This window comes from Rahnella sp. 2050 (assembly GCF_040544515.1).
In the GTDB taxonomy this organism is placed as follows: Bacteria; Pseudomonadota; Gammaproteobacteria; order Enterobacterales; family Enterobacteriaceae; genus Rahnella; species Rahnella aceris.
In genome coordinates this window covers 1-115,343 of record NZ_JBEPKE010000006.1, presented here as the reverse complement: position 1 = coordinate 115,343, position 115,343 = coordinate 1, and the positions used below count along the sequence as shown (strand labels likewise).

Here is a 115,343-nt window from a genome sequence, read left to right as displayed (position 1 = left end):
AATTCCGACCTTAACCGTGGTTTTATCGGCGGCCTGTGCCGCACTCAGCGGCGCCAGCACGCTGCCGGAAATGATCACTGCCGAGGTTGCGGCCAGTAAAACAGCACGGTGAATACGGGTCTTTGTTTTGTTGAATGTCTTGCGCATACGCTATCCCCAAAAGTGTGATGAGATGCCTGCTCCGGGCTGTGTTTCCGTGCAGGAATTTGGCGAGTATACCCATCGGCTTATTTCTTTATAATATTGTTTTAATGATAGTTATTCTTGAAATGAATAACCGAAATGGGATAGTAAAGCGATAAAAATGCTAAGTGTTATTTCAATTGCCATTTCCCCAATTTGCTTCCAATAAAAAACCCGCCGGAGCGGGTTTTTAACATTTCGGGCAAACAGCGGATTAAGACTGCGGATCCACCGGCTGAACTTCAAGAGAAACCATGCCGATGCCCAGTTTACGAGGCTGGAAGCCGCCGCTGGTGCCTTCAGTGGGTTCGGTCGGTTCCGGCGGCGTGATGACGATACTTTGCTCCGCTCCCGGATTGGTGAACTGTACTTTCACGATACCGTCTTTATCGCCGAAGGTGACAAACTGCTCCTGATCTCCGACACGGACGGAAACCGGCTTATCGATGTTATTGCCGTAAGCCCGTGCGCGGATCACCACATCAAAGGTGGCGGGCAGCGGTTTAACGTAATCAATTTTCACCGACGGTGCCAGATTGGCATCTGACCAGCGTCCCCAGTTTTCAACGGCTGAAACACCGGTAATCGCTTTTACCTGCTCCGGCAATCCCGGCACCATAAAAGCGATGGCTTTCGACTGATAAGTGGTGGCGGAATCATCAATGTTCAGCGTCTTCAGGGTTTGCTGATAAATCGCATTGCTGCCCGAGGTGTCTTTCACGAAGTCCACTTTACCTTTGAAGGTATCACCGGTGATCTGCACGATCGTCGGCTTCGCCCCGAGGTTCCCCGATGCAACGCACAGGCCGGTATTGAGCGACAACTCTGGTGCCCAGACGCGTCCCATTTCGTAGCATTTATCAACCCAGACAAAGTTATCGCTGGTCGCCAGTCCGGCCAGTTGTTTTTTCAGCGGCGTGGACAGATAGACATCAAACATCGGCTCAATTTTGTCTGCCGTGACCTTCAGAATAAACGGCGTTTTGATGGTCATGCCGGAGAAGGTGAAAGTGCTGTCTTTGGTATTCACCGCATAGTCTTTGATGCTGTTCGGGAAGCCCCACTGTTTGATGACCGCCGGTTTCCAGGCATTCACTTTGTCATCAATATTGAGGAACTGCGCAGTCATCGATGTCGCAGAAACACCGCTGCGTCCAAGACCGATGTAGTTGTCGCCGCCCATCATATCCAGTACGGTCGCGCCATTATCCAGGGTGCTGCGTTTCGCACCGTTCAGCTCCCCCGCCGGATGACGGCCGTCGAGTACGAAGAACAGGTCTTTACGGTTCTGTTTGGTCAGAATGTTGTAAGCCGTGTTGTTCATCGCCAGATGATCGGAAGACACCACAATGATGGTGTTATCGAAATAACCGGACTTTTTAATCTTATCGATAAATGCGGCAATCAGTTCCTGACTACAGGACACGGCGCTCAGTGACTGGTTGGCTTTACCGTTCACTTTATATTCCTTGCGGGTACAGCCGCGGGAAATAAAGCCGTCAGGATGATGCGTATCAACGGTCAGCGTGAACAGTGAGAACGGCTTACCTTCCTGACTCAGCGTCACGAATTTTTTGTACACCTCATCCAGCAAGGTGTCGTCATACCAGCCCCAGTCATTTTTATAGGACGGGTCCGCGACAGTCGGACGCAATTCGTTGTAACCATAAAGATGGTCGAAACCATGGGATTTCAGGAAGGTTCCTTTGCCTGCGAAAGCCAGTTCAGCGCCCTGATAGAAATAGTTGGTATAACCTGCACCTTTGAGCACATCGCCAAGACAGACGTTTTCAGGGTAGAAAGTCGCCAGTGCACTGGAGGCATTACCATCAAACGGCGCAAACAACGGGATCCCACACTGAGAAGCCACCATACCCGCGATGGTATAGCCAGTGCCCGGCAACTGTTTGGTGTTTGTGAAATCGGTACTCTGCGCTTTATGGCGGTTTAATTCGGTGGTCAGGCCGGGGAAGACTTTGTCATCAAAATACGTGCGTTCCAGACTCTCGCCGTAGATATAAACCAGGTTAGGCTTTTTCGCGCCTTTAATGGCTTTTTCGGGCACTTTGTAATAGGTACTAAAATCTGCACCGCTGCCTGAGATTTGCGTTTTGACCAGACGCGAGATGTTCTGGAATGCCTGTGTGGAACCGACAGAAAAGACCGCCAGCACCACGGCCAGCGCACTGTAGACCGCGCTGCTGTTTTTGGCACGACGCTGCTTCAGCCCCCACGCCAGCAAAGCGAATACGCTGACAAGCCCTGCCAGTAAACCGATAAATGGCAGGATATATTTATTGAGCCCCGCCCCTTTCAGGCTACTGGTGACGGTATATAACACCGCGTCCGTGATGCCTTCACCGGTGAAATAATTGCTGCCGATCAGGATGACGTTAAGAATGACGTAAAGCCCGAGGAAAAACAGCACCAGTGAAAACCAGACACGGCTGGCCGACGCCCGCGTGACGTAGAGAAAAATAGAAGAAAGAAATAATACGAAGGAAATTATCTCAGAAGCCATTTCAGCACCCTGTCTGATTTAAACAATAAACTCTACGACCCATTTCTGCTGTTTTACGAGCAGCGCCGACGGTTCAACTCATCGAGCGAATGACCCGTTTGTCATTCACTTACTTCATCCCTGAGACAGGAAAATTCATGCCAAAAACGGATAGCGCTATATAGCCTGTTGATCCTGGTGGGTCAACGCCTTAACACGGCTTCAGGCCACTGATGTGCCCAAAAAAACTGACGTTTTACAAATTCATGACAGCTAATTCCGCATGATACCTCAGAAAATTAACTTTCCGGTCACCTTTCTGTAAGAATTGCATGATAGCGGAATACTGTGGGCGAAATGTGGAGGCAGGTTGAAAATGCGGAAAAAAGTTGGCGGGAAGGCCCGCAATACGGGGTATCGCGGGCATTGAAGATGAAAAATCAGATTCCTCCGAGATAAGCTTTCCGCACCTCCTGATTATGTAAAAGTTCTTCGCCTGAACCGCTAAGCCGAATTTGTCCGTTGACCATCACATAACCCCGGTCAGAAAGCCTGAGCGCATGATGCGCATTTTGCTCCACCAGAAAGATAGTCATGCCGTTTTTTGCCAGTTCGCGCAAGGTCTGGAAAATCTGTTTAACGATAATAGGCGCCAGCCCAAGACTCGGTTCATCGAGCAGTAACAGCTTCGGGCGACTCATCAGCGCACGGGCAATCGCCAGCATTTGCTGTTCACCACCGGACATGGTCATCGCCCGTTGTTTACGGCGTTCCTTCAGGCGCGGGAATAACTCAAACATGGTGTGCAGATCTTCTGCCGCGTGTTTATTCCCGACGGGAATGGTGCCCATCAGCAGGTTTTCTTCCACGGTCATATCCGGAAAAACACGTCGCCCTTCCGGCGATTGCGCTATGCCAGCCGAAGCCACAAAGTGTGTCGATTTGCGGCTGATATCTTCCCCGCGAAACAGGATCTGCCCGCTCTGTATACGTGGCTGGCCGAATATCGACATCAGCAGCGTTGATTTCCCGGCACCGTTGGCACCAATCAACGCCACCGTTTCCCCCTCATGCACCTGCAAAGAGACCTGCTGTAATGCCTGAATCGCCCCGTAATACACATTCACATCACGAAATTCCAGCATCGCGTCGCTCATAAGCTGACCTCGTCGTCTTCATCAGCACCCAGATACGCGGCAATGACTTTCTCATCGTTCTGAATAGCCTGCGGTATTCCTTCGGCAATCACGTCGCCGTGGTCGAGCACGATAATGTGGTCGGAAATGTCCATCACCATGCCCATATCATGTTCGATCAGCAGCACGGTGATGTCGTGATGATCGCGCAGGAAGCGGATAATTTTGCTCAGCGTACGTGTTTCAACCGGATTCAGACCGGCTGCCGGTTCGTCCAGGCAAATCATTTCCGGCGCGGTACACATCGCACGGGCGATTTCCAGCCGGCGCTGCTGACCGTAAGACATTTCCCCTGCCAGCCGGTTGGCACAATCCACCAGTTCCACCACTTCCAGCCAGTAAAATGCGCGGTCCAGCGCCTGATTTTCCGCACGGCGATAACCCGGCGTATTGAGCACACCGGCAATCAGGTTGCGGTTGGTTTGCATGTGCTGAGCGACCAGCAGATTTTCAACCACCGACATTTCACGAAACAGCCGGATATTCTGAAAGGTACGCGCCAGCCCGGCGCGGTTAACCAGGTGTGTACCGCCGAACATTTTGTAGAAAATGCGTTTGCCCAGTTGCGCCGGTTTTATCCAGTCATCAGGCTGAAATTTCTGCCCGAGCACCTGGATTACATTGGTCGTCCGGCGGCGCGTATTGAGCAAAATATTGCCGCCGGACGCTTTATAAAAACCTGTCAGGCAATTAAATACCGTGGTTTTTCCTGCGCCGTTCGGGCCGATCAGCGCGGTAATCGATCCGCGTTTCACCGCAAGATTCACATCGTTCAGCGCCTTAATGCCGCCGAAATGCATGCGCAAATGCTCGACACTCAGGATGTTGTTATCCGCTAACGCTTCGCTCATGGCGCGACTCCTTTACGCACGGCAAACCCGCTGCGGCTGATGCGGATCAACCCGCGTGGCCGCCAGATCATCATCACCACCATTAAAACGCCGAACAGCAATACGCGATATTCGGCAAAGCTGCGCAACAGTTCCGGCGCGACGGTCAGCACAAATGCCGCCAGCACCACGCCGATGGTTGAGCCCATACCGCCCAAAACCACAATAGCGAGAATCAGTGCAGATTCGAAAAAGGTGAAAGAGGTCGGATTAACGAAGCCCTGATACGTGGCGAAAAACACGCCCGCAATTCCGGCTGTGGAAGCCCCGAGGGTAAAGGCAGACAGCTTGACCAGCACATGATTCAGCCCCATCGCGCGGCAGGCAATCTCATCCTCACGCAGCGCTTCCCACGCGCGGCCAATCGGCATGCGGGTCAGCCGGTGTTTGATAAACAACACCAGCAACACCACCAGAACCAGCACGGCATAGATGAAGATAAATTTCATATTCGGGTTATAGGTCAGATGGAAAAACTCGTGGAACGGCACGCCGCCCTCTTTCGCCCGCCGGCCAAATTCCAGCCCGAAAAAGGTGGGCGGAGGCGCGGAAACACCGTTCGGACCGCCGGTAAACGACAACCAGTTGGTCAGCACCAGCCGGATGATTTCACCGAAACCTAACGTCACGATCGCCAGATAGTCGCCGTGCATACGCAGCACCGGGAAACCCAGCAACGCACCCGCCAGCGCGGCCATCACCGCCGCCAGCGGCAGCATCGACCAGAAGCCGAGGCCGAGATACTGATACCCCAGCGCCAGCCCGTAAGCCCCGATGGCGTAAAACGCCACATACCCCAGATCGAGCAAACCGGCCAGTCCGACCACGATATTCAGCCCGAGGCCGAGCAACACATAAATCAGTCCCAGAATGGCGACCGTCAGAATGTATTTGGTGGCGACGAACGGGAAGAAAATGGCCAGCACAATCAGCAGCGGAATAACCCAGCGCAGATGACTTTTATAATCCGGCGACCGGACATAGACGCCCGCGCTGTCGGATTCGAAACGCGCACGCATTTTCTGCCCGGCTGTGGTTTCTAAAAATGCACTGAGCAGGAAGCGGCCCGTCATCACCGCAGCAATGATCCAGACCAGCCTCTGGCTATGAAAGTTAAAGCTGTAACCATCGAGCACCACACCGACCACCGGCCCGAAAATAATCAGCGCCACCAGCCCGGCAAAAATGGCATCCAGCAGACAGCGTTTAAATGAAAATCCGCTGTTCACAGCAGTTTGTGACATCATTTTATTTCCCTCACACTTTCGTCACGACCGGACGGCCCAGCAGGCCCTGAGGGCGGAAAATGAGGATCACCACCAGCAATCCAAAGGAGAACACATCTTTGTAATCAGAATTCACCATGCCCGAGAACTGCGCTTCGGCAATCCCCAGGATCAGCCCGCCCAGCATCGCGCCGGGTAATGAACCAATGCCGCCGAGTACCGCTGCGGTAAAAGCTTTGATGCCGATGATGAAACCGGCGTAGAAATCAAACGTGCCGTAGTTCATGGTCACCAGAACCCCGGCCAGTCCGGCCATCGCTGCGCCAATCATGAAGACCAGCGAGATAATGCGGTCAGTGTTAATACCCAAAATGGAAGCCATTTTTCTGTCCTGCTGCACCGCACGACACATACGACCAAGTTTGGTATTACTGATAATCCACGATAAAACCAGCATGCCAGCCAGCGACGCCACCAGAATGAAAATTTTGGTGTAGGTCATCTGGACAAAACTTTCGCCGATATGAAAACGGAATGCGCCATCCAGCATGGTCGGAATGCCCTGCTGTCGCGGCCCCTGACTGATTTGCGCGTAATTTTGTAAGATAAGTGACATGCCGATAGCAGAAATCAGCGGTGCAAGACGGGTCGAATTACGCAGCGGCTTATAGGCAATGCGTTCAATCGCCCAGCCATACACGCCGGTGACCACGATGGTGAACACCAGCGTGCCCAGGATCAGTAGCGGAAAAGAGTGAAGCCCGAAGAAGGAAAGCAGCGCCAGCGCGATGGCACAGAGGTAAGCCGAAATCATATACACTTCGCCGTGCGCAAAGTTGATCATGCCGATAATGCCGTAAACCATGGTGTAGCCGATGGCAATGAGACCGTAGACAGCACCGAGCGTAATGCCATTAAACAGTTGTTGCAGGAAGAATGAATCCATAAATACGCAGTCTCTTTTTGTGACCGCGCCTGGCTAAGGGCGCATTCATTAAAGCTAATAAAGCGTTATCGTTGCAGCCAGTTTGGACCCGGCCAGCGCACAAGAGCCGGAGCGTACATTAAGTACGTGAGCCAGTTCTTTCATAAAGAGTGAGCACTGCCCGGGTTCAAAATGGCAAATAAGAGTGCTTTATTCCTTAACTTCCTGATATTTGCCTTTGTCGTCCCATTTATAAACCACGTAATCAGAGACTTTCAGGTCGCCTTTACTGTCCCAGGCTTTTTTGCCCATGACGGTATCGACGCTGTTGGCTTTAAGCCAGGCGCTGGCTTTGGCGGAATCACTGCCGCCGGTGGCTTTGAATGCCGCGGCAATAGCCTGCACGGAGGCATAGGAGTAAAGGGTGTAGCCTTCCGGCTCGAACTTGCTGGCGCGGAATTTATCGATAACGACTTTGCCTTCCGGGATCAGACGCGGGTCTTTGCCGAAGGTCATCAGAATCCCGTTGGTATATTGCGGGCCGCCTGCGGCGGTGACCATTTCTTCGTTGACGATACAGTCGCCGGAGAAGAACGTGGCCTGCACGCCCTGCTCACGCATCTGGCGTACCAGCGGACCGGCTTCAGGATGGCAACCGCCGAAGAACACCACGTCCGGTTTCTGCGCACTGATTTTGGTGACCAGCGCGTTGAAGTCTTTTTCGCCGCGCGATAACCCTTCATACATCACTTCTTTCACGCCACGCTTGTTAAGCGCCGCTTTGGTGGCATCCGCCAGCCCCTGCCCGTAAGTGTCTTTGTCGTGGATAATGACCACTTTTTTGGCTTTCAGCTTGTCGATGATGTAATCACTGGCAACCTGCCCCTGCTGGTCGTCACGTCCGCACATGCGGAACATATCACTCATGCCGCGTTCGGTGATTTGCGGGTTAGTGGATCCCGGCGTGATGGCGATAATGCCGGCATCGTTGTAAACCTCAGATGCGGGCATGGTAGAAGATGAACAAAAATGCCCGACCACCGCCTGCACTTTATCCTGATCAACAAGACGGTTAGCGACCGCAACGGCCTGTTTCGGTTCGCAGGCATCATCGCCCTGCACCAGTTTGATTTTCTCGCCGTTGATTCCGCCAGCGGCATTAATGTCTTCAGCGGCCTGGGTGGCACCATGCCAGTACTGATCGCCATAGGTGGCATTCGGGCCGGTGAACGGGCCAGCGACGCCAATCACGATATCCGCACGCGCGGTAAACGCAGTGACCAGACAGCCTGCCAGCAACAAAGAAAGAGGACTTTTAATAAATTTCATCGACATCATCATGATCCTTAGGACAGAGTTTATGCAAAACGGGTTATGGAAAACGCATGTAGCAAAAACACCAACACGAAGTCGTAATCAGAAAATCTGAAATTTAACGCTTAAGCCTTAAGACTGAGGGTTTCCCGCTTATCTCCGGGGGTGAAAACATCAAAGGTAAAAAAACATAAGCAAAATATCTGCCATTGTTACTCAACCTCTGAGAATGTGACGGGTTATGTGAGTATAGATAGCGACGGGAGAGCGTTACGGGCAACTGACAGAAACAACGACGGGATCACATCGCACCGCGCTGGTGCACAAGCACGGTTTTGCACGCACGCTTACGCCGGGTGACATTTTTATTCTTTGCTTCTTGCGGCGGGTTGTTTTGTAATATGGGCAGATGATTGCAACGGGAAACTACTGAACAATGAAGAAATTATCCTGCCTGACGGCTGTGGTTCTGGCTCTGTCGTTAACTGGCTGCGCCAGCGATTATGTGATTAACACCAAATCCGGCGACCAGTTTTTCGCCCACGGCGAACCGGATCGTGACCGCAATACCGGCATGACCAGCTACACCGACATGAATGGCGATTATCATCTGATGAACACCAATGATATTGCGGGCATTGTGAAGAAGTAGGGTTACGGATGGGAATTGCATTTATCTCAAAACCTGGCCGATGACACACATGGTCGGCTTAACAAAACAGTCATGCTATGTGGTGCACAAACGGCACGCAATATCACGACTGTTTTGAGAATCAGATTACTCAGTAATAAAACGTGAAACAGACGCAGCAAGATTTTGTGCCTGATCTCGCAGCGCATTGGCGGCAGCAGAAGACTCTTCCACCAGGGCCGCATTTTGTTGAGTCACGCTGTCCATTTCCACTATTGCCTGCCCTACCTGAGATATTCCCCTGTTCTGTTCATCCGATGCTTGAGTAATTTCATTCAGTATTTCGGTAACATTAGCGACTTTGGTCACAATGTCATGCATGGTAGTCCCCGCCTGTTCTACCAGATCTGACCCTGCATTAATTCGCTCTACCGATTCACCAATTAAACCTTCTATTTCTTTTGCAGCCTGAGCGCTTCTCTGCGCAAGGCTTCTCACTTCGCTTGCCACAACAGCAAATCCCCGCCCCTGTTCGCCAGCACGCGCCGCTTCAACAGCCGCATTGAGAGCCAGAATATTGGTCTGAAAAGCGATGCTATTAATTACCGTCGTAATCTCAGCAATTTTTGCTGAGCTTGCAGTAATTTCATTCATAGTTTTCACCACATGAGAGACGAGTTGCCCGCCTTTATTCGCCGTTTCTGAAGTACTGCCCGCCAGGCGGCTGGTATGATGAATATTGTCCACGTTCTGTTTAACCGTCGCAGTTAACTGCTCCATGCTGGCTGCCGTTTCTTCAAGCGCAGCAGCCTGTTCCTCAGTGCGTGCGGATAAATCATTATTACCTGCCGCAATTTCTGCGGAGGCATGGCTCACCTGCGTCACACCGGTACGAATATCCCCGATGATACGGCGGAGATCGGTGTTCATCTCATCTACAGCTTGCATCAGTTCTCCCAGCTCATCACGACGCGTGGTATTGAGATGGGCTCTTAAATCACCGCGCGCTATCTGTCTGGCGACGTCAAGCGTGTCAGCCAGAGGCTTCACAATTTGGCGGGAAATAATCAGTGCAATGCCAATACTTAATAAGACTGCTGCTACCAGGAGTGAAGTCATCCATATAACTGCATTTCTGATATCGTCATGCGCCGCGCTCAGCTCCGATTCAAATATATTGTCACTCAGGGTGGTCAGCTTGCCGCCTGCTTTCGCAAGCAACTGAGTTGCTTCCTGCTCAGCAATATAGGATTGGAGGTAGTTTCCGGCACTCGCCTTTTTGGCCGAGACCGAGCGTTCAATTTCTTCAAGTATGCTGACATCAGCCGGATTTAACTGGGATTTGACGGCATCCATTTGCTGAATCGATTCATTCATAAAACCTGTTAAAGCCTGAAGGGATTCCTCAGTATTCTCAAACTGGAGGAGTTTTACACGTGTCGCCACCCCATCAATGTGTCTGACGATATCCCCTAACGCGATCGCGGTGACAGCACGTGCGGGATCTCGTGCATAGGACTGAGCCAGACTGTTAATCTCAGATTCTTCGCGTGTCAGCACAAAACTACTGACAACAAGATCACGTTGTTGGGTCTCGCGGACCGTTTGAGCACGCTTGTCACGATACGTCTTCATGACCTCTGACATTTCATTAAGCATCTTCAGGTGCTCTGTATCCCAACGAAGCAACCTGAGACTTTCAATTTTTTTATCAACCTGCTGTAAGTTCACCTCATTCATTGTGATGTATTTTTCATCGTGCGTTTTCACATATTCCAGTCTTTCAGCTTTCGCCATAGCAAACTGGTCAGTTATCACTTTAAGCTGGCTTATTTTCTCAGCTCGAATGGAAATATCATTCAGATTTTTAATACCACATAAAGCAACTGCAATGCTCAGCAATAAGATAAGTCCGAAACCTAATGCTAATTTTTTCCCGACTTTTAGATTTTCAAAATATGACATAAATATTTTCATAGCGCATGGCTCTCCATTATTTTTATAAATACAATTGTATGTGAAGCACATGGGGTATCGGCAGGCTATAAAAATTAGTTAATAAAAAACTCAGTTTATTAAGTTACAAAAGTCAGTAATTTAACCGCTATAAAACCTTATTCTTTGTATGAATACTTTTTTATTAATTACACCCTATTAATGGTGAGGTAATTCTCTATAAAAAAGCATTATTTTAATTTTCTGCCACTCTTAAATATTAAAGACGTTATCTGAACATACATCGCGCAGTATCAGCTTCCGACGCGAGGACATAAAAAAACCGGGCGGAAGCCCGGTTTTGGTTTGCGGCGAGAACAAAAATTACAGCCCGTTTTCGGCAATATCCATCGCGAAGTAAGTCAGGATAATATCTGCGCCAGCACGTTTAATCGCGCCCAGGCTTTCACGTACGACGGCACGCTCATCAATAGCATCGGCTTGTGCAGCAAATTTGATCATCGCGTATTCACCGCTGACCTGATACGCCGCCAGTGGCAGACGGGAGGCTTCGCGGATATCGCGGATCACGTCCAGATACGCACCGGCCGGTTTCACCATCAGCGCATCGGCGCCTTCCTGCTCGTCCAGCAACGATTCACGCACGGCTTCGCGGCGGTTCATCGGGTTCATCTGATATTGCTTGCGGTTGCCTTTCAGTACACTGCCGCCCGCTTCGCGGAAAGGCCCGTACAGGGAAGATGCAAACTTGGTGGAATACGCCATGATTGAGGTATCGATAAATCCGGCTTCATCCAGCGCACTGCGGATGGCCTGCACCTGACCGTCCTGCGCGGCGGATGGCGCGATGAAATCTGCACCAGCAGCCGCCGCCACGACAGCCTGTTTACCGAGGTTGACCAGGGTTGCGTCGTTATCCACGCCATGGTCGTGCAACACACCGCAATGGCCGTGTGAGGTGTATTCGCAGAAACAGGTGTCGGACATGACAATCATTTCAGGCACGGTGTCTTTACAGATACGCGCCATACGCGCGACCAGACCGTTTTCGTTCCAGGTATCGCTGCCGGTAGCATCCATGTGATGCGAAATACCGAACGTCATAACAGAGCGGATACCGGCGCGGGCGTAACGTTCGATTTCAAATGCCAGGCGGGATTCAGGGATGCGCAACACACCCGGCATAGCTTCGATGGGTACGTATTCAGAGGTCTCTTCTTCTACGAAAATCGGCAGTACCAGATCGTTGACGCTAAATTCAGTTTCCTGAAAAAGAGTGCGCAGGGATTCGGACTGTCTCAGGCGGCGAAGGCGTGAGCTCGGGAACTGATTCGACATGAAAACTCCTAAAAATTAATCTGTTGCGCTGATATTTTTTAGAAACAGGAGCACAGACAGTTCAGACGGCAGGAGGCGATGCAGCGCCGTCAGACGATGAAGTCCGCATTTTATAATAACTTTTAAACAAATGATGAACTTTCCGTGAGGAGATGTAACAGAGGCCGCAATTTTGGAAAGGCGATCCCGGAACAGGGATCGCCTGAAGGAAGGATTTAACCGAGCTTGATCTCGCGATCTGCTGAGGCAATCGTAGACGGACGGTGGGCAATAAATATCCGCGTAATATCCAGTTCGCTGATCGCCTGATTGATGCGTATTTCATTGTCCAGATCCAAATGACTGGTGGCTTCGTCGAGGAACAGTATCGCCGGACGGCGGTACAGTGCGCGGGCAATCAGCAAACGCTGTTTCTGCCCGCCGGACAAACTGCCGCCCAGTTCGCTGATCAGCGTTTCATAGCCCATCGGCATCCGTTCGATATCGTCGTGGATGTTACAACGGCGGGCGCAATCAATAATACGCGCTTCATCTTTCTGCTCATCAAAGCTGGCAATGTTCTCGGCGATAGATCCGGCGAACAACGTGTCATCCTGTAACACACAGGCGATGCAACTGCGGTAATTGTTCAGTCCGGCGGTGGTGATATCCATACCGTTAATCAGAATGCGGCCTTCGGTGGGCGTCAGCAAACCGGTCATGATCTTCATCAGAGTGGTTTTACCCTGCCCCGACGGCCCGGTGATCGCCACACTTTCGCCCGCCGCCACCGACAGGTTTAGCCCGTTGATCAGCGGTGCGGAAAGGCTGTCGTACTGAAACACCAGATCCCGCACCTCCAGCGACGCTGCCTCGCCCGCCCGCAGCAACTCACGTTCCGGCAGTGATTTCTCGGTGCCGGTCAGCGCGATATCCGCGATACGGTCGCGGTGCAGGGAAAGCATCCGCAGTTGCAACACCATATTCAGCAGACTGGCAGCACGTTCGGAGAACTGCCCGCGGTAGGTGTTGAAGGCCACAAACATCCCCAGCGTCATATGGCCGTCAATTACCTGCGTCGCCCCCAGCCACAGCAGCGCGACCTGATCGAGCGTGGCGATCAGCGTGTTGCCGCCGGTAAACATCATCTCAAACCTGGTTTTACGCACCGTCGCATTGGCGTTATCAATGTTCAGATTGAGCCAGAAATTGGCGCGGGCTTTCGATAAACCCAGTGCTTTCAGCGTGCTGATGCCGTAGAGCGTTTCCATAAAGTGCGAACCGGCACGCGCACCTTTAACGATTTGCTCCTCGGAAACCTGGCGGTAAGCGTTATACGTCGTCAGGCGGAAGATGACATAAATCGCCGTGAAGCCAAGAATCACCCAAATCAGCCAGCCGCCATACAGCACCATCATCACGATTAACCCGACCGACATAATGCCGTCGATAATACTGTTGACCACGTTGGTGGTCAGCGTGGTGCGCAGCGTATCGAGCGAAGTAAAACGCGACTGAATATCCCCGAGTTTACGTTTCTCAAAATAATCGAGCGGCAGTTTCATCAGATGATCGAACAGCCGCGCTTTCCATTGCACATCAATCAGCGTACTCATCACCAGCGATGTCCAGGCGCGTAACATGCTGACGCCGGTGCGGAAAATGATGAAGAACAGCAACCCGAGGCAAATCAGGGTCAGTAAATCCGGGTCTTTCGCCGGGATCACATGGTCCATTACCAGTTGCATCCCGACCGGCAGCAGCAGGTTGACCGATTCGATCATCAGCGAGAGGCAGAAGATTTTGGTCAGCGCCGGAATAAGGCCGCTGACATTGCCCATCATTTTGCGCAGATCCAGCCGCACACGCGGTTTCTCGGAGGTAAAACCGTTGTCCGGCCACAGCTCGAGTGCCACGCCAGTGAAGTGCTCGGACACCTCGCGCATGCCAAGCGAACGGCGGCCAAAGGCCGGATCGTGAATAATCACTTTGCCCTGTTTAACGCCAACCAGCACCACGAAATGATTGAGATCCCAGTGCAAAATACACGGCGTTTTCAGCGCGTTCAGCTCATCGATATCCAGCTTTAACGCGCGGGATTTCATCTCATTCGCTGCCGCGATATCCATCAGCGTGCGCAGCGTCGCGCCCCGTGAAGATATGCCATAGCGCTGACGCAGGCTTTGCAAATCGACGTGTTTGCCGTGATAGCCAAAGACCATTGCCAGACTGGCCAGTCCGCACTCGGCGGCCTCGGTTTGAATAATCTGCGGCACCCGGTGGCGCCAGCTAAAGTGCAGGCGGTCAGCCAGCTCCCGTACGTTATCGAGATTCATTGATTGGCCCCACCACGCTTTTCTTCATGCTGTAATACGGAGACAACATCCACTGATACAGCGGCCTTTTCTCCAGGAATAACGTCGACTCGGCTTTCATGCCGCTGGATAAATTCAGCGTTTCGCCGTGCCAGTTCATGGCTTTTTTATCCAGTGAAACAATCACTTTGTAATACGGCCCGCTGATCGTGCCATTGGCCGTTCTCGGCGCGCTGGCGTAAGAATTCAGCTCCTGTTCGGAAACCGGCGCAGAGGAAATCGATTCCACCTTGCCGGGGAACTGGCCATATTTTTCAAACGGATAGGCTTCGTACCGAATATTGATGTGCTCGCCGGCTTTCACGTAAGGCACGCTTTCATTCGGCAGCCAGGCAACGAGAAAGAACGGGGAATTACTGGCTGGCACCAGTTGCGCGAGGCTGTCACCGGCGTTGACCATCTGTCCGGGCGTGACGCTCAGCGAAGAGATTTTGCCGGAGGTCGGCGCGGTGATCAGCAATGAGCCTTTGGCATCGGCCTGCGCCAGCTGGCGTTCGAGGTCATTGCGCTGGTAGCCGTACTGTGAAATCTGGTTATCAAACTCGGCGGCGCGTGTCACCAGTTCGCTGCGCAGATTGGTGATTTGTAATGCTTCCTGAATCGCCTGGGTGTTCAGGCTCTGGAACGATGTCTGCTGCTGGTAAAACAGGTAGCGCTGATTATTCAACTGGTCAGTATTGATCAGGCCCTTCTTCTGATATGCCCCGTAGTTCTGCATGCTCTTTTTCATGGCATCCAGCCCTTCCTGCGCCGAATCCACCATGCTTTGTGAGACTTCATGCGCCTTCTGATACTGATCGAGTTGCTGTTGCAGGTTTTGCAGGGTTTCCTGCTTATTGTGTTCCAGCTGGGCAATAATGGAATCGATTTGCTCGCGCTGCTTTTTAATAGCGGCGAGCGTGGTGGTACTGACATTCCCCGCCTGCGTCACGCGGCTGACGTCGATTTCATATAAAGGCTGGCCCTTTTTTACGGGTTTACCGGTATCGACATACAATTTGGTGACCACGCCCTGCTCAGGGCTGAATAAATTAATGCTGTGCGGCTGAGTAATGATTTCACCGCTGACGTTGATGCGACGTGTGTAGTTAGCGAAGATCAGGAATATCAGTAAAGCAAACAGGAAGAGGGCCGTGAGTGTCGTGACAATCCATAAAGGCCAGCCGGAGAGCAATAAAGCCTTACCCGCCCAGTGACTTTGCTGATGTTCATTGACCTCTTTACGAAAGAGCATATTTAAGCGTTCCAGAAAAACCGGCTGTAAAAACAGAATCTTTGAAAGATAGCAGCACATAATCACGCTGCCACCGCGATTACTCTGAAACACCGGATGAAGTTATTACCACGCAGGGATAATTGCGCAGTAATATTAATTTCAATGTCTTATAAAAAATAACCACCTGACCTCTGGTTCGATTATTTTTTGCACATTGCATTAATTATTCAGATTTAAAAATATCTTAATAGTGATTTCAAACAATGAGTTACATATCTAAATCCACATAGGAGATTATTCCTAGTCAAATTCCGTCCGCAGTACTCTAGGCTTAATCCCTGTGAAGACATTGCGTAGAAATTATCTCCATAGACTTACTCAATGTTTTCATCGCCCCCGTTATTTAAGGGGACTTGCTTTAACAGATTAAAAGGAAGGCCTAAGATGAAACAATTAACAGAACATGATATTGAAATGGTTAATGGTGCGGGTTGGTCGGAAGATGTTAATAAGGTTGCCGATCGCCTATCAAACTTTGGTCAGGACGCGGTGAGTGACACCAGTAATGCGGTGAACAAGGCGTATTCACAAATTTCCGATGGTCTTGCTAAAGCACAGAACTATCTGACAACCTAGTTTATAAACAGCTTTTGTTGTACCGAAAGTTAATTTATAAGCAACTTAGTCAGAGTAATACAAGCCCCCGTTAATTTGGGGGCTTTTTTATTGGCAGTTTAAAACTGAAGAAATATCAGACGCCTGATTTAGTTTTATCGCTTTTCACCATGCTGTTTTTCAGCTTGCCGACAAGCTCACGGCGAAAATCACCGAGTTTCGGTTTATCGCCTTCCAGCCACGGCAGCGGGCGGCAGAGTTCCATGGTTTTGATGCCCAGACGCGCAGTCAGCAAACCGGCACCGATGCCTTGTGCCGCACGGGCTGAAAGACGGGCAGCAAGGTCCTGTGACATCCAGTCCATGCCCACTTCACGCACCAGTTCGGATGCACCGGCGAATGCCATGTTCAGCAGCACCAGACGGAACAAACGAATACGGCTGTAATAGCCAAGTTCGATGCCGTACAGCACCGCGATACGGTTAACCAGCCGCAGGTTGCGCCAGGCGATGAAGGCCATATCCACCAGCGCCAGCGGGCTGACAGCGATCATCAGCGCGGATTCGGCTGCTGAATGACTGATTTCACGCCGGGCCTGCGCATCGAGAACCGGCTGAACCAGACGGGCATACAGTTCAACCACTTCCCGGTCATTCTGGGTTTCATGCAGTGAAGCCTGCCAGCGTTGCAGCGCCGGATGGCTGTTATCCAGCCCGGCCTGCGCCGCCAGTTTTTCGCAGAATACACGTCCCTGCCCTAATCCATGACTGTGCATTAATTCGCGTGCCGTATCGCGCTCGTCGGCGCGCTGACGCAGGCGGTACAAGCGTCGCCATTCGGTCGCAACGGAACCGACACCGGCGACAATAATCAGCCCGCCTGCGGTGCAGGCACCAAGCGCCACCCAGTCCTGCTGGATCCACGCTTCGTGTACCCATTGCACGCCCTGTGCTACCACGCTGATGCCCAGCACCGCCACGCCGAGGCGCACAATTTTGCCCCACAAACTGCGACGCGGTTTCAGCGCACGGTTGAGCACTGCTTCGGCCTCGCCCTCTTCCTGCTGTTCATCCGTTTCAACGGAAACCGGAATAAAACGTTCTGACATTTGCTCATCAAACGCCAGCGCCGGTTTGATCACCGGATCGACCGGGGCCTTTAATTCCGTTTCAAAATCGATACGCGGTTTAATCGGTTCGCTCATCGCATTTTATCTCCCAGTAAAAACTCCATCACCGCATCCAGACGGATGTGCGGCAACGGCGTGTCCACGCTCATTTCACGCGGACGAAACTCATCAAAATGGAATCCCTGTTTTTGCCAGAACGCATGTCCCGGCAGACGCGCAGGCACCTCGCCGGGGAACACCGTTAGCGGCGCGCCATCCTGCAACCGGTGGCCTTTCAGCGCGGGCAAGCTTTGCCCCTGATATTCGACCATGCCGGTTTCCGTCGCCTGAACCGACGCCAGACCGGCGCAATCCATACTGATGCCTTCGAAAGCGGCGTTCTGCCAGGCTTCCTGCACCAGTTGCTGCAACAGCGACACCAGGCTGGCGTGCTGATCGCCGGTAATGTGATCGGCTTTAGTGGCGGCGAACATCAGTTTGTCGATGCACGGATTAAACAGACGGCGGAACAGCGTGCGTTTACCGTAATGGAAACTTTGCATCAGCTGCGTCAGCGCGAGGCGCATATCGTTGAACGCCTGCGGTCCGCTGTTGAGCGGTTGCAGGCAATCAACCAGCACAATCTGGCGGTCAAATTTCACAAAGTGATCTTTGTAAAAACCTTTCACGATGTGCTGGCAGTAATAGTCGAAACGCGCACGCAGCATACCCAGATTGCTGTTTTTATCTGCCTGCGCCAGTTGCGCATCGGAATAGCGGTTCAGCTCCGGCAACGGGAAAAATTGCAGCGCAGGCGCACCGGCCATATCTCCCGGCAGAACAAAGCGCCCCGGCTGGATAAAGTGCAAACCTTCGGTCTTGCAGCGCACCAGATAATCGGTGTAGGCCTGTGAAATTGTGCCCAGCAGATTTTCATCCGCCGGGGCCAGCGGATCACATTGTTCACACAGCGTCAGCCACGGCTTCGCCCATTCTGCACGATCGCCCTGCAACAGCCCCGCCATCTGGCGCGACCAGTCGAGATAGTTTTGCTCCAGCATCGGCAAATCCAGCAGCCATTCGCCGGGATAATCGACGATCTCCAGATATAACGTGGAGGTGTCTTTGAAGTGACGCAGCAGGGAATCATTAGAGCGATAACGCAATGCCAGACGGATTTCGCTGACGCCACGGGTTGGCGTTGGCCATGCGGGCGGCGTGCCGTAGAGTGCCGCCAGACCTTCGTCATAGGCAAAGCGCGACACGCCCAGATCACGCTGGGGAACGCGTTTTACGCCAAGCAGACGCTCCTCGCGGGCAGCCGAAAACAGCGGTAAACGTGCGCCGCTGTGCATATGTAAAAGCTGGTTAACGAAGGCGGTGATGAAAGCGGTTTTTCCGCTGCGGCTTAAACCGGTGACAGCCAGCCGCAGATGTCTGTCCATGCCGCGATTGATCAGTGAATTAAACTCATTTTGTAGTCTTTTCATTGCTCTCCCTGGCGTAGCGCCCAAACAGCGCGGTCAAAATACGTTTGAATAATGGTTCTAATAATAGTGCTAAAACATACCTCATTGGCCCTTTTCCCACCACGCCCAACACACGCGCTGCCAGCCCGGCAGGGCCAAAGGTCAGCGCCAGCGTAATGATCACGCTGAAAATTTTCGAAAACAGGCTGCGCTTACCCGGCAGCGAGGAATTCAGGTAACGGGTCATAAAGATTCCTTAAGCGGGAGATGAGAAGGAAAACAGCAGCCGGAGCAACGTCCGGCGGCCAGAGGCAAAGCGGTGAATAAAGAATTAAAGCTGGCGGAACCGGCTGCGTACGCCGAAGGTTTCAGAGGTGACATAGCGTTCGACCTGGCGTAAACGCTGCTCGCTGGCTTTCAGTTCGCGGTCGGCTTCTTCCAGCAAGTTACGCGGCGATGGCGCAGTTTCATCGTCATATTCACTGGCCGGAACAGGGTCAAGCACGTAGCTGAGAATGATGTACGCCACGACAGTGAACATGAACAAACCAAAGAAAATCGACAGCACGGCCATAATCCGCAGCAATTTTACCGGCACGCCCAGATAGTGCGACAGCCCGGCCAGAACGCCTTTTATTACGCCCTCTTCCGGCACGCGGTAGAGTTTTTTCTCAGACAGACGGGTCGCCATTATGATTGCCTCCAGCCCGGGTGTTCGGCATCAAGAATTTCTTCCAGTGCCTGAATACGTTCGCGCATACGTTGCGCTTCATGAGTCAGACTGGTGAGATTTTGTATCTCATGCTGACTGAGCTGACTGCCATTTTGCTGGCGATTGCTGTAGTGAAGCCACAACCAGACGGGCGCCACGAATAAAACGAAAATAGTCAGCGGAATAGCTAAAAACAGGAAGCTCATTGTCTCTCCTTATGAGTCTTATTTATTACCGGTTACGGCGTTAATCCTGCAACAACCTGCCTGCGAACAGGCAGGTTTAATGGCAAACATTATGCGTCCTGATTGCCGTTCATTTTAGCTTTCAGCGCAGCAATTTGTGCGCTGATTTCATCGTCGGCTTTCAGTTCGGCAAATTGCTGATCCAGCGATTTCTTTTTACCAATGCTGACGCTTTCTGCTTCCGCTTCCATATGATCGATGCGGCGTTCGAACTGCTCGAAACGCGCCATCGCTTCATCAATTTTACCGCTGTCGAGCTGACGGCGGACGTCACGCGAGGACGCTGCGGCCTGATGACGTAAGGTCAGCGCCTGCTGACGCGCACGGGTTTCGGTCAGTTTGCTTTCCAGCTCACCAATTTCTGACTTCATGCGATCCAGCGTTTCTTCTACCACGTTCACTTCGTTTTTCAGCGTGGTCACCAGCTCGGACAGCTTTTGCTTTTCGATCAGCGCCGCACGGGCCAGATCGTCTTTATCTTTACGCAGCGCCAGTTCGGCTTTGTCCTGCCATTCACTCTGCTGGGATTCACCCTGATCGATACGACGGATCAGTTGTTTCTTTTCTGCCAGCGCACGGGCGGAGGTAGAACGCAGTTCCACCAGCGTGTCTTCCATTTCCTGAATCATCAGACGAACCAGTTTTTGCGGATCTTCTGCTTTATCCAGCAAGGTGTTGATGTTGGCGTTAATGATGTCAGCGAAGCGAGAAAAAATACCCATAATCGAAATTCCTCTTTGTTTCTGTTGGTTTCCGGCCAAATGATTACCGGTTAAATCCGCAGGAAAATTTTTCACTGCGGCGATAAACCTATATCAGGATCCGTGCCAACTTTTTAAAATCATTATCTGCATGAATAAATTGAATTTTTTACTTTTGTCTCTGCTATGCTTATTTTTCGAGATGATTATTTTCACTAAGTGTTAGTGTGTTTCACCACACAAGGAAAGCCAAATGACGGATAACACAGACAATTTACTCGGTGAAGCCAACGCCTTCATCGAAGTGCTGGAACAGGTCTCACAACTGGCGAAGCTGAATAAGCCGGTTCTGGTCACCGGCGAACGCGGCAGCGGAAAGGAACTGATTGCGCATCGTCTGCATTATCTGTCGCCCCGCTGGCAGGGGCCGTTCATTTCGCTCAACTGTGCGGCGCTCAATGAAAACCTGCTGGATTCCGAGTTGTTCGGCCATGAAGCTGGCGCGTTTACCGGCGCACAGAAACGTCATCTCGGACGCTTTGAACGTGCGGATGGCGGCACGTTATTTCTCGATGAGCTGGCGACAGCGCCCATGCTGGTGCAGGAAAAACTGCTGCGCGTGATTGAGTACGGTCATCTGGAGCGCGTCGGCGGCAGCCAGCCGTTACAGGTGGATGTCCGGCTGGTGTGTGCGACCAACGATGATTTACCGGTGCTGGCCGCTGAAGGAAAGTTTCGCGCCGACCTGCTGGACCGGCTGGCGTTTGATGTGGTGCAACTGCCGCCGTTGCGTGAACGCCAGCAGGACATCATGTTGCTGGCGGAACATTTCGCCATTCAGATGTGCCGCGAACTGTCTCTCCCGTTATTCCCCGGCTTTACCGACTATGCGCGTCAGACGCTGATGGCCTACCGCTGGCCGGGCAATATCCGCGAGCTGAAAAACGTCGTCGAACGCTCGATGTACCGCCATGGTACCAGCGATTTTCCGCTCGATAATATTATCCTGAACCCGTTTGCACAGCGCACTGCCACCGTGGAAACGGCTGACGTCAGTCCACACGACACGCTGCCGACGTTACCGCTGGATCTTAAGCAATGGGTGACCGGACAGGAAAAAAATCTGATTGAGCAGGCTTTACGGCAGGCACGCTTTAATCAGCGTAAAGCCGCAGAGTTGCTGAACGTGACTTATCATCAGTTGCGCGGAATGTTGAAGAAACACGCAATTCAGGTCAATTCGCAGGAAGGGGCTGAATAACAGGCAAAAAAAAAGCCAGCACCCGAGCTGGCTAAGTAATACTGGAAGCAATGTGAGCAATGTCGTACCTCGCGATTAACGTCCCTGGCGGGCCGCCTCTCGTCCGGTGAAAAGAATGATAATAGTTCTCAGTATCGTCTGTAAAGCACTTTGTTGAGAATATTTCTCATTACCACACTGATATTATGGCTACTTTATGAACACCTTAAGGTCACTAAGGACTACCATTCGGGGAACGGATCGGCCATGTTGACCCAGTGTTCGATGCCTTCTGCCATCTGCTCTTCGCTTAACAGACACGCATCCAGCTGCCGGATAATCTCTTCTTTATTCAGGTGCTGGCCGATAAACACCAGTTCCTGGCGCATATCGCCAAACGGCTCAACCCATTTCTCCATAATCTGTTCACGGGTCTCCTCGTCCTGCGGCCAGTCGCTTTCAGGCAGCGAACGCCAGAAAATACCCGCCATGCCATAATGCGCTATGCCCCCCGCCTGACTCCACTGCCCGGCAAAGCGCGGACGCGACGCCAGCCAGAAAAAGCCTTTGGAACGCAGTAAGGTACCGCCCCCCCAGTCGCCGTGCACCACGCGGTAAAACTTATCCGGATCAAACGGCCTGCGTGCGGTGTAGACAAAACTGCTGATGCCGTACTCTTCGGTTTCCGGTGTGTGTTCACCGCGTAACTCTTTCAGCCAGCCCGGCGCCTGCTGTGCTTTGGCGAAATCAAACCGGTGCGTATTAAGCACGGCTTCAAGCGGCAGGCTGCCGGGGGAAATCGGTATAATGTGCGCATCGGGATTGAGGCTTTTCAGCAATGCAATCACTTCCCGCTGTTGCAGGCTGTCGAGAAGATCGGTTTTGCTCACCAGCAGCACGTTGCAGAATTCTATCTGGTCGATCAGCAAATCCGTCACGCTACGCGCATCGTCCTCGCCCAGACTTTCACCGGCCTCCTGCACACTGCGCGCTTCCTGATATTGCTGCATAAAGTTGACGCCATCGACCACGGTCACCAGCGTATCCAGCCGTGCGAACTGCGACAGACTTTCACCGTTTTCATCTTCGAAAGTGAAGGTTTCCGCCACCGGCAGCGGTTCTGAAATACCACTCGATTCAATCAGCAGATAATCAAAACGTCCGGCCTGTGCCAGCTCACGCACTGAAATCAGCAAATCTTCCCGCAACGTGCAACAGATGCAGCCGTTGCTCATTTCCACCAGTTTTTCCTGCTGACGGTCGAGCGTGATTTCACTGGCGACCAGTGCGGCGTCAATATTCACCTCGCTCATATCATTGACGATAACCGCCACGCGTAATCCCTGACGGTTGTTCAGAATATGGTTGAGAACGGTAGTTTTACCTGCGCCAAGAAAACCGGACAGCACGGTAACAGGGAGTAAGGACATCATTAACCTCATATCTCAGGACAGTGCAGGAATACTTCGCCTGCAATTATTGTTATAATATAACATAACAATAGCAATCCAATTTCAAGGGTTTTATTGATACATGCTCTTTTTTTGCCGGAAAACGAACGGTTTTTGCGCGAAGTGCCGCAGTCCCGCACGCTGATTTGCTCAATGGATTGGGGTACCTCGCAGAGTACGGTACACTTAAGCTATTGCACCTTAACTTTGAAGCCTTTATGCGTCGTCTAACTTTGTGGATGATTTTACTGAGTGGCTTGTCCACGGCAGTTTTTGCTGAGACTGCTCCAACACACGCCAGCCCGACAGTCGTCAGTGCGCCGGTGAACGATATTCGCCAGAGCGGCTTTGTCTATTGTGTTAACGGCATGGTCAATACCTTTAACCCGCAGAAAGCCAGCAGCGGGCTGATCATTGATACGCTGGCCGCACAGTTATATGACCGCCTGCTGGATGTCGACCCTTATACCTATCGCCTGATCCCCGAACTGGCACAAAGCTGGGAAGTGCTGGATGATGGCGCAACCTACCGTTTCCATCTGCGCAAAGATGTGCCTTTCCAGAAAACCGGCTGGTTTTCACCGTCGCGCAAGATGAACGCTGACGATGTGGTGTTCAGCTTCCAGCGCATCATCGACCCGAATAATCACTACCACGCTGTAAACGGTGAAGAATATCCGTATTTCGACAGCCTGCAGTTTGCCCATGCGGTGAAAAGCATCAAAAAACTGGACGACTATACCGTTGAGTTTCGCCTCAATAATCCTGACGCTTCTTTTCTCTGGCATCTTGCCACGCACTATGCACCGGTGCTTTCGGCTGAATATGCCGCGAATCTCATCAAATCCGGCAACGAAGAAGAGATTGATCGCCAGCCGGTAGGCACTGGCCCGTTCCAGCTTGGTGAATACCGTACCGGGCAATATGTGCGGCTGGCGCGCAACGGACAGTACTGGAAAGGCACACCGCGTATGGCACAGGTGGTGATTGATATGGGCGTTGGCGGCACCGGGCGTTTGTCGAAATTGCTAACCGGTGAATGTGATGTGCTGGCGTATCCGGCGGCCAGTCAGCTGTCCATACTACGTGAGGATCCGCGCTTGCGTCTTTCCCTGCGCCCGGGGATGAACGTTGCCTACCTGGCTTTCAATACCAACAAAGCCCCGCTCAATGATCCGCGTATCCGTCAGGCGGTGGCGCTGTCGATCAACAATCAGCGCCTGATGCAGTCGATTTATTACGGCACCGCTGAAACCGCTGCGTCTATTTTGCCGCGTGCGTCCTGGGCTTATGACAGCAACGCGCAGGTAACGGAATACAATCCGGATAAAGCGAAGCAAATCCTGAAAGACCTCGGGCAGGAAAAGCTTAATCTGCATTTATGGGTACCGACGGCGTCGCAGTCCTTTAACCCCAGCCCGCTGAAAACCGCCGAACTGATCCAGGCCGATTTGGGACAGGTAGGGATTAAAGTCACCATTGTCCCGGTCGAGGGACGTTTCCAGGAAGCCAAGCTGATGGAAATGAATCACGACCTGACGCTGTCTGGCTGGTCAACGGACAGTAATGACCCGGACAGTTTCTTCCGCCCTATGCTCAGTTGTGCAGCGATTCATTCGCAGACCAACTATGCTCACTGGTGTAACCCGGAATTTGATGAATTGCTGCGTCAGGGGCTGTTGTCACAGCAACTTTCCCAGCGTATTGAGTTTTATCAGCGGGCGCAAAAAATCCTTGAGCAGGAACTGCCGGTGTTGCCACTGGCGTCTTCCCTGCGTCTTCAGGCTTACCGTTACGACATCAAAGGGCTGGTACTGAGCCCGTTTGGCAACTCCTCGTTTGCTGGCGTCTTCCGTGATGATGAAAAAAGTCGTGATAATGAAGGAAGGAAAGTTCCATGATTATCTTTACGTTACGCCGCATTTTGCTGCTGCTGGTGACCCTGTTCTTCCTGAGCCTTGTGGCGTTCAGCCTGAGCTATTTCACGCCGAATGCGCCACTGCGCGGCGCGTCCTTGTGGGACGCCTACCACTTCTATTTTGCGGGTCTTTGCCAGTTTGATTTCGGTGTGTCGAGTATCAATGGCGAAGGCATCTCTTATCAGTTGAAAGCGGTTTTCCCGGCCACGATGGAATTGTGCGTGCTGGCCTTTGCGCTGGCATTAGTCGTCGGGATCCCGCTGGGCATTCTGGCGGGAGTGATGCGTGGAAAATGGCCGGATGTCGCCATCAGCAGCATCGCCCTGCTCGGCTTTTCCATTCCGGTGTTCTGGCTGGCGGTACTGCTGATGCTGTTCTTCTCGCTGCAACTGGGCTGGCTGCCGGTTTCCGGTCGCCTGGATTTACTCTATCAGTTGAAAAGTGTCACCGGCCTGACGCTGGTTGATGCATGGCTTTCTGATTCGCCATACCGCCATGAGATGATCATGAGCGCTATCCGCCATATGATTTTACCGATCGCCGCGCTGGCCGTTGCGCCGACGACCGAAGTGATCCGCCTGATGCGCATTTCCACCGACGATGTGCTGGAGAAAAACTATGTGAAAGCCGCCGCAACGCGCGGTTTATCACGCTTTACGATTATCCGTCGCCATGTATTACACAACGCGCTGCCGCCGATTATTCCCAAGCTCGGCCTGCAATTTTCGACCATGCTGACGCTGGCGATGATTACTGAGGTGGTCTTTAACTGGCCAGGCATCGGGCGATGGCTGATTAACGCTATCCGTCAGCAGGATTACGCGGCGATTTCAGCCGGTGTGATGGTCGTTGGCTCGCTGGTAATTGTGGTTAACGTGCTTTCAGACATTCTGGGCGCACTGATGAATCCATTGAAACATAAGGAATGGTATGCCCTTCGATAATGTATACCGCGAAAAACAGGTTCCGAGTCCTCTGCGCCATACGTGGGGGATTTTCTATCGCGACACACTGTCGATGATCGGTTTCTACGGCGTGCTCGGCTTGTTATTGCTGTGCATATTTGGCCATTTATTAGCGCCTTACGCGCTCGATCAACAATTCCTTGGTTATCAGTTGTTGCCGCCCTCCTGGTCGCGCTACGGCAATGTGTCGTTCTTCCTCGGCACCGACGATCTTGGCCGCGACTTACTCAGCCGGATGCTTACAGGCGCTGCGCCGACGATTGGCGGCGCACTGGTGATAACCCTCGCGGCGTCTTTATGTGGTGTGATCATCGGCGTACTGGCGGGGATCAGCCGTGGCCTGAAATCGGCCATTCTGAACCATATTTTCGATACGCTGCTGTCTATCCCTTCCCTGCTGCTGGCGATTGTCGTCGTCGCGTTTATCGGGCCGAAACTTGAGCATGCGATGCTGGCCGTCTGGCTGGCGCTGTTGCCACGCATTTCGCGCACGATTTACAGCGCCGTGCATGATGAGCTGGAAAAAGAGTATGTGGTCGCCGTACGACTCGATGGTGCCTCCACCTGGCAGATTCTGCGTTATGCCGTTCTGCCAAATATCGTTGCGGTGCTGGCAACGGAATTTACCCGCGCACTGTCGATGGCGATTCTGGATATCGCCGCGTTAGGCTTTCTGGATCTGGGCGCACAACTGCCGTCACCGGAATGGGGAGCCATGCTCGGCGATTCGCTGGAGCTGGTGTATGTCGCGCCGTGGACAGTCATGCTGCCGGGTGCCGCCATTCTTATCAGCGTGTTGCTGATCAACCTGCTGGGTGACGGTGTGCGTCGGGCGATTAATGCGGGAGTGGAATAATGCCGTTACTCGATATCCGCAATCTGACCATTGAATTTATGACCGCCGATGGCCCGGTCAAAGCTGTGGACCGCGTCAGTATGACGCTCAACGCCGGTGAAATTCGCGGGCTGGTGGGCGAATCCGGTTCGGGTAAAAGCCTGATTGCCAAGGCGATTTGTGGCGTTACCAAAGACAACTGGCGCGTGACGGCGGACCGGATGCGCTTTGATAACATCGAGCTGTTGCAACTGACGCCACGCGAGCGACGTAAACTGGTCGGGCAAAATGTGTCGATGATTTTTCAGGAGCCGCAGTCCTGTCTGGATCCTTCTGAAAGCATCGGCCGCCAGCTGATTCAGGCCATTCCCGGCTGGACCTACAAAGGCCGCTGGTATCAGCGCTGGAAGTGGCGCAAAAAACGCGCCATCGAGCTGCTGCACCGCGTCGGTATTAAAGATCACAAAGACGTTATGGCCAGTTATCCGTATGAACTGACCGAAGGCGAGTGCCAGAAAGTGATGATCGCCATCGCGCTGGCGAATCAGCCGCGTCTGCTGATTGCCGATGAACCGACTAACGCCATGGAGCCGACGACGCAGGCGCAGATTTTCCGCCTGCTGGCGCGACTCAACCAGAACAATAACACCACCATTTTATTGATCAGCCACGACCTGCAAATGATGAGCAAATGGGCGAACCGTATCAACGTGTTGTATTGCGGACAAACGGTTGAAAGCGCAGCGTGTGAAGAATTGCTGGCCACGCCGCATCATCCTTATACGCAGGCGCTCATCCGCGCGATGCCTGATTTTGGCCGCTCACTGCCACATAAAAGCCGTCTGAATACGCTGCCAGGTGCCATTCCTTCGCTGGAACATTTGCCGATTGGCTGCCGTCTGGGGCCACGCTGCCCTTACGCGCAGAAAAAATGCATCGAAACGCCGCGCCTGCGTCTGGCGAAAACCCATGCGTATGCCTGCCACTTCCCGCTGAACATGGAGGAGCAATAATGGGCGAAACCCTGCTCGAAGTCCGTAATCTGAGCAAAACGTTCCGTTATCGCACCGGACTGTTCCGCAAGATGAATCTCGAGGCCGTGAAACCGGTCAGCTTTACCCTGCGCGAAAAACAAACGCTGGCGATCATCGGCGAGAATGGTTCGGGCAAATCGACGCTGGCTAAAATGCTTTCCGGCATGGTCGAGCCGAGCGACGGCGAAATTCTGATTGATGATCATCCGCTGACGTTTCGTGATTATCGTTTCCGCAGCCAGCAAATCCGCATGATTTTTCAGGACCCGAGCACCTCACTTAATCCACGTCAGCGTATCGGGCAGTTACTCGAAGCGCCCCTGCGACTGAACAGCGAAATGGATGCACAACAGCGCGAACAACGCATCAACCAGACATTGCGGCTGGTCGGCATGCTGCCCGATCACGCCAATTATTACCCGCATATGCTGGCGTCGGGTCAGAAGCAGCGCGTGGCACTGGCACGTGCACTTATCCTGCAACCCAAAGTGATCGTGGCTGATGAAGCGCTGGCGTCTCTGGATATGTCGATGCGTTCACAAATCATCAATATGATGCTCGAATTACAGGAAAAACAGGGCATCTCGTACATCTACGTGACGCAGCATCTGGGCATGATGAAACACATCAGCGATCAGGTACTGGTGATGCACGAAGGCGAGGTGGTGGAACGCGGAAATACGGCCGAAGTTCTGGCGGCACCGCTGCATGACCTCACCAAACGGTTGATTTCGAGTCACTTTGGCGAAGCGCTGACTGCTGATGCCTGGCGTCGTGACGGTAATTAACGCCCCTTCTGCATAATAAACGGGCAGATTCACCCCCTGAACGGTGTCAGGAAACTGATGCCGTTTTCTTTATTATGCAAATCCACCCTCTTCTATTCCTTTTCGATATGATTTATCGCTTAACATTATTTTATATCGGCAGCAGTATCGGCAACGATAGGGTCTGATAATTTGCCTGAGTAGCAGGCTTGAAGAAAGGACCCGTTCATGGAACAACAACGCAAGGCCGCGCACAGCGGCTGGTATCATGAAACACAATCCAGCCAATATGGTCATCTGCCGCTCGATCCGCACGCTGCGTTGGTACAGGATCGCTTTCTGCTGGGCCTTGATGCTCAACTTGACCCGACACTTCGCCAGTTACTTAACGACCGCCAGCGACTACTGAGGGCCTCCCGCGCCTGTTATGAGGTACTGTTTCCTGACAATCTGCAGGTTTCACGTACCGAAACATTATCCTTGTATGACCGTCTCAGTAGTGCGCTGACGGTGGCACAGGTCAGCGGCGTACAGACACTTTGTAGCCATTACGCTGCCCGTCTCGCCCCGCTTCCCAGCCCTGACGCCTCCCGCGAAAGTAACATCCGCCAGACCCACATTACCCAGTTCGCACGATTACTCGCAACCCAGCCAACACTGATTACTGCGCCGATGCTGCATCAGCTTTATGACGTGGGTTTCAGCACGCGCGATATCGTGACCTTTACGCAAGTGATTGGCTTTGTCAGCTATCAGGCACGCGTACTGGCGGTTCTGAATGGTTTACGCGGCCGCGCCGCCGCCGTATTGCCAGGATTTCCTTCGCCGGAAGGTTGCGGGCAGAAAGGGTTTTCACTGGCGATGTTGCAATGGACGTCGCGTTTACCTGAAGTGGTACCGGAAAATGCCAGCCAGCATCAGCAGGATGTACTGGATTTAATCGCGCCAGATGCGCGTTCTTCCTCTTTCTATACATTGCTGGTGCATGACGCCGACGCGCTGAGCGAGTTTTCTGCGGTATTTAATAATATTATGCAGGCAGGTGCGCAGCCGGTGGCCGCGTGGCGTGAACTGGCTGCCGTAGCCACGTCGCAGCTAAACGGTTGTCTGTATTGCGCCGGGATCCACGGACGTTTGTATCTTGAAGCGGGTGGGAATGAGATGCTGATTAACGAATTATTCGCAGAAAATCATCGCGATGATGCCGTTGATACGCTGTCGAAAAATCTGCAAGACAAAAAAGAGATTGCCTTGCTGGAAACGGTGGTCGCCCTGACCCGTACCCCGGAACGTTTTGATGCACGCCAGCTGCATAGTTTGTCTGATGCAGGTTATACGGCAACACAATCTCTGGATATTCTGCTGACTGCGGCGCTGTTCAGCTGGTCAAACCGTCTGATTCAGACGCTGGGCGATACCCTGAATCAGTAGTTCTTCACCTGTTTACCTTCATTCTTTCTCCCCTCATTCCGGCAGGATATTCCCCTGCCGGTGATGCCAATTGTAAATACCTGCGCCACCTAACCGGCATAAGTCGTATTAATCTTATTTTCAATCGAAAATTTAGTGTTAAAACGAGAAACTGATCACATTACACTGTGCGCCGTTCTGGTTGCGTCTTCAGCAGCAAACAAGCCATTCATAAACCACCATATAAAGCACAACACCCCAGAGATATTCACTACATATTCACGCCAAATCAGACAAATAAACCACTTAAGTATTTCCCTGTAAAACAATGGCACTATAAGAGTAGTGATTACAATTCGTGCAACATATTCATATTGTCTATTTAGAAAACATAAACATTAATTCTGCATAACATTTCGAACATAGTTTAATCACGTCGGATAAGTTAAATGTAACAGCATATGTCAAACTCCTTGCCACATTTACGAAGATAGTGAACATTACTTGCCGTCATCCCATCTTATAACAATGCAAAGGGTGCTTATTTCGCGCCACTTATGCGTTTCCGCCACATACGGCCGGAAGGAATAAACAGAGGTACGAGTGTCAACTGCAAACAAAACACCAAACAATGAAAGCGTGAGTCTTAACGCCTTCAAACAGCCAAAAGCGTTTTACCTGATCTTCTCCATCGAATTGTGGGAACGTTTCGGTTACTACGGCCTGCAAGGGATCATGGCGGTTTACCTGGTCAAAATGCTTGGCCTGAGTGAAGCCGACTCCATCACCCTGTTCTCATCATTCAGTGCGCTGGTCTATGGCTTCGTCGCTATCGGCGGCTGGCTGGGCGATAAAGTGCTGGGTTCAAAACGCGTGATCGTGCTTGGCGCGATTGTGCTGGCGCTGGGTTATTCATTCGTTGCCTATTCCGGCCATGAAATTTTCTGGGTTTATCTGGGTATGGCGACTATCGCCGTCGGTAGCGGCTTGTTTAAAGCAAATCCATCCTCACTGCTTTCTACCTGCTACGAAAAAGATGACCCGCGTCTCGATGGCGCATTCACCATGTATTACATGTCGGTGAACATCGGTTCGTTCTTCTCCATGCTGGCAACACCATGGCTGGCCGCGAAGTACGGCTGGAGTGTCGCGTTCTCCCTGAGCGTTGTGGGTATGCTGATCACCATCGTGAACTTCCTGTTCTGCCGCAAATGGGTCAAACGTCAGGGGTCAAAACCAGACTTCGCGCCGCTGCAGTTCAAAAAACTGCTGATGGTGCTGGTCGGTGTTGTCGCGCTGGTGTTCCTGTCAAGCTGGTTACTGCATAACCAAACCATCGCACGTATGGTTCTGGGTGTGGTTTCCGTCGGTATCATTATTGTGTTTGCGAAAGAAACGTTCTCAATGAAAGGCATCGCCCGCCGGAAGATGATTGTGGCGTTCCTGCTGATGATGGAAGCGGTGGTGTTCTTCGTGCTGTACAGCCAGATGCCAACGTCGCTGAACTTCTTCGCTATCCACAACGTAGGCCACGATTTGCTGGGTATCAGCTTCCAGCCTGAGCAGTTCCAGGCGCTGAATCCATTCTGGATCATGGTTGCCAGCCCGGTTCTGGCAGCTGTCTACACCAAGGTCGGTGACCGTATGCCAATGCCGCACAAGTTTGCGATGGGTATGGTGCTGTGTTCCGGTGCGTTCCTGGTGCTGCCGTGGGGTGCGAGCCTGGCGAATGAGCAAGGCATTGTGTCAGTAAACTGGCTGGTACTGAGCTACGCGCTGCAGAGTATCGGCGAACTGATGATTTCCGGTCTGGGTCTGGCGATGGTTGCTCAACTGGTTCCGCAGCGTCTGATGGGCTTCATCATGGGTGCCTGGTTCCTGACCACCGCAGCCGCTGCAATTATCGCGGGTTACGTGGCCAATCTGACTGCCGTGCCTGCTGACATTGATGACGCGCATGCTTCACTGGCAATTTATAGCCACGTGTTCCTGCAGATTGGTATTGCAACCGCTGTGATTGCTGTGCTGATGCTGGTCACTGCATCTAAACTGCACCGCATGACGCTGGATCGTGAAACTGATGAGAAACAACCTGAACTGGCTTCTGCTCAGTAAACGCGCAAGCGTCTGATGAGGGCTGACGAACGCCTCCTCCGGGAGGCGCTTAATAAGATGGTCACCCCCACCCTGTGAGCGGTACGCTGACAGGGTGTTTTTCTTTCTGAAGGGGATCATCATGCAAAACGTTACGCTCATCGGTATTGATCTCGGCAAGCATTCGTTCCATGTCCACGCTCAGGATAAAAACGGTAATGCATTGCTACGTAAGAAGTTTTCCCGCAACCCGTTAACCGCCTTTCTCTCTACTTGTGCCGCTTCTACCGTTGTTATGGAGTCCTGTGCGGGCGCCCATTTTATGGCCCGGCACATCAGCCAGTTCGGGCATCAGGTGAAGCTCATATCTCCTCAGTTTGTCCGACCCTTCGTTAAAAGCAATAAGAACGATTTCATTGATGCCGGGGCTATCTGCGAAGCCGCATCACGACCTTCTATGCGCTTCGTGACTCCGCGAACCGAAGACCAGCAGGCTATGTCGGCGCTTCATCGCGTCCGTGACGCAATCGTCAGAGACCGCGTTAAAACCACCAACCAGATGCACGCTTTCCTGCTGGAGTTTGGCATTAGCATGCCGCGCGGCATCGCGGTTATCAGGCGTCTTGCCGCGGTGCTTGAAGAGCACGAACTGCCGCCTTATTTAGCGCGATTACTTATGCGTCTCCATCAGCATTATGCCTACCTCACTGAACAGATTGAAGAACTCGAACAAGAGTTAAAAACCCACATGGCGGATGACGATACCGCGCAGCGCTTGCTGACTATCCCCGGCGTTGGACTTATCACGGCAAGCCTTTTAGCCACGAAGCTTGGCGATGGAAAAAGTTATGCCAGCAGCAGGGACTTTGCTGCATCGACGGGGTTAGTCCCACGTCAGTACAGCACTGGCGGTAAAAGTACGCTAATGGGCATCAGTAAGCGCGGGGATAAAAATCTGCGACGTCTTCTGGTGCAATGCGCTCGCGCTTTTATGCAACGACTTGAACACAATCAGGGGCGGCTGGCTGACTGGGTGAAGGCCCAGCTCTCGCGGCATCACCCGAACGTAGTGGCCTGCGGGTTAGCCAACAAACTGGCCCGAATAGCCTGGTCGGTGACAACCCATCGTACAGCTTTTATCCAATAAAAAGAGCCAACAGGGACGAACTGTTAGCTCTTAGGCATTACGCAGTGACTTTCTGGTTTTGCGACGACCGATTATTGATGACATGAACGGCACAGCGACCTGCGGATGAACCTGACATAAAAAATGGCTCTTTGAAGCCGTCCGTTTTTTAAGGTTCTGCAGGCGCGGACTTCATCGTGGCGCAGGCAACGTAAGGTTGCCCATCAGACGCCGTATAGATTTAAGCAAGTCCATCATAAATCAAAATCAACGTTGCAAAAACGGGGGTGACCATAGATTTTTATGTCTGAAATTCCGCAATCACTCAGAACGCGATTATTCAGAACGGATAGTCGTGAAAACCGATTTGCTCTGAAATATTCCGCGCGGCAGTATGCAGCATTTCTACGTAATGACTTTTGCTTTCTTCGGAGAAACGAATCGTCGGGAAAGAAATACTCAAACCAGCAATCACCACGCCAAAGCGGTCGAATACCGGAACTGCGATACAACGAAGCCCTTGTTCCTGCTCTTCATTGTCTTCGCCGAAACCCTGCGCGCGAACCTGATCCAGCGCAGTCTGCAAATCGGCAGCATTCATGATGGTATTTTCAGTGCTGCGGGTAAATTCAATTTCCTGCAACAGCGCGCTGACTTCTGCTTTATCGCCCCATGCCAGCAGCACTTTACCGATTGCGGTGGTGTGCAGCGGATTGCGGCGACCAATACGCGAATGCATGCGCAGGTTGTACATCGAATCAATTTTATGGATGTAGACAATCCCGTCTTCATCCAGTGCACCGAGGTGGATCGTTTCGCGGGTCAGACGGGACAATTCGCGCATCTGAATATCAGCGCTGCGGATCAGATCGACGTTTTGCAACGCTTTGGCACCCAGTTCAAACAACTTGAGCGTCAGGGAATATTTCTCTGATTCTCCTTCCTGTGCGACATAACCCAGGGATTTCATGGTCTGAAGAAAACGGTAGACCGTACTTTTAGACATCATTACGCGCTGAGAAAGTTCAGTAATGCCAATCTCACGCTCTTCCCCCAACGCCTGTAAAATGCCAAAAACTTTCAGGACTGAGGAGACGGAATCGGGTTGCTTATCAAGATCTGCGATAGCCATAGGGTGTATTACCTGCTCGCGTTGAGTTTGTTTCAAAAAAAATAGAACGTGGTTTTTATTATACTGTCAAGCATCGCTGAGAAGCAATCAACCCATTGATCAAGAATGTAAGAACTGTTAAGCCAGTTTCATTCCCGACAGAGAGATAAAAAATTCATTACATCATGTGACAATTGTCACTTTACGTTAATTAGCGTAGTAATATTCCCCTCTCTGATGACTACGCACTGACAGAACTCATGACTTCTACACCTGCTGACGGATTACCCATTCCACAACGATATGGTGCCATTCTGGCCATTGCGCTGGGTATTACCGTTTCTGTACTGGATGGCGCTATCGCTAATGTCGCACTGCCCACCATCGCTAATGATTTCCATGCCAGCCCGGCAACCTCTATCTGGGTGGTTAACGCCTATCAGCTGGCGATCACGATTTCTCTGCTTTCTCTGGCTTCACTGGGCGACATATTTGGCTACCGCCGTATTTACCAGACGGGTTTGCTGGTATTTAGTATCACCTCGCTCTTTTGCGCCTTGTCGGATTCACTGATGACACTGACTGTCGCCCGTGTGTTACAAGGTTTTGGTGCGGCAGCGATCATGAGTGTAAATACCGCGCTGATACGTATTATTTATCCGCAGCGTTTCTTAGGACGTGGCGTCGGTATTAATGCACTTATCGTTGCCGTCTCGGCAGCGGCCGGACCCACCATTGCCGCTGGTATTCTGTCGGTAGCCTCCTGGCAATGGCTGTTTGCCATCAACGTTCCGATTGGTATTGTGGCTCTGATACTCGGTCTGAAGTTTTTACCGGCGAACTCGACGCGAAGTCAGGGTCAGCGTTTTGATATCATCAGCAGCGTGATGAATGCCCTGACCTTTGGCCTGCTGATCAGCGCCATCAGTGGATTTGCGCAAGGTCAGAACCCTATGTTGATCCTGAGCGAAGTCATTGCCCTCCTGATCATCGGCTGGTTCTTCGTACGCCGTCAGCTTTCCCAGCCTTTCCCGCTGCTGCCGATCGATTTATTGCGCATTCCTATTTTCAGTATGTCTCTGGGCACTTCGCTGTGTTCTTTCAGCGCCCAGATGCTGGCTTTTGTTTCACTGCCCTTCTTCCTGCAAAACACTCTCGGTCTGAATTCCGTGGAAACAGGCCTTCTGCTCACGCCGTGGCCGCTGGCGACGATGGTGATGGCGCCGATCGCCGGCCGTCTGGTTGAGCGCTTCCATCCGGGAATGCTGGGCGGGATTGGTCTGATCGTGTTCTCATTCGGGCTCTTTTCCCTGTCATTACTGCCATCAGAGCCTTCGCATCTGAACATTATCTGGCGCATGTTGCTGTGTGGTGCCGGCTTTGGGTTATTCCAGTCGCCGAATAATCACACAATCATCAGTTCAGCCCCGCGAAACCGTAGTGGCGGTGCGAGCGGACTGCTGGGCACTGCGCGTCTTTTGGGTCAGACAACCGGCGCGGCGATGGTTGCCCTGATGTTTAACCTGTTCCCGCAGCATGGCACTCACGCATCACTGATCCTTGCAGGAATGCTGGCCGGAACCGGCGCGCTGGTCAGTTTACTGAGGATGACGCAGAAAACCAGCAGCCAGAAGGAATCGGAAAACCTGAAATCCTGATATGAAAAAGCCCGGCAGAGTAGCCGGGCTTTTTGTTCAGCATTGCTGGAAACAAACTACTTGATGTATGCACCACTGCGCAGCGCTTCGATACGCTTGTCGAGTGGCGGGTGGGACATAAACAGCTCGCTGAATGACTTCGATTTACCGTTGATGCAAAACGCCATCATGCTCCCCGCTTCCTGCGGTTCGTGACTGGTTTTAAGGCGCTGCAACGCAGCAATCATTTTTTCACGGCCCACCAGTTTTGCAGAACCCGCATCCGCATGGAATTCACGGTGACGCGAGAACCACATCGTGATGATGCTGGCCAGAATACCGAAGACCAGTTCAAGCACGGTCGCCACGGCAAAATAAATCAGCGGATTGCCGTTACTGCTCTCTTCGCCATCACGGTTGCCGGAAAGGAAGCCCGAGGCCACCTGCGCAATAATACGTGAAATGAAGATCACGAAGGTATTCACGATCCCCTGAATCAGCGTCATGGTTACCATATCGCCGTTCGCAATGTGGCTGATTTCATGGGCGATAACCGCCTCGGCTTCGTCCTGACTCATGCTTTGCAGCAATCCGGTGCTCACCGCCACCAGAGAGGCATCGCGACGTGCACCCGTGGCGAAGGCGTTAATATCGGGTGCGTGATAAATCGCGACCTGTGGCATCGCAATGCCCGCCTGCTGAGACTGGCGACGCACGGTGTCCATCAACCAGCGCTCAGTTTCGTTACGCGGCTGCTCAATGACTTCCCCCCCCACTGAGCGTAACGCCATCCATTTCGACATCAGTAATGAGACAATTGCGCCACCGAAGCCAAACAGCCCGGCCATGATCATCAGCCCCGGCACGCTGCTGTGCTGAATGCCGGTCAGGCTAAGTACCAGCCCGAATACCAGCATAACGGCCAGGTTAGTCAGCAGGAACAACGCTATACGCATCATAAAATTTCACTTCCTCATTGTTACTTCATTGTTATTAGCGAGTCATACCACCGGCACATAGCATGCCGGGCTGTACTGATCCTATGGGCTTCTTATCAGGATTCAAGACTCCATGCGTTCTGAAGGCCTGAATTCACAATACTTTACATTTTGAAGCGTTTGCTTTTACAGACAGGGCTGAAATACCGATGTTATTGAGAAATACACGACATAAAAAAAGCGCACCGGAGTGCGCTTTTAGTCAGTCTGTCACAAGAATTATTTTGCCGGGGCCTGATCAACCTGAGACTTTTCCAGCTTGCCGAGATCGACAGCAATATGGTCGGCTTCATCAAGGTAAGGATCCGGAGCAACATAATCTTTCGGCAGATCGTCGAGAGATTTCAGCGGCTTCTTGCCTTCACGCTTGAAGCGTTCATTCAGGCGATTAAGACGCAGTGCATCATCCTCTTTATCTTCTTTATCACGCTGGGCGTAATTCAGAGAGGCAATGTTACGTTTGTCTTTCAGCGCCTTGTAACGCGCGATATCTTGCTGGATGTACTGGAACTCAGGATTTTGCGCAATACGGGCTTCATGCATTTTCAGCAATTCAGGCAGGAACGGTTTCATGTCGCCTAATTTGGTGTAGGTTGCCGCATTAATACTATCCCACGGAAGTGCGTTATCTTCGAACTTCTCGCCGGTTTCAATCGATTCAATACCGGTTGGCATCAGGATATCCGGGGTAACCCCTTTACGCTGAGTACTGCCGCCATTGATGCGATAGAACTTCTGGATAGTGTATTGCACAGAACCGAGCGCAGGCCATTCAGGGCGCAGCATCTGGTCGTAAATGCGGTTCAGTGAACGATACTGCTGAACCGTACCTTTACCGAAGGTCGGCTCACCGACAATCAGCGCACGGCCATAATCCTGCATAGCGGCGGCGAAGATTTCTGATGCCGAAGCACTGAAGCGGTCAACCAGAACCACCAGCGGGCCTTTGTAGTAAACGACGCCATCAGTATCACTGTCCTGACGGATGCGACCATTATTATCGCGTACCTGAACCACCGGACCACTTGGGATAAACAGACCGGACAGCGAAACAGCTTCCGTCAGCGCCCCCCCTCCGTTGGTGCGCAGATCGATAACCAGGCTGTTAACGTTCTGCTTAGCCATTTTCTGCAACTGCACTTTGACGTCATCTGTCAGGCCAACATAGAAGCCAGGAATGTCCATCACAGCGACTTTTTGAGCGCCAACATTTTTGATGGTCATTTTGACGGCGCGATCTTCGAGACGAATCTTCTCGCGGGTCAGCGTAATCACATGGTTCTTGGCATTTTTACCCGCTGGCAAGATCTGCAAACGGACTTTGCTGCCTTTTGGCCCTTTGATTAACGCAACCACATCGTCGAGACGCCATCCGATCACATCAACAATCGGAGTCTGTTTTCCTGCCTGAACCTGACCGACACCCACAATACGGTCACCCACTGCAATGGCTTTACTTTTGGCCGCCGGGCCGCCAGCAACCATCGAATTGATGACTGTATAATCGTCGTCACCTTGCAAGACCGCACCAATACCTTCCAGAGACAGGCTCATTTCAGTATTAAATTGTTCAGTGCTGCGAGGCGATAAATAGTTGGTGTGCGGATCAATTTCGTGCGCGAAGGCATTCATGACCAGTTGGAAGACATCTTCGCTGTTGCTTTGCGTCAGACGCTTCATCGCAAAATGATAACGCTTAGACAATACATCGCGAATTTCCTGATCGTTCTTGCCGGTCAGTTTGAGGTTCAGCTCGTCATATTTGACTTTCGCATCCCACAATTTGTCCAGCTCAGCGCGGTCTTTCGGCCACGGTGATTTACTGCGATCAAGTTCAATGGTGTCGTTGCCCGTAAAATCCATCGGGCGCTCAAGCACTTTTAACGCATAGTCATAACGTTCAAAGCGGCGTTTCTGAGCCAGATTGAATAAGGCATAGGGGGTAGTTAACTGACCGGATTTCAGTTCCTCACCCAAGGTGGCACGTTTATCAGTAAATTGTGCGACATCGGAAGCCATTAATACGTTATGGCCATAATCGAGCATGTTGAGGTAACGGTCGAAGATTTTCGCTGAGAAATCTGCATTAAGGTCGAACTGACGATAATGTGAACGGGTAAAACGAGCAGTCACACGCTCGCTCACCGTTGCATCCTGCGGATCCTGCGTTAAATTAGGAAGTTGAGCGAGAGTCACCGGTGTACTCTCGTTCGCAGCAAAGCTGGTGTTCACCAGCCCGGCTCCTGCCATTAACAGACCCGCAATAACGCTTAATCTGACAAATTTGTTCATGCCTGAGTTGGCCTCCGTATCAGAACTGCAAATGTTCTGCGCGTACAATCATCGCCAGACCCGAAGAGAGTTGAACGCGAACACCGTCTTTGGCAATTTCCAATACGGTTGCATCCATCGCACTCTGACCTGCTCTGACTTTGATTTCCTGGCCAATTTGCAGTTTTGAAATGTCTGTTACTGGCACATGACGCGGTTCACGTTTTTCCTCACGCGGTGGGCGAGGTGTACGTGGTTTGCGATTTTCCTGGCCAGCCACAGCTGCGGGCGCATTTTCACGACGCGGCGCAGGTTTTTTAGCGGCCGGACGTGGACGACGTGGCTCAGCGGTTTCACCGGCTTCACGACGTTTAGCCTGTTGTTCCGCACGTTGTGCCTGAACACGGGCTTTCGCTTCTTCCAACTGTTTACGGGCATGTTCTACGTGCTGTTCTTCAAGAACGCCACATGAATTACCATCAAGATCAACACGTTCTGCACCGACTTTAACGCCGTACAGATAACGCCAGCTTGAGGTATACAGGCGCAGAGCAGAGCGTAACTGAGTTTTGCTCAGATTCTCTTCACCTTGCACGCGCGCGACCAAATCCGCAAAGATACCGATCTTTAATGGGCGTGCTTCGCCTTCGGCGGTAAAACAGAGCGGGAACCGCTCAGCCAAAAAGGCGATGACTTCTTTACTACTGTTCAACTTAGGTTGATTTTCCATGAAATTTCCTGATTACAACGGGTTTGCCAACCGGCGCAGGCATGAACAGGCGTCATTATAATGACGCCATTATTAAATGCCACGTTATCCGACGATCAACTTACGATCAGATTGACATATTTTTCAGCATCGCAGCTTTCGAGATGCTGGCAAAGCCCGCTGACTAACTCTGTCAGCCCCAGTTCATCCGCTTCATCGAAGCGTTGATAAACGGTGCTATCAATGTCTAATACGCCGATCACTGTGCCATTAACGGCCACTGGCAGAACAATTTCGGCATTACTTGCTGCATCACAGGCGATATGCCCGGGGAAGGCATGAACATCGCCCACACGCTGTACAGCATTTTCCGCTACTGCGGTACCGCAGACGCCTTTTCCTACCGGAATACGCACGCAGGCAATTTTACCCTGGAATGGCCCCAGCACGAGTGTTGTGCCGTCCAGCAGATAAAAACCTACCCAGTTGACGCCATCAAGACGTTCAAAAAGTAAGGCACTTGCGTTCGACAGAGTAGCAATAAAATTGTTTTCTCCGGCGATCAACGCGTTCAAATCACGTTTTAATTCCGTGTAGAATGCTTCTTTATTCATGTAGTAACCAATAATGACCTAAGGGCACTGAGCCGTTCTGTTGTGCTTAACCCCTATAAAATAAGCATTAAATGCCCATGTGAACAAGGTTAATCCTGTGTGACATCAAAAAGACTCTCCTACAATAACTGTTTGCCGACCGCATAATACGTTATTTTGTCAAAAAAACCTGGCTGATCTTGGCCTGATGGCCTCGTCTGCCCCCCAACGGGGATGCGTAATTGTAACAACAGGTATTCTTTACTATTCCAGGTACTATGAAAATAAACACAATATCAGTCCAGTTACCGCATGTTCGCTACCAGCGGTGCCATGAATGCGATTACCTTTTCTCGCTTCCGGCGCTGAAACGGACGCAAACTGCACATTGCCCGCGCTGTAATGCCAAAGTGGAAAAAGGCAAAGTTTGCTCCCTTCCCCGGCTGATCACTATGGCCATCAGCATTTTGCTGCTGATGCCTTTCGCTTATACCGAACCACTGATCAGCATCCGTCTGCTTGGCACGCGTATTGACGCCAGCCTGCTTGAAGGCATCTGGCAGATGTCGCGTCAGGGCGATCCGGTCACGGCAAGTATGGTCGCGTTTTGCACCATCGGTGCGCCGCTGACACTCGCTGTTTCAATTCTTTATCTGCATTTTGGCAGCAAGCTGGGGATGAATCTCAAACCTGTATTGCTGATGCTTGACCGCCTGAAAGACTGGGTGATGTTGGATATTTATCTGATTGGCATGGCGGTCGCCAGCATCAAGGTCAAAGAATATGCGGATATCAATGCCGGAGTTGCACTGGCCGCGTATCTGATGATGACTGTGATGGTCACAATGACGATGATTAATCTTAATATTGAGCAGCTGTGGGAGGAGTTTTATCCGCAGCGCAGGCCAAAGGGCGTACCGTCTTCACTCCGTTTGTGCATTGCCTGTAAATTTACCGGATTACCGGATGAACACGGGCGCTGTCCACGCTGTCATGTTCCCATGCAACGACGCTACAAACACAGTCTGCAAAAAACCTGGGCGGCGTTGATTGCGGCCATGATGTTTTTAATCCCGGCCAATTTGCTGCCGATTTCCATCATTTACGCCAACGGGCAGCAACTGAAGGACACTATTTTCTCCGGTGTCGTTTCGCTTGCCACTTCAGGGAATATCCCGATTGCCGCGATTGTGTTTATTGCCAGCGTACTGGTGCCTTTTACTAAAGTGATTGTGATGCTGACACTGTTACTCAGCATCCATTTTAAAGCGATTCAGGGACTGAAAACGCGCATCCGTTTACTGCGACTGGTCACCTGGATAGGACGCTGGTCGATGCTGGATTTGTTTGTTATTTCATTAATGATGTCGCTGGTAAACCGTGACCAGCTTTTGTCTTTTACTATGGGTCCGGCCGCCTTTTACTTTGGCTCTGCCGTAATTCTGACCATTCTTGCCGTTGAATGGCTTGATAGCCGCTTGATTTGGGATGCACATGCAACAGGAAACGCCGAATACACCGACTGAAGCACGGATAAAACACAGGCGCCGGATTTCGCCTTTCTGGCTTCTGCCGTTTATTGCTTTACTGATCGCCGGATGGCTGATTTACAGCAACTATCAGGAGCGTGGAAATACTGTCACGATCGATTTCCAGTCAGCAGCGGGTATCGTTGCGGGCCGTACTCCTGTGCGTTATCAGGGGGTTGAGGTTGGGACAGTAGAGTCCATCAGTCTGACCAAAGATCTGCGTACCATTCAGGTAAAAGTCAGTATCAAAAGCGATTTGTCTGACGCCCTGCGCGAAGGCACACAGTTCTGGCTGGTGACGCCAAAAGCCTCACTGGCCGGGGTTTCCGGCCTTGATGCGCTGGTGGGCGGTAACTACATCGGCATGATGCCCGGCCCCGGCAAAGAGAAAGATCATTTCGTCGCGCTCGATACCCAGCCTAAATTCCGCCTGAATACCGGTGAGCTGATGATTCACCTGCATTCAAAAGATCTGGGCTCACTGAGCACCGGCTCCCTGGTGTATTACCGCAAAATCCCTATCGGGAAAGTTTACGATTACGACATTGAAAGTGGTAATGACGGCGTCACGATTGATTTGCTGATCGACAAGCGTTTTGCCGGTCTGGTGAAAGACAACACGCGCTTCTGGAACGTATCCGGTTTTAAAGGCGACTTCAGCCTGAGTGGCGCGAAAGTGCAAATGGAAAGTCTGGCCGCGCTGGTTAACGGAGCCATTTCAATGGATTCGCCAAATGATGGTAATCCGGCCAAAGCAGACCAGTCTTACGTGCTGTATCCGGATCTGGCGCAGAGCCAGCGTGGGGTTGAAATCAATCTCGATTTGCCGAACGGCAACGGCTTGTCAGAAGGACAGACACCGCTGATGTATCAGGGGTTGCAGGTCGGTACCCTGACCAAAGTCACTTTGCAACCCGACAATAAAGTTACCGGTAAACTCACTGTCGACCCTTCGGTAATCGACATGATGCGTACCGGGACGCGTATCGAAATGAACAGCCCGAAAATTAGTTTGAACAACGCTAATATCAGTCAGTTACTGACGGGTAATACGCTGGAACTGATCCCGGGCGATGGGGAACCGCAAAAGCATTTCGTGGTGCTTGACAGTAACCAGCGCCTGCTTCAGAACCCCGGTACCGTCAAGATTCAGCTGATTGCGCCGCAAAGCTATGGAATTGATGCGGGGCAGCCGATCAAGCTTTACGGTATCAACGTCGGCTCGGTGATTGACCGCACGCTGACTGATGAAGGCATCCTGTTTAATGCCGCGATCAAGCCGGAATATAAAAATCTGCTGCACAAAGACAGCAAGTTTGTGGTCAACAGCCGCGTGGATGTGAAGCTGGGTATTGATGGCATGGAAGTGTTGGGTGCCAGCGCACAGGAATGGGTCGATGGGGGTATCCGCCTCATTCCTGGCAGTAAAGGTGAACCCGTTCAGAAATACCCGCTTTACAGCAACGCGGAAAAAGCCGCTGAAGGTATTCAGGGAGATCAGCCAGGTGCCACACTGACATTGACGGCGAAAACCCTGCCAGATATTCAGGCAGGATCAGTGGTGCTTTACCGTAAATTCCAGGTCGGGCAGATTGTGAATGTTCGCCCGAAAGCGAACGAGTTTGAAGTGGATGTGTATATTCAGCCGCAATACCGCAATCTTCTGTCTGAGAAAAGCATTTTCTGGGCTGAAGGTGGTGCCAAAGTGCAGCTCAATGGCAGCGGTCTGACCGTTCAGGCCTCGCCGCTGGATCGTGCGCTGAAAGGCGCCATCAGCTTTGATAATCTTGAAGGTGTCTCCACCAGTAAAGGCGTGAAACGGGTTCTGTATGATTCAGAAACCGCGGCCCGCGCTGTCGGCAGCCAGATAACGCTGAACACTTATGATGCCAGTAAGCTTTCTGCTGGCATGCCAATACGCTATCTGGGCATCACAATTGGTCAGGTCGAATCACTGAAGCTCGATCCGCAGCTCAATCAGGTTTCGGCCAAAGCCGTGTTATATCCGGAATTTGTGAACGACTTCGCCCGTCGCGGTTCTCGCTTCTCGATTGTTTCTCCGGAGATTTCAGCCGGTGGTGTCAGTAATCTGGAAACCCTGCTCCAGCCTTATATCAACGTTGAAGCAGGCAAAGGCGTTCCGGCGCGTAATTTCGACCTGCAGGAATCTACCATTACCGATTCCCGCTACACCGACGGTCTTGGCATTGTTGTTGACGCAGCAGAAGTCGGTTCATTGCAAATCGGCACGCCAGTGTTGTTCCGTGGCATCGAAGTAGGTACGGTCTCGGGCTTCTACCTTGGCGCGATGGCCGACCGGGTAAACGTGACGTTGAGGATCAGTAAGAAATACCAGTATCTGGTGCGCGAAAACTCGGTGTTCTGGCTGGCATCCGGTTATGACCTTCAATTCGGTCTGACCGGCGGCGTGTTCAAAAGCGGCACATTCCAGCAGTTTATCCGTGGCGGTATCGCTTTTGCGACCCCACCGACAACGCCGCTGGCGCCGAAAGCCAGCAATGGCAACCATTTCCTGCTCAATCCGGAAGCGCCAAAAGACTGGCAGAAATGGGGAACGGCAATCCCCAAAAATTAACCAATATGATTTTCATCAAGGCCACCTTCGGGTGGCCTTTTCGTTTCCTGGTTACGACTGAAGCCCCTCCCTGCGCAGGTAAATATGCTAAACTCCGCGGCTGAAAACTTATTCAGTTCTGGAACCGCACTCTTGTCAAAGCTCACCACTGCCAGCAGTTTTGCTGATAAATTACCCGCCGCTTTTCTGGAAGCCACTCGTGCAATCATGCCTGCCAGCCTGAGCATGGAGGATTTTATCGCTGCCTGTCAGCGCCCTCTTCGCCCCAGCCTGCGGGTCAATACCCTCAAAATCAGCGTGGAAGATTTCCTTACACTGGCCGGCAGTTATCAGTGGGATTTAGAGCCTGTGCCGTGGTGCGCCGAAGGTTTCTGGATCAACCGCCATGCACTGGATGAATCGCGTTTAGGTAATGCGTTGTCTCATCTTGCGGGGTTGTTTTATATTCAGGAAGCCAGCTCAATGCTGCCGGTCACTGCGTTATTTGCTGATGGCACTCAGCCGACGCTGGTGATGGATGTCGCCGCCGCACCGGGTTCAAAAACCACGCAGATTGCGGCGCTGATGGAAAATCAGGGCGGCATCGTTGCCAATGAATATTCCGCAAGCCGGGTAAAAGTTCTGCACGCCAATATCAGCCGCTGCGGTGTCAGCAATACAGCACTCACCCACTTTGACGGGCGCGTATTTGGTGCCGCATTACCGGAAACTTTCGATGCCATTCTGCTGGATGCCCCCTGCTCGGGCGAAGGCGTTATCCGTAAAGATCCTGATGCCATGAGCAACTGGTCTGAAAACAGCGTGTCGGAAATTGCTGCCACGCAGCGTGAACTGATCGACAGCGCTTTTCATGCGCTGAAACCGGGCGGTGTACTGGTTTATTCAACCTGCACCCTTAATGCGCAGGAAAACCAGCAGGTCTGCCAGTGGCTGCTCGAGACTTATGCTGATGCGGTGGAAAGTGAATCGCTGGCAGACTTATTCCCGGGTGCGAGGAAAGCGGTGACGCAGGAAGGCTATCTGCACGTATTCCCTCAGGTTTATGACAGTGAAGGTTTCTTCGTCGCGCGTTTTCGCAAAACGGACTCCGTACCGCGCTTGCCTGTTCCGGGATACAAAGTCGGTCGTTTCCCTTTCTCTCCGCTTTCCCGTCAGGACAGCGCAGAAATTATCAAAGCTGCCGGTCAGTCCGGACTGTTATGGCAGGAAAAACAATATACGTTGTGGCAACGCGACAAAGAGATCTGGATATTCCCAGCAGTTCTGGAACCGCTGTTTGGGAAAGTGCGCTTTTCGCGTATTGGTATCAGGCTGGCTGAACGCTTTCCGAAAGGCTTCCGCTGGCAACACGAAGCCGTGGTCGCATTCAGCGATACTGAAACTAAAAACCGTTTTGAAATTGACGACGAACTGGCGCAAAACTGGTTCCGGGGCGTCGATATTTATCCGCAAACTGCCCCACCGGCAGATGAATGTCTGGTGACATGGCTCGGCCAGCCGTTGGGATTAGCGAAACGAATCGGAAGCCGGATTAAAAATAGTTTGCCGCGTGAGCTGGTCAGGGATGGCGCGGTTCGTCCGCAGACCTTATCGAACGATTAATTAATTTAAACTTTTTGCAAACTTCTGTGCCATAAGATCATCGTGATGGCGCAGAATATTCTACCTAATCATTATCTTTAACGATTAAAAACTCATCCTGACAAGCATTTTGGCGAATTCTGTACAACGTCGTGTTTAGGTGAAATAGGGGTGACAAAGTGTATGGAACCCTTACTTAGGCAACATTTTATGCCGAATATAGTAGATAATTATTTATATTATCAAGAAAGATTTATTGAATTATAAGTAGGAATAATCCTACCGTGACATGTATTATTGCCATCAAGATAACATTGCTAGTGATATATCATTTTCAGATATAAATCTTAATGCCTGATGTTGAGTAAAGACCTGCCAGTCGGAGAAGTGTCATGTCGGATGAAATGAAACTCGAATCAGCAGATGGGCTGCTATTACAGCAAATGGCCAGCCTGCGGGATATCATCGATAACAATTCTGACTGGATCTGGGAAGTCGATACGCAGGGGCGTTATGTTTTCTCTTCCAATAAATGCATCGAGTTTCTCGGTGTTCCACCTGAAAAAGTATTAGGCAAAACGCCTTTTGACTTCATGCCACCTGATGAAGCCAAACGGGTTGGCGAGCAGTTTGCTGCTATCGTCGAACGACGCGCGCCATTCGGCGGTTTGCTGAACCGTAATATTCGCCCTGACGGGACGGAAGTCATTCTTGAAACCAGCGGTGTTCCGCTGTTTGACAACGAAGGTAATTTCCGGGGTTATCGGGGGATCGATCGTAACCTGACCAGCCTTGATCAGGCTCCGGGTCAGCGCCTCTTCCAGCTTGAAACCATTTATTCCAATGCGCCGGTCGGCCTGTGTTTTATCGACCTGCAAATGCGCTACGTCACCGTAAACGATGCCATGGCGAATATTATCGGTTTACAACCTTACGAAGCGATTGGTCGTAAAGTCGGCGTGTTTCTGCCCGGTCTTTCTCCGTTGCTCAATAATGCACTTGAACTTGCGAAGCGGAATGAAACCACGCCGGACCGCGAATTTTCCGTTCCCGGTAAGAATCAGGTTTTCTTTGTACGTATCAAAGCCGCCTGTGATACGCAGAATCAGCTTAATGGCCTTTCCGTCGCGATGACCGACATTACCAGCCTCAAACGTATGGAAAGAGCACTGCGTGAAAGCCAGGAGCATTACCGCAATATGGTTGAGCTGAACCCGCAAATCCCGTGGACAGCCGATCCGCGCGGTCTGCTCAACGACGTCAGCTCGCGCTTCCAGCGGATTACCGGCATGACGCGACAGGATATTCTGGCAGATAAGTGGATCCAGAGTATGCATGTGGAAGACCGCCGTGCTGCCGTACAAACCTGGGAACATTGCCTGAAGACCGGCGCCCCCCTGGATATTGAAGTTCGTTTCTGCCACGTAGACCGCGGCTGGAACTGGATGCGCATTCGTGCCGCAGCGAGCTATGCCGCTGACGGCTCCATTCAGCGCTGGTATGGCACCGCCGAAGATGTGCATGAACGTAAGTTGCTGGAACTGAAACTGGTCAAAGCTAACCGCCGTCTGGAAATTCAGGCGCGCACGGACTCGCTGACCAAATTGCCGAACCGCCGTGAATTTAAAAAAGTGCTCAGCCATGAATACATGCGTGCCAAGCGTAACCGCACGCCGCTGACCGTGGTGATGATCGACATCGATTACTTCAAACATTTTAACGATCACTACGGCCATCTTTCCGGTGACGCCTGTCTGCGTCTGGTCGCCCGTACATTACGAAAATCACTCAAACGCAGCACCGATGTCGTGACACGTTTTGGCGGCGAAGAATTTGCCGCGATTCTGCCGGATACGGATTTGAAAGGGGCGTGGATTGTGGCGCAGCATATTATGGAATCCATTGAAGTGCTGGGCATCAAACACAGCTTCAGTGAATTTAATCGCGTCACCATCAGCCAGGGGATTGCGACCTATATGCCAGATCAGGATCCGGACATTGAGGATCAGTCGGATATTGTGAGTGCCGCTGATGAAGCGCTGTACCTCTCAAAAAACAACGGTCGCAATCAGATTAATGCCATGCCCGTCTCGGTAAGATTCAATAAACTTTAATCCTCTGTACAGTCAGTCGTGCGCTATCTGCCGCGCGGCTGGTTCACCTTCCCCTCCTCTTTTTTTTGCCTGTTTTATGCAGCAGTAAAATTCAGGTGGCACTTTTTGTGCTGTCGTCTATCCTCATATAAGGGCGACCAACTGGTCATACCTGATGTTGTTGAAATTACTCGCGTCACTCTGGCAAGGGGTACCTGATGGGAAAATCGAGCATAAGAATTGGTAGCTACGAAATTGACGATGCGCATCTCTCAACGCCTGAAGCAAAAGGCGGCGATAAAGTGCACATCCCGTGCAAATCAGATCCTGATTTGTGTATGCAACTTGATGCCTGGGATGATCACACCAGTGTCCCGGCAGTGGTCGATGGTCGTCACTCTGTGTTGTACAAGGAGAAGTATGACGAACAGAAAGATGAGTGGATAATGCGACTGGAGTGATACAGCATGGCGAACGGGATGATGTTCGCCATGCCGCTTGCGTTCACTCAGCGTTTTCAACCAACGAAATACCCCGTCCGGCAAAAAAGCGGGCGAAGACTTTCACCGGTAACGTGACATCCTGTTGTGTGGAAATATCATGACCGGAAGGATTATGAAAGGTCACAAACTCCCTGTCGGCACGCGTCACCAGCACCAGATGCCCGCCTTTACGCGGCGGAACAGTCTCCGGAATACGAACCGACGGATGCACCGAGGCAATGAAGAACCGGTGATCTACCATTTGTGCAGCAATATCCTCTGCAGCAATTCCCACTTTAACTACTGCGGTCATCCCCAACTCCTGGCGAACATACTCAACAAAAGGTGCATAAATCAACCCCTTAATGTTGTCGCCATCACGAACATACGCGCCATATGGCAGACTGCGCTGAGTCAGATTAAGAACAGGCACCACTTTTCCGGAAACCGCCGCCAGCACCATTTTCAGGCAACACATCCCACAAACATGGTTTGCCCACTCAATAAATTCCTGCTGGGTTGATGCGCCAGACTGGGCCCATAGTTTGATATCACTCAGTTCGAGTTCACCGGCAATAATTCCGGCAGCACAGTCAGGGTCTTCCCACTGGCTGAAATAAGGTATTCCTGAAAGGGTTGCAAAAGCGCGTTGATTTACTGAATTCACTGACATGACATATTCCTGAACGGCAGATCGACAACATCAGGTTGATCATATCGCTGGCTGGCGAGATTTAAGGCCTGATTTTCCTTATCAGGCCCCTCAGATATTTAGAACTTTTCTATCATCCGGAACTTCATCAGTAACAATGGCATAGTGGGTTCAAACATCTCGTACTCTTCGAAGAAACGCTGATGCTCAGCGCGCCAGTAAGCCAGCGTGCGGTCACCTTCACCTTCTTCCCAGGCATGTTGCTCTGTCACCTGATCAAAAGGAACTTGTTTCACTTCGGTCAGTTGTACGGCACACACCGGATTATTGCGACCATCGACCACCACAAAGATTTCGCCAGGTTCTGGTTCCGGGTCATCATCCAGGTTTGAACAGGTGGCGGTTTTTGTGCCTGCAATAACACGTTTAGCCAGTTCGTCTGCTGACGACTCGGTATCACCAAACGACCAGCGCTCTGCATCCCTGTATTTAAGTGGGATCTGCGGAATCATAATTTATCCTTTCAATTGAGATAGTTCACTACTATGACAGTTAAACATTAGCACAAAAAAACCCGCCGTAGCGGGTTTTAAAAGCCAGAAATGCGTTCTACGGTTTGCAGTTATCCGGCATCGCTACCGGCCACTGTCTTGCGCTGCCAGCGCCGTATAAAACGGCAATGCCGCATTCCTTATCGATCCTTGCAAGCGGTTTACCCGTTTTATCAATCATCATTGACATCGCAGGCGTTGAAACGACGGCAACGCCGCTGTCAAACGGTGAGACGGCACTGAATAGCGGTGCAATGGCAAAGTTACCCTGTACATCGACAAACCCGTAATTATTGTTCGTTTTGGCGAATGCCAGGCCATCCACAGGCAAACCTAAGTCGGCATAAGCAATGCCCTCAGCTTGTTTACCCTGGCCGTTTATCCAGGTTTTCATGCCGTCTGCGCGTGTCAGTACAGCATGATCATTCACCATCAGGCTGGCATTCCCCTGTACCGTCAGTACTAATTTACCGGTGTTGTCGACATAACGGGTCGCTGGCGTACCATCCTGCGGGTCGTTAGAGACAGACCACGTGCTGGCTGACGGCATTGTCCACCTGCCCTCAGGCATAGCCGCAACCCGCACACCTTTATCATCGATCAGCTCATACCCTGCCGGCGTCGAACGCAAAGCACGGCCCTGCACAAAAGCAGAACTTTGGGCTTCCGCTACGGGCTGAATTTGCCATTCTCCTTGCGCAGAAAGATAACCTTCCTGCGGCTTACGGGATAATTTTACCCAATCGCCCAGCGCGCTGATACGGGTTTGCTGTTCGTGCAGTTCAATGTTGCCTTGGGGATCCAAAAGCCAGGACTGCCCTGCGGCAGAGGTGGCAAGAATGCGTCCATCACTGAACTGAGTGACTGATAACCCCGCCGTTGGTGCGACTCTCGCTTTCGCATCATTGCCAATGATTTCAGCAATCACACTGGATTCGGCTTGGTCAGGAGCGGCCGGTTGCGTCAGCAGCCAGAGCGCAGAATTGATACGTTTTGCTTTAGCATACTTCGCTTCAACAATGATTTTACCCTGACCGTCCACAATGCCCCATAAGCCTCCCGGCGCTCTGAACGCCGCCAGACCATCGGCGTAGTCACCCAAATCCTGATAAGAGGGCTGAACAACCGTTTTCTGTGTGTTGACATCAAAGATGCCCCACAGCGCGCCTTCGGCAGCGGTTTCGCGAAAACGGAACCAGCCGTTACCCACAGACTCAATCTCGAATACGTTGGGCAAATCATAATGCTTACCCGCGTGATCCAGTGCGGTCAGCTTGCCGTCCAGATAATCAAGCGCGTAGCCATGAACAAAGGGCGAAATATTGTCTTCGGTCAGCGGGATAACAATTTTCCCCTGAGCATCGACAACACCGGTTCCCTCAGCCGTTCTGACAATAAACTGTTCGATATTACCGTCTGCGTCAGCAGATTGAATATCCTGCCATTTGCTGTCGAGCTGAAGTGAACCGTCCGGGCGCAGGAAACCGGCACCGTTTTTACCGCTTCCGGATTCAGGACGAATCAGTGCGAGTGGCGATTGTGCAGAAGTAACATCATTTCTGACATAGAGAGGTTCAATCCGGCTGCCATCAAGGGCGCTGCTATTCTTCTGATTCAGTAACGCCTTTCCTGATGCATCAACAATATTGACGACATCACCCTGGTCGTTGCGCAGCCATAAACGGTGGTTGATCACTTCTGCGCTGTTGATTTGCGCCAGCCAGCCCACATTCTGTGAGCCTCCGATGATGCCGCCAGAAGGTGCAACAATCGCGTTGACCTTTTTCGGGTCACCTTTGGTAGTGATCAGGTATTCACCCGTACTGTGCTCCCAGGGCTCACTGCCCGCAGGCAACAAAAGAGGTTGTTTACGTCCCGGTACATACAATGTAAGAGCGTCTTTGGTGACGGGATTCAACACGTAATCACCGGAGACACGTAGCGAAGAGGCCTCGGCTTCGCTAAAGGTGGCGATAACCACTGCGGAATTATCAAGTAATTTGATCCCTTCAGGGGTTTTTGCCAGCCAGAAAGCGCCAGTTTCTTCACTGACCGACAAGTACTTCTGTTCGTCCGGCACACCGTCGGTGCGAATTAAGGTAATTCCTTCCGCATTTTTCGCCAGGGCAACAGAAGAGTTTTGCGGATCAAGGGTGATTGCGGTGTATTGCGGCAGAACGCGCCAGGTAAGATTGCCATCAATGATGCCGTAACCTTTGCTGGCATCAAAAGCGATAAAGAGATCTTTCGGGCCAAACGGTTCAACCACTTCCATTTTGTCGGTAGCCACATGACGGACACCATCAGGGGAAAGCAGAACGCTGTTAAACGTCAGACTCAGGCGGGCCGGAATGCCGTCACTCAGAGTGGCGTCATCCACTAATTCATCCAGCGCTTTACCGACCTGGGCACCTTTGTGGTCAATAATTTGTGGTTTACCTCCCGCCGTCACCACGGCCAACCCGGATTCGGTAAAGGGCTGGACGCGATCAAAGGCCGGCGGAATCATCCAGTTTCCTGTCAGATCGATGAATCCCCACTTGCCCTGTTGCATGGCAGCGGCGGCACCAAAATGATAGTCACCGACTTTTTCAAAAACAGGTTTAATGACCAGTTGCCCCTGATTGTCTAAAAAGCCCCAACGCTCGCCATTTGCATCTGCAGCAGGCAAAAGCACTGCTGCACGGCCTTCATGGACATCACGGATACATAAATTCTGAACCACAGGCAATGCATTATGCCTTTGTGCATCCGCCCGCGCCGCAGATAACGGCGCAAAGCAACTGTCGGGCTCTGCCGCGATTGCAGCGGATGTCAGCGTCAATAAGGCCAGTGTACTGCTGGTATTCAGAGCACAACGGAGTGCATTTCTTAGCCTTGAAGGTTTGCTGACAATCATTAATTACCTCCGGTACCGCATGCAGGAGCCTTGGCTGGCCAGAGATAAGCCCCCTTAGCATCCACAATGACACGCTGATTACAGCGCACCTGAATTTTCGCCTGAACAGCGCCATCACCGTTTAGCAAACTGACCACACCTTTACCCCCTGCCCAGGCATGTTTCTCGCTGAAATCATTTGCCCAATCGAACTTAGGCAAAATAGCGAAACGCCCTGTGGTATTGATGTAACCTAGCAAATTGCCATAGGTCGATTTCTTCATGGCGGTAGCAAAATTATTGCTCATTGCACCAACCTGATCAAAGTAAGAACCGATCAGTTTCTTGCCTTGCTGATCAACAAAACCATACAGGCCCTTGCTATCACGCAGAGGGATGACGCCAGAATTGGCTTTATCCGCCTGCAGGCTGTCGAGTCCGGCGAAGCGCTGAATCTCATTGCCGTCGTTGTCATACAACACAGTTTCGCCTGTAAGATCGTCATTCATGACCAACCGCGCCATCGAGTTCAATGCCTGGGCCTGTTCAAAACCGTCTAACGGAACCGCGCCATGATCATTAATCAATGTGACGCGGCCATCACTGACCGCGCGGCTCAGATTAAGAGGCGGGATGAAATTGAATTCAGCGGTATAAAGTGGTGGGACTTGCCAGTCGCCCTGACTGTTAATCGCCCCAAAATGAGGGGAAAAACTGAGCATAACCCAGTCGCCATCAACAGAACTTGAAGATGCAGTAATTGCCTTGCTGACAGGGAAACGCCCTGCGCTGTCGAGCAATGCAACACCACCTTCGGAAGGTTGAACCAGCCAGTGGTTGCGGCCCACAGGCTGCGGCCTTGAGAGCAAATCTGTGGCTAAAGCCTGACCGTTTTCAGCGCTGTAGAGGCTGTAATGGCTGGCAAGCGCACCACGCTCACCGGGCTGATCGTTATCAGAAAGCGTAAAAGCACCCTGCCCGATATACTGGAATTTACCGCTACGGCCCGCATCAGGCGCAATCGCCCAACTGCCGTCGGTTCTGATCACGCCCCAACCCGTATCTGTCTGCGCCAGGGCATAACCGTCATTGAAGGAATCAATCTGGATAAACTGAGGTGCAGCTTTATTGCTTTTACTCGCGATGTCCCATAAACCCCAGCGTTGGGCATCTTTTTCGCCCCCGGTATAAAACAGCAGTCCGGATGACAAACGCTGAGCGCTTTGCTGAATATTTGCCGGAACGTCTATCGCGTTACCGCTGCGATCAATAAGGTGCTTAACGTCTGTATTGCCAGCGTTGTCAGTGGCCCAGGTATAGTCGCCGTTAAACGGGGTGATTTGCGTAAAGACTGGCTGGATAACCCATTTCCCTGCCGCATCGATCGCGCCAACTTTTTTGTTTTCAGTATGGATGATCAACGGAGCCTGAGAAGCCTCTCCTTCAACCGATGCCCACTGAGGATCGGAAAGCACGTTCCCCTGGGAGGTGAGGATTGCCGGAGGTTTTGTCGCATCAACAGGCGTCAGAACTGCCCATGGCAGGCTTTGTGCCGTATCTGTGGTTGCTTGCGCCAAAGCATTGATGTCATCGGTCATCGGCGTCGTGGCCAATGGTCTTAACTGATAGTCTTTCAGCGCTGTCAGCGTGGCGTCATTAAGAAGCGCTACGCCGTTATTGTCATAGATCTGCGCGACCTGAGGCGTTTTCCCCTCAGTTTGCATCACCCAAAGACGGTTGCCCTGTTGCAGAACTTGCGGCTTATTCACTTTCAGCGAAGCAACCTGATTATCAGCACCGATAATCACAATGCCTTTACTGCCCGTTCCCAGCGTAGCTTTACCCCAGGCGAGGATGTTTTCAGATTGATCTGCAGGAATATCCTGCACTTTTTCCAGCTTACTGTTGAGCAACTGTTTGCTGCTATCCGCAGCTGTAACCAGCCAGCTACCTGAAGCCAGCGGACGTACAGATTTATATTGCTCTTTATTTAACGAAACACCCTGCCGGTCAACGAACATCCAGACGTTTTTGGTTTTCACCGCAACGACATCACCACTAAATTGCGGCTCGTCGCGGGTTTTCAGGATCATCGGGTCAATCGCCCAGTCACCATTTTCGTCGAGATATCCCCAGTAACCGTCTTGCGCAGAATCACGCTTTTTAGCTGGGATAAGCCCGGACTGAGGCAAATCCAGTGCAATGACATCATCAGGCAGAGAAAGGGAACGATTTGTGGAGGCATTCCACAAGGCAGGCGAAACTTGCGTTTGCACACTTGCCAATGCCTGACCGCGCACAAATCCCTGGCTGTCGAGAGAAACGGCAAACGGCAGCGTTTTTATCACTGCACCTTTGCGATCAATCAGTACCAGACGGTTATCGGTCACGACCAGCGCGGTGCCTTGTGCATTGAAATCGGTTGCCCGCGTAAATTTAGCTTCAATAACCCAGTGGCCTTTCTTATCGATATAGCCGAATTTATCGCCTTTTTTCGCAGCAGCCAGGTCGTTCACAAAACCCCGGGCTTCACTGAAATCAGGCTTGATCACCATATGCCCGGTGGTATCCACGTACCCCCACAACGGTTCGCGGGATAACCCGACCTGCACAGGGGAAAGCCCTTGCTGGAAAGGCAACTGGCAATCCTTGGCCGTTTTTGCATTGCTACACGCCCGTAACAGTGCGTCATCCGCATGTACCGGCAGGCTAAAAAAAGCATTCAGAACCAGGGATAACGCACTGAAGTTTCTGACATATTTGAATTTTTCGGAGCAATTCATCCGATGCCCTTATAACTGGATAAAATTAGAAAGTGTAGCGCCCGCATTTTTTTCATCACCCGCAGAATGGGCGCGTGAGACGGTAAAAAAACCGATAATAATCAATTTAAAGCGAGCGCACATGCCATACGCCTATAGGGTGTCAGCTTGTGAAAGAAAAAGCAGCTATTTTATTACTCTGTAACGAATGAATACATATTATCAATTCCCGGAAAGAGACGCCCTGTGTGTTACCGCTCACCTGCATTACTCACCCGCCGATAACCTGACAGCAACATTCCAACCTCCTTACTAGAAATTAGATCATTTTCATTTACATGTGTTTGAGTGGCTAACAATTAATCTTCGGAAGATTATTACAACTCTTGATTAAGGTCATTATTTCCCCCTCTTTTGTCTGGTTTTATAGATTCCAGAGCGTTGTGTGACCAATATCACTCCCGGTCCGGGTCGCGTCAAACCTGGCAGTGTTCGGTTACAGCGTATTTCAGGTGTTTTATCTTATTGGGGGAAGTCATGCCTATCGTTCGAGCCAGATTGAGTCTGTTTGGTGGCGACACCGTCGTCATACGTTGTTCAGAAAAATGTCACATTCATCTGATGTGTGAAAATGATGTTGAGCGAAAAGGACGTCACTCAGGTTTCGGCGATATTTTGACGGTTAATGATCAAAATACGGCTTATGTGGGGATCCCTTATAAAGGTATCTGGAATGTTCTTATCGATTCCCAGTGTGACTCACTGGAGCACTCAATAAGTTATATGCCCGCCTGAAACCCGCTATTACCTCCTCGATTCTGCTGCTTTATCTGAGACCTTTATCAGGCGGATGGAAAACCATTTGCCTGATATTTCATGAATTACCAGTCAGCCCGGTCTGCATCACAACGGTACAGTTAACCGCTGACACCATCCAGCAGCAAAATGTTGAATTGCGTAACGTCGCGGAAAAAACTTTAGTCTGTCACATCAATTACATACCGTTATTGAATTGAACATTCCATAATTTTCAAAAGTCCTTTTTTTGCCTGATTTATGTATTGCCAGTCCGGATTTCACATTGCATTCTGTCAAAGGTAATGACATGGCACCGGTCATATTGGCCGGATTTCTTTCAGGCAAAAAACAGATCCTTATAATGAATAATAAATCACTTTGCACCATCGCTGACGTAGCGGATCTCGTTCCGCAATTGCGCCAGGTTCGCCAACACCTGCACCAACACCCTGAACTTTCCAATGAAGAATCTGCAACCGCAGCACTGGTCGCTGAAAAACTCGAATCTCTAGGCTATCAGGTGACCACCGCCGTGGGCGGATACGGCGTCGTCGGCTCAATGAAGCATGGAAACGGGTCACGCAGCATTGGCATCCGCGCAGATATGGATGCCCTGCCCATCACCGAACGAACAGACTTGAGCTACTCCAGCCAGTTTCCTGGAAAAATGCATGCCTGCGGCCACGACGGCCATACGACGATGTTGCTGGGTGCCGCTGAACAGCTTGCACGCAGCAAAAACTTTTCCGGCACCGTGCATCTTATTTTCCAGCCCGCTGAAGAAATTGGGTTTAACAGCGGTGCGGAGCGCATGCTGGCCGAACAGTTGTTTGAACGATTCCCCTGTGATGCCGTCTACGGGCTGCATAATCATCCCGGCTATCCGGTCGGCAAAATGATGTTCCGTTCTGGCCCGTTTATGGCAGCCTGCGACACGGTCAACATCACTATTCATGGTAAAGGCGGACATGCAGCCCGCCCGCATATGACCGTAGATCCTATACTGGTTGCCAGCAGTCTGGTCATCGCCCTGCAGTCTGTTATTTCGCGCAATATCGACCCTAATGACACAGCGGTTGTCACCATCGGTTCATTACATTCAGGGCATGCGGCGAATGTCATCCCTGAAACTGCACGCCTTGAAATGAGTGTTCGCTCCTTCGATCCCGAAGTCCGCAAAACGCTTGAGCAACGTATCCGCACTCTGGCAGAGAATCACGCTGCCGGTTACGGTGCCCGCGCTGAAATTGAATATGTTCCCGGATATCCGGTACTGGTGAATCACGATCAGGAAACAGCATTTGCTGTGGAAGTGGCAAAAGAACTGCTGGGTGAAGAAAACGTGGTCGATAATCTTCCGCCAATTTCTGGCAGTGAAGACTTTGCGTATTTCCTGCAGCAGAAGCCCGGCTGCTTCCTGCGTCTGGGCAACGGAGACAGCGCGGTGCTGCATAATCCGGCCTACAACTTTAATGATGAAAGCCTGAGCTTTGGCACCGCCTACTGGACGCGTCTGGTGGAGCGCTATTTAGTCGATTAACGGCAAAAACCGAACCAGCGCATGCCGAGGTGGAAGTGATTGGCATGCGCTGCGTTGTATTCCGGCCCGATGGAATTGCCAAAATACGGGCAGCTCTCTGAAAATAATGTCCGCACATACTCTCCTTCTGCGCCGGGCTGAGGCCATTGTTTCAGCACCGTAAGATGGCGCCCGTCAGCCAGCGAGAAACCGGCAATATCCAGCGCTTGCGCCGTAGCGTGTTCGCTTAGCCGGGCGTCGGGCTTGTTATAGACGTTCCTGCAGGCATAACTGCCCAGATGATCAATACGCACCAGCGGCGAACCTAATTCCCGAGTGGCCAGCGGTTTCGCCACCTGCGCGACAAACATTGCGCTGCTCAGTGCAAGGCGACAGCTCGCCAGATAACTCGAACTCAATGAAACATCACCAAATCCGCGAACGCGCACAGAATGAGTCAGCGGACATTTCCCGCCCATATTTCCGGCGCTGTTAAACTCAATCATCCCCTCTTGCTGAGCCCGTTCAAGCACAGCCAGACATTCCTGAGGATTGTTATCCAGCTTCCTTAATTTGTAGCGGGTGATCAGATTCGGCGGGTCATTAATAGTTATCGGTGTGAAAGGATTATATTCAGAAGGCACATGACGGCTTATCCACGGGCCACTGAACCAGGCGATGCCAATAATCACAATGAAGCTAACCCAATATCGCATAGTGTTCCTTTAGCACCACTTAGGTTTAGCAGTACATTGTTTTTCACGCGGAATATTTTGAGTATAGCGCCTGAGTAAATAGTGATCTGACGGGGTTACAAGTCGGGAAATAAACTTACTTAGCTTTGACATAAATAGACATTGAGTTTGTTACTTTTATATCCGAAGACGATGTTTCTTCTCCTGTGTCCACTGTGAACTGTCCTTCATAGTGTGTAAGACCCTCGCATTACCCCTTTCAGCCCGCCCCGAGCGGGCTTTTTTTTATCGGCTATCTCGCACGTAAGTCATGAGTGACGCAGCAAAAGATGCTAAGCCGCGCCACCCGACACCCTGAAAACCTTACTTATGCGTAAAGTCGATCACCATTCTGCCTTTAATTTTGCCTTGTTCCATTTCCTGGAAGATCGCATTGATATCGCCCAGCGGACGCTTTGTGACTTTCGGCACCACTTTACCTTCAGCGGCAAACTGGAAAGCCTCAGCCAGATCTTCACGGGTACCGACCAGTGAACCGACGACCTGAATGCCGTCAAGCACCAGACGAGGAATATTCAGGCTCATGGATTCCGGCGGTAAACCCACGGCGACAATACGACCGCCAGCGCGCATCGCATCCACTGCGGAGTTAAAAGCGGATTTCGCCGTTGCTGTTACCACCGCAGCATGAGCGCCACCGACTTTCTCCTGAATAATTTTTGCTGCATCGTCTTTCCGCATATTAATGGTCAGGTCAGCCCCCATATCGGCGGCAAACTCCAGTTGCTGATCATTAACATCAATACCGATCCCTTCGTGCCCGAGGATTACGCCGGTTTTGTCACCGAAATCACCGTTTTTGACATGCAAATCCGTATGACATACACCACAGCACTCCATTTCCAAAAGTGCCTCACCATGTTCCAGGTCACGCAGAGTCTTCTCCACGACGTCCACAGAGTGGTCTTTATTCACAACAGCAGCTTTCATTTTCCTTTCCTTATCGTTGTGGCGGAACCTCAAAGTTACAACGCTATTTATCTGGCTGCAAATGAGAATGAAACGCTTTAACTATCAAGTTCAAAACGTTGGCGGAAAGTTTCATTTCCATTGTTGATGAGGAATATGACGGCAGATACTCAGGCAATATGGGACAGAGTTTTTACTTTAATCATGAAAAATCAATTGGTTAAAAAATCCAGCAGTACAACGAAGGTGCCATATTCCCCCGCTGATTCACGTACTCTACGTTCAGTCATAATTTAATGTGTATTAATTTTATCCACACAATTAACGGTCGGTAATTCTGCTACCCATTTAAATCTGACTGAAACACTTAAAGGACTGGTAATTAGGATGCATATTAGTATTTCCCTATCATTAAGTAATATCTATACTTTTCAACACGAAAGACTCTCCAAATACTTTTCACTTTTATAAATCAAAAAACAGCTCAAGATATAAATTTTGATGCCGATAGTGAGATCAATGAAATATAAAAAAGCTGGCTCAGCTGTTTTATAAATTATAAAAAAAATCCGAAGCCTGTTGAGGGCGAATTTATCGTTTAAATACATGAGGATTCTAAAGTGAGATTTATAAGAGATATTAAAATACGAACAGTATTAATAACCATTCTCATCACTTTTTCACTTTTATGGGCCGGAGTATCAGGTTTCGCTTTATACTCACTTAATCAGTTAAAAAGTGAACTGAACTTCACCAATGTTCAACAGCAAAACGGTGACATCATCAATGGTGCCAATGCACAGTATTACCGTGCAGTAACAGCACTGGAACGCGCTATAGCTGGGTTAGAAAAAAACAATAACGGCATTTATGATATTGAAATAAAAGCCACGTTGATTGAATTAGAAAGTCTTAAAAAAGGGTTAGATCAATTTAAAAATATTGATCATGGGAATTTAGACTCCAACACCGTGGACGATATCTATAACAGTTCCTTTACTCTTTTCAACAGTGCTGTATTCCCCATGTATGAATCAGCAGCAGTGAAAAATACAAGTCTGTTCGCGTCTTTAAAAAATGATAAATATCTTCCGCTTAGACGTAACTTTAGTGCAGCCATAGAAAAATATAATGACAAAATTACCTCTCTTAACGCTGAAGCGAATCACAGAATTACCCAGTGGGTTGCATGGTGCCAATATATACTTATAGGTGCTATGGCCCTCAGCGTTGTCATTATGCTTTTGAGCGATCGTTATCTGGCAAACTTTCTTGTTAAACCATTAAACAAAGTGAAAGCTCACCTTGAATCATTGGCAACCGGCATACTTGATAGCAAAATTGCTTTCCAGGGTAAAAACTGCGTTGGACAATTAATACCTTATATCAACAAGATGCAAGATAACTGGGCAAAAACAGTATACGACATCCGAAACAGCGCCGATTCAATTTATAAAGGCTCCAGTGAAATCTCCACCGGGAATACCGACCTTTCCTCCAGGACGGAAGAACAGGCATCTGCACTTGAAGAGACAGCCGCAAGCATGGAACAACTGAGTTCAACCGTTCGACATAATGCAGATAATGCGAGTCAGGCCAGCACACTGGCAGAACAGGCAACTCAGGAGGCAAACCAAGGCGGTGTTATTGTGAACGACGTCATATCTACCATGGTAAAAATTAACGCCAGCTCGCATAAAATCGTAGAAATAATCAGTGTTATTAATGGCATAGCCTTCCAGACCAACATTCTTGCTCTTAATGCTGCTGTTGAAGCAGCACGAGCCGGAGAGCAAGGTCGGGGATTCGCCGTCGTTGCAAGCGAAGTAAGAAATCTGGCGCAGCGCAGTGGACAAGCCGCAAAAGAGATTGGCGTGCTCATTAATGAATCGGTTGAGAACATTCAGTCCGGGTCAGAACAAGTGACTCAGGCCGGGGGAGCCATGGAGAAAATCGTCAGCTCTGTCAGCCGTGTAAATGACATCATGAGCGAGATAGCGGCTGCATCGACTGAACAAAGCAAAGGAATAAACCAAATTGGTATAGCAGTCGTGCAAATGGATAGTGTTACGCAGCAAAATGCCGCACTGGTGCAGGAATCAGCCGCCGCCGCCGCCTCACTTGAAGAGCAGGCACGTCAGCTCACAGAAATTGTCTCGGTGTTTAAAATCGAAGGCAGGGCTCCCCTTTCTTCAGCGAGTCTTCTTCCCAAAAATAAAACACAAAAAAATAGCAGAGTCTTAACCACAGAAGATGGCGGCTGGACGAAGTTCTGATATTCCAGCCCTTCCCGGCATGAATGGGAAAGGCTGGTTCGTCATTCTTGTGGGGCAATGTGACGGCGTTGAATCGGGAAGTTTTACTGTCAGACCTGTCCCCCGGGAGGACAGAGAGCGATGACCGGAAACAGAAATAAAAACTGAATTAAATGAAATTAAAAATAGTCACAGCTTATATTTGACTTAAAAAAGCACTTTAATCCAATAAGTTGTGTGTTTTTCTATGTTCAAACATTGCGCAATGTAACATCGCGATTATCCTTAAAATGAGTCATGAAAAGATTAATCCACAGTCGTTATACCCCGGGTGAGGTATATCGCATGCGGATTAATGAATATGCCCACCTGGTGGGGTGATTATTTTTAAGGATAAGCAATGAAGCTTAAATTGATAGTCAAAAGCCTTGCTCTGGCAGGGTTACTTTCATCAACCAGCCTCACACCGCTATTTGCCCAGGAAGCGCCAAAGGATGCTACGGCGGCGACCAAACAGGCCAATGACGCACTTTATAATCAGCTTCCTTTCTCCGACAACACCGACTTTACCAACGCACATAAAGGATTCATTGCTGCAATACCAGCAGAGGTGATCAAAGGTCCCCAGGGGAATATTGTCTGGGATCCTCAGAAATATGCCTTCATCAAAGAAGGCGATAAGGCTCCTGAAAGCGTCAACCCAAGCCTTTGGCGACAGTCACAATTAATTAATATCAGCGGTCTCTTTGAAGTTACCGACGGGGTTTATCAGATCCGCAATATTGATCTTTCAAACATGACAATTATCGAGGGTAAAGAAGGGATTACGGTGGTTGACCCGCTGGTATCGGCAGAAACCGCGAAAGTGGGTATGGATTTGTACTATAAAAATCGCGGGCAAAAACCTGTCGTCGCGGTGATATATACCCATAGCCATGTTGATCATTATGGCGGCGTCCGTGGTGTCGTCGACGAGGCTGATGTGAAATCCGGTAAGGTAAAAATTTATGCGCCTGCCGGATTTATGGATGAAGCGGTCTCCGAGAATATCATGGCGGGTAATGTCATGAGCCGCCGAGCCAGTTACATGTACGGTAACCTGCTGAAACCGGATGCGAAAGGCCAGGTGGGTGCGGGTCTGGGTACCACGACATCGGCGGGAACAGTAACGTTAATTGCTCCAACCAACTACATCACCAAGACAGGACAGAAAGAGACGATTGATGGCCTGACTTACGATTTCATGATGGCGCCAGGCTCTGAAGCACCGTCTGAAATGCTGTGGTATATCGAAGAGAAAAAACTCATCGAAGCAGCAGAAGATGTTACTCATACCCTGCACAACACATACTCGTTACGTGGCGCAAAAATTCGCGACCCCCTCGCCTGGTCAAAATACATTAACGATGCCATTAACCGCTGGGGTGATAAAGCAGAAATCATCATGGCACAGCACCACTGGCCGACGTGGGGTAAAGATAACGTTGTCAGCCTGATGAAAAGTCAGCGCGATATGTATCGCTATATCAATGATCAGACGTTGCGCCTGGCGAATACCGGCTTGACACGTGATGAAATAGCCGCAAACTTTAAACTCCCGGACGGTCTGGCTAAAACCTGGGCAAGCCGTGGTTATTACGGTTCTGTCAGCCACGATGTAAAAGCGACCTATGTGCTTTATCTCGGCTGGTTTGACGGCAACCCGGCAACATTAGATGAACTGCCACCTGAGGAGGCGGCGAAAAAGTTTGTCGATTATATGGGGGGTGCCGATAACATCCTGAAAAAGGCCAAAGAGGATTACGATCAAGGGAATTACCGGTGGGTAGCACAGGTGGTGAGTAAAGTTGTCTTTGCTGACCCGAAAAATGAGGCTGCGCGTAACCTCGAAGCTGATGCACTGGAACAACTGGGCTATCAGGCCGAATCAGGACCATGGCGTAATTTCTATCTCACTGGCGCGCAGGAATTACGTAATGGCGTGCAGAAACTGCCAACGCCGAATACGGCAAGCCCGGATACGGTAAAAGCCATGTCGCCTGAAATGTTCTTTGACTATCTGGGTGTGCATATCAATGGTGAGAAAGCGGCGAATGCGAAAGCGGTGTTTAACGTTGATCTGGGCAGTGACGGCGGCAAGTACAAGCTGGAACTGGAAAACGGTGTGCTCAATCATACAGCCGATGCAGAAGCGAAAGACGCCGATGCCACTATTGTCCTGAACCGTGACACCCTCAACAAAATTATCCTCAAGGAAGTCACACTGAAACAAGCTGAAGATAAAGGCGATGTGAAGGTGACCGGCAACGGTGCGAAGCTGGATGAAATGCTGGGTTATATGGATAAATTTGAGTTCTGGTTCAATATCGTCACGCCATAAATAAAACCCCTGCGGTGTTTCTACCACAGCCGCAGGGGAATTCAATTCAGGTGATCTTATGCGTCGGATATTCACACTATTACCCTTACTTTTCCCCTTCGTTTCGGGTTACGTCCTGGCGGCCGAAGAACATACGCCGGACGCTGCGCAGGCGAATAACCCGCTGGCCAATATGACTGCATTCAATATGCAGAATTATTATATCGGCGACCTCAGCGGAACCGATAAAGATGCCAACCAGTTCTGGTTCCGTTATGCCCAGCCATTTTCGCTGGGTGAAAGTCACTGGCTACTGCGCGGCTCTTTACCTGTAAACACATACCCTTCACCTCCCTCTGGCGGCCATAAAACCGGCACAGGTGATCTTAATCTTTTCGCGTCATGGCTGATTGATACCGGCAATCCTGCTGTCAGCTTTGGCTTTGGACCGCAAATCACTGCCCCTACTGCAAGCGATGATTCATTGGGCACAGAGAAATGGTCAGCGGGTTTGGTCAACGTGTTATTTGATGCGAGTTCACCAAAATTTCAATACGGCTACCTTGCGTCATGGCAGCACAGTTTCGCCGGAAAAGACGATCGCAACGATGTTCATCTCGGGACATTCCAGCCATTTCTCTTTTACCAGTTAGGGGGCGGGACTTATCTTCGCGCAGCACCTATATGGGTTTATAACTTCCAGAATGACAGTTATAGCGTCCCCATGGGGCTTGGGATTGGGCAGGTCATCAGGCAGGAAAAAACCGTCTACAACTTCTTTATCGAGCCACAAGGCTCAGTGGCAGATCACGGACCTGGTCAGCCCAGATGGCAGATTTTTGCCGGGCTGAACCTGCAGTTTCTCTAGTTTACTCCGTTCGCTGAAACATAAGGGGAATGGCTGCCATGCTTACGCGGGTGCAACGTTCCCCTTTCTTATTATGGTAACAGGAAGGGGTTTAATGGGTTGTTCTAAAGATAGGTTATTGATTTAAAGAATGATCAAAAAAACAACCAAACACTCATTCAATTTATTAAAATCAATAAGTTTAATAAACAGGGAGTGCGTCAGTCGAGCGCCTGGTCGTTCATTGACGCCGGATCTTCCAAGGGTTCTACGTGAGTGGTGATATGGATAAAAGGCAGTGCTGTGCGGATATCATTCTCTATACGCTCAGCCCAGTCGTGACCATGTTGAACAGTCCATATCCCAGGAACGAGGATGTGCAGTGTCATAAACGCGCGTCCGCCCGCCTGGCGTGTGCGCAGCGCATGGAAATCGAGCCCCTGCTCACGGTATCCCGCCAGCAGCGACTCGATTTTTTCGAGTTCTTCAACGGGTAGCGAGACGTCCATCAGACCCGCAGCTGAACGGCTCATGAGCTGATAACCGGTCCACACGATGTTGGCCGCGACCAGCAATGCAATAACCGGATCGACCCATAACCAGCCGGTCAGATAGACCAGTCCGACGCCCAAAATGACCCCGACCGACGTCCAGACATCGGTCAGCAGGTGGTGAGCATCTGCCTCAAGCGTGATTGAATTGTGCTGCTTGCCAGCCCTTAACAATATTCGTGCCGTCACAAAATTAAGAACGGATGCAACCACAGAAACCAGTAGTCCGACACCAACCGCGTCGAGTGGCTGCGGGGCCAACATACGATCAACGGCGGTATAGGCAATACTGGCTGCCGCCAATAGGATCAAGAACCCCTCAAAAGCGCTCGAAAAATATTCGGCTTTACCGTGTCCATATGCGTGCTTATCGTCGGCCGGAAGTGCAGCCAGGGTCAGCATCCAGAGCGCCATCAGGGCTCCCGCGAGGTTGACCACGGATTCGATGGCATCAGACAGCAGACCGACCGAACCGGTCATTTTCCACGCCACACCTTTTAGTCCGATGGTGGCAATCGCAGTGGCAATGGACAGCCAGGCGTAGCGCGTAAGGGATGGCGTCAATGCTTTGTTTTTACTCATTATTTCACCCTGTAATGGACGGCAAACTAAATTATTGCCACATCAAAAATTAATCACTTAAGTCAGGTGTACCATTTTTATATGCTTCAATTAAAAGATGCAAAACTCCCATCGCACCATGTGCATAAAAATAGACCTCGATGAAATTAGAAAGCCACATATAATAAGCCCAAATCCTTAAATAATGTGCATCCAGGTTATAACCCCTTCAAGACTATGTTCAGCAATTGCTTCGGTCTCTGTCAGATTAGCGTTAATAATTTCCGACAGTATTAAAAATGCCATCATGGTGTGAAGAATACGAAAAAAAGTAGCATATTCATGGGGTAACAGACTCCAGACTCGCAATTTCATTAATGAGCTCTTAGCATATTTACCCATAGTCTGAATCATACAAAAGAATTATTAGCATAACCTTAATTCTGAAAATTTCAGCAGACATTAGCTCACTTCATGATACTGATACCCATGAAATAGGAATGATAACTATTATTATGATTTATTCTCTTCTTGTTACTCAGCAGATCCCCTATATATAATTTTAGTTTGCAGAATAATAATACTGAGTTCATTCTCAGTTCTGCCAGCAGAAAAACCAGATGGCAGCCCGGCACGCTTCGAGCGGATAGCATTACCCAAGCATTCTGGCGCGCGGTAAAAAAACGGTGTATCACGGAGCGAAAGCCCGCAGTCTTGCTTCCCGGCTTTACGAGCGTGAATACGGCGCGGAATTTGCTCAGAAACTATTGGGGCATAAATCGATGAAAATGACGAACGTTTATCCTGATAGCCGCGGTACCGAGTGGACGGAGATATAGACAGGATTTAGGATTTAGGATTTAGGATTTAGGATTTAGGATTTAGGATTTAGGATTTAGGATTTAGGATTTAGGATTTAGGATTTAGGATTTAGGGAGATGCTGAAATTATCTTTATAAATCAAATAGTAAAAAAAAGACCGAATACGATTCCTATATTCGGTCTAGGGAAATGGCTCTTGGGAGAGAGCCGTGCGCTAAAAGTTGGCATTAATGCAGGCGGTTAAGCCGTACAACTTAAAGAGTAGACGACAGATGACTATTTTCCACCCAGTTTGAAACATAGTGATAATAACAATGATGTATTATTTTCATTGTGTGACAACATACGCAAAACATGGGATTTACATCAGTCAATTATCGTCGGCACGGCTGTTCAGCAAAGCGACTGAGCTTTGGCAATAAAAGGGGCCAGACTCATTTTTTGCCCTGGGTTCTGCGGATCGTCCAGCCAGATTTTCTCCAGTGGCACAGCCTGAACCTGATGGTTTTTTACCTGCTCTTTCGCCACGTCATTGAGAGGATATTGCGCCAGCGTGCTGTCGTTAATCACATACAGCGCATTACCGGGGCGGCATTGCAGCATGACTTCTTCACGGGTAAAGGCCCAGGCTTTGCCGTATTGCAGACGGCTGATCGTTTCCAACTGGGGTGCCGCAAAGCTGCTGGCAGATAAGGTCAGCAGCACACAAGCTAGCAGTGTTTTCCTCATAATTTTTCCTCGGTGATATTAAATTTCCTGGTACTTATTCAGATAACCCGTTCAGCGCGGTGCCAGTGTGGCAAACACACTCACCAGCAGTAACACACCCAGCGCCAGCCCCCATTCGAGCCAGGTCATCATGATAAAATAGTGTTGTGCCCTGTCTGGCTCTTTACCCATTAAGGGCACCAGCCGGTAGCGGTTAAACACAGCGACAGCCACCATCATTCCTACCATGATCACTTTGACCACCAGCAGACACTGGTAAAGCGACGTCATATCCGTTGGCCAGCGCTGTAAAATAATGGCCGTGTTGATGATACCGGTGAGGATCACCAGCGCGACGGCGGCATGTCCCCAGAGCGAAAAACGGATAAGCGTGGCAATAGCATAAGGTCTTGCTGAAGGCTGTCGGGTATACCCCATACAGATCAGCAATGGCAGCAAACACCCGAACCAGTAGGCCGCGCTGAGCAGGTGCACCACATGATTCGTCCGCTGTACCAGCCCGGGCAGACCTTCATGCATCGCAGCATGGCCGACCAACGCCTGACTCATCAGTAAACCGCATGAGCACAGGAAGACCAGCATATTCCGCGCAGGCAGCCAGTCCATCAAAAGCACCAGCAACAGCGCGGCCGTCAGTAATAAATGCCAGCGCCAGACTTCACCAAATGCAGTGGTTAAAACCAGCAGCCAGACATTCAGATTCAGCGCATCACTCCAGCCGTTGCCCATCAGCGCAGCCTGAATCGCCAGCATACCGACCGAAGTGACCGCCGCAACCAGGGCGGAGCAAATCATCAGGGTCTGGTTTTTGCGCAACAACACGGCCGAGAAACCTGCAGGCGTCAGCAGCGAGCAGAAAACGCTCAGACCGAAGATTTGCATCAGCGAAGCAAAATGCATGAAGCGGCACAGAACAAACAGTGCAGTCAGACTCATCGTTTATTTAACGGTAAAACTGTACTGACCGTGCGTTTTGTGACCATCAACGGAGACAACGTTCCACGAAACAATGTATTTCCCCGCGCTCAACGCATCGGAAAGTGGCAGAACGGCCTGAGTATTGTCATTCGCTGCCAGCGTCATTTTGCCGGTTTTCACTGTTTTCTGGCTGGCGTCCGTCAGGGTAATTTTACTGAAATCAGGCTCGATCCCTTCACTGAAGCCGAGAGACAGTTCAGTCGGGCTGACGGTTAACACCGAATCCGCCGCCGGGGTTTCTGTTTTCAGATGGGCGTGAGCAGAAGCCTGCTGTGAGATAAATCCGCTCAGCAGAACGGCTGAGACTGCCAGGGCACGGCAAAGAGAAGTGGTTTTTTTGAACACGATAATTCCTTGGCTTGCTTAACGATGAATTTATAACGCCGTCACTTTAGCGCAAACCGCCACAAAACGTTTGCCAAAAAGGCATAAAAAAACGCAGAGGCGGAAGCACTCTGCGTTTTTGTGAACACCTCTGGCGGGAAATTAGCCTGCCGGAGTTTGCGTCACCATATTTTTGAGATCTTTATCCACGAAGAACAGGCCGTTACCGGTGTTGCTGACCAGCGCCAGTTTATCAAGGACTGATTTGAACAACGTCTCTTCTTCATGCTGTTCAGAAACGTACCACTGCAGGAAGTTGAAAGAAGAGTAATCTTTCAGCGTCATAGACAGATCAGCCAGTTCGTTGATTTTCTGGGTGATCAGCTGTTCATGCTCGTAAGTCTGTTTGAACAGATCAGTCAGGGATTCAAAAGCCACCGGCGGAGCGGCAATTGCGCCCAGCAAAGGCAGAGCACCCGTATCGCTGACGTATTTGAACAGGCGATGCATGTGGTCCATTTCTTCCATTGAATGCTGTTTAAGGAAAGCGGCGGCACCTTCGTAGCCTTTGTCGCTGCACCATGCACTCATCTGCAAATATAAATTGGCAGAATAAAACTCGAGGTTCAGCTGTTCATTAAGCTGATCAATCATTTCTTTTTTAAGCACGATACGGCTCCATAAATTGAATTAAGTCAGGTGGGCTGATTTATTTATCTGCATTATGCCCGCATCAACACAAAATAAATACACCTCATTCACATTAATATGCGCAGCAATAACAATTAATTTTAACATATTGATTTTAAATCATTTTATAAACCAATAAATATTCAACAATGATAATCATTAACATGTAATTCCCTATTAAAAGGAATCATTCTTATTTACGATATTAATTAACGTCGCCTTGTTGAATATAATTATCACTTCTGATTTGTGAATGGTTCTTATTTACTCCTGATAATTATCCGCATTCTTTGCCGGGCACAGGAACATAAAAGCCAAATCGCAACATTCACGCTGGCGCCTGCCTCGGGTACAATGTGGTAAAACGGATCATCGGGAAGCAGTTATGAGCATCAATCTGGCTGAAATCAGCAAAGAAGAAATGGATCGTATCAATGTCGATCTTGCGGCCTCAGCGGTGGCCTTTAAAGAACGCTACAACATGCCGGTTGTCGCTGAGATGGCGGAACGCGAACAGCCTGCGCATCTGCGCACCTATTTTCGTGAGCGGGTGATGTTCTATCGCGGGGAATCACATAAGTTCTCCCGCTTACCTTATGAGCCGAAGCAAAAGTAAACGGGAGTAGCAGGCAACGTTAGCGCCGGGCGGCGAAACGCTGGTTGGTGCGGATCAGTTGATCGAGAATGCCAGGCTCGTCGAACGAATGCCCTGCCCCTTCAATGATGTGCAACTCCGCTTCCGGCCATGCCTGCGCCAGATCCCAGGCATTTTGCACCTGGCAGGCCATATCATAACGGCCATGCACAATGACGGCCGGAATGTGGCGAATACGTGTGACATTTTTCAACAACTGGTCGTCACTTTCCAGAAAACCCAGATGTGTAAAATAGTGGTTTTCTATACGGGCAAACGCCAGCGCAAAATTGTCCTCACCAAAGGATGCCGAACCTTCCGCAGGCAACAGTGTCACGGTCTCCCCTTCCCACAGGCTCCAGATTTTAGCAGCCTCAAGCTGCACAGCGCGATCGCCGGAAGTCAGACGGGCCCGGTAAGAAGCAATCACGTCTTTACGCTCTTCATCCGACAGAATCGACAAAATACGTTGCCACTTTTCCGGGAAGAAGCGGGACGCGCCGTCCTGATAATACCAGGACAGTTCCTGCTTACGCAGCGTGAAGATTCCGCGCAGCACCATCTCGCTGACATGTTCAGGATGCGTCTCGGCATACGCCAGCGCCAGTGTTGAACCCCACGAGCCGCCGAACACCAGCCATTTGTCGACACCGGCCATTTTGCGCAAACGCTCGATATCCTCGACCAGATGCCAGGTTGTATTGTTTTCGAGACTGGCGTGAGGTTTTGAGCGTCCGCAGCCACGCTGGTCAAACAGCATGACGTCATAATCATTGGGATCAAACAACTGACGGTGTACCGATGAGCAGCCGCCGCCGGGTCCGCCGTGGAGAAATACTGCTGGCTTGCCTGCCGGGTTTCCGCTGCGTTCCCAGTAAATTTGGTGACCATCGCCGGTATCAAGCATGCCGCTGGCATAGGCTTCCCGTGGCGGATATAACCCTTTAAATTTTGGCATGACATTTCCTGTTCTATTCGGCCAGTGTATTGATTGATGTGCTTACATCTTCATAACAGCGCATCGGCTAGCCCGCCACAAGGTGTTATAAGCAAAAATCGTTATTTTGCATACCGTTCGCATACTTATCGCGCAATTTCACTTTCAGGCACGCCCGGCCCGCCTTAAAGCGGCCGTGCAAAGAGTGAAGAAAAACCTGCGAAGACACTTGCAACCGGAGCGAATTAAGCAGTAAATAGCAGAGCAACCCAATCCACCAGCTTTAAGAGAGGCAAATATGAGTAAAGGAATGGATAGCAAAAAGAATGCGAAGAAAAAACCACTGAAAACTCCGGCCGAAAAAAAGGCTGAGAAAAAAGCCAAGAAAGCTTCTGCCTGACAATGGACTTCGTAGAATAAACCCGCCGAGAGCGGGTTTTTTTTATTCTCCCCGTCCTACTTCGCGCTGCAGTGGCATTGGCTGCAACCCGAATTATTTAGGGGAAAGGTGTGATATTTAGTGCTTCGCTGCCAGCGCCAGCACAAAGGCATATTCCAGCGCGATATCTTCGTAGGCTTTGAAGCGTCCGGATTTACCGCCGTGCCCGGAATCCATATCGGTATGCATCAGCAACTGGTTATCATCGGTTTTAAGCTCGCGTAATTTTGCCACCCATTTTGCCGGCTCCCAGTATTGCACCTGCGAATCATGCAGTCCGGTGGTGACCAGCATATGCGGATATGCCTGCGCGCGAACCTGATCATATGGGCTGTATTGCAGCATATAGTCATAATACGCTTTGTCGTTCGGGTTGCCCCACTCGTCATATTCACCGGTGGTCAGTGGAATGGATTCATCAAGCATGGTGGTCAGCACGTCAACGAACGGCACCTGTGCCACAATGCCGCGATACAATTCTGGCGCCTGATTAATAATTGCGCCCATCAGCAAACCGCCTGCACTGCCGCCCATGGCGTAAACCTGCCCGGCGTCACCGTAGCCTTCAGCAACCAGTTCTTTGGTCACATCAATGAAGTCATGGAAAGTGTTGAGTTTGTTGAACAGTTTGCCATCGTCATACCATTGCTGGCCCAGCTCAGCGCCACCGCGGATGTGCGCCAGTACGAAAACAAATCCTCTGTCGAGTAAACTCAGACGGCTGCCACTGAACGCCGGATCCATACTGCTGCCATAGGAACCGTAACCGTAAACCAGTAACGGATTTTCATTCGGCTTAAACAGTTCGCGGCGATACACCAGTGACACCGGGACTTTCACGCCGTCACGTGCCGTAACCCAGACACGTTCGCTGCGATAATTTGCCGCATCAAAGTCTTTCACTTCCTGCTGCTTGAGCAGCGTACGGTCATGCGTATCCAGATCGAGTTCAAACAGCGAGCTCGGCATGGTCATGGAAGAATAACCATAACGCAGCAATGAGGTGTCCGGCTCCGGGTTGTACGCCAGCCAGGTGGTATAGGTCGGATCGTCAAACGCCAGCGATTTTTCCTCGCCAGTTTTCCAGTGGATCTGACGCAATTGCGTCAGCCCCTGATGACGTTCTTCCACCACCAGCCAGTCACGGAACAGGCTGAAGCCTTCAAGCATCACTTCAATACGCGGCGCAATCAGGGTCTGCCAGTTTGCTTCCACGCCATCTGCACTCTTATAAAGTCCGAAGTTTTTGCCATCTTTATTGGAGCGGATGTAGAAATGCCCGAGGTAATGATCGAGAGCGTATTCATGATCTTTACGGCGTGAGAGAAACACCTGCGGTTTTGCCTGCGGATCATCGGCATCCAGCAGCAGGATCTCGGAAGTCGTGGTGCTGTCGAGGTGGATCAGAATGTATTTTTCAGACGTGGTTTTATCCAGCCCGACGTAAAACGTGTCGTCTTTCTCTTCATACACCAGCGTGTCGGTCTTAGGATCAGTGCCGACCACGTGGCGATAAACCTGATACGGCAGCAACGTTTTCTTGTGTTTGCGCACGTAATACAGTGTCTGAGAATCGTTCGCCCATTCGCTGCTGCCGGAGGTGTTTTTCAGCAGATCGTCAGTCCAGGTTTCGTCATCAAGTTTTTTGATGCGGATGTCGTACTGACGGCGCGAAAGAAAGTCTTCCGCCACGGCCATCAGTTTGTTATCAGGGCTGATATCCAGACCGCCCAGCGTGTAAAATTCGCTGTCTCTGGCACGTTCATTGCCATCAATCAGCGTGCTCCAGTTTTCATGTTCCGCTGCGGGCTGACGCAGATAAAGGGCGTATTCGTTGCCCGGTTCATAGCGGGTCTGATAACGATAGCCATGTTTCACGTAGGGAACGGAATGATCCTGTTGCGCAATACGCGCAACCATTTCGCCATACAGGGTTTCACGCAGCGCCTGATGCGGTTGCATGGCCTGTTCGGTATATTGGTTTTCAGCGCTCAGATACGCCAGAACCTGAGGATCGGCGCGGTCATCATCACGCAGCCAGTAATAGTTATCGACGCGGTCATCGCCGTGTACGCTCAGGGTTTGCGGGCGTTTTTCAGCCTTTGGAGGTGTCATCATCTCGGGATCTCTTTGTCCTCTTTGCGGTGTGACAAGAGTGACAGGTTTAGGCAGGGAAACCAAGAGACGTCAATGCAGGGAAATAATGCGTCCGCTAAGAAATAACGGACGCAATCGGAAGTGCAGAAAGGCTATACCGGCGTGCTGTAGCTGATTTCGCCGATCTGGCAGTTGAGGGTCACCTGATAGGTTTTATCAGTGTGATCACCGCGCACTTTTAGCGGGATATTCCATCTGGCGTTATTGCCGCTGATGCTGTCAGTCACCACCCACGCGACCGGTGTAGAAGTGCCGAGCACTTTTTTATCTGCATCCCAGCGCGGAATACGGTTTTGCAGGAAATCACGTTTAACCAGTGCTGCCACTTCATCTTTTGTGGCCGTGGAACAGGGTGTTACCGTTGCCGTTCTCACTTCAGGCTCATCGGCCTGTGCAACCTGGCTCAGACCACTCATTCCTGCAACGGCCATCAAAACGCCCAAGATTATCTTTTTCATCGTTCGTCTTCCCAGTCTTTGTCGTTCATTCAGTTGACCTTGCCGGACAATATCCCTACATAAGGCAAGGTCATCGCTTGCGTTAGATAATATAATCCTCAACAAGGCAATAACACAACATTAACAATAAGACGACCAATGCAAAGCGATAATAAACCCGGTTAACGCAAGATAATGGCTTTGCAATTCTTGCCTTTAATTTTCCCTTCCTGCAAACGTTGCAGCGCTTTCTTAGCGCTCTTCTGACGAATCGCCACATAAGCATGAACCGGGAACATATCGATTTTACCAACTTCAGCTGCGGTCAGCCCGGCGTCACCGGTCAGCGCGCCCAGAATATCGCCGGGACGGATTTTGGCTTTACGGCCGCCATCGATGCATAACGTTGCCATTTCAGGATCAAGCGCCACCGGGGCGGCGGCCAGTGCCTGCGCTGCAGGCTGCCAGGTAAACCGCTGGCGGGTGTAATCTTCCAGCGCCGTTACACGCGGCATTTCCTGCGGTGTCACGAGGCTGACGGCCAGGCCACTGGTGCCCGCACGACCGGTACGGCCCACGCGGTGAACGTGAACTTCCGGGTCGAAAGACAGCTCGTAATTAATGACCAGGCCGAGCTGTTTAATGTCCAGCCCGCGTGCCGCAACATCTGTCGCCACCAGTACGCGGCAACTGCCGTTGGAGAAACGCACCAGTACGCGGTCGCGGTCACGCTGCTCGAGGTCGCCGTTCAGCGCCAGCGCACTGATGCCTTTCGCCTTCAGGTCATCACAAACATCCTGACAGTCACGTTTGGTGTTACAGAACACCACACAGGAAGTCGGCTGATACTGATACAGCACCGCGGCCAGCAGCGATAAGCGCTGATGTTTGTCGGCTTCGATGAAAATCTGCCTGATATCAGCAATGTCATCTTCGCCTTCGATTTCTACCTTCAGCGGCTGACGCTGAAATTTAGAACTGATGCGCTCAATGCCGTCCGGATACGTCGCGGAGAACAGCAGCGTCTGGCGATCCTGCGGCGTATAACTGACGACATCTTCGATATCTTCGCTAAAGCCCATATCCAGCATGCGGTCCGCTTCATCCAGCACCAGTACTTTCAGTTCGTCCAGTTTCAGCGTGCCTTTACGCAGATGCTCTTGAATACGGCCCGGCGTACCCACCACAATGTGCGGCGGATGGACCAGCGATTCAAGCTGTGGCCCGATTGCCTGGCCACCGCACAGGGTCAGAATTTTGATGTTTTGGGTAAAACGCGCCAGACGGCGTAATTCTTTGCTGACCTGATCGGCCAGTTCGCGGGTCGGACACAATACCAGCGCCTGAGCGACGAACTGTGAAACGGTAATGCTGTTCAGTAAACCGATACCGAAAGCGGCTGTTTTACCGCTGCCGGTTTTGGCTTTGGCGCGGACGTCCTGACCCAGCAGGATGGCAGGCAACGACGCTTCCTGAATCGGGGTCATTTCGGTGTAACCCAGTTCATTCAGGTTAGAAAGTTGCTCAACGGGTAATGTCAGGGCAGAAAAGGAATGCGTGCTCAAGGGCGATAACTCTTTATGTGAGGCAAAAATCGGGACAGCGGCAGGAAGCCTGACGCCATGGTTTGAGTAAATGATAACAGAGACGCCCGCAGACTGCCTTAAACGGCAGAAAACAGGCTGAAAAAATCCTGCTTTTATTCCCGCTTAAATTTATCAACAGCACTGCGCAATCGTTTTCGTCGACAATAATTTCAGATATACTGCGCGCCGAAATTCCTATTTTCCTTCACACAGATCTGGGTACGAAGCTATGTTAACCATTGGTACTGCACTGCGCACTGGCGCCACCCGCGTCATGTTATTAGGCTCCGGCGAACTGGGCAAAGAAGTGGCGATTGAATGCCAGCGACTGGGTCTGGAAGTGATCGCCGTTGATCGCTACGCCGATGCACCCGCGATGCAGGTCGCCCATCGCAGCCATGTCATTAACATGCTGGATGGCGATGCACTGAAACAGGTTATCGAAAGCGAACACCCTGATTTTATCGTGCCGGAAATCGAAGCGATTGCCACCAGCATGCTGGTCGAGCTGGAAAAACAGGGTCACAACGTCGTGCCTTGTGCTGAAGCGACACGCCTGACCATGAACCGCGAAGGCATCCGTCGTCTGGCTGCCGAAACGCTGAAGCTGCCTACTTCCACTTATCAGTTTGCCGATGATGAAGCGGCTTTCCGTGAGGCGATCGACGCCATCGGCTATCCGTGCATTATCAAACCGGTGATGAGCTCTTCCGGTAAAGGTCAGAGCCTGATCCGCAGTGCCGATCAGTTACAGGCGGCATGGGATTATGCCCAGCAAGGTGGCCGTGCTGGCGGCGGACGTGTCATCGTTGAAGGTCTGGTGAAGTTTGATTTTGAAATCACCCTGCTGACGATCAGCGCCGTTGATGGTATTCATTTCTGTGCGCCAATCGGACACCGTCAGGAAGACGGTGATTACCGCGAATCCTGGCAGCCACAGCAGATGACAGACCTTGCATTGCAGCGCGCCAAAGACATCGCAGAGAAAGTGGTGAAAGCGTTGGGCGGTAAAGGCCTGTTTGGCGTTGAACTGTTTGTTTGTGGTGATGAAGTGATCTTCAGCGAAGTGTCACCTCGCCCGCACGACACCGGGATGGTAACGCTGATTTCTCAGGATTTATCAGAGTTCGCCCTGCATGTGCGCGCATTCCTCGGTCTGCCGGTGGGCAATATCCGCCAGTTCGGCCCTTCCGCTTCTGCCGTGATCCTGCCGGAACTGACCAGCAACAACGTGACGTTTACGGGCCTGGAAAACGCACTGACCGGTTACAACCAGATCCGTCTGTTCGGTAAGCCGGAAATCAGTGGTAAGCGCCGCCTTGGCGTAGCGCTGGCGACGGCGGACAACGTTGAAGACGCCGTGGAACAGGCCAAACAGGCAGCGGCTGCAGTGGTGGTTAAAGGCTAATCCATTCCTGACGCTGAGATGAAAAAAAACCGGACGCCTGAAAAGAGTCCGGTTTTTCTTTGCAGCAAAGGGAAACTGCGGAGCAACGTTTTATTCGTCGTCTTCGTCATCAAAAATGACGGTCACACGGTCACCTTTATGCGTTTCGCGGATTTCTTCTGCAACGGTCGCAATGGCTTCGCCGCTGCTCATGCCGTTTTCCATTAACTGGCGGATACGATCGGCGGCCTGTTCTTGTTCGTGATGTGATAATGAAGGCATACCTGTCAGCATGGGAGTGTCCTGTTGTACGGGTGATAATAAAAAGCCCGCGCAGTGCGGGGTTGCACAGTATACGCCTTATTCACGCAAATCGCCTGCGCTGCTTTCAGGCAGCCCGATCTGTGTTAGGATCCTGAAAAATAGTCACTGCGCCAGAGAAACTCATACCCGTCATGCCATTCGCCCAACCCGTTGTTTTCCATTCATTACCTTATCAACCCGATGCAATAACTGAACGGTTCGCGCCGCTTTCTGCTTTGCCGTGGGCGATGTTACTGCATTCAGGTTCGGCACAGCACCAGCATAATCGTTTCGATATTCTGGTGGCCGATCCGCTGATCACGCTGACCACACGTGGCAAGCTAACGCAGATTGAGCACAACGGCATGGCCGAAACCCGGACTGAAGATCCGTTTGCTTTACTGGAAGAGCAAATGGCAGTGGCCGGTTTACAGGCAGAAAGTTCAGCGGATTTTCCTTTTCTGGGCGGCGCACTGGGTTTGTTCGGTTATGACCTGGGGCGCAGGATAGAAACATTGCCTGAAACTGCAGCACGGGATATTGACCTGCCGGATATGGCGGCAGGGATTTATGACTGGGCGCTGATTGCCGATCACCATTTACAGCGCCTGACGCTGATTTGCCATGGTGACATTTCTGAACGTTTACGCTGGCTGGCCCAGTACCAACCTGTTCCTTCTCCTGCGCCTTTCCGTTTACATGCGCCGTGGCGGGCAAATATGAGCCGCGAAGAATACGGTGAGAAATTCCGTAAGATTCAGGAATATATTCACAGTGGTGATTGCTATCAGATCAATCTGGCGCAGCGGTTTTCGACAGAATACAGCGGCGATGAATGGCAGGCTTTCCTGCGCCTCAATCAGGCTAACCGCGCCCCTTTCTCCGCGTTTCTGCGTCTGCCGGAAAATGCCGTTGTCTGTCTTTCACCCGAGCGTTTCATCTGGCTGAAAGACGCTGAGATCCAGACCCGTCCGATTAAGGGAACGCTGCCGCGCTGCGAAGATCCGACTGAGGATATGCAGCAGGCAGAACGACTGGCGGCATCGGAAAAGGATCGCGCCGAAAACCTGATGATTGTCGATTTGCTGCGTAACGATATCGGCCGCGTGGCGACACCCGGCAGTGTGCGGGTGCCGGAGCTGTTCGTTGTGGAGCCCTTCCCCGCCGTCCATCATCTGGTCAGCACGATCACCGCCCGGTTACCCGAAACCTGTCACGCCAGCGCCTTATTGCGTGCCTGTTTCCCCGGTGGCTCCATTACCGGTGCACCCAAAGTGCGTGCCATGGAAATTATCGAAGAACTTGAACCGCACCGGCGCAACGGCTATTGCGGCAGCATTGCATATCTGAGTTGCTGCGGCACGATGGACAGCAATATCACCATCCGCACATTGCTCACCGCACAGGGCAAAATTTACTGCTGGGCGGGTGGCGGGATCGTCGCTGACAGTCAGGAACAGGCGGAATATCAGGAAACTTTTGATAAGATTGCCCGTATTCTGCCTGAATTAGGAGAAATACAGCCGTGACGCTGCTGGAACAACACGCGCCCTTACAGACGTTTTCACCTGCTGTGGAAGATTTCATCCTGCGTTTTCAATTGCAGCAGCCGCGCCTGCCTGCTGCGGCGTTGCGCGGAACCCGCCACGCCGCTGTGTTGATCCCGATTATCTGCCGTCCGGAACCGACCCTTTTACTGACGCGCCGCTCCGATCAGTTGCGTAAACACGCCGGCCAGGTCGCCTTTCCCGGTGGTGCAGCAGATGCTTCCGATGCCTCAATTATTGCCACCGCATTACGCGAAGCGCATGAAGAGGTCGCGATCCCCCCTGAACAGGTTCATATATTAGGCACACTGTCGCCGCAGGACAGCAGCAGCGGTTTTCAGGTCACGCCGGTTATCGGGCTGTTGCCTGTTGATGTACCACTGCATCCCGCGGAAGATGAAGTCGCCGAGTTGTTTGAAATGCCGCTGCGGGAAGCCTTTGATCTCGCTCGTTATCACCCTCTGGATATTCACCGCAGAGGCACTCACCACCGGGTTTATCTGTCCTGGTATCAGCAACAATTTGTCTGGGGGCTGACGGCGGGAATCATCCGTCAGTTGGCCCGGCAGGTTGAAGTCTGAGCTCAGTGATTACATTACGATCACACTTTTGCATCAAATAAGTTTATTTCATGCGAAAAATGAAACTTTTGCCTCTCAGCCCTTTTAAACTATAAGTCTATCCATAAGAACAAGAGACCCGTCCATAAGGGCTGTCTCTGGTGTTGGTTCATTTATGGAAGCCAGGGATCCCGTTCCCTGCCGCAATCTATTACAGGAGTATTCGACGTGATTAGCGTTTTCGACATGTTCAAGGTCGGGATTGGCCCTTCCAGTTCCCATACTTTGGGCCCGATGAAAGCAGGCAAACAGTTCGCTGATGACCTGCTGGAAAAGGGCATGATGCCTGCCGTTACGCGTGTCGCCGTGGACGTTTTTGGTTCTTTGTCTCTGACAGGTAAAGGCCACCACACAGATATCGCCATTATTTTAGGTCTGGCGGGCAATCAGCCAGATACCGTCGACATCGACGGCATTCCACATTTTATCCGCGACGTTGAGCAACGTGAGCGTCTGCCGCTGGGCGGAACCCAGCATGAAGTCGATTTCCCACGTGATACCGGTATGGTGTTCCGCGGGGAGAATTTACCGCGTCACGAAAACGCCATGCAAATTCACGCTTTTGCTGGCGACAAGATGATTTACAGCAAAACCTATTACTCGGTCGGCGGCGGCTTTATCGTTGATGACGAGCATTTCGGTCAGCCTGTGCTGGATGAAGTGGCGGTGCCGTACAGCTTTAATTCGGCCAGTGAAATGCTGGCAAAATGTAAGGAAACCGGGCTGTCATTATCCGGCCTGGTGATGAAAAACGAGCTGGCGCAGCACAGTAAGCAGGACATTGAGCAGTATTTCGAGAAAATCTGGCACACCATGCAGGCCTGTATCGATCGCGGCCTGAATACCGAAGGCGTTCTGCCTGGCCCGTTGCGGGTGCCGCGTCGTGCTTCTGCCCTGCGCCGGATGCTGGTGTCTAACGACAAACTTTCCAGTGACCCGATGAACGTGATCGACTGGGTGAATATGTTTGCCCTCGCGGTTAACGAAGAAAACGCGGCAGGCGGACGTGTCGTGACGGCCCCCACCAACGGCGCATGCGGCATTGTGCCTGCGGTGCTGGCGTATTATGACCAGTTCATTCAGTCGGTCAGCCCGGACATTTATCTGCGTTATTTCCTGAGTTCCGGTGCTATCGGTATTCTGTATAAAATGAATGCGTCGATTTCAGGCGCTGAAGTGGGCTGTCAGGGTGAAGTTGGCGTAGCCTGTTCAATGGCGGCGGCAGGCTTGACGGAATTGCTTGGCGGCAGCCCGGAACAGGTGTGCGTTGCGGCCGAAATTGGCATGGAACACAATCTGGGATTAACCTGTGACCCTGTTGCCGGACAGGTTCAGGTACCGTGCATCGAACGTAATGCCATCGCGTCAGTGAAAGCCATTAATGCCGCCCGTATGGCATTACGCCGCACCAGTGAGCCGAGAGTTTCATTGGATAAAGTCATTGAGACAATGTACGAAACCGGTAAAGATATGAATTCCAAATATCGGGAAACCTCGCGTGGCGGTCTGGCGATTAAGGTTCAGTGCGACTGATCCGGTCGAAAAGATGACCTCTTCCTGCGGTATTTTCAGGTTGTATTAATTTCAACCAATTTACCGCAGGAAATACCACCTGGCCGGTAGCCGGCAGCAATAAAACCTTCGCTAACAACAACCTGTTGTATTATCAATACATAATGGTAGTGAGACTTGCATTATACCCTGCAGGTGCGGCATGCTGATTTCCGCCTGATTTCCCCTGTCCGGGTCCCCCTTATTACGTCTGCGTAAATGTCGGAAATGGACAGGAAAAACCTCAGTGACACTGTCACCTGTATGTTTTTTTTTCGATTTGAACAGAGAAATATAGGGAGTTTGCCGCTACTCAAACTGAGCGCCCGACGATTTACAGCTACTCTCTATAAAAACGAAATGGCTGTTACGCATCGGTAACCCTTTAAAATAATAATTTTGAGCCTGCCTTTAACTCGGGATAAAAGGATTAGAACGATGCTGTTCTCCCAGACCGGACTCGCGAAGTATCGCTACTATCGCATTGCCCTCGCCAGTGCAATGGGGATATGTACGCTGCTTCTGACGCTGGGCATTCGTATCTACGAACAAGCCCAGGTTATCGCCGAAGATCAAAAACGTGTGGCTGTTCACACCGTTGAAAAACTGGAAAAATTGCTTGAACCCGCTTCTCCGGCCGGCAAAATTATTCCTTTCGACCAGACACTCGCCTGTAAGGCACAGCAACCTCTGTTGCAACAAACCGTCGCCCGCATGCAAACATTACGTTCAATCAGTCTCGTCAGCAACGGCACCATTGTTTGTTCAAGCCTGGTAGGCACGCTGGATCTGAATTTCAATCAAACCTTGCCTTCCTTCGCACAGGGTAAAACCCAACTTGAGTTGCGCGCCTCGAAATGGAGCCGTGTCAATACACCGACGCTGGTTTTATGGCATCCGACCACACCGGATAATCTTAACGGTGAACTGTTTGTCTATAACATCGGGATCTTGTCGAATTTCCTGCTCGAGCCCCAGCCGCCTTATGCCAGCCACATCGTTCTCAACGTCGGACAACAAAATCTCGAATACGGCAAAAATTCAATCATCAACACCAGTGCCCTGCCGCGCGCCCCTTTGCTAAGCGCCCGATCGGAAAAATATGATTTTGCGGTCTCTATTTATGGTGAAGAAGCCAGCACACTGGCCTGGGAGGAGCTGTTTTCACATCTGCCGCTGTCGGTTCTGATCAGCCTGCTGACAGCAACAGCCATATATCTGTTCTCTGGCAGTCGCATCAGTCTGGCTTATCCGATCAGCCACGGCATTTCCCACCGCGAGTTTAAAGTTTATTGTCAGCCCATTATTAACAGTACGGATGGCCGTTGTATTGGCGTGGAAACACTGATGCGCTGGAAAAACCGCCGGCAGGAATGGGTTTCGCCCGATGTGTTTATTCCTCTGGCTGAACAGCACGGCTTAATCATTGCGCTGACACGCTATCTCATTCAGACAGTCGCTGAAAATCTGTCCGTATTTCCGGCAACGCCGGGTTTTTACGTCAGTATTAATGTTGCAGCACAACACTTTAATAATATGGAAATTGTTGATGACATCCGAAAGCTGTGGCTTCCGGCGCAGCCGTCAGTTTCTCTCATGCTGGAGCTGACGGAACGGACGCGGTTACAGGAGTTACGTGCTGCTGAGATTTCACAGTTGAAAGAAATGGGTATTCTGCTGGCCATTGATGATTTCGGGACGGGTCACAGTTCCCTGAGCTATCTCAAAACCCTTAATCCCGATGTGCTGAAAATCGATCAGGCGTTTACGGCCTCAATTGGCACCGATGCGATTAACGCCACCGTCACGGATACCATCATCACACTGGCGCAGCGTCTCAATCTAAAGCTGATTGCTGAAGGGGTGGAAACCCGTGAGCAGGTAGATTATCTGCGCGAACGCAGGGTCGATTCATTGCAGGGCTACTACTTTGCCCGCCCGATGCCTATAGAAGTATTCCCAATCTGGCTGGAACGTTATAAAAAAACTACGCAGAACATGGAATTGCAGGATAATACAGATCCGGTCTGAAGGTGAGAACCCGTTTTCCCCGACCATAAAAAACGGCGACCTGAGTCGCCGTTTTACATCCCGAAATAAAGCCCCGTTACTGGTCTTCATCCCATTTGTCTTCTGATTTCAGCCGCGTAATACGCACGCGTTCGATACGGTATTCCGACACGTCAAGAATTTCAAAGTGCAGCGACGCCATTTCGATCACTTCACCCACGACCGGCATTTGTCCTGATTTCGACAGCAGCAGCCCGGCAAGAGAAGCAAAATCGTCGTCAGCATTCACCAGCGTTTTGACGTCCAGAATTTGCTGCAACAGATGCAAATCGGTTCCGCCTTTAGCAATCCAGCTATCACCGTCAGTCACGACGTCCGGCGTTTCATCTTCGTCCGGGAATTCACCCGCGATGGCCTCCAGCACATCCAGCGGCGTCACCAGCCCCTGAATCACACCAAACTCATTGCTGACCATCACCAGACGACCTTTGGCTTTACGCAGAACGGCCAACAAGTTGATGACGTCCATGGTTTCCGGCACCACAATCGGCGGCGTTTTTTCCGCGAACGCGACAATGCTTTCACCGTTTTCCAGCGCCACCAGCAGATCTTTCGCACGCACCACACCGATAACATCATCCAGTGAATAACGGCAAATCGGGAACAGGCTGTGCGGCGTATCGAGAAGCTGACTGCGGATTTCATCCGGTGACTTTTCACAGTCTACCCAGGAAATCTCGGTGCGTGGCGTCATGATGCTGCGCAGGGAGCGTGACGCCAGCGTCAGCACGCCGGTGATCATGTGACGTTCTTCTTCCGCAAAGGTTTCACCGGCTGGCAATACATCGCCAGCGGGCTCATCTTCATGCTCATTCTGGCGTTTCCCGCCCATCAGTCGCTGAATAGCCTCCGCTGTACGTTCACGCATCGGACGGCTGGACTGGCTTTTCAGGAAGTTGCGGCGCGCAATCTGATTGAACAATTCAATCAGGATAGAGAAACCAATCGCGGCGTACAGGTAACCTTTCGGAATGTGGAACCCGAAGCCTTCAGCAATCAGACTCAGACCAATCATTAGCAGGAAGCTGAGGCATAGCACCACGACGGTTGGATGATTGTTTACGAAACGGGTCAGCGATTTCGATGCCAGCAGCATCACGCCCATGGCAATAATCACTGCAGTCATCATGACGGCCAGGTTATTCACCATACCGACGGCGGTTATCACCGCATCCAGCGAGAAGACCGCGTCCAGCACAACAATCTGCGCCACCACAGCCCAGAAGCTGGCGTAGCCGCGATTCGTTGTTCCATGCTCGTCATGCCCTTCCAGCCGCTCATGCAGCTCTGTGGTGGCTTTGAATAGCAGGAATATCCCCCCGACTAACAAAATCAGATCACGGCCGGAGAAACTGAACTGCGCAATACTGAACAGCGGCGTGGTCAGTTTCACCATCCACGAAATCAGTGACAGCAAACCTAAACGCATGATCAGCGCCAGCGAGAGGCCGATGATACGGGCTTTATCACGCTGCTTCGGTGGCAGTTTATCGGCAAGAATGGCAATAAAAACAAGGTTGTCGATACCCAGAACAATTTCAAGCACGACAAGCGTCAGCAAACCGACCCAAATTGAAGGGTCCATCAAAAATTCCATGTCAGACTCCGCAATGAGTTAAAGAAAAAAGACGCACAAAAACACCACACCCCAGGCTGTCAGATGACCGTCCGGAAGTATTGGCTGCAGAAATAGCAGATGAAAGCGGTTTCAGTGCGGCTGAAATCAGGCCCATTGGGGCAGATTTGCCGGTAAGAATGAGGTGAAAAAGCGAAGAATAGTGACGTCGGTGACAGTCCATAGGGAGGGCTGAGGCCCGGTACTCCTGTTCAATTATTCGGAAAATCACTTTATCAGGAATGATTATTTGAAGAAAGAGTGATCTTTTACCTTCAGCATCAGTTTGTAACATCTATGCTGTTTTAATGTGCGATGTGAAACCGTATTCACAATACGTCGTTCAATAACGGACAGTCGTCACAAAAATTATTTTTTCGCACACTAAAATAAATCACGTCGCACAACCCGTTGAGGTTCTGCCATTTATAGTTTTGCAGTCTTATCAGAAATTAAGGACAGTCAGGACGCACGGAATGCCCCGTCCGCCTCAGGAATAAAAACGGGCGGATATCATCAGCACCATTACTTATGTGCATAACTCTTTCCCAGAGTTAACAGAGGAGGTAGCGAGTGAGTATTGCTATTATCATCGGCACGCACGGGTCAGCAGCTGAGCAATTGCTGAAAACAGCGGAAATGATTTTAGGTGAACAGGATAATGTCGCCTTTATTGATTTCGTTCCCGGCGAAAACGCCGAAACCCTGATCGAAAAGTACACGGCTAAGTTGGGTGGTTTAGACACCAGCAGCGGCGTCCTTTTCCTGGTCGACACCTGGGGTGGCAGCCCGTTCAATGCCGCCAGCCGTATTGTTGTCGATAAGGAAAATTACGAAGTTGTCACCGGTGTTAACATCCCGATGCTGGCAGAGACTTTCATGGCACGTGATGACAACCCTGCTTTCGCAGAACTGGTTGCCATTGCAGTGGAGACGGGTCGTATCGGCGTAAAAGCGCTGAAAACCCCTGAACCTGCCGCTCAAGCCCCTGCCGCCGCCCCTGCGCCAAAAGCAGCCGCCCCGGCGAAACCTGCCGGTCCGAACGACCATATGAAGATCGGCCTTGCCCGAATCGATGACCGTTTGATCCATGGCCAGGTAGCGACCCGCTGGACCAAAGAAACCAACGTGACACGCATTATTGTTGTCAGCGACGAAGTGGCTGCCGATACCGTGCGTAAAACGTTGCTGACTCAGGTTGCTCCTCCTGGTGTTACCGCACACGTTGTTGACGTTGCGAAAGCCATTCGTGTCTGGGATAACCCAAAATACGCGGGCGATCGCGTCATGTTCCTGTTCACTAACCCGACAGATGTTCTGCGTCTGGTTGAGGGTGGCGTGAAAATCACCTCCGTAAACATTGGTGGTATGGCTTTCCGCCAGGGTAAAACTCAGGTGAATAACGCCGTGTCTGTCGATGAAAAAGATATCGAAGCATTCAGGAAACTGAATGAAAAAGGTATCGAACTTGAAGTGCGTAAAGTCTCTACTGACTCACGCCTCAAGATGATGGATCTCATTAATAAAATGAATTAATAATCGCGCCGTTGTTGGCAGATTCCCTCAACGTTATCTGTCTGGTGTGCCTGTTTATACTCAGCGTCCTTTGGTCATAGGAGAAGTGCAATGGAGATCACCACACTACAAATTGTGCTGATATTTATTGTCGCATGTATTGCCGGGATGGGTTCGATCCTGGATGAATTTCAGTTTCACCGTCCGTTAGTCGCCTGTACTTTGATCGGTTTTGTTCTTGGTGATGTAAAAACCGGGATCATCATCGGGGGTACTCTGGAAATGATCGCGCTTGGCTGGATGAACATCGGTGCTGCTGTTGCGCCAGATGCTGCCCTCGCCTCTATCATTTCTACCATTCTGGTTATCGCAGGCGGTCAGTCTGTCGGTGCCGGTATCGCACTGGCGATACCGCTGGCAGCAGCAGGTCAGGTATTAACCATCATCGTTCGTACCATCACCGTCGCCTTCCAGCACGCAGCGGATAAAGCGGCTGAAAAAGGGAATCTGAGCGCGATTAGCTGGATCCACGTTTCAGCGTTGATCCTGCAGGCAATGCGTATTGCCATCCCTGCTGTGATTGTTGCTGTGTCTGTGGGTACTGCTATTGTTCATGACTTACTGGCTTCAATCCCTGAAGTGGTTACCAACGGTCTGAACATCGCTGGTGGTATGATCGTCGTCGTGGGTTACGCCATGGTCATCAACATGATGCGTGCTGGCTACCTGATGCCGTTCTTCTACCTCGGTTTCGTTACTGCTGCATTCACCAACTTCAACCTGGTTGCACTGGGTGTGATTGGTGTGGTGATGGCTGTTCTTTACATCCAGTTGAGCCCGAAATACAACAAGTCTGCGCAAGCGGCGGCTGCACCGGGTGTTAACGATCTCGACAACGAATTGGATTAAGGGTGAAGGACATGGTTGATCAAACTGCAGTTAAAAAACTCACGGCCAGCGATATTCGCGGTGTGTTTATACGCTCCAACCTTTTCCAGGGGTCATGGAACTTCGAACGTATGCAGGCTCTGGGCTTCTGCTTCTGTATGGTGCCTGCAATCCGTCGTCTCTACCCTGAAAATAACGACGATCGCAAAGCGGCTATCAAACGCCACCTGGAATTCTTTAATACCCATCCTTACGTTGCGGCTCCGGTTCTGGGTGTGACGCTGGCGATGGAAGAACAGCGTGCCAATGGCGCACCTATCGACGACGCAGCCATCAACGGCCTGAAAGTCGGTCTGATGGGGCCTCTGGCCGGTGTGGGTGACCCGATCTTCTGGGGTACTGTGCGTCCGGTGTTTGCTGCATTGGGTGCGGGTATTGCGATGACCGGCAGCTTGCTGGGTCCGTTGCTGTTCTTTGTTCTGTTTAACCTTGTACGCCTGCTGACCCGCTACTACGGCGTGTCTTATGGCTACAAAAAAGGTGTCGATATCGTTAACGATATGGGCGGCGGCTTCCTGCAAAAACTGACCGAGGGGGCGTCAATTCTCGGCCTCTTTGTCATGGGGGCCCTGGTTAACAAGTGGACACACGTTAACATTCCGCTAGTCGTGTCGAAAATCACCGACCAGACGGGCCATACCACCGTCACGACTGTCCAGACTATTCTGGACCAGCTGATGCCGGGTCTGGTGCCATTACTGCTGACCTTCGGTTGTATGTGGCTATTGCGGAAGAAAGTGAATGCGTTGTGGATCATCGTTGGCTTCTTCGCCATCGGTATCTTCGGTTACTGGATTGGCCTGCTAGGTCTCTGATAACCTTCAAAGCCGGGGAAATCTTTCCCCGGCTTTTTTGTTTCTGCTATTGATCTCTTTGTCATTTTTACTTTGCTTTGCCTGATGGCTGTTAGCTGGAGTTTTCATGTCTGTAACCGATATCGTCCTCGCCCTTTTCACTCTCCTGTTGCTTGCCTACGCCATCTATGACGAATTCATCATGGGTACACGCAAGGGTAAAACTCGCCTGCGGGTCAACCTGCGCCGCCGTAACAGACTCGATTCGATTATCTTTATCGGTCTTCTGGCTATTCTTCTTTATAATAATATCCATGCGAATGGCACCGTTATTACCAATTATTTACTGATCGGCCTGGGGCTGATTGCTTTTTATCTCTCTTTTATTCGCTGGCCAAAAATGCTCTTCAAAGAGGAGGGTTTTTATTTCGCCAACACTTTCATCACCTACGATCGGATCCGCAGTATGAATCTTTCTGAAGACGGTATCCTGGTATTTGAATTAGAACAGAAAAAGTTATTAATTCGCGTAAACGAACTGGATGATCTTGAAAGAATATATAAAATTATGGTTAATAATCAATAGCTTGAATTTAGACCATGAGTTATCAGTTATAGCATAGTGCATATTTCCCAGGATTTAAGTTAACCTTACAGATAACAATGTTGATAAATACCTTGTCAATAATATTGTTATTCCCCAACATACGGCATTATTTAAAACCCCATTTTATTTGGTGTTGTCCCGAATAAAAATAGTGTGGTAAGGTTGCGCCGTTATTTGGGGGCTATTCTCGTGAACTTATCCGCTACGCTTATTCTTGCATTTGGCATGTCCATGGACGCCTTCGCCGCATCAATTGGCAAAGGCGCCAGCCTTCATCGTCCTTGCTTTCGCGAGGCCTTCCGCACGGGTTTTATTTTCGGTGTCATAGAAGCCATAACGCCACTGATTGGCTGGTATATGGGCTTATTTGCCAGCCAGTACATCATGCAGTGGAGCCAGTGGGTCGCGTTTACCCTGCTGTGTATTCTGGGCACACGCATGATCATCGAAGGGCTAAAAAATAAGCCGGAAGATAACCTGACAACGGCAACCCGTCACGGGTTCTGGATCCTGGCTGCAACGGCTATCGGCACCAGTCTGGATGCTCTGGCGATCGGCGTCGGTTTAGCTTTTCTTGAAGTGAACATCATCCTTACCGCGCTGCTCATCGGTATGGCGACCATGGTGATGTCAACGCTCGGGATAATGGTCGGGCGTTTTATCGGCCCGCTGTTAGGCAAATGGGCCGAAGTTTTAGGAGGTGCGGTTCTGATAGGAATTGGGTCGAGCATCCTGCTGGAGCATCTGGGTTATTTACGCTGACGCACGCTGATGTATCCTGATGAGGAAGTCTGTCTCGCATTCAAAGGCTGTCTGAGCCTTTAAGTTGGCCATCACTTCTTCTGTCGCACGCCATGCAAATGGCGTCATCTGCAATAAATCAAACGCCTGCTCTCCGGAAAGCATCATGTCATAGGCGAGCGCTTCCGTACTTATCCGGTCAAAACCTTCCAGCTGCTCATCGAGATCAGCATGCAGTTGTACATCCTGGTATATCAACCCTTTCAGCTGATATAAATGACGTGGTCCCGGTGCCACCGTAACCACCAGGCCGCCCGGTTTTATCGCCCGGTACAATTCCTGCGCCTTACAGGGTGCATAAATACGAATGACCGCATCCAGTGAACCCTCAGCAAAAGGTAAGCGATGGCTGGAAGCCACACAAAATGACACATCGCGATAACGTTTGGATGCATAACGGATGGCCACTTTCGAGACATCCAGCCCAAACACTTTCAGCGCACGTTTTTGTGTGAGCCTCTCAGCGAATGCGGCGGTGTAGTACCCTTCCCCGCAGCCAATATCCAGCAATGTGTCCGCCGTTTGCGCGATGACGTCGTCCAGAATATCTGTCAGACGGTCACGCAAAGGCTGGTAATGGCCTGCATCAAGAAAAGCACGACGCGATATCATCATTTCCGGGCTGTCACCCGGCTGCTTTGAGCGTTTGTGCTGTACGGGCATCAGATTGACATACCCCTCTTTCGCGTTATCAAACTGATGGTTGGCGGGACAACACCATTGCTGACCGGCCAGCGTAAGCGGCTGGAAACAAAGCGGGCACTGATAAGTCATGCGGAAAACCTGCAAGAAAAGTCTGAGGGGGCGAAAATTCGCAATAGTGTTAAGTCTAAAGAAGGTGCTCAGGGGTTGCAACTGCTGGAAAATCCCGCTCAAAGGCGGCTACACTGGTTGCATCACATTTCTCTAACGAGACACAAGATGAGTGACCACTCAGCTTTACTCAGTCAAATCCCCGGTATTGTGCATGGCTTCGGCGATAAACAGGCGTTGCTGCCTGAACATCTGCAAAGCTATGAAGCGACCTGTCCCGGAAAAAAACAGGTACACGGCACACGGATTGTCGATGTGACAGTCGCAGGCCAGGAATGCGGTGAGGCGGATGGCTTCATCACCGCTATGCCGGGCATTCTTCTTGCCGTTTTCACTGCAGACTGCTTACCGGTAATTTTCTGTCGCAAAGATGGCAGAGAAGTTGCGGCAGTGCACGCAGGCTGGCGCGGGCTGATTGACGGCATTCTGGAGCAAATGGCACAGCGGATTAATCAGTCGGGTGATACTTCTGACTGGTTTGTGTCTGTCGGCCCGTCCGCAGGAGCCTGCTGTTATGAAGTCAGTCAGGAACTGATTGATACTTTTCTGCAACGTCTCGATTTACCCCCTGCACTCATCTCACCAAGCCACCGCCATCTTGATCTGGTTGCCATTGCTGAAGCCAAATTGCGGGCGTTAGGATTTGCAGGCGTTGATCGCGCAGGCCGTTGCACGATTTGCTCGCCCGATGCAGCCGGAACCGGATTCAGGTACACGAGTTTTCGCCGTAACAGCCATCAGCGGGCGCAGGACCCGACACACCCGGGTATCAGCGGACGTAACCAGCAATCAGGGATCATGATCCTCTGAGCCTGAACGGCTGACACAAAAAAACCCGCCTTGGCGGGTTTTTTTACAGCTAACGCTGCTTAGATTGCAGTTACGTTAACTGCTGACGGGCCTTTCTGGCCGTCTTGGATTTCGAACTCTACGTTCTGGCCTTCAGCCAGAGTTTTGAAGCCGTTACCCTGGATTGCAGAGAAGTGTACGAACACATCTTTGCTGCCGTCAGCAGGAGTAATGAAACCGAAACCTTTAGACTCGTTGAACCACTTAACTTGACCTTTGATCTTTGCCATCTTGAGTATTTCCTTTGGATTGTTTAAACCGCCCAGCGGCGTTACATAGACAAACTAGAGTCGTTACTGCTTGAGGCACTAAGATTAGAATCGGCAGAGAAGCGGTATTCAACGTTAACGTCTTTACTCAGAACTTCTATACTGAAAATGCCACACATATACAGAACTGTACCTCGTTTTACCCAGATGCGTTATCACATACTCTGAATTCGATGGCAAGCCATTTTTAATCAGTGATGGACATGTCGCACATATTTGAGCCGGTTAAAGGCACTTCGTGTTCAGTTAAGCTGAAATATGTTGATAGACATGCTTTTTTCTGCTTTGCAGTTTTACCTGCATATCAAACAAAACAATAACGACCTGTTTCGATTATTGATCATTTAATGCAGAACCGTAAGCGTAAAACACACCTTTATTTGAATTTTTATTGCGGGAGCCAGCTAAAACTCTCCGCTTCTGTGCCCATTTGGCACCGCTTTACAGGCCTTACAGCGTGAGATCAGGTCCGGTGACAGCGCATCACACGGCGTTTGCGGCACTTGTGCAACAGAACGGGTATATGCACAACGTCAGTGCCTCCCAATATGACTGGTTATGCAATAATCAATTACGCCATAGACGGATAAAATGGTGCAAAACAAACAGTGAAAATCAATAAATGCACCTTAACTGTGCGCCTGTACTTCCTGCCTGATAATAGCCCAAACCCAACCGGCTTCAGGCAAAATGAATTCCAAATTACGACACCCGGTAATGACTATTTTTTATCGTGGTGATTTTGACAATATAATGAATTAAAGTTTGCGAGTTGGTTAAAACAACATAACAGTTTGCCGATACTCCCGGCCGCCTTATTCAAATACTAAATATCCATATGAAAAACTAATATTAATTACCGTGATCAAAATCCCATATCAGCTTTCTATTCATACTCAGATCACGCTGAAATCGTCTCATTACCTGCCAGAAGCCAACCACGATAGTCTGACAGACAACCCGCCTGCGTTGCAGGCAGGCGAAGCGCAGTTCAATGCCCTGTTTAGCAACAAAAAAATCCATTTTTTCTGACAAAAAGAAGTCTCTCCGCGCTTACAAAAAACATTCTGTTTTGATAAAGATGAATTGAGCAGGTAATTAATCTATCTGACCTAATAATTAACATTCACATAACACACACGAAGTGTAAGTGTTATAAAAAATGTCACCCAACTGATAATACTTCTCATTTCATAGGTGAAGTAGCTACTTATATATTCCCAATACCGGTGGAAATGATATTCAATCTTTAGAAATGCTTGCGCCAATTTTTAATGGTTTAAATTCCATTTCAGGCGATTCACTTTGACTTATGGCTTCCGCTAATTCAATCAGTGGCTGATCCAGTGATTCATCGGCTAATTCAAAAACCCCCCAATGAATGGGAACCGCCTTTTTACAACACAGCTCAGTAAACACAGCCACAGCCTGTTGAGGGTCCATATGTTGCGCACGCATGAACCATCTTGGTGCATAGGCGCCGACAGGAATTGCGGCTAAATCGAAAGGTCCCAGACGTTGTCCAATTATTTCAAACTGATTGCTGTACCCGCTGTCGCCGGAAAAAAAGAACCGCAAACCGGGATGGCTGACCACCCATCCACACCAGAGAGACCGGTTTCGATCCCATAATGTCCGCATACTCCAGTGGCGCGCCGGCACAGCTGAAAACTTCAGCTCACCAAACTGCTGCTCATCCCACCAGTCGAGTTCCTCGATGTATCGTGCCCCGCGCCGCTCCAGCCAACGCTTTATGCCCAAAGGCACCATAAATTGCACTTCCGGGAAACGTCGCAATAGCTTGCGGACCGTCGCGCTGTCGAGATGGTCATAATGATTGTGGGATAACAGAACAACATCAATCGGTGGAAGTTCTTCTACCGTCACAGCAACCGGCGTTTTTCGCTCAGGCCCGTAGAAACTGAATGGCGAAGCACGATGAGACAATGCAGGATCCATCAGGATATAGCGCCCGGCAACACGCAGCAATAAACAGGCATGTCCTAAAAACCATAAACGATCATCAGACCCGCTGAAGTCGGCAACCTGCCACCACTGGCTGACAAAATGTTCGTAACCTTTCGCCGGAGGCGCAGGCAGGCGAAGTTCCTTGCGCTCTTTCCTCCAGCGCTTGAGATCACCCTCCTGCCGGTCATGGGGTTCGGCATTGGTAAAACCATCCGGTGTGTGATGTGTTTTTGACGGGTCGTAAAAGGGATTTTTACCTGACATAAGGCTCCATGAGATCACTATTTTATCGGCGGCAGCGTAAAGCCATGAGGCAGATTAATTAGCATACTTATTGAGCGCACTACAGATCGAAAGTGAAAAATTATGTGGCAGTTCAGCCACTACGTGGGGTTAAGAAAATCTTAATAACTTCATGTTTAACTGATGATGTTCAAAAAGGAGATTATTTATGACCAGGAACACAACAAAAGACCGCAAAACCTTTGCGTCAAGGCTGACCCATATTATGCAGATCCAGGCACAATATGGACGTTTATGGCTGCGTTCCCGCTTTCGCCGGATGACCGTTCCGACCTCAGTAAAGATTTTCCTTCTCGCCCTGCTGGGGCTGACGGCGTTAGCCATCACCGGAACATTGCTGTTGATCCTCGATGTCATCGCACTGATGCTATCTGTTATGAAACGGCCTTTTCAGCGGGGTAACCTCCGGCAGCGTTATCTGATGAGAAAGCCTGTATAACGAAAAACCGTGGCGGATATCTCCGGCACGGTTTGAAGTTACAGGAATACTTCCCGATTATCAGGCAGGCATACCACAAAGTTTGGTGAGATTTCTGGCACCGATCATGAGGGTGGCAACATAGGATTGTCTGCGGGTCACAACTTCGACCGCAACACGCGCATCTTTATATTTGATGAGATAGGTGGAAGGCCAGCCCTGCCGGCGTTTGCCGTAGGCTTTTTCATGACTGTCGATAGCTGCATGAGCAACCACCAGATGGGAGAGAGTTTTATCACCTTTAATGATGCGCTTCATAATGGACTCCGCCTTAGACACAACTGTCAAAATGAGGAAACATTAATCACTTGATACGCATCGCTTTATGCGACGCTTATTCGAATCACTTCTTTGCAAAACTTTGTCACTATCTGAGTATCTCTGCGCTTTTGTTTATACGCAAGTCTTACTAAGCAGGAAACATACCATAGCGGCACGAAGGGGACGTTTGCTTTGCGCCTGCCATTGGCCTTGAGGACTGCTGATTTCAGCAAGCCAGAGAGGATTGCTTTGCAACTCTTTAAAATTAATGCTGATTTTGTTGGCGCAAATGATCGGCCACGCATCGGAGGGGTTGTTGCAATAATCTTTGCCTTTCATTCCGCCATAGGGATACCACTTCTCAGGTTCCTCTCCGGTCAGTAAGGCTATGTTGTGGTTCACTTCACTGTCGTTTTCTTCAGACCATTTGATCATCAGTTATTCCATCCTGCAAGGCACATGCGTGGAGACTACCGGAGGAATAAGACAGTTTTATGAAGGAAGATCAGAGAGGAAGAGAAGGAAAGATATGCACGCCGCGTATCAACGAAAAACCCGCCGGAAGGCGGGTTAACAAAACAACATTATCTTTCAGGAATAAAACCACGCAGGCTGAGCGCAGAGTCATCGTCTGCCTCAACAGAAGACACATTGCCCTTTGCCTGTGCAGCCAGAATTTTAAGTAATTCGGTCTGCTGGCGTTGCTGCTCAGCGATCTCCTGTAACAGAGCAATCTGTTCATTTGCCCTGACACTGGCACGGCTAACGAAAAACCATACCAACAGAAATAACAGTGCTGAAAGTGCACACAGCACCAATGAGGCCAGGCTGTTTTGGCCCATTGCGAAATCAAACATTGACTACCCTACCACTGAATGTTCAGAGCGTTCATCTTACCATCCCCGACAGGCCAGGGAAGCTATTCGCAAAAAAACAGGGTTTTCTTACTCCCCCGCAATCAGCGCAAGCATTGAGCAAAAAGTCATTCAGGCAGGCATCCGCTAAAAAGGAATGAATGAGGTGATGGCACATACGCCCAGATCAAAGTTGCCCCCCTGATCACAGTAACTGTTTAACGCCAGCAGATACAGGCCGATGCAGATGAGCAGAAAAAGAACGAACGTAATGATCCTTCGGACATTGAAAACAGGCTTTTTCAATTTAATGGCAGGTCTCTTTTGGTTTAAAAAGCGTCTATCAGGGCTCAAAGGCGACGTCCGGCATTTGACTGAACAGAAGGACATAGTACGACGAATATCCTAAACAACGATATAACGAAAGTACGGCTTTTACACGTGATACAACGTGTAATAATCACCTACGTAAATCAAACAATAAAATGTATAAACTTTATCTATAAATAGCAGGTAATGCTTGTTTGATCCTGGTCAAGCAAAGTAATGTTTACTCCGCTGCATTTCTGATAACTCTCATACAATAATTTCTATAAAATAGACATTTTAATAAAAACCATAACCCTATTTATTAAGAAAGGAACAGAACGTGAAATAATGCATTAATTCTCGCAAGGCTCATGACAGAAACCTGACTCCTGTTTCGGGTGCTGACAAGATAAGCGGGATTACGCCTTGCGTTATATCCACAAGGCCGGAAGAACACAAGCCTAATAGCAGTAAAATTATATAATGACTTTATAATTATTATTCAGAAACCGTTAAAGAAATTACTTTCATTATGGTTGCCAAATAAATCCAATAATATTACTCCCGCCGTTAAAATAATTTAATTTTAGTGAGTATTCTCAGGAACTTCTTTGTTGAATTATACCACCCATTAAAATATCATCCCGCCGTCGAACAGTTCTTCTGTCTCTTCGGTTATATAAATGAAAGCATAGTGGCTGAATTAATTTCAGCTGATTCATGCTGACTATTTTTTGTTGAGGGATTAATAAATGCATGCATGGAATAAAAAGTTCTTCGTTTCTAAAATAGCGCTGGCCTGCGCTGTTGCAGTAACAGCACCTGCCGCAATATCAGCTGATATTTCTGGCACCGTATACGATACGTTCTATCATGACTCCACTCTGGCGGGTCATATCGGCTATCGTGGATATGTGGATAACGACGGCGCAGATAACGGTTACGTTGGCGGAGACATCTACTCTTCAATCAATAACGCTGTGGTTAACGGCGTTATTTCCACTCATTATCTCGGTTTTGATAGCAATAACAGCAACACGCTGAATATCACCAATACTACTGTCAACGGCATGATCACTTCTGAGTGCATGACGAGCGATTGCGGTACAACCCGTAATGAATATGATCAGTCACCTTTGCAGCTGACTATTGATAACTCCACCATTAACGATACTTACGAACACTTCGATTACGACGTTACTGATGCTAACAACGTTCGGGATCATGAAACCCTGAACACCTTTGACAAGGGCGTTGCGGTGACATTGGATCAGGAAAGTGACATCGTTATTAAAAATAACTCTCACGTCGCGGGCATTGCGCTGACGCAAGGCTACGAATGGGTTGATACTGACGTAAATAATGGCAATACTTTTGATAATACCCTGACAGTTAATGATTCCGTGCTGACTTCAGGTTCTTATACAGAATTGCAGACCAGCGGTTTCTACGGCCAGTCTGATAAGCCAAGCGATTACGGTAATATCAGCGCTGCCGGTACTCAGGCTGACGATATCGCGTTATCTGTTGTTGCCAGTGCCACCGCAGATAACGCAATGAAAACCCATGCCGTATTCAATAATTCAACCATTACCGGTGACGTCGCTTTTGTCAGCACCTTCGACGAGAACTATTACGTCGGCGGTCATGACAGCAATGCGGATGGCGTGCTGGATACCAATGGCTGGGATGATACAGACGAACTGAATCTGACGCTGGATAATGGCAGCAAATGGGTTGGCGCAGCTATCTCAAATGTTCAGATGGATTCAGCCCTCTATAACCGCAGCACCAACAGCATCTGGCCTTACTCTGTCTTCAGCAGTACCAATGGCTATCTGGTTGGCGATGACGTTTATCAAAGCGGATTGTTTAATGTCGCGCTAAACAACGGTTCCGAGTGGGACACCACCAAATCATCCAACATTGACGATCTGACTGTTAACAACCGGTCTCAGGTGAATGTTGTTGAATCTGCCCTGCTGGCAGATCACATCTCCCTCACCAATGCATCAACCCTGAAAATTGCCGCGCACGGCGGCGTTAAAACCGATGTGTTGAACCTGAACTCAGGCAGCCAGGCATCATTGACCGAAGAAACTGCGTCTCTCTACGCCAACACCATCATTGTGGGCAGCGGTTCTGAGCTGAACTTAGGTTTAGGTCAGGTTGATACACATAACATGGTTCTGACCGATAACGGTACTTTCGATATCGGTAGCCGTGAATATGTTCTCAACTCTGATTTGAACAACGCACGCGACAAAACTGCCGCTGACTATGTTTATGATCAGGGCACTATCGGCATTAACTCAGACGGTCATCTGGCCGTTAATGGCGTGACCAACGGTAATTATCAGGTACGCATCGATAACGCGACAGGTGAAGGCCAGGTTGCTGATTATCAGAATAAAGAGCTGATCCGCATCTACGGCGGCAATGCGACCTTTAACCATGCTAACACCGCTGATCTGGGTGCTTATAAATATCAGGCTGAGCAGTACGGCGATACTGTCGTGCTGGCAAAACAAGGCATTACCTCTACTGCAAATGCGGCCCTGAGCCTGCCTTCTTCCAATGCGGCAACATGGCATATGGAACAAGACACCTTAGAAAACCGCATGAATAGTTCGCGTCACACCCAGGGCAATGATAAAGGCGGTGTGTGGGTTAACTACTTCGGCGGTCAGCAAAACGGTGACAACGGCGTGATTGATTACGATCAGGACGTTAATGGCATCATGGTGGGTTTGGATAAAGTGACCGAAGGTGGCGGTGAACGCCAGTGGCTGGTCGGTATGGCGGCAAGTTTCGCAAAATCCAGCCTGTCTATGGATGATGCCGATGCGGATACTGACAGCCAGTCAGCACGCGTTTACTCAAGCCTGGACTTCAATAATGGCGCATTCTTCGATACTTCTCTGAGCTACAGCCACTTCAGCAACTCAACAGAAAGCACCATGAGCAACGGTCAGCAAGTATCAGGTGATAACTCGACTGATGCATGGGGCTTTGGTCTGAAACTGGGTTATGACTGGAAATTCGCTCCTCAGGCTTATTTGACACCATACGCAAGCATTACTGGCGTGTTTATCGGCGATGACGATTACAGCATGAGCAACAACATGCATGTCAGCGATCAGGCTTATGACAGCATGCGTTATGAGCTGGGTGGTAATCTGGGTTATACCTTCGACCTGGGTGCAGATCAGGCAATTAGCCCGTACGGCACACTGGCGTATGTGTATGAAGATGCTAACAACGATGCAAACATCAATGGCGACCGTATCGACAACGGCGTTGATGGTTCTGCTGTCCGCGTTGGTTTAGGCGGTCAGTTCGACATGAGCAAAAACTTCACCGTTTACGCAGGGGCTAACTACCTTGGCGGCAGCGATGTTGACCAGCCTTGGGCAGCAAACCTGGGTATGAAATACCGCTGGTAACTTGCCGGTCTGAATAACACTCTTCAGTAATTTTTTGGCCCCTTTTCAGGGGCCAATTTTTTTGGCATCTTCACGACTTTGCTGATTAGGATTCTGCTGCAGTGACATTTTCTGAAAAATAACTTCTACTATACTTATCAATATCCTGAATCGTTCAGGACGAGATGTTTAGGGAGTTACAGAATGGGAATAATTAAAACCGTTATCCTGCTGGCCGTCATTTACGCGATTTTTCTTTTTTCGGGTTATGGCGTGACGGTAGGCAGCAGTGAGAATGCCGCAGGACTGGGACTGAAATGCCAGTACTTAACCGCCAGAGGAATTGTAAGTTCGCAATATATTCACTCTGACAGTGGCGTCATCGGTGTTGCAAACTGCCCGATTTTCAAGCGGGTGGATGAAGTGGTCGACAACAAATAAAACAAATATTTTACCGCACTACATTATTGTCATGCCCGCGGATGCAGGCATGACAATTATTTATCAGCTGTCGTGCCTGGTAAATTTCAGCTCGATCAGTGAGATTGCTTTCTCGATAGCGCGCTTCGTCACAGGATCTGCACCGGCAGGATGCTTGCTGAAATCAATGCTTTTCAACTGATGAGACATCTTCTCGCGCACTTCTGCTGGCGCAATAATTTCAATCACATCCAGAATTTGTTTAATTACCAGCTGGCATGCAACCAGATCGGATTCGATTTCCTGTTCTCTGTTCAAAGACTCAGACATGAGCTGCTCCTTCCATAATGGTCATTCATAAAAATTATGGCCGCGAGGATATCACGCCCTTTCCTGAAATTCTCTTTTCTGCCACTTCACATTTTTTCGTCCGATAAAGACGGACAAATAAGCAGCAAACGCACCGCGTCGGATGTTGCCAGGGGCATAATGGTTCTATGCTTAACAGGATGACAAAAATGGAGATGCGCTATGTTCGCACTTGTTTTGACTATTTGTTATCTGGGCGGAGGATGTGAAGACTTAGTCGTTGATGCCTTTAATACTCAGAAACAATGCATGGTCGCGATGCATCAGCAAGGTTTACGCCAGGCTGGCTGTTACCCAATCGAAGATTTTATCGACGGCTACTGGATCCCTGCACATGAGAACGCTGACTACTGAACATTTGTGTCAGCATTCACACAGCGCGACAAAAAATGCCATAACGATTGCCAAAGTGTTCGAAGAACGGTATGAATACCCTGTTACTCATTGATATTTAACCATATTGACAGGGCAGGAAATGGCAATGACGATACGTAAAACTTATGGGTGCTTCAAAAAACTTCCTCTCGCACTCCTTTTCTCCGGCTCTTTCATGGCTTCTTTTGCTACCTACGCTGCGACCGTTCCCGCAGGTGTTGAACTGGCAGCCAAACAGGAAATTGTCCGCAACAACGGTAGCGAACCCGCGTCACTTGATCCGCACAAAGTGGAGAGCGACGTTGAATTCAATATCCTCAGCGATCTTTTTGCCGGACTGGTCACGGTAGATAACAAAGGCAATGCGCAACCTTCTCTGGCGGAGAGCTGGGAAACTAAAGATAACAAAACCTGGGTTTTCCATCTGCGCCCTGGAATCGTCTGGTCTGATGGTTCGCCCATCACCGCGCAGGATGTCATTTTCAGCTGGCAACGCCTTATAGACCCGAAAACGGCTTCACCTTATGAAACCTATCTTAGCAGTATGCATGTAATGAACGCCGGCGACATCATCAACGGCAAAAAGCCTGCTGAGCAACTGGGCATCAAAGCGCTGGATAAGCAGACGCTGGAAATTACCCTGGATCAACCGCTTTCCTATTTCCTTGGTATGCTGGCACACCCTTCTCTCTCCCCGATCAGTCAGGCAGATGTGGAGAAATACGGCGATAAGTGGACTCAGCCAGGCAATCTGATCAGCAGCGGTCCGTTTAAGCTTGATACATGGACGGTTAACGAACGCATCACGGCTGTCCGTAACCCGAACTACTGGGATAACGCACATACTGTCATCAACAAAGTCACTTATTTACCGATCGCTTCGGGGACTGCGGACGTTAACCGCTATAAAGCCGGTGAAATCGACATTACTTATACCGTCCCTTCCCCGCTGTTTGCATCGCTGAAAAAAGAGCTGGGTTCGCAAGTCCATGTCAGCCCTTATCTGGCCGTTTATTACTATGCAATGAACACGCAGAAGCCACCGTTTAACGATGTTCGCGTGCGTAAAGCGCTGAATCTGGCGATTGATAAGTCAATCATTGCCGATAGAGTCATGGGTCAGGGACAAACGCCAGCCTGGCATCTTTCTCCGGATAACACCGGCGGTTTTACTTTCGCCAAACCTAAAGAGGCCAGCCTGACACAGGAACAGCGTAACGAAGAAGCTAAAAAGTTGCTGACAGAAGCAGGTTTCGGTCCGAACCATCCGCTGAAATTCAACCTGCTGTATAACACTTCTGAAGCGCATCAGCGCATTGCGATTGCCGCCGCATCAATGTGGAAAAAGAATCTGGGCGTCGATGCTGTTTTACAGAATCAGGAATGGAAAACCATGCTGGATACCATGCATCAGGGCACATATGAAGTGGTGCGTTATGCGTGGATTGCAGACTATAACGAGCCGTCCACTTTTCTGAATACCCTGCGCACGGGTAACAGCGAGAACACGCCAAAATTCAGCAATGCCGCCTACGATAAGGCACTGGATGATGCGTTAAAAGCCACGGACAAAGCGGATGTGGGCAAAGCCTATCAGCAGGCGGAACAGGTGTTAACCGAGCAGTCGCCGGTCATTCCTTTGTATCACTACGTCAGCGCCCGTCTGGTCAAACCCTATGTGGGTGGTTTCAACGACAGCCTGCTCAATTACATTTATACCAAAGATTTGTATGTAATTAAGCATTAAGCTGCCTTCCTCTCCTTGCGGCGTGACTGCCTGAGGAGAGGCTTTTCAAATGCTACGCACCGCCCTTCTTCCTCTAACCCACTTGCCACGCGCCGCCCAGATGATAGATTGTACGTAAATCACACAAACGGGAGCCGTTATGAAATTCTCGGAAAGTGAGATCCAACCGCTCTGGGATGAAGTCGCGCGTATTATCGGTGATGGTGTCATTAAGATGCGCCACAGAGGAGAACCTCTGAGTGCCGATGCGCTGATTAATTATCTCGACGAGCAACTGGCCTGCGCGACGGGGGTCCAGCGCCGTATTATGCTGGGTGCAGCGATTAATATGCTCAAAGCCGACCGGCGTTGCTGATTGTGCGACACAACAAAACCTCGCAGCCTTTTCAGGCAACGAGTTACTTATCAATGATCCGTCAGTCGCTACTTAGATTGTGCCGCACGTCCCTGCGCAAATAAGAAAATGCGCTGGGTGATATCATCAGCGCCCAGAATATTCCCTTTCTGCTCCAGATTAGCTCTGGCATATGCCACATCATGAGCCTGATCGACCATGCTGATCACCCGGTCACGGGTTGGTTTATCCAGTATTCCCAGTAATGTTGTTAAAATCGCCTGATAAGCATTTGAAGCATAAGTCAGTTGTCTTTCACGTTGTTCCAGCGCGTCAATGCGAACCATCAGGGCCTGCAATTGCTCTTGATGCGTCATAGCAGCATCCTTCTTCACGGGTGGAAAATAACCGGAGACAGCGGAGAAAGCAGACCTCCGCCGGTTACTGAATATAAGTTTAGCAGACTTAAAAAAAGTGCAGTCCCTCGCCTTCTATATATAAAGTAAACCTTTGGTCAATGAGCCGTTAACTGCCTCGGCAGATGTAACCGGGATAAGCCACTCATGGCCGTCGGCAACCAGTTTCTCTTATCTGAAAAGTAACAGCAGCAGTACCTGCTTACAGATAGCAAAATGACAAACCGGGGCTGTTATGACATTTTCTGCCACAGCACTATGTGTTCATTTGGGAGAATTCAGTTGAAAAAAACGATGTTGAGTGCAGCCATTTTCAGCATGATGTTAGTGAGTTCATTTGCTCAGGCAGAAGGATGTCTCAAAGGGGCTGTGGCGGGGGGTGTAGTCGGTCATCTGAAACATCACGCTGTTCTCGGCGCGGTGGCAGGATGCGCTATTGGGCATCATCTCGCAGCACAAGCTAAAAAACAGCAGGTCGCGACCGCTAAATAAACAGCATCAGGGCCGCAGAATCCCCTGATGAAATAAGTTTCTGGTTATTCCTGAGCAGCGACCTTTTTCGGGATACCATTAATCGTCATCTTCATATTAGTTCAAATAAAAAGCCTCGCTAATGCGAGGCTTAAAAGAATGCTATGTCATTTTTAATCAAATACGCCATTGATAATCGTAGTGACAATTGCAGTACTCAGGGCAATGAGAACTAAATCATCCCCCACAGCTCGCCATTCATAACCAGGATAATACGGCAACTCGTTCAGCATTGAGGCCGGAACAGCTTTCCTGGCAATGCCCGGAGGCAATGGTTTGCCACGCATTAAATTTTTTGCGATTCCTGGTGGTAGAGCCTGATATCCGGTTAATCCATAGTTAACTGCGAGTGAACGGGCACGTGAGAAGCTTATATCTGACGAGACATGGTCTGGCTTACCATAATTTTTGCGATTCCCGGAGTGCTCAGATGATTTACCATTTCCCTGACCTTTATTGGCGTGGCCATTGCCGTTGCCATTGCCATTGCCATTGCTATTACCGTTGCTATTGCCGTTACCATTACTATTCCCATTCCCATTCCCATTCCCGGGATTAGCAAAAACGGGCGCTGACAGCACTGTCAGAGAAATAACCGCCGCCAGAGCAATCTGGAGTGTGCGACGCTTAAACATGATGGTTGTTCCTTGAGGTGAATGACACTTTTTAAATCTATGTGAGAAAACGCTCTTTCACAATCTCATGTATTCCTATTTTATATTTTTAAGACGATGTAAAGCTTAATAACGCTGTTCTCATTATTTATCAGGATCATCGCCCAAATTATTAATCAAATAGCTCTCATGTTTTCACGGACAAAGACTGCAGGAAAGGTTTGTGGTTCTGACTATTTAAATCAGGTGTTTTCAGTCTGGGTTTGCAGAAGATTTTACAGGGGTTTTGCAGAAGAATTTTTGAAGGGATGAAAAACAAAGGGGGCGCGATGCCCCCGATGTCGATTTCAACAATTTCGCAATTACATATTTGCGATCATGTCGTCGGCAAACTCGCTACATTTGCGCAGCTTAGCGCCTTCCATCAGACGTTCGAAATCGTAAGTCACAGTTTTGGCAGCGATTGCGCCTTCCATGCCTTTGACGATCAGGTCTGCGGCTTCGAACCATTCCATATGACGCAGCATCATTTCTGCGGACAGAATGATTGAACCCGGGTTCACTTTGTCCTGACCGGCATATTTCGGTGCAGTGCCGTGAGTGGCCTCGAACAGTGCACAATCAGAACCGATGTTTGCGCCCGGTGCGATACCAATGCCGCCAACCTGCGCCGCCAGAGCGTCAGAAATGTAGTCACCGTTGAGGTTCATACAGGCGATAACGTCGTATTCAGCAGGACGCAGCAGGATTTGTTGCAGGAATGCATCCGCAATCACGTCTTTAATGATGATGTCTTTGCCGTTATTCGGGTTCTTGATTTTCACCCACGGGCCGCCGTCGATCAGCTCACCGCCGAACTCTTCGCGCGCCAGTTGGTAGCCCCAATCCTTGAAGGCACCTTCGGTGAACTTCATGATGTTGCCTTTATGAACCAGCGTCAGTGAATCACGGTCATTGGTGATGGTGTATTCAATCGCCGCACGAACCAGACGTTTGGTGCCTTCTTCGGAGCAAGGTTTGATACCAATACCGCATTCTTGTGGGAAACGGATTTTCTTCACGCCCATTTCTTCTTGCAGGAACTTGATCACTTTATCAGCTTCATCAGAACCGGCTTTCCACTCGATACCTGCGTAGATATCTTCAGAGTTCTCGCGGAAGATCACCATGTCGGTATCTTCAGGACGTTTCACCGGGCTTGGTGTGCCGGTGTAATAACGTACCGGACGCAGACAGATGTACAGGTCGAGTTGCTGGCGAAGTGCCACGTTCAGGGAGCGAATGCCGCCGCCAACTGGAGTTGTCAGTGGGCCTTTGATAGCAACACGGTAATCACGGATCAGATCGAGGGTTTCTTCTGGCAACCAGACATCTTTGCCGTACAGTTCTACGGATTTTTCGCCGGTGTAGATTTCCATCCAGGAGATTTTACGCTCACCTTTGTAGGCTTTCTGAACAGCCGCATCAACGACTTTGATCATGGCAGGCGTCACATCAACACCGATGCCATCACCTTCGATAAATGGGATAACAGGATTATTAGGAATGACCAGTTTACCCTGAGCGTCTACTGTAATCTTTTTACCTTCAGCCGGAACAACTACTTTGCTTTCCATTAACCTCTCCTTCGAGCGCATTTTTGTTAAAAATTTGTAAGATGCCGGTCGATATTACTCGAATATTTCTCGCTAGCCAATCCGAAACATTTTTCAAGTATAATGCGCTAATTCTCTCTAACTTCAATGCCTATGAACCCGCTATCTTTTAAAAATCACAACGTTAAACGTTTCAGCAAAAGGCCGTCTAAAGCACAATCTGCCCCAAAAGGGCCAGTAAAGGTGATTCTTTTCAATAAACCGTTTGATGTGCTGCCACAATTCACTGATGAGGCGGGTCGTGCGACACTTAAAGATTACATTCCATTAACAGATATTTATGCCGCAGGCCGTCTGGATCGGGACAGCGAAGGTTTACTGGTGTTGACCAACGATGGCAAACTGCAGGCTGCGCTGACCCAACCCGGCAAGCGCACCGGTAAGATTTACTATGTCCAGGTCGAGGGCGAACCGGATGACGCCGCAGTGAAATCATTGCGTGAAGGCATCACGTTGAAAGACGGCCCGACGCTGCCCGCAGGTGCAGAGATTGTGCCAGAGCCGGAATGGCTGTGGGCGCGCAATCCGCCGATCCGCGAACGTAAATCTATCCCGACAGCGTGGTTAAAAATCACGTTATACGAGGGAAGAAACCGTCAGGTGCGCCGCATGACGGCTCATGTCGGTTTCCCGACATTGCGTCTGATCCGTTACAGCATGGGCGAGTTTACTCTCGGCGATTTACAACCCGGCCAATGGAAGGAAATTCCACATGTTTAAACCGCACGTTACTGTCGCCTGCATCGTTCAGGCACAGGGAAAGTTTCTGGTTGTCGAAGAAACCATTCACGGCAAAGTCACCTGGAATCAACCTGCCGGACATCTTGAAGCCAATGAGACCTTAGTCAGCGCCGCAAAACGCGAGCTGTATGAGGAAACCGGCATCCACGCCGAGCCGCAGTTTTTCCTGGGTTTACATCAGTGGCAGGCGCCGGACGATACGCCGTTCCTGCGTTTCGCTTTCGTGATTGATTTGCCTGAAATGCTGGAAACTGCGCCGCAGGACGATGATATCGACCAGTGCCGTTGGGTCAGCGCCGAAGAAATTATCGGCTCTGCGCAATTGCGCTCGCCGCTGGTGGCCGAAAGCATTCGCTGTTATCAGCAATCGCCGCGCTATCCTCTGGAAATTCTGCATAATTTCAACCTGCCGGAATAACACCCTCCCCCGGTTGTTGCCACGCGGTGAATCAGCGATGCAGCAACCGGCCCGACGTGATAAAATTTCGCGCTTCACGATTTACCTCGTGTAAAGCAGTACCTCTCTGTTCGGGTTTCTGTGGTGTTCGGGTTTTCTGTGAACTATGAGTTGCGCGCGGCCTTCATCCTCGTGGGACAAGCTTCAGAAAAACACCGTCAGTACCGGGCAATTAATTCATGCGTTTCGGGACTATTATGTCTGACAACAGCCAGAAAAAAGTGATCGTCGGGATGTCCGGCGGTGTCGATTCCTCTGTCTCTGCGTACCTTTTGCAACAGCAGGGTTACCAGGTCGAGGGCCTCTTCATGAAAAATTGGGAAGAGGATGATGACGAAGAATATTGCACAGCAGCCACCGACCTTGCGGATGCGCAAGCCGTGTGTGACAAGCTGGGTATCGAACTGCACACCGTGAATTTCGCGGCGGAATATTGGGACAACGTGTTCGAATTATTCCTTGAGGAATACAAAGCCGGACGCACGCCAAACCCGGATATCCTGTGCAACAAAGAGATCAAATTCAAAGCCTTCCTGGAATTTGCGGCTGAAGACCTGGGCGCGGATTATATCGCGACCGGTCACTACGTTCGCCGCCAGGATATCAATGGCGTCAGCCATTTGCTGCGGGGCATTGATGGCAATAAAGACCAGAGCTATTTCCTCTACACGCTCGGTCACGAACAGGTCGCACAAAGCCTGTTCCCGGTCGGTGAGCTGGAAAAACCGGAAGTTCGCCGCATCGCCGAAGAACTGGATTTGATCACCGCGAAGAAAAAAGACTCTACCGGCATCTGCTTTATTGGTGAGCGTAAATTCCGTGATTTCCTGGGCCGCTATTTACCGGCGCAACCGGGCGTGATCAAAAGCGTTGACGGTCAGGTGATGGGACAACATCAGGGTCTGATGTATCACACACTCGGTCAGCGTAAAGGTCTGGGCATCGGCGGGCAGAAAGACGGCAGCGAAGAACCGTGGTACACCGTCGAGAAGGATGTGGAAAACAACATTCTTTACGTCGCACAGGGCCACGAGCATCCGCGCCTGATGAATGTCGGTCTGATTGCTCAACAGTTGCACTGGGTGGATCGCAAAACGCTGACCGGCCCGCTCACCTGTACCGTGAAAACCCGTTACCGCCAGGAAGATATCCCGTGCGTAGTGACACCGCTCGGTGACGACCGCATCGAGGTGCGTTTCGATGCACCCGTTGCCGCCGTCACGCCGGGTCAGTCAGCGGTGTTTTATCTCGGGGAAGTGTGCCTCGGCGGGGGCGTAATTGAACAGCGTCTGCCGCTTCAGGCCTGATATCGGGTCAATATGTGATTGAATAAGGGACGCTTTCGGGCGTCCCGCTTTATTTCTGCCCGACTGTGACGCCCTGCACTGATTCCGAACTGTGTTTAGGGGCAGTTTTATGGCATGATCTGTCGCCATGAATTTGGGCTATTTCATTGTCACTGCGTCTCATCGTTTCAAAACGCTTACAGGAGTAAACGTGGCTAAAAATTATTACGACATTACGCTGGCTTTGGCGGGGATCTGTCAGGCAGCACGCCTGGTTCAGCAACTGGCACATGAAGGCCAATGCTCACAGCAAGAAATGTCAGTGTCACTGCGCAGCCTGCTGGAGATGAATCCGGCCTCGACGCTGGCAGTTTACGGTAATAATGAAGCCAATTTGAAGATGGGGCTTGAGACGCTGCTGGGCGTGCTGAACGCGAACCGCCAGGGACCGGGCGCTGAGTTAACGCGTTATGCGTTAAGCCTGATGGTGCTGGAGCGCAAGCTGTACGCCAACAAAGCCGCCATGAATCAGCTCGGTGAACGTATCGACCAGCTCGACCGTCAACTCGCGCATTTCGAACTGGAATCTGAAACGATGATCAGCTCTCTGGCCTCGATTTATGTCGACGTAGTCAGCCCGGCCGGTCCGCGTATTCAGGTGACCGGTTCACCGGCAATTTTGCAAAATTCGCAAGTGCAGGCAAAGGTCCGCGCCATTTTACTGGCCGGGATCCGCTCCGCGGTGCTGTGGCACCAGGTCGGCGGTGGCCGCCTGCAACTGATGTTTTCCCGTAATCGCTTGTTTGAACAGGCGAAGAATATTCTCGCTCATTGTTAATAAGATCCCAGGAGTTGCTACCGATGGAATTATCCTCACTGACCGCCGTTTCCCCCGTTGATGGACGCTACGGTGATAAAGTCAGCGCGCTGCGTACTATTTTCAGCGAATTTGGCCTGCTGAAATTCCGTGTGCAGGTTGAAGTACGTTGGCTGCAAAAACTGGCAGCCTGTGCAGAAATCAAGGAAGTTCCTGCTTTTGATGCCGACGCAAACGCTTTCCTCGACCAGATTGTGGCAAATTTTGATGTTAATGACGCACAGCGCATTAAAGATATCGAAAAAACCACCAATCATGATGTCAAAGCCGTTGAGTATTTCCTGAAAGAAAAAGTGGCTACGCTCCCTGCCCTGCATGCGGTGTCTGAATTCATTCACTTCGCCTGTACTTCTGAAGACATCAATAACCTGTCTCACGCACTGATGCTGCAAACTGCACGTCAGGATGTGGTGCTGCCGTACTGGAAACAGATTATTGATGCCGTGAAAGACCTGGCACACAAATACCGCGACATTCCGCTGCTGTCCCGTACCCACGGCCAGCCTGCTACGCCATCCACCATCGGTAAAGAACTGGCTAACGTCGCTTACCGTATGGATCGTCAGTTTAAGCAACTGCAAAATGTCGAAATCCTGGGCAAAATCAACGGTGCTGTCGGCAACTACAATGCTCACATCGTGGCGTATCCGGAAGTGAACTGGCACCAGTTCAGTGAAGAGTTCGTTACCTCTCTGGGCATTACCTGGAATCCGTACACTACCCAGATCGAGCCACACGACTACATCGCCGAACTGTTTGACTGCGTGGCGCGTTTCAATACCATCCTGATCGACTTCGACCGCGACATCTGGGGTTACATTGCCCTGAACCACTTCAAGCAGCGCACTATTGCAGGCGAAATCGGTTCTTCTACCATGCCGCACAAAGTGAACCCGATCGACTTCGAAAACTCCGAAGGCAACCTCGGTCTGTCAAATGCGGTATTGCAGCATCTGGCCAGCAAATTGCCGGTTTCCCGCTGGCAGCGCGACCTGACGGATTCTACTGTACTGCGCAACCTCGGCGTGGGTCTGGGCTATGCACTGATTGCTTATCAGGCAACCATGAAAGGCGTCAGCAAGCTTGAAGTGAACGAAGCGAATCTGGCGAACGAACTGGATCACAACTGGGAAGTACTGGCTGAACCTATCCAGACCGTGATGCGTCGTTACGGCATTGAAAAGCCTTACGAGAAGCTGAAAGAGCTGACACGCGGCAAGCGTGTTGATGCTGCCGGTATGCAGGCATTTATCGATTCACTTGAATTACCCGAAGACGAGAAAGCGCGTCTGAAAGCCATGACACCGGGCAACTACATCGGCCGCGCCACCACCATGGTTGACGAACTGAAGTAAGTTTTTGCTCTGCACGTCAAAAGGCGACCTTCGGGTTAATGCCGGTCACTTAAGCATTTTTATGAATACAAATTCATTTTTGTGCTTCAAAGGATAATGAAGGAATCAGGCTTATAGCGCTATTTTTCTTCATCGAAGGCCCAAATTCACGGGCCTCATTTCCTTAAGTGACCGGCATTAACCTTCGGGTCGCCTTTTTTATGCCACGCCTGGCGGAAGCCGCTTATAATTCGTTTAGGTTCTGTTGATGTTCGGCACACCTGCGTTGACCTGAGGTTGATTAAAATGTTTCTGAATCATTTACAATCGCACTCAGAATGTTTAATCCATTTTTCGCGCTGTCAGGATAAGGAATCACCATGCGAATTTTAGTCATTGAAGATAACGCACTGTTACGTCATCACCTCTCAGTACAGCTGCGGGAAATGGGCCATCAGGTCGATGCGGCAGAAGATGCCAAAGAAGCAGACTATTTTCTGCATGAGCATGCGCCTGATATCGCCATTGTTGACCTCGGCTTGCCTGGTGAAGATGGCCTGAGCCTGATCCGCCGCTGGCGAAGTCATCAGAACAATCTGCCGATTCTGGTGCTGACCGCCCGCGAAAGCTGGCAGGATAAAGTCGCAGTGCTGGAAGCCGGTGCGGATGATTACGTCACTAAGCCATTCCATCTGGAAGAAGTGCTGGCGCGCATGCAGGCGCTGATGCGCCGTAACAGCGGTCTCGCTTCACAGGTGATCACGCTGCAACCTTTCCAGATTGATCTGTCACGTCGTGAACTGACCGTCAATGAGCAGCCGATTAAACTGACCGCTTTCGAATACACGATTATCGAGACACTGATCCGCAATGCGGGAAAGGTGGTCAGCAAGGACTCTCTGATGCTTCAGCTCTATCCGGATGCCGAGCTGCGTGAAAGTCACACCGTCGATGTTCTGATGGGCCGTCTGCGCAAAAAACTGCAGGCAGAACACCCGGTTGATGTGATAACGACCGTACGTGGTCAGGGTTACCGTTTCGACATCAGGCCATAATCATCGTCATGTTCAAAGGACGCTTCATGAAAGGACGTCGTACCCGGAACCCCTTCTCCCTTCGCGTCCGCTTTATGATGGCGACCGCTGCGGTGGTACTTACCCTGTCGCTGGCCTACGGGCTGGTGGCCGTGGTGGGTTACATGGTGAGTTTCGACAAAACCGCCTACCGGCTCCTGCGCGGCGAAAGTAACCTCTTCTTCAGCCTTGCACAATGGCGCGACGGCAAGCTGACTATCAACGTTCCACCTGATCTCGACCTCAACACGCCGACGCTGGTGTTCATTTACGACGCAGACGGAAAACTGTTATGGGCCGAGCGCCGCATCCCTGAGCTCGAAGCGCATATCGATAAAGCGTGGATGAACAAACCCGGCTTCTATGAGCTGGATACCGACACGCAAATCAGCAGCGAAGTACTGGGCAACAACCCGCAAGCGCAGGATAAGTTGAAGGATTACGACGATACCGACGCCAACGCGATGACCCATTCCATTGCGGTCAATACCTATAATGCAACCTCGCGCCTGCCGGCGCTGAACATTGTGGTGGTCGATACCATTCCGCAGGAATTACAGCGATCTGATCTTGTCTGGGAATGGTTCAGCTATGTCTTACTGGCGAACCTGCTGCTGGTGGTGCCTTTGTTATGGCTGGCAGCTTACTGGAGCCTGAGGCCAATCAAAGAACTGATCCATCAGGTCGCCGAACTGGAAACCCACGAGCGGGAATCACTGGATGAAAACCCGCCACGTGAACTGCGCGGTCTGGTGCGTAACCTGAATATTTTGCTGCACGGGGAGCGTGGCCGTTATGATCGTTACCGCACCACGCTGGCTGACCTGACGCACAGCCTGAAAACGCCGCTGGCTGTCTTGCAGTCCACCCTGCGTGCACTGCGCAATGGTAAACAGATGACCATTGAAGATGCCGAGCCGGTGATGCTTGAGCAAATCAGCCGCATCTCACAGCAGATTGGCTATTACCTGCATCGCGCGACATTGCGCTCCGAACAAAACCTGCTGATCCGTGAAGTTCACTCCGTCCCGGCGATCCTCGACGGATTATGTTCGGCGTTGAATAAGGTTTATCAGCGTAAAGGCGTGGTGATCACGGTGGATATTTCACCGGAAATCACCTTTGTGGGCGAAAAAAATGACTTCATGGAAGTGATGGGTAATGTGATAGACAACGCCTGCAAATACTGTCTGGAGTTTGTCGAAATCAGTGCCGTCCATACCGAGAATCAGTTGGTGATCCTGATTGAAGACGATGGCCCGGGTATTCCGGTAAGTAAGCGCGAGGTGATTTTCCAGCGCGGGCAGCGGGCAGATACCTTGCGTCCGGGACAAGGGCTGGGGTTATCGCTCGCCAACGACATCATTGAACAGTACGACGGCAAAATTATCATTGGTGACAGCCCGCTTGGCGGCGCCAGCATGCGCGTTTGTTTTGGTCTGCAACAAGGCATTGAACTGGAATAACGTTCTCCCCCGATTATTTTGCCAGCAAATTTCGGCGCAATCTTAAGCATAGTGCGAAATTTGCTGGCAATTGCCCAACTCAGCCGCAACACCTTCCGTTATAATCATTTACAGACTCTTCTCTTCCTTATCACCCTCCATTTAATGCAAGGGAAATACTATGGATTACCAACTCGACCTAGACTGGAATGATTTCCTGCAGCGTTACTGGCAAAAGCGTCCTGTGGTGTTAAAACGCGGCTTTAAAAATTTCGTCGATCCGATCTCTCCGGACGAACTGGCTGGTCTGGCGATGGAAAATGAGGTGGACAGCCGTCTGGTGAGCAATGAGGACGGCAAGTGGAATGTCAGCCACGGGCCGTTTGAAAGTTACGATCATCTGGGTGAAACGGGCTGGTCAGTTCTGGTTCAGGCGGTCGACCACTGGCATGAACCCTCTTCCCATCTGATGACGCCATTTCGCCACATTCCTGACTGGCGCATGGACGATTTGATGATTTCCTTCTCGGTGCCCGGCGGTGGTGTTGGCCCGCATCTGGATCAGTACGACGTATTTATTATTCAGGGCACTGGCCGCCGCCGCTGGCGTGTGGGCGAGAAAGTCGCCATGAAACAACATTGCCCGCATCCTGATTTGCTGCAGGTCGAGCCGTTCGAGGCGATTATTGATGAAGAACTGGAACCGGGCGACATCGTCTACATTCCGCCGGGCTTCCCGCACGACGGCTATTCGCTGGAAAACTCCCTCAACTATTCCGTCGGTTTCCGTGCGCCAAACGCCCGTGAGATGGTCAGTGGTTTTGCAGATTTCGTGCTTTCCCGCGAGCTGGGCAGCCACCGTTACAGCGATCCGGAACTGGTTGAACGTGAACATCCGGCCGAAGTACAACCGGCTGAGCTGGATAAACTGCGCGGCATGATGCTGGATCTGATTGATAATCCGGCGCATTTCAACAGCTGGTTTGGCGAGTTTATTTCCCAGTCGCGTCATGAGCTGGATCTGGCACCGCCGGAACCGCCTTATCAGCCGGGTGAAATTTATGAACTGCTGGAGTCGGGTGAAACGCTGGAACGTCTGGGCGGTCTTCGCGTGCTGCGCGTGGGTGATACCTGTTACGTCAACGGCGAAGCCATGACCACGGAACATATCGCTGCGGTGGATGCGATTGCCCGCCATAAAACCGTAACCAAAGACATGCTTGGCGATGCGCTGGACGATCCTTCATTCCTTGCGCTGCTGTCTGCGCTGGTAAACAGCGGTTACTGGTACTTTAACGACTGATATTAAGAGCTATTTAATCTTATTATTAATACAGGATGCTTCGGCATTCTGTATTAATTAAGAAATTTAATATTTTAGTTATTAATGGCTAACCGGTAAAGAATAGTTAATTCACATTAGTCAACATCTTTTAAACTTTATAATCAGGGAATATATTTCATTACCAACACCCGGTTATTAAAGGCCAGACATATTCTTCACACAGTTGTTCACGAAAAAAAATGAGTTAACTCAAACCCATACCTTTGCCTGTTATCCCCTCCCGAAACCTGAAGCAAGAAAATCCGAGCTCTACATAAATCGAAATATCTCACCTGAAATAACTCGAAGATTATACGATACAATTAATAAGCACATAGTTCGAGACATCCGCAGGTTTGGTAAGTCCGCCATGAATCCGAGTATGCTGGCCGATTTCTCCCGAATGAGTTATTTTATTGATAACAAAAAATATCCGTTCCTGGTAATGACATTCAATCTAAAACTAACTTTTCCACTCAGATCGTTGAACCCAAATATCCAATGGATTCAGGAATATATCGGCTCGCTGTCTTCTTTCCTGCATCAGGGTATTTTTCCTGATTTTTTTGTGCTGTGGATAACTGGAAGGCCAGTGATGACCGCAAGTAGGAAATCGCTATGGTTCTCTGGAGAGAAATAGAACCGCCACCAGCTTTTATATCTCCAGCACAGGCATGATTAAGTTAGTTACTCAGGCACATATTTCAAACATTCTACTCAGAAATAACAACATTAGGATGGTGGATAAAAAACGTAGCCAGTTTCACTTACAGCTCTCATGCCGGGCAGTAGCCATGCCAGACAAAGGTTGATCATATATGGACGCCCCGGGTGTTACAAGTACTGGTTCGATACGGTTTGCGACCATATATCCGGCGTCGTTAGTGGGTTAATTTACCCGCGCCATG

The 115,343-nt window shown here is 50.5% G+C and carries 102 protein-coding genes (1 of these 102 running past the window's edge); 50 read left to right on the top strand and 52 right to left on the bottom strand.

What is annotated here, in order from left to right; genetic code table 11:
• The 7 genes from ABIC79_RS20250 to ABIC79_RS20220 form a co-directional block, all read right to left on the bottom strand.
• Positions 1-147, bottom strand: partial view of a MetQ/NlpA family ABC transporter substrate-binding protein gene (locus ABIC79_RS20250; protein WP_354568304.1) — the 5' portion only. It extends 696 nt beyond the left edge of the window; 147 of the gene's 843 nt are visible here — the first part of the coding sequence; the start codon lies at positions 145-147; the stop codon falls past the left edge of the window.
• Between the two features lie 250 nt (positions 148-397).
• The gene (opgB, locus tag ABIC79_RS20245; RefSeq protein ID WP_013576030.1) at positions 398-2,704 is read right to left on the bottom strand and encodes a phosphatidylglycerol--membrane-oligosaccharide glycerophosphotransferase; all 2,307 of its coding nucleotides are present in this window, start codon (positions 2,702-2,704) and stop codon (positions 398-400) included.
• Between the two features lie 419 nt (positions 2,705-3,123).
• Positions 3,124-3,840, bottom strand: a complete 717-nt coding sequence (locus ABIC79_RS20240; RefSeq protein ID WP_015690111.1) for an ABC transporter ATP-binding protein — start codon at positions 3,838-3,840, stop codon at positions 3,124-3,126.
• Positions 3,837-4,730 (bottom strand): ABC transporter ATP-binding protein, encoded by an 894-nt coding sequence (locus ABIC79_RS20235; protein ID WP_013576032.1) that lies wholly within the window; start codon positions 4,728-4,730, stop codon positions 3,837-3,839. Before ABIC79_RS20235 ends, ABIC79_RS20240 begins: the two co-directional genes overlap by 4 nt.
• On the bottom strand, positions 4,727-6,013 hold the full coding sequence (gene livM, locus ABIC79_RS20230; protein WP_173362108.1) for a high-affinity branched-chain amino acid ABC transporter permease LivM: 1,287 nt from the start codon (positions 6,011-6,013) through the stop codon (positions 4,727-4,729). Before livM ends, ABIC79_RS20235 begins: the two co-directional genes overlap by 4 nt.
• Positions 6,014-6,026: 13 nt before the next feature.
• Positions 6,027-6,941 (bottom strand): ABC transporter permease subunit, encoded by a 915-nt coding sequence (locus ABIC79_RS20225; protein WP_013576034.1) that lies wholly within the window; start codon positions 6,939-6,941, stop codon positions 6,027-6,029.
• 189 nt (positions 6,942-7,130) lie between these two features.
• Positions 7,131-8,255: a branched-chain amino acid ABC transporter substrate-binding protein gene (locus ABIC79_RS20220; RefSeq protein ID WP_112152190.1), complete on the bottom strand. Its 1,125-nt coding sequence runs from the start codon at positions 8,253-8,255 to the stop codon at positions 7,131-7,133.
• Between the two features lie 415 nt (positions 8,256-8,670).
• On the opposite strand from ABIC79_RS20220, the gene ABIC79_RS20215 reads away from it, so the two are divergent.
• Complete coding sequence (locus tag ABIC79_RS20215; RefSeq protein ID WP_013576036.1) at positions 8,671-8,886, top strand: YgdI/YgdR family lipoprotein; 216 nt, start codon at positions 8,671-8,673, stop codon at positions 8,884-8,886.
• A gap of 126 nt (positions 8,887-9,012) precedes the next feature.
• On the opposite strand, the gene ABIC79_RS20210 is transcribed toward ABIC79_RS20215, so the two are convergent.
• The 4 genes from ABIC79_RS20210 to ABIC79_RS20195 all read right to left on the bottom strand — a co-directional run bounded on the left by ABIC79_RS20210 (position 9,013) and on the right by ABIC79_RS20195 (position 15,747).
• Positions 9,013-10,842: a methyl-accepting chemotaxis protein gene (locus tag ABIC79_RS20210; RefSeq protein WP_354568299.1), complete on the bottom strand. Its 1,830-nt coding sequence runs from the start codon at positions 10,840-10,842 to the stop codon at positions 9,013-9,015.
• A 342-nt stretch (positions 10,843-11,184) separates the two neighbouring features.
• Positions 11,185-12,159, bottom strand: coding sequence for a porphobilinogen synthase (gene hemB / locus ABIC79_RS20205; RefSeq protein WP_354568297.1), 975 nt, complete (start codon positions 12,157-12,159; stop codon positions 11,185-11,187).
• A gap of 215 nt (positions 12,160-12,374) precedes the next feature.
• On the bottom strand, positions 12,375-14,474 hold the full coding sequence (locus ABIC79_RS20200) for a peptidase domain-containing ABC transporter (protein WP_354568295.1): 2,100 nt from the start codon (positions 14,472-14,474) through the stop codon (positions 12,375-12,377).
• Positions 14,461-15,747 (bottom strand): HlyD family secretion protein, encoded by a 1,287-nt coding sequence (locus ABIC79_RS20195; protein ID WP_232829627.1) that lies wholly within the window; start codon positions 15,745-15,747, stop codon positions 14,461-14,463. Before ABIC79_RS20195 ends, ABIC79_RS20200 begins: the two co-directional genes overlap by 14 nt.
• 426 nt (positions 15,748-16,173) lie before the next feature.
• On the opposite strand from ABIC79_RS20195, the gene ABIC79_RS20190 reads away from it, so the two are divergent.
• Positions 16,174-16,365 (top strand): hypothetical protein, encoded by a 192-nt coding sequence (locus ABIC79_RS20190; RefSeq protein WP_013576041.1) that lies wholly within the window; start codon positions 16,174-16,176, stop codon positions 16,363-16,365.
• 115 nt (positions 16,366-16,480) lie between these two features.
• Here ABIC79_RS20190 and ABIC79_RS20185 read toward each other — a convergent pair whose 3' ends face one another.
• The 6 genes from ABIC79_RS20185 to pspA all read right to left on the bottom strand — a co-directional run bounded on the left by ABIC79_RS20185 (position 16,481) and on the right by pspA (position 20,600).
• The gene (locus ABIC79_RS20185; RefSeq protein ID WP_217216953.1) at positions 16,481-17,548 is read right to left on the bottom strand and encodes a YcjF family protein; all 1,068 of its coding nucleotides are present in this window, start codon (positions 17,546-17,548) and stop codon (positions 16,481-16,483) included.
• Positions 17,545-18,942: a YcjX family GTP-binding protein gene (locus ABIC79_RS20180; protein ID WP_354568293.1), complete on the bottom strand. Its 1,398-nt coding sequence runs from the start codon at positions 18,940-18,942 to the stop codon at positions 17,545-17,547. Before ABIC79_RS20180 ends, ABIC79_RS20185 begins: the two co-directional genes overlap by 4 nt.
• Positions 18,923-19,168, bottom strand: coding sequence for a phage shock protein PspD (locus ABIC79_RS20175; RefSeq protein ID WP_037035548.1), 246 nt, complete (start codon positions 19,166-19,168; stop codon positions 18,923-18,925). The genes ABIC79_RS20180 and ABIC79_RS20175 overlap by 20 nt, the downstream gene beginning before the upstream one ends.
• Positions 19,169-19,252: 84 nt before the next feature.
• Positions 19,253-19,612 (bottom strand): envelope stress response membrane protein PspC, encoded by a 360-nt coding sequence (gene pspC, locus ABIC79_RS20170; protein ID WP_013576049.1) that lies wholly within the window; start codon positions 19,610-19,612, stop codon positions 19,253-19,255.
• Positions 19,612-19,839: an envelope stress response membrane protein PspB gene (gene pspB, locus ABIC79_RS20165; protein ID WP_112152186.1), complete on the bottom strand. Its 228-nt coding sequence runs from the start codon at positions 19,837-19,839 to the stop codon at positions 19,612-19,614. The genes pspC and pspB overlap by 1 nt, the downstream gene beginning before the upstream one ends.
• An 89-nt stretch (positions 19,840-19,928) precedes the next feature.
• Positions 19,929-20,600, bottom strand: coding sequence for a phage shock protein PspA (gene pspA / locus ABIC79_RS20160; RefSeq protein WP_013576051.1), 672 nt, complete (start codon positions 20,598-20,600; stop codon positions 19,929-19,931).
• A gap of 232 nt (positions 20,601-20,832) precedes the next feature.
• Between pspA and pspF the strand changes: the two genes are divergently transcribed.
• Positions 20,833-21,840 carry a phage shock protein operon transcriptional activator gene (gene pspF, locus ABIC79_RS20155; protein ID WP_013576052.1) on the top strand — a complete coding sequence of 336 codons (1,008 nt, stop codon included), beginning with the start codon at positions 20,833-20,835 and terminating at the stop codon, positions 21,838-21,840.
• Between the two features lie 221 nt (positions 21,841-22,061).
• Here the strand turns inward: pspF and zigA are convergent, their stop codons facing one another.
• Complete coding sequence (zigA, locus tag ABIC79_RS20150) at positions 22,062-23,249, bottom strand: zinc metallochaperone GTPase ZigA (protein WP_112152214.1); 1,188 nt, start codon at positions 23,247-23,249, stop codon at positions 22,062-22,064.
• Positions 23,250-23,488: 239 nt separating this feature from the next.
• Between zigA and sapA the strand changes: the two genes are divergently transcribed.
• From sapA to ABIC79_RS20110, 8 genes are all read left to right on the top strand, one after another.
• The gene (sapA, locus tag ABIC79_RS20145) at positions 23,489-25,171 is read left to right on the top strand and encodes an ABC transporter substrate-binding protein SapA (protein WP_013576054.1); all 1,683 of its coding nucleotides are present in this window, start codon (positions 23,489-23,491) and stop codon (positions 25,169-25,171) included.
• Positions 25,168-26,133, top strand: a complete 966-nt coding sequence (gene sapB / locus ABIC79_RS20140) for a putrescine export ABC transporter permease SapB (RefSeq protein WP_013576055.1) — start codon at positions 25,168-25,170, stop codon at positions 26,131-26,133. The genes sapA and sapB overlap by 4 nt, the downstream gene beginning before the upstream one ends.
• The gene (gene sapC / locus ABIC79_RS20135) at positions 26,120-27,010 is read left to right on the top strand and encodes a putrescine export ABC transporter permease SapC (protein ID WP_013576056.1); all 891 of its coding nucleotides are present in this window, start codon (positions 26,120-26,122) and stop codon (positions 27,008-27,010) included. Before sapB ends, sapC begins: the two co-directional genes overlap by 14 nt.
• On the top strand, positions 27,010-28,002 hold the full coding sequence (gene sapD, locus ABIC79_RS20130; protein ID WP_013576057.1) for a putrescine export ABC transporter ATP-binding protein SapD: 993 nt from the start codon (positions 27,010-27,012) through the stop codon (positions 28,000-28,002). Before sapC ends, sapD begins: the two co-directional genes overlap by 1 nt.
• Positions 28,002-28,811, top strand: a complete 810-nt coding sequence (gene sapF, locus ABIC79_RS20125) for a putrescine export ABC transporter ATP-binding protein SapF (RefSeq protein ID WP_013576058.1) — start codon at positions 28,002-28,004, stop codon at positions 28,809-28,811. The genes sapD and sapF overlap by 1 nt, the downstream gene beginning before the upstream one ends.
• Positions 28,812-29,018: 207 nt before the next feature.
• Positions 29,019-30,221, top strand: coding sequence for a CMD domain-containing protein (locus ABIC79_RS20120; protein WP_013576059.1), 1,203 nt, complete (start codon positions 29,019-29,021; stop codon positions 30,219-30,221).
• Between the two features lie 582 nt (positions 30,222-30,803).
• Positions 30,804-32,315, top strand: coding sequence for a dipeptide/tripeptide permease DtpA (gene dtpA, locus ABIC79_RS20115; RefSeq protein WP_013576060.1), 1,512 nt, complete (start codon positions 30,804-30,806; stop codon positions 32,313-32,315).
• 121 nt (positions 32,316-32,436) lie between these two features.
• Positions 32,437-33,441, top strand: coding sequence for an IS110 family RNA-guided transposase (locus ABIC79_RS20110; protein ID WP_354568289.1), 1,005 nt, complete (start codon positions 32,437-32,439; stop codon positions 33,439-33,441).
• Between the two features lie 319 nt (positions 33,442-33,760).
• Here ABIC79_RS20110 and kdgR read toward each other — a convergent pair whose 3' ends face one another.
• Positions 33,761-34,552 carry a DNA-binding transcriptional regulator KdgR gene (gene kdgR / locus ABIC79_RS20105; RefSeq protein WP_013576147.1) on the bottom strand — a complete coding sequence of 264 codons (792 nt, stop codon included), beginning with the start codon at positions 34,550-34,552 and terminating at the stop codon, positions 33,761-33,763.
• A 239-nt stretch (positions 34,553-34,791) separates the two neighbouring features.
• Here kdgR and ABIC79_RS20100 point away from each other — a divergent pair, with 239 nt between their 5' ends.
• Complete coding sequence (locus ABIC79_RS20100; RefSeq protein ID WP_037037455.1) at positions 34,792-36,189, top strand: MFS transporter; 1,398 nt, start codon at positions 34,792-34,794, stop codon at positions 36,187-36,189.
• Positions 36,190-36,245: 56 nt separating this feature from the next.
• Here the strand turns inward: ABIC79_RS20100 and htpX are convergent, their stop codons facing one another.
• The 4 genes from htpX to msrC form a co-directional block, all read right to left on the bottom strand.
• The gene (gene htpX / locus ABIC79_RS20095) at positions 36,246-37,127 is read right to left on the bottom strand and encodes a protease HtpX (RefSeq protein ID WP_013576149.1); all 882 of its coding nucleotides are present in this window, start codon (positions 37,125-37,127) and stop codon (positions 36,246-36,248) included.
• A gap of 258 nt (positions 37,128-37,385) precedes the next feature.
• Positions 37,386-39,458 carry a carboxy terminal-processing peptidase gene (gene prc, locus ABIC79_RS20090; RefSeq protein WP_013576150.1) on the bottom strand — a complete coding sequence of 691 codons (2,073 nt, stop codon included), beginning with the start codon at positions 39,456-39,458 and terminating at the stop codon, positions 37,386-37,388.
• 19 nt (positions 39,459-39,477) lie between these two features.
• Positions 39,478-40,167 (bottom strand): RNA chaperone ProQ, encoded by a 690-nt coding sequence (proQ, locus tag ABIC79_RS20085; RefSeq protein ID WP_013576151.1) that lies wholly within the window; start codon positions 40,165-40,167, stop codon positions 39,478-39,480.
• A 95-nt stretch (positions 40,168-40,262) separates the two neighbouring features.
• Positions 40,263-40,760, bottom strand: a complete 498-nt coding sequence (gene msrC, locus ABIC79_RS20080; RefSeq protein ID WP_013576152.1) for a free L-methionine (R)-S-oxide reductase MsrC — start codon at positions 40,758-40,760, stop codon at positions 40,263-40,265.
• A gap of 257 nt (positions 40,761-41,017) precedes the next feature.
• Here msrC and yebS point away from each other — a divergent pair, with 257 nt between their 5' ends.
• From yebS to ABIC79_RS20055, 5 genes are all read left to right on the top strand, one after another.
• Positions 41,018-42,265, top strand: coding sequence for a membrane integrity lipid transport subunit YebS (yebS, locus tag ABIC79_RS20075; RefSeq protein WP_112197718.1), 1,248 nt, complete (start codon positions 41,018-41,020; stop codon positions 42,263-42,265).
• Positions 42,234-44,864, top strand: a complete 2,631-nt coding sequence (locus ABIC79_RS20070) for a PqiB family protein (RefSeq protein ID WP_037037452.1) — start codon at positions 42,234-42,236, stop codon at positions 44,862-44,864. The genes yebS and ABIC79_RS20070 overlap by 32 nt, the downstream gene beginning before the upstream one ends.
• Before the next feature lie 84 nt (positions 44,865-44,948).
• Positions 44,949-46,466 carry a 16S rRNA (cytosine(1407)-C(5))-methyltransferase RsmF gene (rsmF, locus tag ABIC79_RS20065; protein ID WP_314521543.1) on the top strand — a complete coding sequence of 506 codons (1,518 nt, stop codon included), beginning with the start codon at positions 44,949-44,951 and terminating at the stop codon, positions 46,464-46,466.
• Between the two features lie 371 nt (positions 46,467-46,837).
• Positions 46,838-48,559 (top strand): sensor domain-containing diguanylate cyclase, encoded by a 1,722-nt coding sequence (locus ABIC79_RS20060; protein WP_013576156.1) that lies wholly within the window; start codon positions 46,838-46,840, stop codon positions 48,557-48,559.
• Positions 48,560-48,756: 197 nt separating this feature from the next.
• Entirely contained in the window at positions 48,757-48,999 is a 243-nt protein-coding gene (locus ABIC79_RS20055; RefSeq protein WP_013576157.1) for a YebV family protein, read from the top strand.
• A gap of 43 nt (positions 49,000-49,042) precedes the next feature.
• Here the strand turns inward: ABIC79_RS20055 and ABIC79_RS20050 are convergent, their stop codons facing one another.
• The 4 genes from ABIC79_RS20050 to ABIC79_RS20035 all read right to left on the bottom strand — a co-directional run bounded on the left by ABIC79_RS20050 (position 49,043) and on the right by ABIC79_RS20035 (position 55,884).
• Complete coding sequence (locus tag ABIC79_RS20050) at positions 49,043-49,693, bottom strand: hypothetical protein (protein WP_112152166.1); 651 nt, start codon at positions 49,691-49,693, stop codon at positions 49,043-49,045.
• 98 nt (positions 49,694-49,791) lie between these two features.
• Positions 49,792-50,184 carry an ASCH domain-containing protein gene (locus ABIC79_RS20045; RefSeq protein WP_013576159.1) on the bottom strand — a complete coding sequence of 131 codons (393 nt, stop codon included), beginning with the start codon at positions 50,182-50,184 and terminating at the stop codon, positions 49,792-49,794.
• 97 nt (positions 50,185-50,281) lie between these two features.
• A complete protein-coding gene (locus ABIC79_RS20040; RefSeq protein WP_121020112.1) occupies positions 50,282-53,122 on the bottom strand; it encodes a WG repeat-containing protein in 2,841 nt (946 codons plus the stop codon).
• Complete coding sequence (locus tag ABIC79_RS20035) at positions 53,122-55,884, bottom strand: WG repeat-containing protein (RefSeq protein ID WP_112152164.1); 2,763 nt, start codon at positions 55,882-55,884, stop codon at positions 53,122-53,124. The genes ABIC79_RS20040 and ABIC79_RS20035 overlap by 1 nt, the downstream gene beginning before the upstream one ends.
• A gap of 516 nt (positions 55,885-56,400) precedes the next feature.
• On the opposite strand from ABIC79_RS20035, the gene ABIC79_RS20030 reads away from it, so the two are divergent.
• Positions 56,401-56,658 carry a DUF1883 domain-containing protein gene (locus tag ABIC79_RS20030; protein ID WP_013576162.1) on the top strand — a complete coding sequence of 86 codons (258 nt, stop codon included), beginning with the start codon at positions 56,401-56,403 and terminating at the stop codon, positions 56,656-56,658.
• A gap of 364 nt (positions 56,659-57,022) precedes the next feature.
• Complete coding sequence (locus ABIC79_RS20025; RefSeq protein WP_015690175.1) at positions 57,023-58,201, top strand: M20 aminoacylase family protein; 1,179 nt, start codon at positions 57,023-57,025, stop codon at positions 58,199-58,201.
• Here the strand turns inward: ABIC79_RS20025 and ABIC79_RS20020 are convergent.
• On the bottom strand, positions 58,198-58,896 hold the full coding sequence (locus ABIC79_RS20020) for an extensin-like domain-containing protein (RefSeq protein WP_013576164.1): 699 nt from the start codon (positions 58,894-58,896) through the stop codon (positions 58,198-58,200). The genes ABIC79_RS20025 and ABIC79_RS20020 overlap by 4 nt on opposite strands.
• Before the next feature lie 342 nt (positions 58,897-59,238).
• Positions 59,239-59,865 (bottom strand): zinc-binding dehydrogenase, encoded by a 627-nt coding sequence (locus ABIC79_RS20015; protein WP_013576165.1) that lies wholly within the window; start codon positions 59,863-59,865, stop codon positions 59,239-59,241.
• A 599-nt stretch (positions 59,866-60,464) separates the two neighbouring features.
• Between ABIC79_RS20015 and ABIC79_RS20010 the strand changes: the two genes are divergently transcribed.
• The 3 genes from ABIC79_RS20010 to ABIC79_RS20000 all read left to right on the top strand — a co-directional run bounded on the left by ABIC79_RS20010 (position 60,465) and on the right by ABIC79_RS20000 (position 65,326).
• Complete coding sequence (locus ABIC79_RS20010; RefSeq protein WP_013576166.1) at positions 60,465-62,120, top strand: methyl-accepting chemotaxis protein; 1,656 nt, start codon at positions 60,465-60,467, stop codon at positions 62,118-62,120.
• A gap of 379 nt (positions 62,121-62,499) precedes the next feature.
• On the top strand, positions 62,500-64,479 hold the full coding sequence (locus ABIC79_RS20005) for an alkyl/aryl-sulfatase (RefSeq protein WP_126124992.1): 1,980 nt from the start codon (positions 62,500-62,502) through the stop codon (positions 64,477-64,479).
• Positions 64,480-64,537: 58 nt separating this feature from the next.
• Positions 64,538-65,326, top strand: a complete 789-nt coding sequence (locus ABIC79_RS20000; protein WP_119261800.1) for a hypothetical protein — start codon at positions 64,538-64,540, stop codon at positions 65,324-65,326.
• 200 nt (positions 65,327-65,526) lie between these two features.
• Here ABIC79_RS20000 and ABIC79_RS19995 read toward each other — a convergent pair whose 3' ends face one another.
• Positions 65,527-66,438 (bottom strand): cation diffusion facilitator family transporter, encoded by a 912-nt coding sequence (locus ABIC79_RS19995; protein ID WP_119261801.1) that lies wholly within the window; start codon positions 66,436-66,438, stop codon positions 65,527-65,529.
• A 665-nt stretch (positions 66,439-67,103) separates the two neighbouring features.
• Between ABIC79_RS19995 and ABIC79_RS19990 the strand changes: the two genes are divergently transcribed.
• Positions 67,104-67,256 carry a tyrosine-type recombinase/integrase gene (locus ABIC79_RS19990; RefSeq protein WP_072012305.1) on the top strand — a complete coding sequence of 51 codons (153 nt, stop codon included), beginning with the start codon at positions 67,104-67,106 and terminating at the stop codon, positions 67,254-67,256.
• Between the two features lie 376 nt (positions 67,257-67,632).
• On the opposite strand, the gene ABIC79_RS19985 is transcribed toward ABIC79_RS19990, so the two are convergent.
• The 4 genes from ABIC79_RS19985 to ftnA form a co-directional block, all read right to left on the bottom strand.
• Positions 67,633-67,968 carry a YebY family protein gene (locus ABIC79_RS19985; RefSeq protein ID WP_013576173.1) on the bottom strand — a complete coding sequence of 112 codons (336 nt, stop codon included), beginning with the start codon at positions 67,966-67,968 and terminating at the stop codon, positions 67,633-67,635.
• Between the two features lie 51 nt (positions 67,969-68,019).
• Positions 68,020-68,904: a copper homeostasis membrane protein CopD gene (gene copD / locus ABIC79_RS19980; protein ID WP_037037430.1), complete on the bottom strand. Its 885-nt coding sequence runs from the start codon at positions 68,902-68,904 to the stop codon at positions 68,020-68,022.
• 3 nt (positions 68,905-68,907) lie between these two features.
• Positions 68,908-69,294: a copper homeostasis periplasmic binding protein CopC gene (copC, locus tag ABIC79_RS19975; RefSeq protein ID WP_369794827.1), complete on the bottom strand. Its 387-nt coding sequence runs from the start codon at positions 69,292-69,294 to the stop codon at positions 68,908-68,910.
• Positions 69,295-69,432: 138 nt separating this feature from the next.
• Positions 69,433-69,939 (bottom strand): non-heme ferritin, encoded by a 507-nt coding sequence (gene ftnA / locus ABIC79_RS19970; protein WP_013576176.1) that lies wholly within the window; start codon positions 69,937-69,939, stop codon positions 69,433-69,435.
• A gap of 406 nt (positions 69,940-70,345) precedes the next feature.
• On the opposite strand from ftnA, the gene ABIC79_RS19965 reads away from it, so the two are divergent.
• A complete protein-coding gene (locus ABIC79_RS19965; protein WP_013576177.1) occupies positions 70,346-70,576 on the top strand; it encodes a DNA polymerase III subunit theta in 231 nt (76 codons plus the stop codon).
• 19 nt (positions 70,577-70,595) lie between these two features.
• On the opposite strand, the gene pip is transcribed toward ABIC79_RS19965, so the two are convergent.
• From pip to dbpA, 4 genes are all read right to left on the bottom strand, one after another.
• A complete protein-coding gene (pip, locus tag ABIC79_RS19960; RefSeq protein ID WP_013576178.1) occupies positions 70,596-71,552 on the bottom strand; it encodes a prolyl aminopeptidase in 957 nt (318 codons plus the stop codon).
• A gap of 496 nt (positions 71,553-72,048) precedes the next feature.
• Positions 72,049-74,088: a S9 family peptidase gene (locus tag ABIC79_RS19955; protein WP_119261802.1), complete on the bottom strand. Its 2,040-nt coding sequence runs from the start codon at positions 74,086-74,088 to the stop codon at positions 72,049-72,051.
• A gap of 131 nt (positions 74,089-74,219) precedes the next feature.
• Entirely contained in the window at positions 74,220-74,585 is a 366-nt protein-coding gene (gene yebF, locus ABIC79_RS19950; RefSeq protein ID WP_112152152.1) for a protein YebF, read from the bottom strand.
• A 161-nt stretch (positions 74,586-74,746) separates the two neighbouring features.
• The gene (gene dbpA, locus ABIC79_RS19945) at positions 74,747-76,129 is read right to left on the bottom strand and encodes an ATP-dependent RNA helicase DbpA (RefSeq protein ID WP_013576182.1); all 1,383 of its coding nucleotides are present in this window, start codon (positions 76,127-76,129) and stop codon (positions 74,747-74,749) included.
• Positions 76,130-76,379: 250 nt separating this feature from the next.
• Here dbpA and purT point away from each other — a divergent pair, with 250 nt between their 5' ends.
• Entirely contained in the window at positions 76,380-77,558 is a 1,179-nt protein-coding gene (gene purT / locus ABIC79_RS19940; protein ID WP_112152151.1) for a formate-dependent phosphoribosylglycinamide formyltransferase, read from the top strand.
• 90 nt (positions 77,559-77,648) lie between these two features.
• Here the strand turns inward: purT and ABIC79_RS19935 are convergent, their stop codons facing one another.
• Positions 77,649-77,831, bottom strand: a complete 183-nt coding sequence (locus ABIC79_RS19935) for a YoaH family protein (protein ID WP_013576184.1) — start codon at positions 77,829-77,831, stop codon at positions 77,649-77,651.
• A gap of 161 nt (positions 77,832-77,992) precedes the next feature.
• On the opposite strand from ABIC79_RS19935, the gene pabB reads away from it, so the two are divergent.
• From pabB to ABIC79_RS19915, 4 genes are all read left to right on the top strand, one after another.
• Positions 77,993-79,369: an aminodeoxychorismate synthase component 1 gene (gene pabB / locus ABIC79_RS19930; protein WP_354568275.1), complete on the top strand. Its 1,377-nt coding sequence runs from the start codon at positions 77,993-77,995 to the stop codon at positions 79,367-79,369.
• Entirely contained in the window at positions 79,366-79,968 is a 603-nt protein-coding gene (locus ABIC79_RS19925; RefSeq protein ID WP_013576186.1) for a CoA pyrophosphatase, read from the top strand. Before pabB ends, ABIC79_RS19925 begins: the two co-directional genes overlap by 4 nt.
• 207 nt (positions 79,969-80,175) lie before the next feature.
• The gene (locus ABIC79_RS19920) at positions 80,176-81,540 is read left to right on the top strand and encodes an L-serine ammonia-lyase (protein WP_013576187.1); all 1,365 of its coding nucleotides are present in this window, start codon (positions 80,176-80,178) and stop codon (positions 81,538-81,540) included.
• Between the two features lie 456 nt (positions 81,541-81,996).
• Positions 81,997-83,589 carry an EAL domain-containing protein gene (locus tag ABIC79_RS19915; RefSeq protein WP_013576188.1) on the top strand — a complete coding sequence of 531 codons (1,593 nt, stop codon included), beginning with the start codon at positions 81,997-81,999 and terminating at the stop codon, positions 83,587-83,589.
• Positions 83,590-83,665: 76 nt separating this feature from the next.
• Here ABIC79_RS19915 and ABIC79_RS19910 read toward each other — a convergent pair whose 3' ends face one another.
• Complete coding sequence (locus ABIC79_RS19910; RefSeq protein WP_013576189.1) at positions 83,666-85,225, bottom strand: TerC family protein; 1,560 nt, start codon at positions 85,223-85,225, stop codon at positions 83,666-83,668.
• A 591-nt stretch (positions 85,226-85,816) separates the two neighbouring features.
• Between ABIC79_RS19910 and manX the strand changes: the two genes are divergently transcribed.
• The 5 genes from manX (at position 85,817) to mntP (ending at position 89,869) form a co-directional block, all read left to right on the top strand.
• Positions 85,817-86,779, top strand: coding sequence for a PTS mannose transporter subunit IIAB (gene manX / locus ABIC79_RS19905; RefSeq protein ID WP_112152149.1), 963 nt, complete (start codon positions 85,817-85,819; stop codon positions 86,777-86,779).
• Positions 86,780-86,869: 90 nt separating this feature from the next.
• A complete protein-coding gene (locus tag ABIC79_RS19900) occupies positions 86,870-87,667 on the top strand; it encodes a PTS mannose/fructose/sorbose transporter subunit IIC (RefSeq protein WP_013576191.1) in 798 nt (265 codons plus the stop codon).
• Between the two features lie 11 nt (positions 87,668-87,678).
• Positions 87,679-88,521, top strand: coding sequence for a PTS mannose transporter subunit IID (locus ABIC79_RS19895; protein WP_013576192.1), 843 nt, complete (start codon positions 87,679-87,681; stop codon positions 88,519-88,521).
• Between the two features lie 106 nt (positions 88,522-88,627).
• Positions 88,628-89,086, top strand: a complete 459-nt coding sequence (locus tag ABIC79_RS19890; RefSeq protein WP_013576193.1) for a DUF986 family protein — start codon at positions 88,628-88,630, stop codon at positions 89,084-89,086.
• A gap of 210 nt (positions 89,087-89,296) precedes the next feature.
• A complete protein-coding gene (gene mntP / locus ABIC79_RS19885; RefSeq protein ID WP_119261805.1) occupies positions 89,297-89,869 on the top strand; it encodes a manganese efflux pump MntP in 573 nt (190 codons plus the stop codon).
• Here mntP and rlmA read toward each other — a convergent pair.
• The gene (gene rlmA / locus ABIC79_RS19880; RefSeq protein ID WP_112152148.1) at positions 89,861-90,682 is read right to left on the bottom strand and encodes a 23S rRNA (guanine(745)-N(1))-methyltransferase; all 822 of its coding nucleotides are present in this window, start codon (positions 90,680-90,682) and stop codon (positions 89,861-89,863) included. The two genes, mntP and rlmA, sit on opposite strands and share 9 nt — an antisense overlap.
• Positions 90,683-90,829: 147 nt before the next feature.
• Here rlmA and pgeF point away from each other — a divergent pair, with 147 nt between their 5' ends.
• Positions 90,830-91,531, top strand: coding sequence for a peptidoglycan editing factor PgeF (gene pgeF / locus ABIC79_RS19875; protein WP_013576196.1), 702 nt, complete (start codon positions 90,830-90,832; stop codon positions 91,529-91,531).
• A 59-nt stretch (positions 91,532-91,590) separates the two neighbouring features.
• Here the strand turns inward: pgeF and cspE are convergent, their stop codons facing one another.
• The 3 genes from cspE to ABIC79_RS19860 all read right to left on the bottom strand — a co-directional run bounded on the left by cspE (position 91,591) and on the right by ABIC79_RS19860 (position 94,071).
• Positions 91,591-91,800, bottom strand: coding sequence for a transcription antiterminator/RNA stability regulator CspE (gene cspE / locus ABIC79_RS19870; protein ID WP_002221949.1), 210 nt, complete (start codon positions 91,798-91,800; stop codon positions 91,591-91,593).
• 41 nt (positions 91,801-91,841) lie between these two features.
• Positions 91,842-91,958: a DUF2627 domain-containing protein gene (locus ABIC79_RS19865; RefSeq protein ID WP_119261806.1), complete on the bottom strand. Its 117-nt coding sequence runs from the start codon at positions 91,956-91,958 to the stop codon at positions 91,842-91,844.
• A gap of 1,123 nt (positions 91,959-93,081) precedes the next feature.
• Positions 93,082-94,071 carry an MBL fold metallo-hydrolase gene (locus ABIC79_RS19860; protein WP_112152146.1) on the bottom strand — a complete coding sequence of 330 codons (990 nt, stop codon included), beginning with the start codon at positions 94,069-94,071 and terminating at the stop codon, positions 93,082-93,084.
• A gap of 187 nt (positions 94,072-94,258) precedes the next feature.
• On the opposite strand from ABIC79_RS19860, the gene ABIC79_RS19855 reads away from it, so the two are divergent.
• Complete coding sequence (locus tag ABIC79_RS19855; protein ID WP_013576198.1) at positions 94,259-94,549, top strand: hypothetical protein; 291 nt, start codon at positions 94,259-94,261, stop codon at positions 94,547-94,549.
• Between the two features lie 60 nt (positions 94,550-94,609).
• On the opposite strand, the gene ABIC79_RS19850 is transcribed toward ABIC79_RS19855, so the two are convergent.
• The 4 genes from ABIC79_RS19850 to mgrB all read right to left on the bottom strand — a co-directional run bounded on the left by ABIC79_RS19850 (position 94,610) and on the right by mgrB (position 95,976).
• Positions 94,610-94,846 (bottom strand): DUF4060 family protein, encoded by a 237-nt coding sequence (locus ABIC79_RS19850; RefSeq protein ID WP_013576199.1) that lies wholly within the window; start codon positions 94,844-94,846, stop codon positions 94,610-94,612.
• A 135-nt stretch (positions 94,847-94,981) separates the two neighbouring features.
• Positions 94,982-95,284: a phage protein NinX family protein gene (locus ABIC79_RS19845; protein ID WP_013576200.1), complete on the bottom strand. Its 303-nt coding sequence runs from the start codon at positions 95,282-95,284 to the stop codon at positions 94,982-94,984.
• 149 nt (positions 95,285-95,433) lie between these two features.
• Positions 95,434-95,706: a YebO family protein gene (locus ABIC79_RS19840; RefSeq protein ID WP_013576201.1), complete on the bottom strand. Its 273-nt coding sequence runs from the start codon at positions 95,704-95,706 to the stop codon at positions 95,434-95,436.
• Positions 95,707-95,850: 144 nt separating this feature from the next.
• A complete protein-coding gene (gene mgrB / locus ABIC79_RS25675; protein ID WP_462139293.1) occupies positions 95,851-95,976 on the bottom strand; it encodes a PhoP/PhoQ regulatory lipoprotein MgrB in 126 nt (41 codons plus the stop codon).
• A 788-nt stretch (positions 95,977-96,764) separates the two neighbouring features.
• Between mgrB and ABIC79_RS19830 the strand changes: the two genes are divergently transcribed.
• Together ABIC79_RS19830 and ABIC79_RS19825 are read left to right on the top strand one after the other, a co-directional pair.
• A complete protein-coding gene (locus tag ABIC79_RS19830) occupies positions 96,765-99,458 on the top strand; it encodes an autotransporter YaiT-related protein (RefSeq protein WP_013576202.1) in 2,694 nt (897 codons plus the stop codon).
• Positions 99,459-99,641: 183 nt separating this feature from the next.
• On the top strand, positions 99,642-99,878 hold the full coding sequence (locus ABIC79_RS19825) for a YobH family protein (protein ID WP_013576203.1): 237 nt from the start codon (positions 99,642-99,644) through the stop codon (positions 99,876-99,878).
• Between the two features lie 63 nt (positions 99,879-99,941).
• On the opposite strand, the gene ABIC79_RS19820 is transcribed toward ABIC79_RS19825, so the two are convergent.
• On the bottom strand, positions 99,942-100,187 hold the full coding sequence (locus ABIC79_RS19820) for a DUF2766 family protein (protein WP_013576204.1): 246 nt from the start codon (positions 100,185-100,187) through the stop codon (positions 99,942-99,944).
• Positions 100,188-100,388: 201 nt separating this feature from the next.
• Here ABIC79_RS19820 and ABIC79_RS19815 point away from each other — a divergent pair, with 201 nt between their 5' ends.
• The 3 genes from ABIC79_RS19815 (at position 100,389) to ABIC79_RS19805 (ending at position 102,703) form a co-directional block, all read left to right on the top strand.
• Positions 100,389-100,580 (top strand): YdfD/YebW family protein, encoded by a 192-nt coding sequence (locus ABIC79_RS19815; protein WP_013576205.1) that lies wholly within the window; start codon positions 100,389-100,391, stop codon positions 100,578-100,580.
• A 127-nt stretch (positions 100,581-100,707) separates the two neighbouring features.
• Positions 100,708-102,348 carry an ABC transporter substrate-binding protein gene (locus ABIC79_RS19810; RefSeq protein ID WP_013576206.1) on the top strand — a complete coding sequence of 547 codons (1,641 nt, stop codon included), beginning with the start codon at positions 100,708-100,710 and terminating at the stop codon, positions 102,346-102,348.
• 139 nt (positions 102,349-102,487) lie between these two features.
• Complete coding sequence (locus ABIC79_RS19805) at positions 102,488-102,703, top strand: hypothetical protein (RefSeq protein ID WP_013576207.1); 216 nt, start codon at positions 102,488-102,490, stop codon at positions 102,701-102,703.
• 68 nt (positions 102,704-102,771) lie between these two features.
• On the opposite strand, the gene ABIC79_RS19800 is transcribed toward ABIC79_RS19805, so the two are convergent.
• Positions 102,772-103,059, bottom strand: coding sequence for a hypothetical protein (locus ABIC79_RS19800; RefSeq protein ID WP_013576208.1), 288 nt, complete (start codon positions 103,057-103,059; stop codon positions 102,772-102,774).
• A gap of 333 nt (positions 103,060-103,392) precedes the next feature.
• Between ABIC79_RS19800 and ABIC79_RS19795 the strand changes: the two genes are divergently transcribed.
• On the top strand, positions 103,393-103,590 hold the full coding sequence (locus ABIC79_RS19795) for a hypothetical protein (RefSeq protein ID WP_041673231.1): 198 nt from the start codon (positions 103,393-103,395) through the stop codon (positions 103,588-103,590).
• Between the two features lie 152 nt (positions 103,591-103,742).
• Here ABIC79_RS19795 and ABIC79_RS19790 read toward each other — a convergent pair whose 3' ends face one another.
• Positions 103,743-104,264, bottom strand: a complete 522-nt coding sequence (locus tag ABIC79_RS19790; RefSeq protein ID WP_119261808.1) for an anti-virulence regulator CigR family protein — start codon at positions 104,262-104,264, stop codon at positions 103,743-103,745.
• A gap of 341 nt (positions 104,265-104,605) precedes the next feature.
• A complete protein-coding gene (icd, locus tag ABIC79_RS19785; protein ID WP_354568262.1) occupies positions 104,606-105,859 on the bottom strand; it encodes an NADP-dependent isocitrate dehydrogenase in 1,254 nt (417 codons plus the stop codon).
• A gap of 132 nt (positions 105,860-105,991) precedes the next feature.
• Here icd and rluE point away from each other — a divergent pair, with 132 nt between their 5' ends.
• The 8 genes from rluE to ABIC79_RS19745 all read left to right on the top strand — a co-directional run bounded on the left by rluE (position 105,992) and on the right by ABIC79_RS19745 (position 114,414).
• Positions 105,992-106,618, top strand: coding sequence for a 23S rRNA pseudouridine(2457) synthase RluE (rluE, locus tag ABIC79_RS19780; RefSeq protein ID WP_037037377.1), 627 nt, complete (start codon positions 105,992-105,994; stop codon positions 106,616-106,618).
• Complete coding sequence (locus ABIC79_RS19775) at positions 106,611-107,057, top strand: NUDIX hydrolase (RefSeq protein WP_013576212.1); 447 nt, start codon at positions 106,611-106,613, stop codon at positions 107,055-107,057. Before rluE ends, ABIC79_RS19775 begins: the two co-directional genes overlap by 8 nt.
• Positions 107,058-107,293: 236 nt before the next feature.
• On the top strand, positions 107,294-108,403 hold the full coding sequence (mnmA, locus tag ABIC79_RS19770) for a tRNA 2-thiouridine(34) synthase MnmA (RefSeq protein WP_013576213.1): 1,110 nt from the start codon (positions 107,294-107,296) through the stop codon (positions 108,401-108,403).
• A 190-nt stretch (positions 108,404-108,593) separates the two neighbouring features.
• Positions 108,594-109,220, top strand: coding sequence for a high frequency lysogenization protein HflD (gene hflD / locus ABIC79_RS19765; RefSeq protein WP_013576214.1), 627 nt, complete (start codon positions 108,594-108,596; stop codon positions 109,218-109,220).
• Positions 109,221-109,243: 23 nt separating this feature from the next.
• On the top strand, positions 109,244-110,614 hold the full coding sequence (gene purB, locus ABIC79_RS19760) for an adenylosuccinate lyase (protein WP_354568259.1): 1,371 nt from the start codon (positions 109,244-109,246) through the stop codon (positions 110,612-110,614).
• Between the two features lie 359 nt (positions 110,615-110,973).
• Positions 110,974-111,648 (top strand): two-component system response regulator PhoP, encoded by a 675-nt coding sequence (gene phoP, locus ABIC79_RS19755; RefSeq protein WP_013576218.1) that lies wholly within the window; start codon positions 110,974-110,976, stop codon positions 111,646-111,648.
• Between the two features lie 26 nt (positions 111,649-111,674).
• Positions 111,675-113,132, top strand: a complete 1,458-nt coding sequence (gene phoQ, locus ABIC79_RS19750; protein WP_013576219.1) for a two-component system sensor histidine kinase PhoQ — start codon at positions 111,675-111,677, stop codon at positions 113,130-113,132.
• A 160-nt stretch (positions 113,133-113,292) separates the two neighbouring features.
• Positions 113,293-114,414: a ribosomal protein uL16 3-hydroxylase gene (locus ABIC79_RS19745; RefSeq protein WP_119261809.1), complete on the top strand. Its 1,122-nt coding sequence runs from the start codon at positions 113,293-113,295 to the stop codon at positions 114,412-114,414.
• The last annotated feature ends 929 nt before the right edge of the window (positions 114,415-115,343 follow it).

What these genes read in the sequence shown, in the direction of transcription:
- phoQ (WP_013576219.1), top strand. Translation starts at nt 111,675, where the DNA reads ATGAAAGGACGTCGTACCCGGAACCCCTTCTCCCTTCGCGTCCGCTTT.
- ABIC79_RS19850 (WP_013576199.1), bottom strand. Translation starts at nt 94,846, where the DNA reads ATGAAGCGCATCATTAAAGGTGATAAAACTCTCTCCCATCTGGTGGTT.
- proQ (WP_013576151.1), bottom strand. Translation starts at nt 40,167, where the DNA reads ATGGAAAATCAACCTAAGTTGAACAGTAGTAAAGAAGTCATCGCCTTT.
- pspC (WP_013576049.1), bottom strand. Translation starts at nt 19,612, where the DNA reads ATGGCGACCCGTCTGTCTGAGAAAAAACTCTACCGCGTGCCGGAAGAG.
- ABIC79_RS20195 (WP_232829627.1), bottom strand. Translation starts at nt 15,747, where the DNA reads ATGCTCTTTCGTAAAGAGGTCAATGAACATCAGCAAAGTCACTGGGCG.
- ABIC79_RS20030 (WP_013576162.1), top strand. Translation starts at nt 56,401, where the DNA reads ATGCCTATCGTTCGAGCCAGATTGAGTCTGTTTGGTGGCGACACCGTC.
- ABIC79_RS20185 (WP_217216953.1), bottom strand. Translation starts at nt 17,548, where the DNA reads ATGAGCGAACCGATTAAACCGCGTATCGATTTTGAAACGGAATTAAAG.
- ABIC79_RS19865 (WP_119261806.1), bottom strand. Translation starts at nt 91,958, where the DNA reads ATGTGTGGCATTTTCAGTATAGAAGTTCTGAGTAAAGACGTTAACGTT.
- ABIC79_RS19935 (WP_013576184.1), bottom strand. Translation starts at nt 77,831, where the DNA reads ATGCTGACAGGTATGCCTTCATTATCACATCACGAACAAGAACAGGCC.
- pspA (WP_013576051.1), bottom strand. Translation starts at nt 20,600, where the DNA reads ATGGGTATTTTTTCTCGCTTCGCTGACATCATTAACGCCAACATCAAC.
- zigA (WP_112152214.1), bottom strand. Translation starts at nt 23,249, where the DNA reads ATGTCCTTACTCCCTGTTACCGTGCTGTCCGGTTTTCTTGGCGCAGGT.
- ABIC79_RS19815 (WP_013576205.1), top strand. Translation starts at nt 100,389, where the DNA reads ATGTTCGCACTTGTTTTGACTATTTGTTATCTGGGCGGAGGATGTGAA.
- ABIC79_RS20050 (WP_112152166.1), bottom strand. Translation starts at nt 49,693, where the DNA reads ATGTCAGTGAATTCAGTAAATCAACGCGCTTTTGCAACCCTTTCAGGA.
- yebF (WP_112152152.1), bottom strand. Translation starts at nt 74,585, where the DNA reads ATGAAAAAGATAATCTTGGGCGTTTTGATGGCCGTTGCAGGAATGAGT.
- ABIC79_RS19855 (WP_013576198.1), top strand. Translation starts at nt 94,259, where the DNA reads ATGACCAGGAACACAACAAAAGACCGCAAAACCTTTGCGTCAAGGCTG.
- purT (WP_112152151.1), top strand. Translation starts at nt 76,380, where the DNA reads ATGTTAACCATTGGTACTGCACTGCGCACTGGCGCCACCCGCGTCATG.
- mnmA (WP_013576213.1), top strand. Translation starts at nt 107,294, where the DNA reads ATGTCTGACAACAGCCAGAAAAAAGTGATCGTCGGGATGTCCGGCGGT.
- ABIC79_RS19985 (WP_013576173.1), bottom strand. Translation starts at nt 67,968, where the DNA reads ATGAGGAAAACACTGCTAGCTTGTGTGCTGCTGACCTTATCTGCCAGC.
- rluE (WP_037037377.1), top strand. Translation starts at nt 105,992, where the DNA reads ATGAACCCGCTATCTTTTAAAAATCACAACGTTAAACGTTTCAGCAAA.
- ABIC79_RS20025 (WP_015690175.1), top strand. Translation starts at nt 57,023, where the DNA reads ATGAATAATAAATCACTTTGCACCATCGCTGACGTAGCGGATCTCGTT.
- ABIC79_RS19830 (WP_013576202.1), top strand. Translation starts at nt 96,765, where the DNA reads ATGCATGCATGGAATAAAAAGTTCTTCGTTTCTAAAATAGCGCTGGCC.
- ABIC79_RS20070 (WP_037037452.1), top strand. Translation starts at nt 42,234, where the DNA reads ATGCAACAGGAAACGCCGAATACACCGACTGAAGCACGGATAAAACAC.
- phoP (WP_013576218.1), top strand. Translation starts at nt 110,974, where the DNA reads ATGCGAATTTTAGTCATTGAAGATAACGCACTGTTACGTCATCACCTC.
- ABIC79_RS20175 (WP_037035548.1), bottom strand. Translation starts at nt 19,168, where the DNA reads ATGACCCGTTACCTGAATTCCTCGCTGCCGGGTAAGCGCAGCCTGTTT.
- ABIC79_RS20040 (WP_121020112.1), bottom strand. Translation starts at nt 53,122, where the DNA reads ATGATTGTCAGCAAACCTTCAAGGCTAAGAAATGCACTCCGTTGTGCT.
- ABIC79_RS19890 (WP_013576193.1), top strand. Translation starts at nt 88,628, where the DNA reads ATGTCTGTAACCGATATCGTCCTCGCCCTTTTCACTCTCCTGTTGCTT.
- rsmF (WP_314521543.1), top strand. Translation starts at nt 44,949, where the DNA reads ATGCTAAACTCCGCGGCTGAAAACTTATTCAGTTCTGGAACCGCACTC.
- ABIC79_RS19910 (WP_013576189.1), bottom strand. Translation starts at nt 85,225, where the DNA reads ATGGAATTTTTGATGGACCCTTCAATTTGGGTCGGTTTGCTGACGCTT.
- ABIC79_RS19965 (WP_013576177.1), top strand. Translation starts at nt 70,346, where the DNA reads ATGAGCATCAATCTGGCTGAAATCAGCAAAGAAGAAATGGATCGTATC.
- ABIC79_RS20220 (WP_112152190.1), bottom strand. Translation starts at nt 8,255, where the DNA reads ATGTCGATGAAATTTATTAAAAGTCCTCTTTCTTTGTTGCTGGCAGGC.
- pgeF (WP_013576196.1), top strand. Translation starts at nt 90,830, where the DNA reads ATGAGTGACCACTCAGCTTTACTCAGTCAAATCCCCGGTATTGTGCAT.
- ABIC79_RS20020 (WP_013576164.1), bottom strand. Translation starts at nt 58,896, where the DNA reads ATGCGATATTGGGTTAGCTTCATTGTGATTATTGGCATCGCCTGGTTC.
- pspB (WP_112152186.1), bottom strand. Translation starts at nt 19,839, where the DNA reads ATGAGCTTCCTGTTTTTAGCTATTCCGCTGACTATTTTCGTTTTATTC.
- ABIC79_RS19775 (WP_013576212.1), top strand. Translation starts at nt 106,611, where the DNA reads ATGTTTAAACCGCACGTTACTGTCGCCTGCATCGTTCAGGCACAGGGA.
- ABIC79_RS19745 (WP_119261809.1), top strand. Translation starts at nt 113,293, where the DNA reads ATGGATTACCAACTCGACCTAGACTGGAATGATTTCCTGCAGCGTTAC.
- ABIC79_RS19860 (WP_112152146.1), bottom strand. Translation starts at nt 94,071, where the DNA reads ATGTCAGGTAAAAATCCCTTTTACGACCCGTCAAAAACACATCACACA.
- ABIC79_RS20045 (WP_013576159.1), bottom strand. Translation starts at nt 50,184, where the DNA reads ATGATTCCGCAGATCCCACTTAAATACAGGGATGCAGAGCGCTGGTCG.
- ABIC79_RS20110 (WP_354568289.1), top strand. Translation starts at nt 32,437, where the DNA reads ATGCAAAACGTTACGCTCATCGGTATTGATCTCGGCAAGCATTCGTTC.
- opgB (WP_013576030.1), bottom strand. Translation starts at nt 2,704, where the DNA reads ATGGCTTCTGAGATAATTTCCTTCGTATTATTTCTTTCTTCTATTTTT.
- ABIC79_RS20200 (WP_354568295.1), bottom strand. Translation starts at nt 14,474, where the DNA reads ATGAATCTCGATAACGTACGGGAGCTGGCTGACCGCCTGCACTTTAGC.
- pip (WP_013576178.1), bottom strand. Translation starts at nt 71,552, where the DNA reads ATGCCAAAATTTAAAGGGTTATATCCGCCACGGGAAGCCTATGCCAGC.
- ABIC79_RS20225 (WP_013576034.1), bottom strand. Translation starts at nt 6,941, where the DNA reads ATGGATTCATTCTTCCTGCAACAACTGTTTAATGGCATTACGCTCGGT.
- sapC (WP_013576056.1), top strand. Translation starts at nt 26,120, where the DNA reads ATGCCCTTCGATAATGTATACCGCGAAAAACAGGTTCCGAGTCCTCTG.
- sapF (WP_013576058.1), top strand. Translation starts at nt 28,002, where the DNA reads ATGGGCGAAACCCTGCTCGAAGTCCGTAATCTGAGCAAAACGTTCCGT.
- ABIC79_RS20210 (WP_354568299.1), bottom strand. Translation starts at nt 10,842, where the DNA reads ATGAAAATATTTATGTCATATTTTGAAAATCTAAAAGTCGGGAAAAAA.
- msrC (WP_013576152.1), bottom strand. Translation starts at nt 40,760, where the DNA reads ATGAATAAAGAAGCATTCTACACGGAATTAAAACGTGATTTGAACGCG.
- ABIC79_RS19790 (WP_119261808.1), bottom strand. Translation starts at nt 104,264, where the DNA reads ATGTTTAAGCGTCGCACACTCCAGATTGCTCTGGCGGCGGTTATTTCT.
- htpX (WP_013576149.1), bottom strand. Translation starts at nt 37,127, where the DNA reads ATGATGCGTATAGCGTTGTTCCTGCTGACTAACCTGGCCGTTATGCTG.
- ABIC79_RS20005 (WP_126124992.1), top strand. Translation starts at nt 62,500, where the DNA reads ATGAAGCTTAAATTGATAGTCAAAAGCCTTGCTCTGGCAGGGTTACTT.
- sapB (WP_013576055.1), top strand. Translation starts at nt 25,168, where the DNA reads ATGATTATCTTTACGTTACGCCGCATTTTGCTGCTGCTGGTGACCCTG.
- sapA (WP_013576054.1), top strand. Translation starts at nt 23,489, where the DNA reads ATGCGTCGTCTAACTTTGTGGATGATTTTACTGAGTGGCTTGTCCACG.
- ABIC79_RS19820 (WP_013576204.1), bottom strand. Translation starts at nt 100,187, where the DNA reads ATGTCTGAGTCTTTGAACAGAGAACAGGAAATCGAATCCGATCTGGTT.
- ABIC79_RS19895 (WP_013576192.1), top strand. Translation starts at nt 87,679, where the DNA reads ATGGTTGATCAAACTGCAGTTAAAAAACTCACGGCCAGCGATATTCGC.
- ABIC79_RS20060 (WP_013576156.1), top strand. Translation starts at nt 46,838, where the DNA reads ATGTCGGATGAAATGAAACTCGAATCAGCAGATGGGCTGCTATTACAG.
- rlmA (WP_112152148.1), bottom strand. Translation starts at nt 90,682, where the DNA reads ATGACTTATCAGTGCCCGCTTTGTTTCCAGCCGCTTACGCTGGCCGGT.
- ABIC79_RS20100 (WP_037037455.1), top strand. Translation starts at nt 34,792, where the DNA reads ATGACTTCTACACCTGCTGACGGATTACCCATTCCACAACGATATGGT.
- pabB (WP_354568275.1), top strand. Translation starts at nt 77,993, where the DNA reads ATGCCATTCGCCCAACCCGTTGTTTTCCATTCATTACCTTATCAACCC.
- ABIC79_RS20240 (WP_015690111.1), bottom strand. Translation starts at nt 3,840, where the DNA reads ATGAGCGACGCGATGCTGGAATTTCGTGATGTGAATGTGTATTACGGG.
- ABIC79_RS19840 (WP_013576201.1), bottom strand. Translation starts at nt 95,706, where the DNA reads ATGTTTGATTTCGCAATGGGCCAAAACAGCCTGGCCTCATTGGTGCTG.
- kdgR (WP_013576147.1), bottom strand. Translation starts at nt 34,552, where the DNA reads ATGGCTATCGCAGATCTTGATAAGCAACCCGATTCCGTCTCCTCAGTC.
- ABIC79_RS19800 (WP_013576208.1), bottom strand. Translation starts at nt 103,059, where the DNA reads ATGACGCATCAAGAGCAATTGCAGGCCCTGATGGTTCGCATTGACGCG.
- ABIC79_RS20215 (WP_013576036.1), top strand. Translation starts at nt 8,671, where the DNA reads ATGAAGAAATTATCCTGCCTGACGGCTGTGGTTCTGGCTCTGTCGTTA.
- pspF (WP_013576052.1), top strand. Translation starts at nt 20,833, where the DNA reads ATGACGGATAACACAGACAATTTACTCGGTGAAGCCAACGCCTTCATC.
- copD (WP_037037430.1), bottom strand. Translation starts at nt 68,904, where the DNA reads ATGAGTCTGACTGCACTGTTTGTTCTGTGCCGCTTCATGCATTTTGCT.
- prc (WP_013576150.1), bottom strand. Translation starts at nt 39,458, where the DNA reads ATGAACAAATTTGTCAGATTAAGCGTTATTGCGGGTCTGTTAATGGCA.
- ABIC79_RS19900 (WP_013576191.1), top strand. Translation starts at nt 86,870, where the DNA reads ATGGAGATCACCACACTACAAATTGTGCTGATATTTATTGTCGCATGT.
- ABIC79_RS20035 (WP_112152164.1), bottom strand. Translation starts at nt 55,884, where the DNA reads ATGAATTGCTCCGAAAAATTCAAATATGTCAGAAACTTCAGTGCGTTA.
- ABIC79_RS20055 (WP_013576157.1), top strand. Translation starts at nt 48,757, where the DNA reads ATGGGAAAATCGAGCATAAGAATTGGTAGCTACGAAATTGACGATGCG.
- ABIC79_RS19795 (WP_041673231.1), top strand. Translation starts at nt 103,393, where the DNA reads ATGTTGAGTGCAGCCATTTTCAGCATGATGTTAGTGAGTTCATTTGCT.
- ABIC79_RS19825 (WP_013576203.1), top strand. Translation starts at nt 99,642, where the DNA reads ATGGGAATAATTAAAACCGTTATCCTGCTGGCCGTCATTTACGCGATT.
- ABIC79_RS20000 (WP_119261800.1), top strand. Translation starts at nt 64,538, where the DNA reads ATGCGTCGGATATTCACACTATTACCCTTACTTTTCCCCTTCGTTTCG.
- ABIC79_RS19805 (WP_013576207.1), top strand. Translation starts at nt 102,488, where the DNA reads ATGAAATTCTCGGAAAGTGAGATCCAACCGCTCTGGGATGAAGTCGCG.
- purB (WP_354568259.1), top strand. Translation starts at nt 109,244, where the DNA reads ATGGAATTATCCTCACTGACCGCCGTTTCCCCCGTTGATGGACGCTAC.
- ABIC79_RS20120 (WP_013576059.1), top strand. Translation starts at nt 29,019, where the DNA reads ATGGAACAACAACGCAAGGCCGCGCACAGCGGCTGGTATCATGAAACA.
- ABIC79_RS19995 (WP_119261801.1), bottom strand. Translation starts at nt 66,438, where the DNA reads ATGAGTAAAAACAAAGCATTGACGCCATCCCTTACGCGCTACGCCTGG.
- yebS (WP_112197718.1), top strand. Translation starts at nt 41,018, where the DNA reads ATGAAAATAAACACAATATCAGTCCAGTTACCGCATGTTCGCTACCAG.
- icd (WP_354568262.1), bottom strand. Translation starts at nt 105,859, where the DNA reads ATGGAAAGCAAAGTAGTTGTTCCGGCTGAAGGTAAAAAGATTACAGTA.
- ABIC79_RS19810 (WP_013576206.1), top strand. Translation starts at nt 100,708, where the DNA reads ATGACGATACGTAAAACTTATGGGTGCTTCAAAAAACTTCCTCTCGCA.
- ABIC79_RS19955 (WP_119261802.1), bottom strand. Translation starts at nt 74,088, where the DNA reads ATGATGACACCTCCAAAGGCTGAAAAACGCCCGCAAACCCTGAGCGTA.
- ABIC79_RS19845 (WP_013576200.1), bottom strand. Translation starts at nt 95,284, where the DNA reads ATGATCAAATGGTCTGAAGAAAACGACAGTGAAGTGAACCACAACATA.
- ABIC79_RS20015 (WP_013576165.1), bottom strand. Translation starts at nt 59,865, where the DNA reads ATGAAAGCTGCTGTTGTGAATAAAGACCACTCTGTGGACGTCGTGGAG.
- livM (WP_173362108.1), bottom strand. Translation starts at nt 6,013, where the DNA reads ATGTCACAAACTGCTGTGAACAGCGGATTTTCATTTAAACGCTGTCTG.
- hemB (WP_354568297.1), bottom strand. Translation starts at nt 12,159, where the DNA reads ATGTCGAATCAGTTCCCGAGCTCACGCCTTCGCCGCCTGAGACAGTCC.
- cspE (WP_002221949.1), bottom strand. Translation starts at nt 91,800, where the DNA reads ATGGCAAAGATCAAAGGTCAAGTTAAGTGGTTCAACGAGTCTAAAGGT.
- sapD (WP_013576057.1), top strand. Translation starts at nt 27,010, where the DNA reads ATGCCGTTACTCGATATCCGCAATCTGACCATTGAATTTATGACCGCC.
- ABIC79_RS20180 (WP_354568293.1), bottom strand. Translation starts at nt 18,942, where the DNA reads ATGAAAAGACTACAAAATGAGTTTAATTCACTGATCAATCGCGGCATG.
- ABIC79_RS20190 (WP_013576041.1), top strand. Translation starts at nt 16,174, where the DNA reads ATGAAACAATTAACAGAACATGATATTGAAATGGTTAATGGTGCGGGT.
- ABIC79_RS20235 (WP_013576032.1), bottom strand. Translation starts at nt 4,730, where the DNA reads ATGAGCGAAGCGTTAGCGGATAACAACATCCTGAGTGTCGAGCATTTG.
- ABIC79_RS19915 (WP_013576188.1), top strand. Translation starts at nt 81,997, where the DNA reads ATGCTGTTCTCCCAGACCGGACTCGCGAAGTATCGCTACTATCGCATT.